Below are 83,009 nucleotides of genomic sequence, written 5' to 3' on the forward strand. Positions count from 1 at the left end.
TCAAAATAAAATCATTGAACGTGCAAAAGAAATGCTTTCAACAACCGATCTGTCGGTTAGTGAAATAGCTTATTCCTTAGGGTTCGATTACCCACAATCGTTTCAGAGACTGTTTAAGAACTATACCAAAACATCTCCGCTTGAATATAGAAATTCATTCAATTAACACTGCTTTAAAGATTATATTTTGCGGAAGCAGTTCGGCGATCCGGCTGGAAGAGTGAGGTAGCTATCCTCTTTTTTAAACAGGAATTTCACCTGCTTAAATTGCCAGGCTTTTCCTCGTACACCCAAATTGCCATTTTGTCATTTAAATTAAATGATCAACCTATTCTTATCAATCCTTCATTAAGGCTTGCAAATTCACTTAAAGCCTTTAAATCCCGTATCAGCAGGTTAGAAATCTGTCCAGTCGTCCCGACGTAGTTAAGGCACGTAAAACGCAGGTTTTATGTGCCTTTTGTGTTTTTGGGGTGTAGTTTAGGTGAATCGATATCGATTTGTTCGTGAGTTAAAAGGTGAATCGTTTTGTGAATTATATTCGTGATTCACGGAATAGCGTGCAAATGATTGATCTTTATTTAATTATGTCGAATTAATCGGGGTTGTTTGATATGATTTCAATTTCATTTTTCGTGGCTTGTGAGTGAGCTTTTGGTGTAATTGATTTTTAACACGTAAAAATGATTTTAATGGAAAGAAAAGATTCCTTTGGGGGGCACTTTGTGTTGCGCCGGATGAAAAGCGGGAAAACTACATTTATGCCCGGGTAGTAGTAAACGGAACTATCAGCGAGGTAGGGGCTAAGCAGGAGATCGCTGCAAACAGCTAGAATTATGACAGCGGTTGTGCAAAACCTAAAACGGATGAATTAAAAAGGATTAACAGTTATCTGGAAGAAATGAGGGGAAAGCTGGTAAGGCATTATCAGCAGTTACGTTTGGGAGATGAGGCAATAAGTGCGGATATGGTGAAGCAGGCATTTTTGAATTATGATAAACCTAAAGAGCAGCATTCTTTAATGTGGCTCATTGATCACCACAACAAGATTATGAAATCGGTTCTTGCCTGTGAATTTCGAATCCTGTTGACCACCAGTCCGCTATCTTGACCAGCACCGTAATTAGACTCTTATATTATCATATTGATTATCATTACTCTAGAGGGGTCAACATGCCGGAACGACATAAATAATTTATCCTGCCAGGTGGTCAATATGCCGTTACGGCATATTGACCACCCGTAGTTTCCATGAGTTTATTTGTTTTGGGGTATAAAATCCCCCGGAAGATGTCAGGAGAAACTATCAGCATGATTAAGCTAAAGCAAATCTTTTTGCATCGAAGGAATGGAATGGCGCTGGAAGCCATTGCCAGAGCTATGTCTACCTCTCGTAATACTGTAAAAAAGTATATTCGTTTAGCTCAATTAAAGGGTTTAAACATTGAAGAATTAGCTTCAATGGAAGACCATCAATTGGAGCGGCTTTTTGCTGAACCTACGGTAGTAAGCAAATCCAGATATGAACAACTCGAAGGGATGTTTGTCTGGATTGAACAGGAGTTGAAGCGAACGGGAGTAACGCGCTGGATTTTATGGGGCGAGTATAAGGCCCGTTATCCCGATGGCTATGCATATACACAATTTTGCGAGTACTATCGTGAATGGTTAGAACATAGGGGGGCGACTATGCATCTTGAACATCAGCCAGGTGATAAGCTTTTCATTGACTTCGCAGGTAAAAAGCTACGTCTCATAAACTATGAAGATGGTTTAGTTACAGATGTGGAAGTTTATATCGCGATCCTTGGTTATAGTCAGTTAACATACATTGAGGCCCTTTACACTCAAAGAAAGGAAGACTTTTTACACGCTACAGCTAATGCATTAAGTTATCTCGGAGGTGTACCAAGGGCTTTAATTACAGATAATTTGAAATCTGCTGTGACATCAGCGGACAACTATGAGCCGGAGATTAATGAAAACTTTCTTGATTTTGGAAACCATTACCAAACAACGATCTATCCGACCAGGAGCAGGCGACCAAAGGACAAAGCGGTTGTGGAGAGTGCTGTAAACATCATGTATAAAAGAGTCTACGCGCCATTAAGGAATAAGAACTTCTTTGATCTGAAGGAATTAAATACTGCTATTCACGAACTGCTGGAGCGACATAACAATGAATTATTACAAAAAGAGGGAATAAGTCGAAGGAAGAAATTTGAACTGTCAGAATTGAAATGTCTGTCACCATTACCCGTAGAAACCTACCAGTTTAAACAGTATAAAGTCGCCAAAGTAATGAAGAACTGCCATGTGCAGCTTGAGAAACATTATTATAGTACACCATATCGCTTCATCGGTAAAGAGGTTAAAATTATATACTCAAAAGATCATGTACACATATTCTTTAAAGCAGAAAGAATAGCCTACCACACCAGAAGTTACCAACCTTATACATATACAACTATAGGAGATCACTTACCATCCACTCATCAATTTGTAAATGACTGGAATCCGGAAAAGTTCCTGTCATGGGCCGATAGTATTGCTCCTCAGGTAAGGTTATATCTGGAAGAAATCCTGGAGCAGAGAGTATATCCTGAACAGGCTTATAAGAGCTGTTTAGGTATTTTAACGTTGGCAAAGAAAACTGGTAAAGAAAGATTGATAAAGGCTGTTGAACGTGCAAGCTATTACCAGATATATAATTATAAAACGATAAAGAAAATCTTGGATGGAGGATTAGAAATGTTATTTGAACAAGAACTGGAAGAACAACAGAGAAAACTGCCACTTCATAATAATATCCGAGGTAAGGATCACTTCCAATAAGTTTTAAACTAAATATTTATGCAAGAAATTATTAAACAGCAATTGGGCCAAATGAAGCTCTATGGAATGCAACAGGCCTATACTGCAGTATTGGCAAATAAGCGCCCTGATTCTCTTACACACGATGAACTAATCCATTTGCTTGTACAGGCAGAATGGGAAAATAGAGAAAACAGAAAGATCAATCGTTCTATGAAAGGTGCAAAGTTCCGCTACCAGGCAAGCGTCGAAGAAATAGATTTTGATAAGAGCAGAAACCTCGACCGAACGCAGCTCCTACGACTTGCTGAAGGTGTCTTTATTCAAAAGAAGGAAGACCTTCTAATAACAGGAGCCTCTGGTGTGGGTAAAAGTTACATCGCATCAGCACTCGGCCACCAGGCTTGCCAATTAGGATACAGGGTACTGTACTTTAACACACAGAAGCTCTTCTCAAGATTGAAAATGTCAAAAGGTGACGGATCTTATATCAAAGAGATCAATAAAATTGAGAAGTTTGATCTTCTGATCCTGGATGATTTTGCTTTGCAGCCGTTAGACAATCATAATCGCAATACATTGATGGAAATTATTGAAGATAGGCATGGCCGTCGTTCAACGATTATCGCATCACAGTTGCCTGTAAATGTATGGTATGAAGTTATCGGTGAAAGTACTATAGCAGACGCAATACTTGACAGACTTGTTCATAAAGCGCATAGAATTGAACTTCGGGGAGAATCCATGCGAAAATTGAAAAGCAAATAGTGGGACTTTATTACTTTTGTAATAAATCGACATCTTCTTATGGATGGGCCTGCCTCCGGCAGGAATATTATTATGTTATAAAGGTGGTCATGATACCGGACCACTGGTCAGCTTCCCCGAAATACACACTTGCCCAAGGGACTATGAAAAACTACTACACTACTGCGAGCTATTTACAGCTGTTTATTAAAAAACATTATGGTACAAATGATCTGTTGCTCAGGAAGCTGACTTTTGAGTTTATCACGGGTTTTGAGCATTATGTAAGGACCCAGTAACTGATGGAGCATGATCAATGCACCAATAATGGGGCTATGAAGCATATGGAGCGCCTGAAGAAAATAATGAAATGGGCGAAGGATAATGAATGGGTAGATAAAAACCCGTTTGAATTATATAAGTTGAAATTTAAGCATAAGGAGCAGGATTTTCTGAGTCTGGAAGAGTTGAAGTCTATAGAGAATAAGGAATTTGAAAATGAGATGATAAAGCAGCTGTTTCTTTTTCAGTTGTTACACAGGATTAGCATTTGCGACTTTATTAAGTCTGAAACCAGAGAATATATTTAACGCTAATGATGGAATGAAGTGGATCAGGACATCCAGAGCAAAAACTGGTACGACAGTTTACGTACCATTACTCAAACAGGCAATATCTATATTGGATATATACAATCAATCCTCGGAGTATATTTTCCAAACCACTACAAATCAAAATATAAATAGAGGTCTTAAAATAATCAGCGAGATCTGTGAGATAAAAAAGCACCTGACGTTTCACCTTGCCAGGCACACGTTTGCAACTACAATTACCTTAATGAATGGTGTGTCTATAGAATCGATCAGTAAAATGTTAGGTCATACGAAGTTGAGTACAACAATGATTTATGCGAAGGTAACACAGAGCAAAGTAGCGATGGATATGGCGATGTTACAGCAAAAAATGAACAAGAATGAATAGAATCCGAGTTGTATCACGACCTACATTTGTATAACTATGAAAAAAGAGAAGTATCCTTATATATTAAATGAAACGACTGCCAGATTTGACTTTGAGAGTAAGGGGCCAAATGGTACAGTAAAAAAAACGGTCGATTATTATAAAATTGGTAGATGGATAGATGGATCACAAGTATATAACCTTGCTTTTGGTGATTGGGATGAAAACAATAATGTAATAAATGATCTTTCACGAACAGATAATAATGACCGGGATAAAATATTAGCAACCGTTGCAAGTACAGTAATTGATATGGTAGCTGCAATGGAGCACATAGCGATATATGCAGAGGGTAGCACGCCAGCACGCACAAGATTGTACCAGATAGCCATCAATAACAATAAAAAGGAAATAGAAGGGATTCTCAATATTTATGGATATATAGACGAAAAGTGGCAGCTATTTGAATCAGGAAAGAACTATGAAGCGTTTTTGGTTACCAGAAAAAAAGTTTAAATTTGATCAAAAGGAAGAAATTATGTCTGCAAAAATTTCAAAATTCCTTGAAAAAAGGGAAAAGCCAATAGTAGGTAAATCGAGCATTCCAGAAGATGCGGTACGCAATAGCCCTTTTATTATAAAAAAGATAGAGCAGGCTAAGCGCAGATTAAAGGAACATCCTTTTCCTATTGAACTGCTAAAAGCAAAATAATATTTTCTGAATGCCTCACATTGCTGAGGCATTTTCATTTATTTTAAACGAGCTGTACAAATTTGGTGCTACTACTATCGAAAGTAATTTCTCCGTTAACCAATATATAATCCAGATCATTTTAATACAATCCTGATCAATTTTTATACAGGTGTATAATTCTACCCCAGAAATTTGTTACCATTGTGTTTTGATTAGTAAAACAAGAAAAAGTCCCCCGCACACTTATACTTGTCTCTTATGTGAAATTGAGCTAAACAATACTTAGCACAATGAATTTGATTGTTAATAGACAAATATTCTGAAAATGAAAAATGTGATGGTTGAAAAACTTCAACGTGGCAAAGAAGACGGTATTTGAATTGACCAGATTGTAACCCTTAAGCACCTTGAAGCATTTGAAGTAGAATTACTTGCTAAAATCGAATCTCTCCTCTCTGGTTTAAACACGCCAAAGTCCCCACACAAGTGGCTGAAATCTTACCAGGTTAAAGAAATGTTGGGTATTTCTTCAGGTAGACTACAAAAGTACAGGGACAGTGGTACACTTCCGTTTAAGAGAATTGAAGGGGGAAGAAAAGACGGCTTTGGAATGTCTAACACAGTATTTTGGAAAAGCGGATAGGTTACCTTCCACGTCAACCAGAATTCATCATAGTCGTCCGCTATTTAAAAATGTTCAATTCCTCATTATAAACAGGACTTTGTATGCCCAAAAAATTTAAAATACTGTGAAATACATAGTCTTGTGACAATGGACTTTCTGGCTTCAGTTGTTTTAAACTGTTATCAGATGTCCAAACTATAAAAGGAATGTCATATTGTTGTTTCGGCGCCAGGCTTAAAGGCATACCATGCATGTATAGATTTTTTTCTCCTAAAGACTCGCCATGGTCGGAAACAAAAATCATTGCACTTTTATATTCCTTTAATTGTTTTAAATCTTCAATCACATTGTATAAAATATAGTCGGTATAACCAATCGTATTGTCATAAGCGTTGACCAGTTCTGTATTAGAACATTTTGCTAATTCAACGCTATTACAGACTGGCTTAAAAGTTTCGAACTGAGGCGGATATTTTTTGCTATACTCAGGTCCATGACTTGTACTTGTGTGCAATATTATCAATACCTTGTTTTTTGTACTTGCTGCTATTTGCTCTTTCAGGTTATTCAAAAGAACTTCATCGTAATCGCATCTATCGCCTTTACAATCTTTCATCAGCGCCTCTTTGTTCAGGTAATTTTTTATATGAACGGGTGGTTCTCCCCAGTTTGTGGTTCTCCAGACAACCTCTACGCCATTTCTATATAAATAATTGGGCAAGATCTCATACAACTCGCCTGTATTTTTATGTTCTAAAATACACTTTACACCTGCAGTAGTGTAGGTGGCGCAAGAGGTAGCATTAAAATGAAATACACCAGGGGTTTTTGAAAGAAGTGGATTTGTATTTTTACTGTACCCGTATAAAGAAAAATTTTCACTTCTGGCGGATTCTCCTATCACTAACACAACAACCGATTTCTGGTTATCTTTTATGGTAGCATCTGGCAATAATATTTCTTTTTCATTTTCCTGGTGTTTATGTACAAAAAACAGAGAAAGATTTACTGTGTAACTCCATGGCATTGCAAGCCCACCTAATACTTTTGAATTTTTATCAACCCACAACCAATTTTGGGAATTGGCAAATACTACAGTTAACATAAATAATAAACTAGCTAAAGCGATGACTAAAAATCGCTTGAATGTTACACGTAGTATTTTGGCTTTAATGATAATAATGGCAGGTATAATACCAAGCAGAATTATATAGAGTAGTAATTTTATGGAAAAAAAACCAGATGCCTCAGCATAATTGGTATTTTGCACATTACCCATCATTTCTGCATCTATTATAACCCCGTAAGTATTAATAAAGTAAACTGCAATTGCGCTGAAAATAAAGAATAATGCCAGGATAATTTTTCCTACAAAGCGTAATAGAAAGAAAATCAAAAAAAAGGCAAAAGAATTTGCAACCAGCATTAGAATAATAAAACAAGTAATAATGGTAATGCCGTTAAAACTTTTATAATCAACATTATTAAAAACAAATTTGAAAAAGGGAAAATGAAAGAATAAGAAGTTAAGACAACCTATTAATAAAGAAAAGTGAACGATTTTTATATTATCTTTTAATAAACGCATAAACCAGTTTATATAACGGAACAATTGCGCAAGTTAATACAAAATAAAATATTATCAAATTTTTATCTATTATCCGGCTGATTAATGACACACAACAAGCCAGTATTAATAAAATAAAAATCGGATAGTATTTTTTATTGTTCACCCAGGCCCAGATTTTATATTTCCGGCTGATAAAGATTCCTGTCAGTCCCGAGATATATCCGATAATACTGCCAATAATAACGTCTAGCGGATAATGCGCTCCTACGCCTACCCTTGTAAACGCAATAATTAGTCCTGTTATGATTGTAAGAAGAACCCATAAAATTTTATAGGGCAACTTTTCGGGCATAAATGCAAACAACAAAACAGTAAAAGTTGTGAAGACTGTAATTGAGTGTCCAGAGGGTAAACTGGCATACCCAACAGCTGTTTTTCCGATGATGACAAAACAATTATTATCAAACACCACAGCAGGTCTTGGCACCCGAAATATATTTTTTAAACCGACAGAAAATACAAGAGAAGCCAGCGATGCCGATATTAATGACTCCCATATTTTAGGCGCATACAAAATGAAAATACTTAAAAGAGACAAAATAATTGAAGCATCCCCTAATTGGGTAAGATTATAGATGATGTCCGGGAATTGGCCTAAATTATAATTAATAAAAAAGAAATTATCCTTTTGAATCTGTATATATTTATCAGTATGTAAAGAACCCTTGTGGTGTAAAAATAAAGTAATTGCGGCTAACAAGGATATGGGCACAGAAAATAAACATGGTTTGAGTTTAGAATAATTATTAATAACTTTTACATTCATTGTACATTACGAGTTTTTTTTACAAACCTGTTTGATAAATCACCAGATAACCTGACCAACATCACTTTCCAGGATGCAAGCGTTGCTGATCGGCTACATCGCCAGCAAGTTGAATAAAGTCTGTTTCCTGTGAAGTCATTGGACTTATTAGATATTGTGCCGCTAAGGGTAACTTTCTCCTGCGAATATGCCTGGACTACAATGGCAAAAAAAAGTACCGGAAAGGATATAGATTCTGCTTTCATTTACTAAGGGATAGCGTTAAATATTGATATTTTCGGCTAAAGTATATTTTTGTTGACTCCGCATATTTTATATATACAAAATGCCTTACTTTATATATTAAAGTAGCCTTTACATCTAGTAAAATAAATCGCACACTAAGATTTAAGCGTAAGAAGCCTTATTTTCAAAAGACACTATTTCTAATTAGATGGAGACCTTAGTTTCGCGATCAGAACCTGCCATCTTTGGGGTAACGGCTTCTATTTGTTAAACGTTTTTGGAGAAGTGTGGATTGAAATATCTTTTGGGGCTTGTATGTTATTATTCAGCTTTTAGAAGAGGTTTACCATCTTTAAATCATATTTTGGTATATAATTAAAGCGCTTTTGTATAGTAAAGATTTATATTCTTTGCGTATTGCTACATTTGCCAGAAACCTAAAATGGGTTTATGAATAAAACTTTACACAGAAGAACCATGGATGGCAATTGGATGATCCAGTTGACCATTTCAGAAAAATACCGATTTCAACGTCATTTGTTAACGATCGTATTTTGTATTGTTGTTTTGTATTACAGTCCGGCGGACTATGTCGAACCTTTCGAAACCTATAATCGACTGGTCATTTTTTTTCAGATAATTTTATTGGCCTACGGTAATATGTATTTTTCTGTGCCTAAATTTTTGTTTAGAAAAAAATACCTGAGTTATGGTCTTTTTGTGTTTGTGAGCATAATTCTTTGGTTTTACGTTCATGAAGTTTTTTCCTTTTATTTTAAACCTGATTTACTGCCTTACGAGGATGACAATATCAACTTTTTTACCTTTTCCTTTATGGTAATGATGCTTATTATTGCATCGGCAGCAGTTAAATTATTCCAGCAGTGGATATCTGATGCGCAGCTGATTCATGATCTGGACCTGGCAAAAACTAATACCGAACTGGAGCAACTCAAAAATCAGATCAATCCGCATTTCCTTTTTAATATGCTTAATAATGCCAATGTTTTGATTGAGGATGATCCTAAAAAAGCTTCGCAGGTTTTGGTGAAACTAAGTGACCTACTTCGTTATCAGCTCTATGACAGCTCGAGAGATAAAGTTTTATTAACTTCAGAAATCCATTTTTTAGAAGATTTTTTAAACCTGGAAAAAGTTAGACGGGATAATTTTAATTTCTTAATATCAAAAGAAGGTGGATTGAGCGGTGTTCAGGTTCCGCCCTTATTATTTATTTCATTTGTCGAAAATGCTGTAAAACACAATAATGACTCAGCGAAATTATCCTATGTAAATTTGTTTTTCGATGTTCGCCATGCTGAGATTTTTTTCAAATGCATCAACTCAAAACCCGCTGTAAAAGCAGTTAATAAATCTGGAGGATTAGGCCTGGCCAATATTAAAAGAAGATTGGAACTCCTGTTTCCTTCTTCGCATGATTTGAAAATAGAAGACAATTCGGAAACGTACTGCATTACCTTAACTTTAAAATACTAAAATGAACTGCATAATAGTTGATGACGAACCATTAGCAAGAAAAGCAATCCAGAAGCTGGTTTATCAGACAGAAAATCTGGAGTCTATAGCCTCATTTAATGGAGCAGATGCTACAAGGGAATTCCTGGCAAAAAATGCTGTTGATTTAGTGTTTCTTGATATTCAAATGCCGGGCGTGAATGGAATTGAATTTGCCAGAACTATTCCTAAAAAAACTTTAGTGGTATTTACTACCGCTTTTCATGAATTTGCTTCTGAGAGTTATGAAGTCGACGCTATTGACTATTTAATCAAACCTGTAAAATTAGAACGCTTTCAAAAAGCAGTTGAAAAGGCACAGACGTATTGCAAATTATTTCATAATGATTATATAAACAGTAATATAGAAAACATAACCGATGATTATATTTTCGTAAGGGCAGACCGCAGAATGTTCAAAGTACATTTTAGTGACATTCTTTTTATCGAAGGCTTAAAAGACTATGTGGTTATTTATTTAGAAAATCAAAAGGTGATTACGCTGATGAATATTAAAACTATTAATGATTTGCTTCCAAAAAACTTCTTTGTCAGAGTTAGCAAATCTTATATAATCAATGTAAATAAAATAAATTCAGTGGATAATAATACTATATACATAGGAAAGAACGAAATACCGATTGGCAATATTTACAGGGACTTCTTTTTTAATGAATTTGTAACCAAAAAGATTTTGAAGTGATAAAAGGGGGCTGTCGCATTTGCCAAAATAGAATATAAGCTCAACCAGACGCCGACAATTTTTCATACGAATCGTATAATTTTGCCATTGGATATAATTTTCAAAGACTTCTATCTTAAAATTAAAGTTAATGGTTGATACAGAAACATCCAGGCTTTCAAGATTAATCGCTTTATTGACACTGTTACAATCAAAGCGGTTATTTACTGCACCTGAATTTGGAGAAAAATTAGGAGTGAGTGTACGCACAATATATCGGGATATAAAAACATTAGAGCAAGCAGGAGTTCCAATTATAACAGAAGAAGGAAAAGGCTATACGCTTATGGAGGGCTATAAATTGCCGCCGGTAATGCTGACAGAGGATGAAGCAAATGCTTTGATAACTGCTGAAAAACTGGTATTGACAAATAAAGACATTTCTCTTATAAAAAATTATGGTAAGGCTGTTACAAAAATAAAATCTGTATTGCGGAACGATACAAAAGATAATGTTGAATTACTTTCCAGGCGAATTGATTTTTGGTAAGCCTCAAATAATAATTATCAAGAGAGCAACCTCCTGTCTGTTGTTCAAAATGCAATTACCAATTTCTATGTAATTAAAATTGAGTATCACGCTGCACAAAAAGATGAAATTGCACAAAGAAGCATTGAACCTTTTGCCGTTATTAATAAAGTAGGAGAGAATTGGTATTTAATTGCCTGGTGCCGTACCAGAAAAGATTTTCGGCTGTTTCGGTTCGATAGAATAAAAAAACTGCAAATCACGGAAGATACATTTACGCCACACAAAATCAGCCTTCAGCAATACCTGGAAAATTACAGGAAAAATAATTTTTCAGACCCCTGACATAAGGTTGTCACAACCCGTTTTTAGCTTTGTGTTATAATCTTAAAATTATGTATAACAAAGAAGCTGAAAAAATCAAAATAGTTCCCGAAAATTATTCTGCTGTTACGCCCTGGGTTATTTCTCCATCAACGGAGAAGTTAATTGAGTTTCTGAAAGAAGCATTTGATGCTGAAGAAATTCCAAACAGCATTATCAAAAACGAAGAAGGAAGCGTTATCCACGCAGTTATTAAAATAGGAGATGCCATATTGCTGCTGTTTGATGCAAGAGAAGGTTGGGCACCAACGCCGGTTTTTTTGAATTTGTATGTAGAAGATATCGACAAATCATATCAAAGAGCGTTGGCATCTGGAGCTACATCTGTAACAGATATTACAACGCTTTGGTTTGGCGAAAAGGTTTGCAGAGTTTTAGACCCTTTTGGAAATTTGTGGTGGATTAATCAACGTATTGAAGAAGTTGATTTTACCAATCCCGAAGAAGTTCAAAAAAGAGCATCTACTCCCGAAGCGATAGCAAAAATCGGATACATTCAGCAATCACTGGACGAAGCGGTGAAAATCCAACAACACTTCCTGAAAATAAAAACAGAAGATTGATTGTCAATAGTTCGGTAGTTTTTTGAAAAAAGTACCGAACTATTGAACCTTAAAACCGGGCTTGATAAGATATGCCTTTACTTCGCAACTTACACTCTAATAAAGTACAGAATGAAAGTAGATACGGCGAAAGGAATAGAAACTCCTTTTCACCGTATTGTGATCTATTCAGGAATGCCACGCTGTTTGCAGTATTCCCACACTTGTTGGAAATCCTCTATCAATAAGTTCGAAAAGGAAATATTATTTTCAGCCAATATAGCTTTACCCCAAGGCAATTAACGAATGGTACAAAACACATTTGGGATTTGATACTGATCAATTATAGAGTAGAAAATCTGGAGGCTTTAGTTGAAGAGTTAAAGAAAGCGAACGTCACTATAGTAGACAAAATCGAAACATATGATTATGGAAAGTTTGTACACATTTTAGATATTGAGGGAAATAAAATTCAATTATGGGAGCCTAAGGACTAAATTTAGTTCACTTTGTTACACTTTACCTGGCAGCAGCCGTCATTGCCTTACCATTTACTACCAGTTTTAACCGATTTTATTTCCCCAGCCTTTTTCCGGGAGGGGTGATCTTCTGTTCATATTGAGCTGCTGGCTCTATGGATAGCTTATTTCCCGGACTGGTTTAACTGCATTTAACGGTTAAAAAACCTACCAGATTTCAGTTCAAAAACATACCGCCCAACTCATACCCGGATCGAAATCTTTCAAGATACCCTTTTCAGGAAAACGAACTGCCACTCGTTTAACCTTGTGAATTTTGCGTACATTTATGTGCTCCGATCTTAGGCACAAAAATGTTTTGTATCATCCCTTATTGATAAGCAATGAAGAATGGTTTAACGGATATTCCAAAATATAATTTAAAAAATTTCAGGCATATCCATCGGCAAATTAGTTCCGGATCAGCTTTTGGGCATAACGTGCCGGATGCTTCTAAAATAATTGAAGGATTTGAAATTTATTCCAGTGATGGGATGGTCCGATCGAAGGGGCCCTTAAAATCTGAATTTTACCGACTTACCATTACTATTACCGGGTCGCTTAATATGCGTATAGGGCTTGATCAATATACTCATCGGCCAGGTACCCTGGCATTTACTTTCCCTAACCAGACATTTTCTACCAGTGATTTTTCTGACGATGCATCAGGCTACTATGTATTCTTTAATCCGGAATTTTTAAGTGATATTATTCCATCAATAAAAATCGCAGATGAGTTTCCGTTCTACGATAATTCCGGTACGCCTGTATTCCAAATTGCGATTGAAGAGCTGGAAATTATGCTTGCACTGGTCATGAGAATAAATGATGAATTGCAGCATCAAAAGACCGGCCGTGACAAAGCTATTAAAATGTATGTGTATTTATTGCTGCTTGAGGCCAAAAGAAGCTATGAGCGCCAAAGCATTGGTAATGCCGAATCTGCTCTTCAGGACTCTTACAAATTAATTAGCCGTTTCAGGGAATTAGTTACTCAACATTACCTTAATAAAAGGCTTGTTGATGATTATGCGAAAATGTTAGGAGTCAGCTCCAATCACCTAAACAAAACAGTAAAGAAAAGCACAGGAAAGACCGCTTCGGAAGTTATAAAAGAAATGATATTACAAGAAGCTAAATCACTATTGTTGTATACAAATAATTCCGTTTCTGAAATTGCTTATCGTTTGGATTTCCCCGATCCAGCCTCTTTCAATCGTTTTTTCAAGACTATTACAAACGAAACTCCCCTCGTTTACCGATCCAGACATAATTAAGCCAATAAAAGGCATAATTACGCTAATGCCCCATCTTTGATTAATGCCCAATTTTGCTTTAGAATTCAGCCGCAATATTATGGCATTTAATATTGTGGCCGACTGTGCCGCGTGCGTTTCTTTAAAGACAGAGACAGTGGAATTGGCCCTTTTAACACATTAATCATCCTTCTATGAAACGCAGAAATTTTGTAAAAAATACTGCGCTTACTGCTCTGGGAACGGCTTTGATCCGCCCTCTGGAGGTATTGGCAGAAAAAAGTACAAACATGAAAACGAAAGATCAATTAAAGGACATGGAACTGCCGGCAGGTATACGGGAGCGGTACGTAACCGGAGTCAACGGACTGACCGTGCATGTATTGGAAGCCGGTTTTGACACACCAAAACGCCCTGTTATACTTCTGTTGCATGGATTTCCTGAACTTGCCTACAGTTGGCGAAAGGTAATGTTGCCATTGGCCGCTGCGGGTTACAATGTGATCGCTCCTGATCTTCGGGGCTACGGCCGCACAACGGGATGGGACAATAGTTATGATGGAAATTTTGCCTCTTTCAGGACACATGAGCTTTCCCGCGATGCCCTCGGTTTGATGATGGCTATGGGACATGATTCTGTTTACACTATCGTCGGACACGATATTGGCGCGATAGTAGCAGCCTATTGTGCGCTCGTAAGACCGGACTTTTTTCGGTCAGTTGTTCTGCTAAGTTGTCCCTTCGGAGGTGTGCCACCTTTGCCTTTTGGCGTTGGAGAACAAACTGTGCCAAATCTACAACAGCAACAATCTGTACAAGATCCCCTGGCGTCATTACCAAGGCCCCGTAAGGACAGTACTACCTATTTCTCGTCACGTGGCGCCAATAGTGAGATGCTGAACTGCAGGCAGGGCCTGCACGATTTCCTGCGGGCTTACTTTCACGTAAAGAGTGCCGACTGGAGCCAAAATAAGCCGTTTCCACTTACCTCGGGCCTGGCGGAGGAACTTGCTAAGCAGCCGGCTTATTATGTTTTGGATCTTGATAAAACAATGCCGGAAGTAGTAGCTGCTGACATGCCCTCGCCGAAGGAAATATCCGCTTGTAAATGGCTACCGGACAGCGAACTCGATGTCTATACACAGGAGCTTAATCGTACTGGTTTCCAGGGTGCTTTAAATTGGTACCGTTGCACTACCAACGGATTAAACAGGTCTGACCTCGAACTTTTTTCGGGTCACACAATAGATGTGCCTTCTTGTTTTATTTCAGGGATCGCCGATTGGGCAAGATTTCGTCCGCCAGGCGCACTAGAGAAGATGCAGCAGGGGGCCTGCACACAAATGCGGAGCTTTCATATCATTGACGGTGCGGGTCACTGGGTGCAACAAGAACGACCTGAATACCTCACCAAAGTTATAGTCGATTTTTTGCAAAACGTGAAATAGGAGCTTAGCGGCTGAAATTGGAAAATAAACCCCTCCAGGCATTTTCCGAAGGGGTTTTAAAAATACCGAAAGGTTATACCACAGGCAGGGAACCGCCATCAATTGCATAAATTGTTCCGGTCAGGTAGGCTGCGGCCGGCGACACCAGGAAGTAAACCAGCGATGCTACTTCTTCCGGCTCCGCCATCCTTCCCATCGGTATGCCGCCCACCTGGGCAAGCAATTGCTGAAATCCTTCGTCCACTGAGATGCCTGCAGATGCAGCGTAGTCAGCAACGAATTTTTCCATCGGAGGTGTTTTCGTTGCACCCGGTGCTACAGTTAGCACGCGTATGCCTTTGGATGCTAACTCATTTGCAAGGGACTTGCTGTAGCTGTTCAAAGCAGCCTTGGAAACCGCATAAGCCATGTTCAAATTCCATAAAGGTTGCCTGGCAGCAACAGATGAAATGTGAATAATGACCCCGCTTTGCCGTTCAATCATTGTGGGCAGTAAAACCCTGTCTAAACGGATGGCAGAAAGAAGGTTCAATTGCAGTTCACTTTCCCAATGCCCGTCTGTCAGGGTGCTAAAGCCTCCAGAAGGAGCCTTAAGCCCACCTACATTGTTGATAAGGATGTCAATACTGCCAAATTTTTCGGAAATCTGTTCCGCCAGCCCGGTAGTATCCTCCGGTTTGGTCAAGTCTGCTGCAATAAAATGGTGCAGTAAGTCATCCTCATTTGGATGTGTTCTTGCCGTAACAATAACCTGTGCGCCTTGCTGTGCCAGTTTATCCGCAATGGCACGGCCTATCCCTTTTGTTCCCCCTGTTACAAGGGCGGTCTTACCGTTGAGGCTTGTGAATTGATTTGTTGAAATTTCCATGTTTGTTTTATTTTGAAGCAATTGTTTTAAAATAAGGGTGCGCTTCATATTCTGAAATGATCATTTCAGAATATGACAAAAAAATTTTATCCAGATATAAGTTTGATAAAATACTGCCCCATCTTTCTGATTTTGACAGGGTCTTTATGCAAGAGGTAGGCTTCATTCCAGCCGGTCCACGTACTGATAAAGTAATCAGCAAGCAGTTCAGGGTCTTCTTTCTTTGAAATTTTACCCTCCTCTATTGACTTTGAAATTAAAGAATGTAAGAACCGGTAAGCATAATCACTATCTGCTTTAAGGATGTCCTTTACCCTTTGATCATTGGTGGCCACCTCAAAAGCAGTCTTGATAGCCATACAGCTATTTTCTTTGCCGATGATGGATTCAACTGACTCGTTGATATACTCAACCAATACCTCAAAGGATGATTTATGGCTTTTGAGCCGCCTGTCCAAATCCCTTTTCCTTATATCCGTATAGTACTTAACACAGCGAATAAATAACTCATGCTTATCACCTATGGTATTATATAAACTACTGCTATTGATCTTCATGGCGTCGGTAAGGTCCCGGAGAGAAGCGCCGTTATAGCCCTTTTCCCAAAAAACGTTCATCGCTTTTTGGATAGCTTCTTCTTCATTAAATTCTACACTTCTTGCCATAATTGGGCAAATATAAAACTATTTCTGAAACAATCACTTCAAAATGATGGAATATTTAAACTTAACGATTTTTTGGGTATGGCTCATGCCGGCATTATCCTGTTCAAAATCAAATACACCTGCTTGTATTGCTCCATCAGCAGACGGTATTTCTATACTATTATCGCTAACCGTCATTTTGGATACAACCCAACTCAGTTTGGAAACTTCAATCTATATTTTTTAAACGAACTTTGGCGGTGACTTCTGAAGGAACAAATAATGAATCTGATCATTTTTCACATTGCTTTTTGAAGCAGTCTAATTGATTTTCTTTCTATGACAAACGAAAATGTACCATATAAAATTAACTCTATATCAGAGTTGCATCGTATGTTGAGATTACCCAATCCCAAACATTCGCTTATAAGCATGGTTGAAAACTCGCAAATGATCGCAGGTCATGCTTTACAAGGAAAGCCATTTTTGATGGGATTTTATGCAATTTCCTACAAAGCATCTATAGATGGCAAATGGGGTATGGGCAAGGATATTATGATTTTGATGAAGGCGGTATGATATTCACTGCTCCTCTTCAGATTATCGAAAGCCATAACAATACTAATTATACCGGTTACACGATGTTTATCCACGGTCGGAATGCCCAAAAAGTGGAGGAAAAAAGAAGAGAGCTTGGTATTGATCATTTGGAACATTTTGAGGGTCCTTATGATTTGTTGGTTGACGCCAATTTCTTCCAGCCCGGATTTCCTACAGGTGTTTATGTTTGAAGAACTCATCACGAATTGCAAGATGGTTTTTTGTCATAGTATGCCTGAAAGGGATGGGAACCACAATTATTTGCAAGCCTATTGCAAAGATCGTGGTATCTTTTTTATCCCGGGTAGTCAAATGTATTCCGGGCAGCTGGTAAAACAATACCAGTTATTGTTAGAAGGGTTTACCAGGAGAGACCGGACTCCGATTTCGGACGAAGATATCTTGATTCATTGGAAAGTTGGTAACAGGTAATCATATTGCCTTGGTATAAGCTGCCCTGGCTGACAATTGGGTTTGTTACACAAAAACATTATTGCATTGGTAACGGCTAGTGGAATTGCATTTTTGCATATGCGATAGGAAACCATTATACTAAGTTGTCAGGCCCCGGTACCTGAGCTTACTTCATACGCTGTTTAAAAATACTTTTAACCTGGTCAACCTCTTTGGCGTAAATCGTCTTTTTTCGGATGCCAAAGAAAAGCGTGTTTTCGATGATATTGTTTCCCTCCCAAAGCAGATGCAACTCACCTGAACGCATCTCCTCCCGGCACAGGAAATCGGGAATCACTGAAACCCCTTTTTCATTACGCAGACAACGGACAATGGAACTGATGTTGGGCACAATGTAGTTAGGTTTAAAATCAATATGATATTTGAAGTTTAGCTGCCAGAATCGCTTCATATGTTCCATGTCGGCAGCCGTGCTATACCACATTTGCTTCTTCAGCCATGTCGCGGCCTCTTTCAAATTTTTGTCTTTGATGGCTTTGCGGAAAGGTTTACTATCCAGCTTCGATCCGCAGACCAGTACGATCCGCTCTTTGGAGAAGGCTTCGTATTCCAGGTTCTTCTGGTCGCCCTTGTGCGGGGTAACGATCAGATCTAGCACACCCTTGTCCAGATCATGGATCATTTGCGGATAATCGCCAAATTTGATGATCAGGTTAAAGGGTAGCCTGGCAATATGTTCTTCCAGGGTATACTGAAATGTTTCAAAGCACATGCCCAGACTGATAGTAGAACGGTCGGCCTGGGAACTTCTGCCAAAAAGCTGTTCTACCGATTGTAGTTTATCCAAAGGTTCCAGGATAAAATTATACAGCGCCTTACCTCGTTCAGTGGGGACCATCCGCTTGGCGGAGCGGTCAAATAATTTGTAACCGGTAAAGTTTTCCAGCGAGTTCAGATGCAGGCTCACCCCCGGCTGGGAGATGAACAGGCTCTCCGCAGCACTAGTCAGTGTGCCTGTTTCGTAAATGGCCCTAAAGGTGCGTAACCACTCCAGATTAATGGTCATGTTCTATTATTTTAATAATGTAAAAGTATGCAATGTTCTATCATTTTAATAATAGAAAACTATAAGTTAGGTTATTTTGATAATACTAAAGATCGGCGGAGTTTTGCGTTATCAAAATCAAAAAACACTTTAGCTATGGAATATAGAAAATTAGGAAGTAGTGAATTATCTCTCTCGGCCATTACGTATGGCGCTTTTGCCATTGGCGGGACCATGTGGGGTGGCAATGAACGGAAGAACTCCATCGACGCTATCCATGCCTCTATCGAGAGTGGCGTGACAACCCTGGATACAGCGCCTTTCTATGGCTTTGGTCTCAGTGAAGAAATTATCGGGGAAGCCCTGCAGGGCCGTGACCGTACAAAGGTACAGATTCTCACCAAGTTTGGCCTGGTATGGGATGGTTCCAACAAAGGTAAAGGCGAACACTTCTTTGATTTGACTGATAACGGCAAGGAGGTTTCAGTATATAAATACGCCTCCAAAGCGAACGTGATCAAGGAGGTAGAAGAAAGCCTGGTGCGGCTCAGAACTGATTATATTGATCTGCTGCAAATACATTGGCCCGATGGATCTACCCCCATCGATGAAACCATGGAAGCGCTTGCAGCCCTGATCAGACAGGGTAAAATAAGAGCTGCCGGCGTGAGCAACTATAGTGTGTCTCAACTGGAAGAAGCTGCGAAAACGATCTCCATAGCCTCCAACCAGGTAGCCTACAGCATGCTCAATCGTGCTATCGAAAAAGACCTGGTGCCCTATACTACGGACCACAACATCGGCATTATCGCTTACAGCCCACTGGAGCGTGGACTGCTTTCCGGTAAATACTTCGCTGATGCAAAATTGAAGGCAGATGATCACCGCAACGGCTACTTTGGTCAATTCGATCCTGAGAAAGTAAAAGCCCTGATTGGGAAAATTCAACCGCTGGCACAAAGTAAAAATGCCACTGTGGCGCAATTAGTGCTTCGCTGGACATCCTTACAAAAAGGCATTACCGTAGTATTAGCCGGCGCCCGTAATGCAGAACAAGCTATCTCCAACGCGGGAGCAATGGACTTTACCCTTGCTGCTGACGAGTTGCAATTTATTAATACTCAACTTTCAAAATTATAATTTATGAAATCCAATCGCATTTCCAGGATAGCGGCGATTACGGGAGCTGTGTTGTTCGGTCTGTCTCCTGCCTTTGCCCAAAAAGCCAAAGATACCACCGCAAACTGGTACCCATCTGCCTATGGAGCAGGCGACGAGATTGGTGCGGTCAATTTACTCACTCCGGATGTAGTGTTGCAGGCTGCCCAACTGGTAAAAACGGGAAAGACCTACCCACTGGCGGTACCAGTAGATAAACACCTTCCTGCATTCCGTCACCGCAGTTTTAACCTCTATAATATCCAGCCGGGAGAACAGGCCGGCAAAACACTTGGTCCCAACAAGTTCAGCTTTAATGACGAACTGGTCAACGCATGGACCGGTGTAGGCACTCAGCTCAACGGCATTGGCCACATCGGTATAGACAATGTGTATTACAATGGGAACAAGGCTGCCAATTTTGTGACTGTGGAAGGCGTAAAAAAGCTCGGTATTGAAAAGGTGCCGCCGATCGTTACCCGGGGAGTATTATTAGATATGACTACCTATTATGGTAAAGACATTGTTCCGGGCGGCACCGAGATCACGGTGGCGGACATCAGGGCGGTACTGCAAAAACAGGGGTTGACCCTGCGCAAGGGCGACGTGGTGCTGTTTAATACCGGCTGGCTGGAACTTATAGGTAAAGACAACAAGCAGTTTTTGGAAGTAGAACCCGGCATTGGAATGGAAGCAGCCGAATGGCTGGCTGCACAAGGTATTGTAGCCTTTGGTGGCGACACCTGGGCTTCCGAGGTGTATCCCAATCCCGGCAGCAAAGACGAGTTTCCTGTTAACCAGTTCATGCTCGCCAAAAAAGGCATCTACAACCTGGAACTGATTGATAGCCGGGCACTGGTGCGTGATAAGGTCTGGGAGTTCCTCTTCGTACTGGGGCAACCCCTTTATGTAGGCTCTACCCAGGTAAATATCAACCCGGTAGCGATCCGGTAGACGAAACAAATTGACAAAATAGAAAACGAGAATATTATGCTTTTTGAATCATATCAACTTGGAAATTTTACACTGACCAACAGGATCGTTATGCCGCCCATGACAAGATCCCGGGCAGGGGCAGGCGAAGTGGCTACCCCGCTGATGGCAGAATATTATGCACAGCGTGCGTCTGCAGGTTTAATCATCTCCGAAGGCACGCAGATTAGCCGGCAGGGACAAGGATACGCCTGGACGCCGGGTATATACACCCATGCGCAGATTGAAGGATGGAAGAAAGTTACAAAAGCAGTGCATGAGAAAGGCGGGATCATATTTGCGCAACTCTGGCATGTAGGGCGGGTGTCTCATGTGTCACTTCAACAAGATGGCGCAGCCCCTGTTGCCCCGTCAGCGCTGCTTGCTGAAGGTGTAAAGGTTTTTCTGGACGAAGCCGGCAAAGGACCTGATGCAGGCGTGGGCAGTATGGTGCAGCATTCCATGCCCCGGGAACTCACGATCCCTGAAATTAAACAGATTGTTCAGGACTATGCCCAGGCAGCCCGCAATGCGATCGAAGCAGGCTTCGATGGCGTGGAGCTTCACGGTGCCAACGGTTATCTGATAGAGCAGTTCATCGATTCCCAGACGAATCTGAGAACCGACGAATATGGCGGCAGCATTCAAAACCGGCTGCGTTTTCTGGGAGAAGTAGTGCAGGCAGTAGCCGATGCCATTGGCGCAGACCGTGTTGGCGTACGTCAGGCCCCGCTAACCACCCTGATGGGTGCACAGGATGATACCCCGGAAATTACCTATATCGAAGCGGCAAAAGTGTTGGATAAAATCGGCATCGCCTATATCCATATCGCAGAAGCGGATTGGGACGATGCGCCGGTGATGCCGGTAGCATTCAAAGAGGCTTACAGGAAAGCTTTCCGCGGTACGCTGATCTATACCGGGAAGTATACCCGGAACCGGGCGCAGGAAGCCATTGAAAAAGGATGGGCAGACCTTGTGTCCTTCGGCAGGCCTTTTATCGCCAACCCGGACCTGCCTTACCGGTTAAAATACGACTTGCCTCTCAACGAAGCTAACCGGGCTACATTTTTTGGTGGCGGCGCTGCCGGTTACATAGACTATCCATTTGCGGACCGCTGCAATGGTTGTGAGACAAGAACGCTTTAAAAAGATAAAAACAAAAATTTCTTATGTTATTCGACGAGTTTAATAAAGGTTCTCTTTCCCTGATCAACAGGGTCGTGATGGCGCCTATGACAAGGGCCCGTAATCCTAACGGCATTCCAAATTCCATGAACGCGCAATACTATGGGCAGCGCAGTGGTGAAAACGGCGCAGGTTTGATCGTTACCGAAGGAATATCTATTTCTCCTACAGCTGCGGGTGTGTTGCACATTAACGGGCTATTCTCCAACGAACAGGTGGAGGGTTGGAAGCTGGTGACGAAGACGGTGCACGAGGCTGGCAGCAAGGTTTTTGCCCAGCTCTGGCACGTTGGCCGCGTATCTCACTTCACTAACCAGCCTAACGGCGCTGCACCGGTAGCTCCATCAGATATCCGGGCTTCCAACTCCTATGCCTGGGGGTATGATGACAATGGCAAGGAAAATTTCGTCATCTGCTCTAAGCCCCGGGCATTGAGCGCTTTTGAGATCAAAGACGTGGTGCGCGATTTTGCCATTGCTGCATCAAATGCTATCAAAGCTGGTTTTGACGGTGTAGAGCTGCATGGCGCAAATGGTTATTTAATAGAACAGTTCCTAAATCCGGCTGTCAATACCCGCAGTGACGAATACGGCGGCAGTATAGAAAACAGGTGCCGTTTCCTCTTAGAAGCGATCGATGCCTGCATCGCCGAAATTGGTGCAGCGAGGGTAGCTATCCGGCTTACGCCTTATGGTGGTCTGCATGAGTTGCCCCACTACCCGGAGATTGAGCAGACCTATCAATATCTTGCGACCGAACTTTCTCACCGTCAGATTGCTTATATCCATATCATGGACCAGAAATCCCGGGGCAGCTTCGCCTTGCCGGAAGGCTTTCTGTCCAGGTTGCGTTCCTGGTACGAAAGTGGTGTGATCATCCTTGCCGGTGGGTTGGATAAACAAAAAGCTGAAAACCTCTTAAAGGAAGGTTTGATTGACCTCGCGGCCTTTGGAGAGCCCTTTATTGCCAATCCGGACCTGGTTGTAAGGCTGAAAAATGATTGGCCGGTTACGCCTGCCGATCGCTCTTTACATTACGGCGGCGGAGCGCGTGGATATACTGACTATACTGCACTTACCGAAAAAGCTGTTGTATAATAATCAGTAGCGTCTTGCTCAGTTCCGTTCGTACGGTGGCGGAGGGATTGGCATTAATTCTTTAGCATGTGGTAGCGGCGTGTATGCCGCTGCCTTTTTCCCTTTCATAGGATAGCGTTATTGTTCTGCTTTTGCCTTTAGATTTTTCAACCATACCTGCAATGAGGTTTCCAGTCCTTTTTGGAATTTATTACGCATTACATACACCAGCCATCCTTCCATACTTTCTTCAACTTTGACGGTTGTATGGCCATTTTCTGCAACAAAGGTCCAATTGTGGATTGCAAATGCGCCAAGTGCCTTACCTGACCAGCCTATTTTCTGTCCGGGGATGGCCGTGTGAATCGTTGAGTGAATGGTTAGCCCTCCGCTTTTCCAATCGAAACTACTGCCTTTTTCAAACGGACCATTTAACTTAGGTTCTGTCACATCCTGCTGCCACTGCGCCCAATGATCAATATCACTCATGACCTGGTAAACCTTTTCAGGACTGGCATTGATGGTAATTTGCTGATAAGTTTTTACCGGCGCATTCAGGTTAATGGATGTTGAAACCTTGTAGGAGCTGAACAATTCCAGGCAGGCAGCCGTAATGCCGAGCAAACCGATAATGGCAACTATGCTGTAAATTAGCTTTTTCATTTCTTATACTTTTTAAGTGGGAGTGTGTAAATAATACTAGCAAGAGGTTCCATGATTGTTCCCCTTATTTTCTGATACAAATGTAGTCACACGTGTAGTGGGGAAATTGTACGAAAACGAAATGGGGCAACTATGAAATAGGTGTTTCCTGCTAATTTTAAGTGAAATGCAGACTGCTTGCCGCTTTATGCTGTTGCTTAGCCTCCTGTCGAAAACTTTTTCGGTTTCATCCCGATATGTTCTTCAAACACCCTTGTAAAATGACTGAGGTTGGAAAATCCCAGTTTATATCCCACTTCTGAAACGGAGAGCCGCTCATCTTTTAGCAGCCGTGCCGCTTCTTTCATCCTGTATTTTTGATAATGACCGAAAATACTATCACCAAAAATCTGCCTGAACAGTGTTCTTAGTTTAGTGGTGCTCATATTGGCTTCAATTGCTAAATCCTGAATAACAGGCGGCTCATTCAGGTTTGTGAGCATTCGTTCCCTGATATCATAAATAGATTGTACATCTTTACCCTTCAGGGGATACAGTTGTTTTTCCTCTCTTTCTTCCAGCTTCATCAACAACATGCAGATCAATTCCTCTGCTTTAATTTTTCTAAATACCCATTTAAAATTATCATCTATAGCTTCAGAGGTAATCTCGTCCAGTATTTTTTGAATACCTGGTGAGATCATCTGTTCAAATAATAACGGCTGGGCATTTTGGGATAAACTTTGCAGGACCGGTGATTTTTGGGAAAGCGCAAACAGTTCCTCTAAGTATTGCGAATTAACTTCAATATTAACAGAGGCAGTATTCTCCTGGATAGCAATCACTTCATCAGTATTAAACCGGCTGGTGGCTATCAGCACAGAGGGGCTTTGTTTTAAGAAGAGGTTTGAATGGACATTTTGAAATTTGAATAATATCGTTTTGCCAGGGGTATTGAATTCAGGATTCTCAATGATTGTTTCTTCGTTCAATTTATAATTAAGAATAAGCATCCGGATATTTTCGTTGAACACACAGCCTGCACAATAGCCGTTGCCATATAACGCAGGGATATCGACCCTTCCGTTTTTAACTTTTGTAGCCCACAATTTAGCCAGCCGGAAAAAAACAGGAGGTGTAGCATTACCGGTCACTTTTATTTTTGTCATTTACGACTATTTTTTAGCCAAAAGTAGCTATTTTATTCCTGATTAATGATCCAACTTTGCATCATCGAATCATTAAAGGAAATAGATATGAATGCAAACGTTCAAATGAAAGCCATCCGGTACAATACGTATGGAGCTCCTGAAGCTGTTCTTGAAATGGTCCACATTTCTAAACCTGAGCCGCTGGCCGGGCAGATACGAATAAAAGTCCGTGCTGCGGGTGTGAATCCCTCGGATTGGAAAAGAATGGAAGGACAATACAAGGATTTTGAGGAAGTCGTTTTTCCTTCAGGAATTGGTGTGGAAGCATCCGGAGTTGTGGATGCGGTTGGAGCAGGCGTAGCCAGTGTTTCCGTTGGCGACGCTGTTTTTGGCTATGGCAACGATACGATGGCAGAATATGCTATTTTATCACATTGGGTAAAAAAGCCTGAAGGCGTTCCTTTTGAAGTGGCGGGCGCTATTCCTGTTGCCTCAGAGACGGCCTGGCGCTGTTTAGATGATTTAAATGCCAATCCGGGCAGTACCATCCTGGTGAGTGGTGCAGCAGGCGGGATTGGTTCAGCGGTCGTGCAACTGGCACGTAGACGGGGGCTTCAGGTTATTGGAACTGCAGGTGCCGGTAACCAGGAATATTTACATGAATTGGGTGCTATACCTACGACTTATGGCGACGGACTGAAAGAGCGCGTAAAAAAGCTTGCGCCCAATGGCATCGCCGGTGCGCTGGATATAGCAGGTTCAGGAAATATCCCGGAACTGATCGACATAGTGGGCGATCCTTCCAAAGTGGTATCAGTTGCCGATTTCTCCGCAGTGGAATATGGGGCGCGTTTTTCAGCCGGGCCACCAAGACACATTCAACACGTGCTTTCTGAAGTGGCCAATCTGTATGCGAAAGGGCTATACCAGTTGCATATACAAGCGGTTTTCCCGCTGAAAGAAACTGCCCGGGCACAGGCTATCAGTTCGCAGAAAAAAATGAGGGGAAAGCTTGTGATTGTTGTTGACTAATCATTTATACTATTTATGAAATCAAAGCATATTTCCTTATTTATCCTGCTGGCGATTGTTCTGTTAAATTCCATAGGATATTCCATTGTGCTGCCACTGCTGCCATTCCTGGTAGGTAAATACCTGCCGGGGCAGCAGGTGGTAGTGGGCATGAGCACGCTGCTGTCTATATACGCTGCCTCTACCTTTTTTGCGGCCCCGGTACTTGGCGCATTGAGTGACCGGTTTGGCCGGAAAATCATTTTAATAGTCAGTTTACTGGGGTCGGCTGCGGGCTTTGTGTTGTTCGGCATCGGAGGGGCACTATGGGTCCTTTTTCTTGGCCGGCTCATTGACGGGCTTACCGCAGGAAACATCAGTGCCATCTTCTCTTACATCTCAGATACTACAGATGCTAAAGAACGTACCAAATGGTTTGGTTATATAGGATCTGCAATGGGGATTGGAAAAATCGGCGGACCGGCTTTAGGCGGGCTGTTAGGAAGTATCTCGATTGCACTGCCTTTTTATGTTACCGCTTTTCTGATATTCCTTTCTGCACTGTTGGTTTATTTTCTATTGCCCGAATCCCTCGCGTCACATAAAAGAACGCAACGCGTTGCGTTCAACAACTTCAATGTATTCTCGCATTTCAAAAGTACTTTTAGTCTTAAAGGCGTTGCCATACTGTTGGTTACAGGTGTTTTGTTCTATATCGGAATAGGTGTTTTTCAGTTCAATTTCACACTTTTTCTCAAAGATATATACTTATGGACACCTGGGCTGATAGGCAGTTTACTTACGCTGGTCGGCATTTGCGAAATTTTAGTACGTGCTGTGCTATTGCCACGTTTGCTGGAGCGCTTTACCCAGAAGCAGATCGGTATCTGGGGTTTGGTCATGCTTGGTACGGGGCTGGTATTGATACTATCCAGTGTTTATGTGCATACTGTCCTGTTGATTTCACTGGCAGTTATCCTTATCATTTCCGGAGAAGGTTTGTTTGAACCTACATACACCGGAAAACTATCCGAAGCTGTGAATGAAACACAGCAGGGAACATTGCAAGGCGTGAACCAAAGCCTGCAATCGCTCACTAATATTTTGGTGCCTATCGGTGGTGGCGCGATTTACTATTACAGTTCAGGATGGCTGTATGCGACTGCTGCCGCAACTATCTTTATCGCGGTTTGCATTTATGTTAAGTTTATACCGGTAAAGGTACTTGATTGATAAAGCATTGTTTTGGTTACAACAATCATTGATTTGACTAATTCCTCCTTTTATGTTCTTTCCAACTTTGCAGTGTAATCATTTAGTAAATTAAAACACAGAAAAAATGGACACGCAAAAAGTATGGTTTGTAACCGGGGCGTCAAAAGGATTAGGTTTATCTCTGGTAAAAAGATTATTGAACGAGGGCTACCGGGTAGCCGCTACTTCCCGCACTGTTGAAAGTCTGAAAAAAGAAGTAGGGGCATCGGCTAACTTTCTTCCGTTGGAAGTAAATGTAACAGACGAAAAAAGTGTAAAAAGTGCTGTTGCTAAAACATTGGAAACATTTGGCAATATTGACGTGGTAGTGAACAATGCAGGCTATGGACAGTGGGGTACTCTGGAAGAACTGAGCGACAAAGAAACCCGCCGGAATTTTGATGTAAATGTGTTTGGTGCGTTGAATGTAATTAGAAACGTTATGCCACACTTCCGCAGTAATAAATCGGGGCATATCATCAACATTGCTTCTATTGGAGGCTTCGTTGGAACATTTTCCGGCTTTGGAATTTATTTCGCCACAAAGTTTGCAATGGTTGGCTTTACAGAATCTTTGTCTGTAGAAACAAAAGAATTTGGAGTAAAGGCAACGATTGTATATCCCGGATATTTCCGCACTAATTTTTTAGGTGACGATTCACTTAGTCTTCCTCAAAACCCGATTGAAGATTACACATCGGCAAGAGGTTCTGAACAGTGGCACAAAACCGAAATGAACGGCAACCAGTTGGGCAATCCTGACAAAGCAGCCACTGCATTTATCCAGTTAGCCGAAAGCGAAAATCCACCATTGCATTTCTTTATGGGAAGCGATGCTTTTGGAATGGCTTACAGCAAAATTGAAGTTTTGCAAAATGAATTAGCAGCCAACGAAGCGTTGAGCAAATCGACAGACTTTTAATTTCAAACATAAAAGCGATAGAACTATAAATGTTTTATCGCTTTTTTATAATTTTGAAGAGGTATGGAAAGTAAAAAAGTTCATAGATTCAACACCATTGGCGAGATGCATAAAATGAGCGGATTGCCAAAACCTGAACACCCTTTGGTCAGTTTGGTGGATTATGGTTTGGTGGAATATCAAACTGATGAAAAGGAAATCAGTTGGATTCAGAATTTTTACTCAATCGGGTTAAAACGGCATATGCCGCCGGGTAAATTCCGCTACGGACAACAGCAGTATGATTTTGATGAAGGCTTATTATCGTTTATTGCACCCAAACAGCTGATGCAGATTGAGATAGATAAGTCCGAAGTAAAACCAACAGGTTTTCTTTTGCTTATTCACCCCGATTTTATCTGGAAAACATCTTTGGCAAAAAGTATTAAGCAATACGATTTTTTTGGCTACGCTGTAAACGAAGCTCTTTTTCTTTCAGAAAAAGAAGAAATCATTATTACAGATATTATGCACAGTATTCAACGGGAATACCGCTCTAACATTGATAAGTTCAGTCAAAATATCATCATTGCACAAATAGAATTGTTACTTAATTATTGCGAACGTTTTTATCAGCGACAATTCATTACAAGAAAGAAAAGCAGTCATCAAATACTTGAACGATTGGAAAATGTTCTCAACGAATATTTTGAAAATGATGATTTAATAAGCAAAGGTTTGCCTACTGCACAATACATTGCAGGCTTACTAAATTTATCGCCTAATTATTTGGGCAGTTTATTAAAAACACTAACGGGACAACATACGCAGCAGCATATTCACAATAAGTTAATTGAAAAAGCTAAAGAGAAATTATCCACGACTGATTTGTCTGTGAGTGAAATTGCTTATGAATTGGGGTTTGAACATCCGCAGTCGTTCAGTAAATTATTTAAGACGAAGACGAATCAAAGTCCTTTGGAATTTAGGTCGGGTTTTAATTGATAAAGAAAAAAACACATCACTACAACAAATACCAGTTCAGTTTTCAAAGAAGAAGAAATAATGAGAATGCCAGTAAAAAGCATAGTGGGCTAAACAGCCTGGTGTCCAATACGGCAAAAGGAGTTCCTTTTATTTTTTTAAAGAAACCAACGTACCGGAAGTCTCCGATGGATCGGATAAAGAATACAACGATCATTACAATTATTCCATATCGTGTCCATTTTTCTGGTAAAATTGAAGGAAGCCATCCTGTTTTCTCCCACAATAGAAAAGTGGCCAGCAGAAATCCAAGCATTACAACAATACATTCCTTCAACCCCGGGTTCAACACCTGATCGCCATTGTAATTGGTAGGAATGACGGCTTTACTGCCCCAATTGCCACCCACTCCCCAATACAGATGTATTCCTGCAAGAAACAGGAATATTATAGTTAACAGTATACTAATTATATTAAGCATAGTTGAATCTTCTGTCAGCAAAGGTAACTAAGCTCCGAAATTATTATCCGACAATTTTCTTTCGGTGTACAATTCCCCAATCTGTAAGATTGCTGATGATGGTTTGTAGTGTATTGCCATGTTCCGTCAGTTCATATTGAACCGTTATGGGTTGTGTATCTAAAATGGTTCGTTTTACCAACTGGTTTATTTCTAATTCCTTTAGTTCCTTGCTCAACATTCTGTTTGAAATTCCATTTACATCATTCAAAATGTCGGAAAAGCGCCTTTTACCATAACAGCAAATAGACGAAATAATTGCAATCTTCCATTTCCCATTCAGTGCGTCCATTGCATCCTGAACGGCTCTCATTCTTTTCTTTTGTTCCTGTTGAAACTCTGCTATTTTACACCCCATAATGTTACTTTGTTACACCTGTGTTACTGTTATTTTTCAGCACGAAGTTACTAAAAGTAACTTCGTCAATCTAACTTTGTTACTCAATCATTAAAAAAAAGAAATAATGAGTAAGTTAAAAGACAAAGTAACCGTGATTACCGGCGGCAATAGCGGTATCGGGTTTGGGATTGCTGAAGCATTTAAAAGCGAGGGCGCAGTCGGTGCAATTGCCGGAAGAAATGAGGCTACGTTGAACAGCGCTGTTGAAGCCCTGGGTGGTAATTTTATAGGTGTAAAAGGAGACGTAACAAATCCTGATGACCTGGAGCACCTGTATAGGACTACGGCCGATAAGTTTGGGAAGATAGACGCATTGGTGGTGAATGCAGGTGGCGTAGTGGACGGGATTCCGTTGATGGCCATAACCGATGTAACAGAAGAAGGTTACGACCGCTATATGGACCTGAATTTAAAAAGCGTCTATTTCACCGTAAAAAAATCGCTTCCTTATTTAAATGACGGCGCTTCTGTTATACTGATCGCGTCGAATGCTGCACATCGGGCTGCACCCGGAGCCACGATATATGCAGCTGCAAAAGCGGCCGTTATTTCATTGGGCAGAGGCTTATCGCTCGATTTATTGTCAAGAAGAATAAGGGTGAATACAATTTCGCCTGGCTCAATTGATACACCGGTTTTTGGAAAGATGGTACCGCAGGACCTGGTGGACCAGGTAAAGCAGGTATGGATAGATCTTACGCCGCTTGGCAGGCAGGGAACTCCGGCTGAGATCGGGAAAACGGCTGTGTTTTTAGCCTCCGACGATTCAACATTCATCGTAGGTGCCGATATCCTGGCGGACGGTGGTATGGCTAATGCTTTCTCAGTGAAATAAATTTTCAAAAAGATGAGTAAACTAAAAAATAAAGTAGCGATAGTAACGGGTGCTTCAAAAGGAATAGGTGCATCTATCGCAAAACATTTTGCCCGCGAAGGTGCGAAGGTTATTGTAAATTATGCTTCAGGCAAAGAAGCTGCAGATAAAGTAGTGAAAGCCATAACCGACAATGGTGGCACAGCCATGGCAGTGCAGGGCGATGTATCGAAAGAAGCTGATATAAACAGGCTGTTTGAAGAAGCAAAAAACGCTTTCGGTACATTGGATATTTTGGTAAACAATGCAGCCTACCAGGGATACACACCTATTGAACAGGTGTCAGCAGAATCGTTTCATCAGCATTTCAATGTAAATGTTTTGGGTGCTATACTTGCTATCCAATCATCTTTGAAACTGTTTAGCGATAAGGGTGGTAGTATCATCAATATCAGTTCGGGTGCAAGCAAAATGCCACTTCCAACAGCTTCGTTGTATTCTTCAACGAAAGCGGCATTAGATGCCATAACGATTTCTTTGTCGAAAGAATTGGGTGCAAAAAACATTCGTATCAACTCTATATTGCCGGGTGCTACGGAAACAGAAGGAGCCCGTAATGCGGGCGTTACTACCGGCAGTGAGTATGAAAAAATGTTTATTGCCAATACACCGCTTGGTCGTAGGGGCCAGCCTGAAGATATTGCGAAAGTTGCCGTGTTTCTTGCTTCCGATGATGCAGCCTGGATTACGGGAGAGCACATTTCCGTTTCGGGTGGTATGTACGGGTTTTAAGTCTGATCATAAACAAGAGGCCGTCTTGTAAGTAAATTGTGAAATGCCTCCAAAAGTGTCTAACTTTTGGGGGCATTTCCAAGACGACCTGTTACTAAACCTGAATAGCCGAATAAAATAAGAAAAATGATAACACCTTTTGTGATCAATACGTCTGAACAAATTATTGATGATTTAAAATCACGAATCAAAAATACCCGTTGGCCTGATGAAATAATTGATTCAGGATGGAACTATGGAGCCAATCTTTCCTACATGAGAGAACTGGCCGATTATTGGCTAAATATTTTTGACTGGCGGCAGGTTGAAAAGGAAATAAATGCCTATCCTAATTTCATAGCAGACATTGATGGTTACAAAATTCACTTTTTACACATAAAAGGGAAGGGGGGAAATTCAATTCCATTAATCATAACGCATGGATGGCCGGGTTCTTTTTTAGAAATAATGAAACTCATTCCGTTACTGACCAATGATGAGAATGTTTCGTTTGATTTGGTTATCCCTGGTGTAATTGGGTTTGGGTTTTCGGGCAAGGTTACTGAACCGGGCTGTAATAGTGCTGTTGTTGCCGGGTTGTGGAATAAATTAATGAATAAATTAGGTTATGAAAGATATGGTTGCCAGGGAGGAGACATTGGTTCGGGTATTAGCACATGGTTGGCATTAAAACACCCTGAAAGTGTAATAGGCTTACACCTTAACTATATCTCAGGGTCGTATAGACCATTTCTTAAAGATGGAGAACTATTAACAGAGGAAGTAAAAGAATTTCAAAAATTTGCAGGCAACTGGTCGGCTAAGGAAGGTGCTTATGCATACCAGCATAGTACGAAACCAATTACATTGGCCTATGGCTTAAATGATTCACCTATTGGTTTGTGTGCGTGGATAATAGAGAAGTTTAATAGCTGGAGCGACAATAAAGGTAATATCGAAAACGTATTTTCAAAAGATGAGTTACTTGCAAATGTTACCTTATACTGGATTACAGAAAGTATTCACTCTTCAATTCGAATCTATAATGAAAATAGCCAATACCCTTTGCATTTTAGCGAAGAAGATTACGTAAAAGTTCCTGTTGCCTTTGCTAAATTTCCTAAAGAATTGCCTACACCGCCCCGTTCTTATATCGAAAAGGGATTTAATATTCAGCGATGGACTGACATGAATGCCGGTGGACATTTTGCAGCAATGGAACAACCCAATTTATTAGCAAATGATATAAGGGATTTTTTTGGAGGTTTCATGAAACCGGGCCTGTGAACAAGGTTCCATCAGGCAAATATTAACTGATGAAATACTTAACACGCACGATATGGATATTGTCTTTTATCAGCCTGTTCACTGATACGGCCAGTGAAATGCTGTATCCCATCATGCCCATTTATTTAAGGAGCATCGGCTTCTCCGTATTGCTGATTGGCATATTGGAAGGTATTGCGGAAGCCACTGCCGGATTAAGTAAGGGCTACTTTGGCAAGCTATCCGATCATAAAGGCAAACGGGCCCCATTCGTGCAATTAGGATATGCGCTAAGCGCCATATCCAAACCCATGATGGCTTTATTTATCTACCCGCTTTGGATATTCCTGGCGCGGACAGTTGACCGGTTGGGCAAAGGCATCCGTACCGGGGCAAGGGATGCGTTGCTGTCGGATGAGGCCACTCCCGCTACCAAAGGCCGGGTTTTCGGATTTCACCGTTCAATGGATACGTTGGGGGCTGTTATTGGGCCTGGTATCGCATTGGTTTATCTATTCTTTTATCCTGGGCACTATCGAATATTGTTTCTTATCGCATTTATTCCGGGATTATTGGCGATTGGGTTGTCCTTCTATCTCAAAGAAAAAAATTGGAGGCAGAAAGAAAATAAAACGCCGGTTTCATTCTTTTCCTTCCTGCTTTACTGGAAACATAGTCCTGTTATTTACCGCAAGCTAGTAACGGGGTTATTGGTTTTTACATTATGCAACAGTTCTGACGTTTTTCTGTTGCTAAAAGTAAAGCAGGCGGGGCTGAATGATACAGCTACCATTGGGGTATATATTTTTTACAACATGATATATGCGTTGGCCTCTTTTCCACTGGGAATATTGGCAGACAGAACTGGGCTAAAAAGAATATTCATTGCCGGGTTGTTCCTGTTTACATTAGTGTATGCGGGAATGGCTTATACTGGCGGTATCTATTATTATGGATTTCTTTTTCTGTTGTATGGGGTATATGCCGCTGCAACAGAAGGGATTTCTAAGGCATGGATTAGCAATATCACTGATAAAGCGGATACTGCTACCGCTATAGGTACTTATACCGGTTTTCAGAGTATCTGTACTATGCTGGCAAGCACTGTTACAGGTTGGCTGTGGTTCCAGTATGGGGCGGCTAATGCTTTTTGGGTAACTGCCGTTATCGCGGGGCTTGTTATCGTTTATTTTAAACTAGCTATTCCGGCACCAGGATCTGATAAGGCACAATCAAATATTGGGTAGTCCTTTGTTTTAGTTACACCTCTTGGGCCTATTTTGTTCTAATACGTTTCCAGATAGAAACAGCAATTGTTCCGGCGGCGGTTTTCGCAGGCACTTCGTAATATAATTCATCCTCCTGCAATTTGAAATTTCGGATTTGAGATGTGTTGTCCCAATTAGGATAGGCGGCGTAATCAATTTTGAACTGTAATGTTTTATTCATGGTATCCATTGTAATATGCCCGATATGTGTGCTTATTCCCCCAAGCGCAGCTTTATATTCTGCAGGAGTACCCCGTTTTTTATCTCCTGAAACAAATTTTGGCCGGTCCGGCCGAAAAATTTGTAATGAGTATTGTCCACTTGCATCAATCATTAGTACACCTTTTGCATTCTTGCCGTAGGTGCTGTCTGTAGTGCGGGTTCCATCCGGGAGTATTACCTGGGCTTCTTTTAGCAACCAGGTTCCGGCAAGCGGGAACATGGTTTGTGCTATTGATGAATATACTGATCCCAATATTAAAATAAGAGTGATTACTGTTTTCATGTTGTTCTTTTTTAATAATTAATCAACGTAAAATTATACATCTTCAATCTGCCTCTATTTGTACAATTTTGCGTTTATTTTGTATTTTCATACCCATGAAGGGAGCTACCATACATCAACCATGGGAAATAGAGTGGAGAGAAATGTTACGCTTTAGCAAACCGGCAAGGCGGAACAATTTTTTCGAATTGATCTATATAATAGATGGAACAGGCATTCAAACCGTAAATAAAAACCGCTTCAATTATCGCAAGGGGAATTTGTTTTTACTAACTCCACAGGATGTGTATTCGTTTAGCATTGATGCACCTACCACCTTCTTTTTTCTTCGATTTGACGAGTTATATGTGAAGAACAATATTCATAAAGACAAAGAAGCTGTGAGGCAGGTAAAATATATTTTACAAAATGCAAGTCACCGGCCGGGCTGTATTTTAAAAAACAAGGTGGACAAGCCATTAATAGCATCACTTATAAGCAGTATCCTGAACGAACAGACTAATCAGCAGTTATATTACCATCGAATATCAGAGCAAATCATTAATACGATTATTACTATCGTTGCCAGGAATATTGCATTAAAGCTACCTAAGAATATAAATGAAGCTACCGGCGAGCTTATCCTGGACATGTTGAATTACATTCAACAAAATATTTTTGAACCCAGGCATTTAAAGGCAGTAAAACTGAGCCGGCATTTTAATATTTCCCTCAACTATTTGGGCCGGTATTTTAAGAAGCAAACGGGTGAAACCTTACAGCATTATATCACCAACTACAAAATGAGGTTGGTAGAAGTAAGGTTGCTGCGAAGTGATATGAGGATTAATGAAATTGCTTACGAATTTAACTTTACAGATGAAAGTCATCTGAACAGGGCATTTAAGAAATACAAAGGAATGAACCCTTCCAAATTCAGAAAAATAAATACTGTGGAATTGAATAGTGAAGGGAAACCGATAGGATAGTCACTTATTACGGTAACGTTGTGCCCGATTGGAGGGAAGTGGAAATTTCCTCTTTAATGATAATTATTACCCTTTTTCGCATTCCCCGTCAGGATTGAATTTGCAACCCCTTACCTAAATGCTTTTGATAGCGTTTCCGTGATTCTTTAATTGCAGGCATACTGGCATTGGCCCAGTGGTAAAGATGCATGAGGGGAGGAACCAGGCTTTCGCCAAGCGGCGTTAGCGCATACTCAACTTTAGGCGGAATCTGCGGATACATTTTTCTTGAAACCAATCCATCCGCTTCTAACGTCTTGAGTGTTACGGTTAGCATTCTTTGCGAAATAGTGTCTATCAGTTGATGTAATTCATTAAACCGGAGGGTACCATGATCGCTTAACATGATCACCGTTAGCATTGACCATTTATCACCTACCCGGTAAAGAACATCCTTTATCGGACAATCTTCCCGGTTCTCCTCACATTTTTTTAAATTTTCTTTTTTCATATCCTTTTGGTTATCAGTAATAGTTACACTGATGTAAGTGACTGATTTACAAATGCCTTCTTGTCTTGCATTTAGTTGCCTGCTACTTTTGACTTACGAAAAGTAAGTTGATTAGTAAAAGTAACAAATTATGGACTTAAAATTAAAAGGTAAAAGAGCGCTCGTAACCGGATCGAGCTCGGGCATCGGCGAAGCAATTGTATGTTTACTGGCTAAAGAAGGTGCATCAGTGATCGTACATGGCAGGAACGAAAAGCGCAGCGCAGCAATTGCTGAGAGCATCCGGAAAAACGGTGGATCCGCTGAATATGTTATCGGCGACCTGTCTACAGATGAAGGCGCTGATAGGGTAGCTGCAGCTGCACTGGCTGGTGGTCAGATCGACATTTTAGTGAATAATACAGGCGTTTATAATCCGCAGCCCTGGATGAATGCAACAGTGCAGAATTGGAATGATACTTACAACAGCAATGTACTGTCCTACGTGCGAATGATCCATAACCTGCTGCCACAAATGAAAGTATTAGGTTGGGGACGCATTATCCAGATTGGCTCATCGGCGGCTATACAGCCGATGAATATACAGCCTGACTATAGCGCATCAACAGCTGCCCGGCATAACCTGACGGTTTCTCTGGCCCGGGAACTTAAAGGGACTGGCATCACTTCCAATACTGTCTCGCCTGGTGCCATGCTGGTGGAAACGACTAAAAACATGCTGCTGGGCATGGCTGAAAAATATGGATGGGGACGAGATTGGGCAGAAATTGAGAAGATGGCGGTGGCACAATTTACGTCAAATGATATCGGACGCTTAGGACGTCCGGAAGAAGTTGCAAGTGCTGTGGCTTACCTGGCGAGTCCGCTGGCAGATTACATCAGTGGCACTGTGGTGCGTGTGGATGGAGGTTTGGTACAATCGATATAAATTTTAGTGAGATGAGTTCAAAGACAAAGCATAACATCGGCCTGGTGCTGACAGGCATTATCGTATTGATGCTGGTGGCATCTGCAACAGATAAAATACGTAGTAGTGAACATGCACTTGAAATGAGCAGATCCTTTGGGATTACGGCAGGAGTTTATCAGCTACTTGGCATTATCGAGCTGCTGTCAGTGCTGCTATTTGCTATCCCCAGAACGGGGGTTTTAGGAACTTTACTTTTAGCTTCCTACCTTGGAGGTGCAATGGCAACACATTTGCAACACCAACAAAGCATTTTATTTCCCATGGGAATTGAAGTATTAGTCTGGATTACAGCCACTGTCAGATTCCCTGAACTGGGTACCCGTTTATTTCGTTCGGTTTTGTGAGATGTATCTTCTATAAATTCGTTGAAATTTACAAGAGCCTTCAGACCCTCGGGTTTGAAGGCTCTTTTTAGTTCGAAGCATGGAGAAGTTTTGATTCCTCGCCGCAATTACAAGTCATTTCAAAATATTCATCAATTTATTGAATACGTCTTTAGCCTCAGGCATATTTAGAAAAATCCAAGCATGATACATCTGCTTGTATTCATAATATTTAATGGCTATCTTTTTTTCATTTGCCAGTGCTACCAGCTTTCTTGCATCGGGCAATACCACTTCGTGTGTTCCTGCAAATAAATGAATGGGGGCTAATCCTTCCAGAACGCCATTTATTGGGCTTATCATGTAATTAGAAATATTGGTGTCTGCCGCATAAATTGAAATGGCTTTACGGAATCCCTTTGTATCAATGTAGGGATCATACTTGTCAATTACAGGAATTTCGGGGTTCTGCAACGTGGCATCCAGAAAAGGAGATAATAAAATGATTTGAGAGGGTTGGGCAAGCTGATTGTTCCGGGCATATTGTGCAAGTGAAAAAGCAATCCCCCCACCAGCAGAGAACCCCATCAATACTACATTTTCTCTGCCTACTCGCCCCAGCAGTTCTGCATATGCAGGTACTACCATGTCAAATACATCTTTGTAATTGCTTTTAGGTACCAGCGGGTAGTCGGGTACCACAATTCCCCAACCAGAGTGTTGCACAATCCTGTTTAGAAAAAACCAGTCGTATTTTGTAATATTGGCGACAAAACCGCCTCCATGCAGGAAAAATATATAACGTTGCGGTGTGCTATTCTTTTTCTTTAGTTCCCAGATTGTTCTCCCTGTGGGTGATTTTCGGTATAGGACCTCACACTGACTTTTTACTTTGTCCGGTATGCCGGCAGCTTGATGGAATTTACTGAAATCTCCATTCCTGAATTCCTTTTCGATTTTTGATTTTATACCCATTACGCGGATGAGTACCCGGTAAATTTTGCTTTTGAAACTTGGTCTTTCCATATATTAATAGTTAGTAAAAAGTAAAAGCAAATTTAAATGCAGTAGGAAGATGATTTTTTAGCAAATGCTAAAAACAAGGGTTATCAGATCTGAGCCCGCATACGGCTCAGTGTTACCGGCGACATACCCAGATAGGAAGCTATTGAGGTAAGTGATGCTCTTTGTAGAATAAAGGGGTGCCGCGAAATAAGTTTGCGGTAACGTTCTAAAGCGTTGTCAAATTGAAGCGACAATGTTCTTTCTTCCAAAGCCAGGTAGTGCTTTTCCATCAGGAATCGGTACAGGTTAAACAGGTTGGGGTGTTCCTTGCAGAGGTTTACAAACGTTGCGTAATTTATTTTTAGTAAAATGGAATCTTCTAATATTTCTACATTTTCTTCGCTGCCAGTTTGTGTAAACAATGCATAAGTTGATGTTATGATATCGTTTTCCCTGGCAAATAATGTGGTAATTTCCTTGTCGTTAATAACAGAAAATATCCGCGCAAACCCTTTTTCAATAATGTAGAAATGGTTGGTGCGCTGCCCCTGCTTTATCAGAAAGGAGCCCTTAGGAGCATTCATAAAATCAACATGCTTGTCCAGCAGCTCAATAGCTTCGTTGGACAAGCTTGCCATTTCGAATATATTTTCTAATGCGGAAAACAACTTGATGAATAATGAACCAAAGATAAGGTGGGTTTATAGAAATTCAAATAGTTTTAGTTTTAATCTGGTAACAAGGTTACTTGTAGCAAGCGAAAGTATAATGTACAGAAAAGGGAATACTGTCCGCCGACCAGGGCGGGGAAGGTGCACTACCACACCCGGTTGGTTAGCTAAAAAAAGGGAAAGCGTTAGGGCCAATAATTTTAGACCTGTACAAATGGGGACAGGAGTTTGTAAATAAGTAGTGGAAAATGATAATTACCTGCTGCTATTTTTGATTGAAATTATTTTTACTGGTCCTAACAAACCCGATGGTTGCAAAGGTGAATTGGCTTTATAAAAAGGCTGAGACGTATAAGTAATCTTATTTGTAACGCCGGGTTGTGCATCGCCAATCAAACGGTTCACCCAAAGGTTGGTGACCTTTATTTCCAGCTTATTCTTTCCTGCTTGCAAAGCACTGGTTACATCTATACGAAAAGGTTTTTTCCATACAATACCCAATGGCTTTCCATTTACTACTACTTCGGCCAGATTCTTTACATCACCCAGGTCCAACCACAGTTGTGCTCCTTTTACAATAGCGCCTGATCGCAGATTGATATTCTTTATGTAGGTAGCTGTACCAGAAAAGTATTTGATGCCTGTATCGCGCTGCGTTGTATAAGAAGTTAGTTCAGCAAAGGTAGCACTTGCCGGCGCACCACGGTTGGGCTGAAACATAACCTTCCAGGGACCTTCCACGACTGCTATCTCTTTTTCTGTTTTAGCAGGCAGGGTCATCCTTTTTTTTGTGGCAGGCGACCGGAATACTACAAACACTGCATCATTCGGTGTCAGGTTCAATGTCACGGTCGTACGGCCATTCTCTATTTTGTAAGCAGCAGGTACTATTTTCCCTGTCTCCGGATGCCAGATCTCCGGCACTTTTCCACTAACCCGGAAAACAGCTTCCACTACTTCATCCCGGTCGTTGCGGTTATTTACCCAATAGATATGCCCGTCTGACAGCTTGCGATGCACGTACAGCAGTTGGGCGCTATCGTTCGGTTTATGATACTCAAAATCAGGTTGAATGTTTAATGAAGAAAGAACTTCGCGCAATGGTTTGGCTGAGTATGAAGCAGTCCATATTTCATTTACCAATTTATTGAATTCATTTTGATCATCGGTCAGGCTCAGCGTGCCTATTGGCTTTATACCGGTAATCGTAGCACCTGCTTTTACCAATTCATGTAGTTTACGCAACGCGGGTAATGACATCTTAATGGCGCTGCTGTCTAATACCAGCACACTGTGTCTCATGCCACCTGGTGTAATCAATTTGCCGTCTTTTACCTGCAATACATGCATGAGTGCATCTGTATTGATGAAATCATAATTATATCCCTCGGGAATAGCAGGTGGATTTTTACCAAACAGGTTGGTGATGTTATTATCTTCGCCATAGTAATAAAGAATATCAGCTACAAACCTGCCCTGTTGTAATAGATAGCTACTGCGGGCTAAATAGTCGTTCCATACCTTTGCCTGTTCAGCCCATGTTTCGTGGCGTGTGTACCATTGGCCAAATGGCCCAAGGCCGGGACCGGGAATTTTGTCATCTTTGGGTTGGTGTGGCGAACAATGAATAACAAAGCGGTTTAACCCGCTTGCCAGTTCCAGATCCACGCTCGGTTTTAAATTTCCAGGGTAATAGGCCCACGCAGCTCCTCCAATACCCAGCGCTGTCAATGATTCTGCGGCTACCAGATTTTGCCCATAGAGGTGTGCTACCGATGCAGATTCACGAATATCGATAGTATATTTTGTCTGGTCGTTTTGGTTAATAAGAGGATTGGGTGTCCAGAATGCTGACATGGGGATGGCTGCCGTTCTTTTCACTTCCATACCGTCCGCAATAAACGCACGGCCATCTTCATGCGATTCGGAATACCGTTTCATGCCATATTGTGCAAGAATATTTGTCAATGAATCGTAATGATATTCAGCCACCATTTCGGACAATATTTTCCTGAAATCGAATAGAAATGCTTCGCTTGCAGCTGCGCTTTTAACTATTGCGCCTGTTAGTGCAGGCAGCCAGGGAATAATGCTGTAACCACGGCGTTGTTGAAATTCTGCTGGCAGATTAGCGGTCCAGTTTTGCGCGCCGGCCTCCCAGCTGTCTGTTACCATATATTGCAGGGCGCCTTTGTGACTACCTGCAGCATTTTTATATTGATCCAGATAATTGATGAAATAATTTCTAACCGCAACCGGGTCAAGTTTATCCACCTCCAATCCAGTCGCCTGGTAAGAGGCGGGATGGTTGATAGTACCAAGTAAAGAATACCCAAAACGAACAATTTTCCATTCTCCGCCTTGTGGAGCTATCCAGTTTATCGTTCCGTCTGCATTCAGCTTATCCGTAATATTAATAACTTCGGTTACAATATCGTTACTGGCTGCTGTTGTTTTTTTATCTAATAAATTAGCAGCTGGTGCAAAGGCCGATTTTTCTTCAAACCTGTTAATCCGGTCGGCAGTATGCAAAACGATTTCTGCAATTTCGGTGCCGTCTGAATTTTTTCTGCTTTTATCGGCTAGTCCCATCGTCGCTGCCCTGTTAAAAGGAGCCGGCGGGTTTTTAACTATAATACGGAAATATTTTGCAGTTGTTGCAGGAACCGGAATGGTTTGCTGTAAAATAGCGCCGGGTGGAATATGCGCAATCAACCGGTAGTTCACACCGTCATCGCTTGCCTCCAATGCACGGCCGTCTGCCGGGTCTGCACCCATGCCGAACATTCCGGGGTTGCCGCCACCAACCATGCTTACCGCTTTGATAGTTTGCGGTTGTGGAAAGGCAAACTGTATCCATGCATATCCCTTCACTGTGTCTTTCGGCAAAAGAACGCTTGTACTCAAATCGTCATCAGTAAGTTGGGATAAGGTGAAATGATTACCACTTGACGTTACCACAACGCCCAGGTCACTCAACGATCTGTCGGCCTGCGGCAGCTTGTATGCAAGTACGGCTATATCCCTATAAAATAAGAGATCCTTTGTAATATTCACCTTTCGTTCCCCGAAAGGTTGCATGGGAATGTTTTGGAAAGGGCCTGTAATGCCCAGGGGAGCAGGCAGCTTAATATTTGATGTGCCACCTTTTACACGGGTTTCTGTCCATACAAGTTTTTTCATCCCGTCTTCCGGCTTTACCCAGGAACCGCCGGTTTCGCTAAATCCCGGTGAACCGGCAATAGCCATTTCTAATTTTAGCGAATCGGCCAGTGCAGCGGCAAATCTGAAAGCATCCACCCATTCAGGTGTCATGTAGACAAGCGGTTTATCAACTATCTGCGACTTATCTGAGCGTGCCAGTTCCACTTCAAAATTATGAAAACCGCCAATACCCACACGATGCATCCATTCCAGGTCCTTTCGGATACCGTTTTTGGTAATATTGCCATTCATCCAGTGCCACCACACGCGGGGCCTTGCTTCGTCCGGTGGGTTGATAAAGAATTTATAGAGACTGTCGTTGTTTGCCTGCTGCGCACTTCCTGTAACATAAAAGAAAATAAGTACCAGCATTACTCCTGCCCGTTGCATGAAACTGAAATTAAAATTTAGCCACAAATGTCATTTGTGGCTAAAAAATTAAAAATTGAATGTTGCTGTCATGAAATAGGCCCTTGGCGCTATTGCTACCGTAGAGTAAGGTTTGTTATTCTTAACGGCATCTTCATACATTGCTTTTGTGAAGCCTTGTCTGTCAAGTGCAGCATTGAATGAACCCGGCCGGCTCCAGCTCATTACACCATAAGTGTTAAAAATATTGTTGATGGCTAAACTTAACCGGAAGTTTTTTGACACATCATAGCCGGTGCTAAAATTGAACTGGCTGAAGGACGGCAACAAAAATGCATTGGCCACATTTGCCTGGCGCCTACCCATAAATGACCAGGTAAGCTGCGCATAGAATTTATCAAGATTGTAGGAAGGCGTAATGTTTATAATGCTCCTTGCTATATTATCCGTTTCATTACCGGAAAAAGTAGTAACAAGTGAATCATCCTGTGGGCCAAGGCCATTTGCCAGCCATGTTTTAAAATCTAACGCTTTTGATCGCTGGAAAGTAAGCACACCATGCACATTGAAATGTTTTGCAAAGCCATAATCTGCTTCTATCTCTACGCCATAAGTTCTGTATTTATTGTAAACCGGCGATGGATTGTAACTGGTCTGGTCCACATTCTGAAATGTTTGCAGGTTAGGCACATGACTGAGCAGACTGTAAAAGGGTGTTACAAATAAATTCAGATTACCTGTTTTTGCCTTTATGCCAATTTCAAATTGTTTTATTTTTTGTGCCTGTGGGTCTAGCGTTTTTACAAGAAAATCAGTAGTAGCATTAATATACAAGTCAAGGTCAGGGGCTTTGTTACCCTGTGAAAAGCGACCGTATACTGCAAAGCTGCTATTGATTTTATAATTCAGACCTGCTGAATAGGAAAATGTGCCAATGCTTCTATCAAAGTGGTAAGTATTAGGAGTAGTAGCATAAGCATTGTCATATAAGGTGAGCGGGTTTTTATCTATTCCGCCTGCGGTATCCTGGTTAGCAACAGACGGACTGTTGTATCCTTTTACTTTCATTGTTTCATAGCGTACACCCCAGTCCAGGTTGAGTGCCGGGGTTATCTGCCAGTTGTGACCAAAGAAAAATGCCAGTTGGTTTTGAGTGGCATGGTTCACCGCCTGGCCAACCCTGTCTACGGTCATCACGCCATTTGAATTTGTAACCAGTGATGTAGTACCGTCAGGATTAGTACGGGTAATGGCGACTACCTGTGGCCGGGGTTCTACGGTAGCCAGCGCAAAACCAACCCGCCCATTAAGCCGGTCCAGTTTTGTTCCGCCATAAAAACCACCGAATGTAAAACTCATATTATCCAGTTTTTTAGTTAATGAAAACTGGTCGAGAAATTCCTTGGTTTTATTGCTGATAAATAAAAGGGGTTCATAGAATAATGAATTTGGAGATACCTGGCTACCCGGCAACTGGCTTTGGGTAACGGTAAAATCGTGACCATTCGCAGTTGCTACAGTCGCCAGTTCCCGACCATCCTTCAAATCGCGGATGTGATAAGTGCCCGGTTGTCCGACTGTATTCATACGGGTATAAATAGCCAGGTCGGTCAATTCTATGGGATATACGGACCCGTTGGTATTCCAGGTAGTGCTCTTATCGGAGTAGCGCATGGCGTTATTAAATGTCCAGCCATGGCCAAGCCGTTGCTCCCAATTCATGCCGGCGGATTTGTCTATGGAATGAATGAGGTCTTTATTGTTGTAAATACCTCTCTGGCCGGTCTGGTTGATGCTGAAATTCTGCTGAATGGAAGGCATCAGCACATTGGAACTTTCTGAAAAACCAGGAGCAGGCTTTGGGTTTGTGAAGCTAAGTGTGGGTGTAAATTCAAACCAGCCGTTGTGATCGTTCAGGTATTTGGCGTAGAACTTCAAGGACCCTGTTTTGTATTTTTTCACCAGGTTGCCGCGGAATTGTCCGCCTCTGTTCAATGCATATCCGGGGTACCTGGCACCTTCTGCATAGCGATAAAATCCACCTGCATTCCAAAACCAGTCTTTACCCAGGGGGCCGCCAATATTGATGTCTGTGCGGTAAAAACTGTTTTTTCCGTTCCCTTCCAGGCCATATTTAGCCACTACCTCACCCTTTGTTTCGCTGCCGCCTTCTTTTGTTATATAGTTGAAGATACCACCCGGTGCATTGGCGCCAAGAATAGAAGCCGTTCCGCCACGAACGGCTTCCAGCCGTCCTACTGTGGCGTCGGCACGGAGGAAGTAGTCAGGACCATAATTACTACATGTTACATTGGTTACCGGCAGCCCGTCTTCCTGCATGCTCACATAATAATAGCCTGAAGAGCCATCATTGGAACCAACAGATACACCACGGGAATAAACGGTATTACGAACTTCCCCAAGAGAAGAGTTAACATACACGCCGGGAACATTCTTCAGGAGGTCAGGGGCGCTTACCGGCGCCAACCTGGCCACCTGGGCGGCAGAGATGGTACTGATAGCCACCGATGCTTCCATCTTTTTTCGTTTGTCGAACACCCCGGTCACTACTACCTGGTCCAATGAACTGCTGGTTGGTTTCATATCAATGGCCAGCGAGAAAATAGTACCTTCTTTCAGGATATAGCCAGATAATGTTTGTGACTCAAAACCGATCATAGAAAACGAAAAACTATAAGGGCCACCTGCTGGTACTCGTAAATTGAACACGCCGGCTGTATCTGTTTTGGTGCCGGATACAAAATTGGTTTTCTTATCGCGGGCAACAACCGATACGCTGACCAGTGGCTCGTTGCCAGGGCCTTTTACAATGCCGGTTACCGTACTGGAGGTTTGCTGTGCATGTGAAGCGATTGGCTGAAAAACTTGAACAAGTACAAGGAAGGCTAATAGAAAAGCTCGGAAATTGAAGAACTTTTTCATCATGTGGAATTGTAATTTGTAATAAACAATAAAAATCCTGCTATCGGCATACCGAATAGTCATTCATCAGTGGAATGCAATTAATTTATGTTTGTTTGGTTGTCTTTACCTGCTTATAATGTACGCGTTGTCCTTTCGTGTAATCGTCAGGTGGTGGATCGTGCCGATTTCTTTCAGGATCGTATCTAAAGAGTCTGTTCGATTGTACTTTCGTGTGAAATAAATTTTCTGAATATCTTTTTTATTATAAACAATTTCCACGTTGTACAATGCTGCCAGATTATCGAATACTTCTCCCAGCTGTTGATTATTGAACATGAAATACGGTCTGTCCTGAGCATCAGGCAGGGAAGGATCATCACCCGTCATGATCTGCTCCGGAGCCGCATTGTTGTGAAGTGAAAATGTTCTCACAATTGCCGTTTGGCCTCCATAAACAAATTCCTGGCCTGGTAAGAGATAAACATCATTCTTCATTCGTTTGTTTGTCTTATCTACAGCTTTAATTACCACTTTGCCATTGTACAGGCGAATAATAATATGGCTTGTGTTTCTAAACGCGGTAATGGTAAATTCAGTTCCCAATACGGTAGTTGAAATATCTCCACTGGTCACTGTAAAAGGTTTTGCCTTGTCATGCGCCACTTTGAAATACGCCTTTCCGATCAGTGTTATCTCACGTTTGTCGGCAAACGGCTCCCGGTAGGTCACTTCACTGTTGTTTGCCAAAATGATCAAAGAGCCGTCTGCTAGCTGAATTCTTTTTTCTTTGCCTGTTGTATTGACATCATGTCGTACCGCAAATGCCAGGCTGTCGTTCTTTGTCTCTGTATGCTGCGCAATGGGTATGCCTGGTTTATGGGGGCTGAAGAATATCCAACCCAGCCCAACAACTAAAAGAACTGATGCGGCAACAGCTATCGATATCAACATTCTGCGCATCGATGGTCTTTCTACTTCTTCCGTTATATCTTGTTCAAGACGATTCCATTTATCTTCCAGGTTCGCCTCATCCATTATATATGTCAGGTCTTTCTTTATCTCTGTCAGTTGCCAGGTCTTTTTCAAACGATTAAAATGGCGTAGGTTTTCCTCACTGGCATTGAGCCAGTTTTCAACAATTGCTTTCTCCTGTGCTGTCTCCTCATTAAACAAGTACCTGACCAAAAGCTCATCGTATTGATTGTTGTCTTCCATGTGCATGGTATTATTAATACACTTAATGATGAATTCTTCCCTACAACGAAAAGAAATATTTTTTACATTTTCAATAAAACGTTGAAAATCAATATAAGAAAGATGAGAAACCGGGACAATTTTTCCTTTAATTTCGACATAGCCCTGCTTATTTGGGTATCCACTGTTTTTACAGAGATATTTAACCGGTTGGCTATTTCTGCGTATTTCAGTCCTTCAAATTTTCTGAGTTCAAATATGGTACGCATTTGTTCCGGCAGTTCTGCAATAGCGGCATCAATAGCTGCACTTAATTCCTTTAGATCAATGCTATTAAAAGTTGCTGCTGAAATATCTTCGGAGGTTGTTCTCAACTGGTGGGCTGCATGTTGTTGCTTTACTTTTTCATGCCTTAGGGTATTTAAGCTAAGATTATCAATGATTTTATACAAATAAGATATTGGAGATATACCAGAGGCAAGCGTTTGGCGGGTTTCCCAAAGTTTGATAAAGCCCGAATGAACAATATCTTCCGCCAAATGAATGTCGAAGCTGTACTTCAACCTGCAGTAAATACAAAGAGGAGGGTAGTGTTTTTTAAATAACTCCTTAAAGGCAGCTTTGTCAAACTGCAAATTTTCGGGAGGCACTCCTTCCAAATTGTTCTGTGTGTTGTTGATGCTCATTGGAAAGTGCTCGTATTTGATGGATATTTAATATTCATTGTGCGTTTCGAATGTTTAATATATACGTAAGCGGTTAAATTTCCAATAAATCTTTGGATAATGCTTGGTAAGTAAATGCGAAACGCTATTCCCTACTCGTTGTGGTATCCCATCAATAAATCCTGAGGAGGTTCATTTTGGATTTTAAAGGCGCAATTAGTTTTTATGATATAATATAATAGGCAAAATATCTTCAAATTGAATATGGAAAATAGCTCTTAGGTAATATTGTCAATCTTTCCTTTATAATACTCAAAAATTTCAGGTCCTTCCTGCCAGGCAGCACTTACAGTGGAAGGGATAAGTCTGCCGTCTTTTTCAATATATTCCGAAATAGTTGCAAACCATTTCAATTTTTTAAAGCTTCCGTGTTTTCCTGATTGATAACGATCGTCTGTTTCAAAGCGGATGGCTTCCCCTTTGTCATTAAAGTGAAATACCCCGTTTACTGTAAGGCCCTTATGTGTCAGGGTTGCAGCGGCAGCCCGGTCATTGACCTGGGTCCATTTAATATAGGGCTGCAAAGCATAGGCAGGTACCAGTAGGCTTTCGGATAATACAGTTACCAATGCCGATACATCCATTTCAGGGCCTTTCGCATCAGTCATAGTAAAATAACGCAGCAATTTTATCAGCATATTCCCATGGCCTTCCTGGAATTTATCCCTTGCTTCAAGGGCATAAAAGCCAGCAACCTTTGCCCGCATATAAACGATCCTTGATGGCGCTGTAACGCCATTAAACTGCATGCCCTGTAACGTTATCCACTTTTGTTTTGGTGACATTTTAATCCACATTTCTTTCCATTCAATATGAGCGCACATTTTCTTTTCCCTGCCTACATACCTGCATACATGAAAATATTCCTGCACAGGCGCCGGTAAGTGAGCTATATCGGCCTCCGTAATTATATCCTTTTGCTGGTTGATACAATGCCTGCTTTCTGATTTTACTTCTGCTAAATAGCGCTTCAGTAAAGGTGTCATGATGGAGTGTTTGAAATGAAGTTACGGCATTGCCAGTTCAAAAGGCAGGGTATTCTTTAAACTATGATAAAGATCACGTTTATTAGGCGCAGGTAGCTAAAAACAAAAGAAGGACTTCCCGGTTTCGGGTTCGTCTGCGACAATGGTGGCAATCACATAAGCGCATATACTCAAACCGGCTCGTTGAAAAGCTCCTGCATTTTATTCGTACCATAGGTACTGGTCCTGTTTTCCAATTTACTGCCCCGAAACCTTAGGCGTGAATTGCGCAAGATCATAAATACCTAATTGTTTTTCTATATCAGTCACTTTATCTACAAACTGTTCAAATCCCCCCTCTCCAAAAAGCTGGTGCTCCCGTTTCTCAAAATCTTCACCCAGGCTATCAAATTCATGTTTGCTGATAATATCCCTTAGGGCAGGAAACAAAACCGTATCCTCCCTGGCTTCATGCGGCCTGTACATGCGAATAAAAGAAGTGAGCAAACCATTTAGTTCTTCAGTTTGTATCCGGGGTTGTTTTGCCAATTGCAGCAGCTGATTGGTAACTATTCTACCTTGCTGATGCTGTGTTCTTAATACCTGAACCAGGTCTGTAAGTTTTCGGGCTTTTTCAAAACGTGGGAATAAAAAATCTTCTTCCTGCTTTTCATGATATTCTTCAATGAATGTATGGATAATGCTGGCTGCATCTGTTATTAATTGGGGATTGATGTTTTGCATTGTCAGAAAATGATCGTACACCAGCAACACCCGGTTCAAAATGCCATGTTCACGCATCAGGTCCTCCGGAGGGCTTATTTCCTCTTCTTTTTCCTTGCATCCTGCCAGTAAACCGACACCTGCCATACCGGAAACGACAGTTATTTTTAAGCTACGCTCAATGAAATTCCTCCTGCTATAACCGGAGTTGAAATTATTAGTTAATTCATCCATGGAATAGTTTTAAAAAGGGTGAACAATCTTTATACCACATAACCGCCCCCTAATTAATTTGGCGTCAATTCCATTTTGCGCGGCAAAAATGGTCCATATTGATGGTGGCCCCTCCCCGAACAGCCTTTTTTATCCCCGCCTGCGCTCCTTACCCCGAAATTCTATTACTTTTGTCCCCGGTATTTCAGAACGGTTTAGATTCAGTTAGTATAGCATGCATATATTACTCAAAAACGTACAAATTATTGCTCCAGGTGCTCCCAACCATGGCCAGCAACAGGACATTTTAATCGAAAATGGCGTAATCAGCCAGATTGGAAACAATATCTCCGCGCCCAATGCCCGGATTGTGGAAGGCAAAAACCTGAACGTGTCTCCAGGATGGACCGATGTATTCGCACACTTTTCTGATCCCGGCCAGGAATACAAAGAAGACCTTCAAAGTGGTGCCGCTGCTGCAGCCAAAGGGGGGTATACCACTGTACTTATCGTACCCAATACCCAGCCTGCCCTGCACACCAAGCCACAAATCGAATACGTCATCAGCCGTACCCGCCATACCGGGGTGCAGGTATTGCCCATCGGCGCAGTGACCAAAAATATTGAAGGCACTTCACTGGCAGAGATGTACGAAATGCGGGAAGCCGGCGCCGTCGCCTTCTCCGATGGCCTGAAGCCCATCCAGAGCCCAGGCATCATGCTCAAAGCCCTCCAATATGTAAAAGCCGTAGACGGCACCATCATACAACTGCCTGACGACCTGAGTATCTCTGCTCACGGCCTCATGCACGAAGGCGTGTACAGCACTCAGCTGGGAATGCCCGGAAAACCTGCCATTGCCGAAGAACTGATTATTCAGCGCGACCTGGAACTGGCTGCCTACACCCAATCCAAAATTCACTTTACCGGGGTAAGCACCGCCAAATCCATCCAGCTCATAGCTGCCGCAAAGGAAAAAGGTGTAAAAGTGACCTGCTCTGTCACCCCTTACCACCTGTCACTCACTGATAGTCAGCTGGAAACATACGACTCCAACTTCAAAGTCAATCCGCCCCTCCGCAGCAGGGACGATGTAAAAGCCCTGCAACAGGCGGTAAAAGATGGACTGATTGACTGCTTTGCCACCCACCACCTGCCACAGGACTGGGATGCCAAAGTACTTGAATTTGAATATGCTAAGAATGGGATGATTGGCCTGGAAAGCGCCTTTGGCGTACTCCGCCAATACCTGCCGGAAGTGCCGCTGGAAAAACTGATCGATATGCTGGCCATCCAGCCCCGCAAGATCTTCAACCTCCCGGCTCACAGCCTGGCAGTAGGCGCCGTTGCCAACCTCACCATCTTTGATCCGGAAGAAGAATGGACCCTGACCCCCGCACATCTGGCGAGCAGGTCCAAAAATTCGGCGTATCTTGGCGCCCGGTTAAAAGGTGCTGTAAAAGGTATCATCAACGGCACCAATGCCCAACTTTAATAAATGTCATTTTTGAGTATGAGTAATGCAAATTCTCCCAACCAGGGCGTAAAATGGGGTTTAATAGCAGGAGGAGCCGGCGTAGCCGTCGGGCTGATCTTCTATTTGACCAGTCCGATCAAACTGCAAAGCCTCCTTTTCGGAGGTATAGAACTGGCAGTTACCGCCATTTGTGCCCTCCTGGCCGGACTGGAACGCCGAAAAGCCTTTGGGGGAAAAATTGATTTTAAGACCGCCCTGCAGCCTATCTTTACGACTTTCGTGATCTCCCTGCTGATTGGGGTCATTTTTACCTATGTCCTATTTAATTTTGTCGATTCTTCGCTGGTAGAACAGATGAAACAGGCGCACATCGCCGATGTGAAGGATATGAAAAACCTTTACAAAGCACTGGGTTACTCTGAATCCGATTACAACAGGGAATTAAAAGAGGCCGAAACAGGTGAATATGGCGTGACAATTGCAGGCAGTGTTATAAATTACCTGCAAAAGCTGATTAAATCATTCATCCTTTCTGCCATACTTTCCCTGATTGTACGCAGAAAGTAACCATTAACACATAGTAATTTAAGATGGATATTTCCGTAATCGTTCCCTTAAAAAACGAAGATGAATCACTGCCGGAACTGGCAGCATGGATAGACCGTGTCATGAAGGAGAACCAATTTTCCTACGAAGTGTGGATGGTAGATGATGGTAGCACTGACAATTCCTGGGAGGTGATCCAAAACCTGGCCGCGTCCAATGCAAATATCAAAGGCATCAAGTTCCAGCGCAACTATGGCAAATCTGCTGCCCTCAACGAAGGCTTCAAGATGGCCAAAGGCGACGTAGTTATCACCATGGACGCTGACCTGCAGGATAGCCCTGACGAGATACCTGAGCTGTATAGCATGATCAAAAACGATGGCTTTGACATCGTGAGCGGCTGGAAAAAGAAACGCTACGACAGCGCCCTGACCAAGAACCTGCCTTCTAAATTATACAACTGGACCACTACCAGGATGAGTGGGGTTCAACTGCACGATATGAACTGCGGTCTGAAATCCTACCGTAAAAAAGTGATAAAGAGCATAGAAGTATACGGCGAAATGCACCGTTACATTCCTGTAATTGCGAAATGGAACGGTTTCCGCAACATCGGGGAAAAGGTGGTTGAACACCGCGCCCGTAAATACGGGGTGTCCAAGTTCGGGTTGGAACGCTTTATCAATGGTTTCCTCGACCTGGCTACCATTATGTTCATCGGGAAGTTCGGAAAACGCCCTATGCACCTTTTTGGCGCCCTGGGTACCTTATCGTTTATGATCGGTTTCGTGATTGCAGCCTACCTTGGCTATGAGAAGATCTTCAATGATATCTATAAAATGACTGATCGCCCGATCTTTTATCTCGCACTGCTGGCTATGATCATTGGTTCTCAGTTGTTCCTGGCGGGTTTCATAGGTGAATTGGTGACCAGGAATGCTGTTGAAAGAAACGACTACCTCGTGGAAACTACATTAGACCGAACGAAATAATTGCTGATGGGAAGAAAGAAGATACTTATCCTGGGACCCGCCTGGCCTTATCGTGGCGGTCTTGCTGCCTACAATGAAAGACTGGCTGAAGAACTGCAAAAGGACGCAGATGTTGAAATCTGGACCTTTACCCTTCAATATCCCAAATTCATTTTCCCTGGCAAAAGTCAATATGCTACCGAAGCGGCGCCACCACACCTGCACATCACCCGCCGGATTAATTCCATCAATCCGCTGAACTGGTTGAAAGTAGGCCGGCAAATCCGCAAAATGAAGCCAGACCTGATTATTGCCAAATACTGGTTGCCACTCATGGGCCCTGCCCTGGGTTCCCTGCTGCGTTTAGGTAAGAGAGGCAATACCAAAGTTCTTTCTATCCTCGACAATGTGGTACCTCATGAAAAACGCCCCGGCGATGTGGCATTTACTAAATATTTCCTGAAACCGGTAGATGCCTTCATCGCCATGAGCCAGTCTGTGCTGGATGATCTCAAGGTGTTTGAACCTTCAAAACCGGTATCACTCATACCTCATCCTATTTATGACAACTATGGTACGCCAATTCCAAAGGCAGTTGCTAAAGCAATATTAAACCTGGATGAAAACAAAAAGTACATTCTCTTCTTCGGCTTTATCCGCCAGTACAAAGGTCTCGATCTGCTCATGCAGGCCATGGCCGACGAAAGGATGAAAAAGCTGGATGTACACCTGGTGGTAGCAGGGGAGTTCTATGAAGATGCAACACCCTACAATGAGCTACTCGCTAAACTACAACTGGGTGACCGCATTCTGATGCACACCGATTTTATTGCAAACGATGCTGTTAAAAATTACTTCTGCGCTGCCGACCTGGTAGTACAACCTTATAAAAGCGCTACACAGAGCGGCATTTCACAAATCGCTTACCACTTCGAAAAACCAATGGTTGTAACAAGGGTAGGAGGATTGATCGAAATGGTGCCTGACAATGTAGTGGGTTTCCAATGCGAACCTGATCCTGCAGATATTGCTGCTGCCATAGAAAAATACTATCTGGAAAACAGGGAAGCCGATATGACAGCGGCTGTTCACGTTGAAAAGCAAAAATATTCCTGGGACAGACTGGCAAAAGAAATTCTGCGCCTGACAGGTTTGTAAGATATTTTAACGGTTTTTTAAACCTTTGGCCACAGGAATCATTTATCTTGCCGGTCCATATTATTAAAACATGATCTATCGTAGTAAAGCACCATTACGCCTGGGACTGGCAGGCGGTGGTACCGATGTAAGTCCATATTCTGATATGTTTGGTGGCGCCATCCTCAATGCCACTATCTCGTTATACGCCAGGGCGGCCATCGAGCCGATTGCTGAAAACAAAGTCATTTTCGAATCGGCAGACAGAAAGGAACAACTGGTATGCGAGGCCGTATTCCCACTTACCTGCGATGGCAAACTGGACATCCTGAAGGGTGTCATTAACCGTGTGGCGAAAGACTATGGTATTCCTTCGGGGTTTAAACTCACCACATTTGTAGATGCCCCTGCCGGTTCCGGTCTGGGTACCTCCTCCACACTGGTGGTAGCGGTGCTGGGCGCATTTGCAGAATGGCTGAAACTGCCGCTGGGTGAGTATGATATGGCGCATCTGGCCTATTGTATTGAAAGAGAAGATCTGCAACAGGCAGGTGGTAAACAGGACCAGTATGCAGCCACTTTTGGTGGTGTGAACTTCATGGAATTTTACGGCGATAAGGTGATCGTAAACCCCCTGCGCATCAAGGATAAATACCTGGATGAGCTGGAAAACAACCTGGTATTGTACTACACCTCTACCAGCCGTTTGTCCAGCAGCATTATCTCTGAACAACAGAAGAATGTAACGGAGAAAAAAGAATCCAGCATTGAAGCCATGCACCACCTGAAAGAACAGGCGGTGATGATGAAAGAAGCTTTACTGAAAGGTACTATCGATAAAATTGGAGAGATCCTTGATTATGGTTTTCAGCATAAGAAAAACATGGCAAAAGGTATTTCCAATTCACAACTGGATGAAATTTATGAAGCGGCCAAAGGTGCCGGTGCTTCCGGAGGCAAGATCTCAGGCGCTGGTGGCGGTGGCTTTATGATATTTTACTGTCCCCGCAATACGCGTTATGCCGTAGTCGATGCCCTGAATGCCTTTGGTGGCCAGGTGAAACGCTATCATTTCACGCACCAGGGAGTGAACACCTGGACGATTTAAATGCAGACCCAATGACAGACAAAATTATTAAGACTATTCAGGAAAGCATCGCTGTAAAACAGGCGATTATCAACGACGAAACATTAGTAAGAACTATCGCGCAGGTGGCAAGTGTGATAACAGGTTGCTTTCAGCAAAATCATAAAGTATTATTTGCGGGAAATGGCGGTAGTGCTGCAGATGCGCAACACCTGGCCGCCGAGTTTTCAGGACGTTTTTATAAAGACAGGACACCGCTGTACGCCGAAGCGCTGCATTGCAATACATCATTCCTGACCGCTGTAGGCAATGACTATGGTTACAATGAGGTGTATGCCCGCATGCTGCGTGGTATCGGTCAGCCAGGCGATGTGTTCGTCGGTATTTCTACTTCTGGCAATTCTGCCAATATCCTGGAAGCCATCAAGGTGGCCAAGTCCAAAGGAATGATCGTGGTAAGCATGACTGGCATGTCTGGCGGGAAAATGAAAGATGGTAGCGACTACCTGCTGAATGTACCTTCTGCCGATACACCGCGCATCCAGGAGTCGCATATCACCATTGGCCATATCATTTGTGAAATAGTAGAAAACAATCTATTCGGATCATGATTACAGAATGTATTGTATTAGCAGGAGGGCTGGGTACCCGGTTGCGTAGCGTGGTGGCGGATAAGCCTAAATGCATGGCCCCTGTGGGCGATGTTCCTTTTATAGATTACCTGCTGCGCTACCTGCTCAAAGAGGGTATGACGCATGTGGTATTATCATTGGGACACCTGTCAGAACAGGTGATAGAATACATTGAGAGCAACGAATGGACAATGAAGGTGGATTTTGTGATCGAAGCAGAGCCGCTGGGTACCGGTGGCGCGATCATGAATGCACTGGATGCTCTGGAAGAAGACGAGTTCTTCATCATGAATGGCGATACTCTTTTCAACGTAGACCTGTTTGATTATTCAAACTGGCACCAGGAAAAGGGAAGCAAATTATCCCTGGCACTAAAGCCAATGCAGCAGTTTGATCGCTATGGTAGTGTACAGCTGGATGAAAATAAGCAAATCACGGCTTTTCTGGAAAAACAATATTGTGAAGCAGGGTTGATCAATGGCGGTATCTACGTGGCCAACAGGGAATACCTGGAAAGCCTGGACCTGCCAAAGAAATTCTCCTTTGAAAAAGATGTACTGGAAGCACAGGTAAAAAGCGGTAAAGTGTACGGCTTTGAGAGTGATTCCTATTTTATAGACATTGGCGTACCGGCTGATTATGAGCGGGCGCAGCAAGAACTGGCATGATAGCAATTGATAATAGCTGGACTTTGTTCCTGGACCGGGATGGGGTCATGAATGAGGAAATCAAAGATGGGTATGTGCTGCACTGGGATATGTTCCGGTTTTCGGAAGGTGTGCTGGCGGCGCTGCCTGTATTAGGAGCCCGTTTTGGTCGTATTATAATCACTACAAACCAGCGTTGTATAGGCAAAGGATTACTCACCGAAGAAGGGCTGGCAACCATTCATGCGCATATGCTGGCAGAAATCCGTAACCATGGGGGTAGGATAGATGCCATTTATCACTGTCCGGATGTCAACAATGACAGTCCCTGCCGTAAGCCGCAGCCAGGTATGGCCATGCAGGCGCAATCAGACTACCCGGAGATAGTGTTCAGTAAATCTGTAATGGTGGGCAATACTATGGGGGATATGAAGTTTGGTAAGCAATTGGGAATGAAGACGGTATTTATTCCTTCTACAAAACCGGAGCAGGTATTTCCTGATCCGATGATCGATTTTAAGTGTGACAATTTATTGGAATTTTCAAAGATCATACAATAAATTTGTTTCATATAACGTAAATAAGGCTATGAAGAAAGTGCGCATAATTGGGTTATCCTGTCTGCTGTTTGTGGCTGCTACTGTACGGGGGCAAAGAATCAGTGCGACTGATGCGGCGTCTTTAAATGCGCAGCAGGACTCCCTGAAATACTTGTCTGACCTTATCTTACGTGGCAGGGATGAAGATGCCCGGCAGGGTGCCAATGACCGTTTCATCCCGAAACTGGTGCAGGCACTGAAAACCCCGAATTCTTTCTATTTTCCTTTTGATTCTATTACAACAGTTTCAATTCAATATCCACAGGATAGTACTTTCCGCATTTTCACATGGGGAGTGGAGAAAGAGAATACCTTTTTCCATCATTATGGCGCGATCCAGATGCGTACGGAAGATGGAAAGCTGAAGTTGTTCCCGCTCTTTGATGCCTCTGATTATATCGTGAATACGGATACCATTACGGATAATAAGAACTGGTATGGTTGCCTGTATTATAAGATTCTGCAGCGCAGGTTCTTTAACACGGATTATTATACCTTATTTGGGTGGGATGCGAATAATCTGCGCAGCCAGAAGAAGATGATAGAGATGTTGACCTTTAAGGATGGCAAGCCTGTATTTGGAGGGCCGTTCTTTAGTTATGCGGAAGATACGGTGCCCAAGCCGCTGAGAAACAGGTTTATATTAGAATATAAGAAAGAGGCGACGATCAGCCTGAGTTATAACCCGGAAATGGATATGATTGTGTACGATCATCTAATTTCTGAGACGAATCAGAAAGGAAAGCCTTCGACGTATGTACCGGACCTGGATTATGAAGGGTTTAAGTGGAAAGGGGGGAAGTGGGTGCATATTGAAAAGGTGTTTCATGATGCGCTGCAGTTAGGAAAATATCCCGTGGGGCAGCCATTGGATACGAAAAAGAAGGATTTGACAAATCCGAAAACGGCGGAAGAGATCAATGAAGAGACATTGCAGAAGCAGCAACAGAAGAAGAAGCCGAAATAACGGCTATTTATATAGATAATAATGCCTGATCCTGCTCAGATCATCATTCAACTCATACACCCACGGTATCCCAGTCGGGATGTCTAAATTCGTCACTTCCTCGTCAGACAGGTGATCTATGTACTGTACCAGTGCCCTCAAGCTATTCCCATGCGCACAAATAATTACCTGTTTTTTCTGTTTCAATGCAGGAATGATGGTATTGGTCCAATAAGGGAGTACGCGATCCATCGTTTCACTGAGATTCTCCGTTACCGGCAGTTCATTGGGTAACAAGTCCCTGTACCGGGGATCATTCCCTGGAAAACGCGCATCGGTTTTTTCCAGTGCAGGCGGATGTTCATGCGGATCCCTTCTCCATTTATGTACCTGCTCCTCGCCATATTGCTGCACTGTCTCAGCCTTATTCAACCCCTGCAGGGCACCATAAAACCGCTCATTTAAGCGCCATGATTTCTCTTCGGGAATGTACAGCTGATCCATTTGCTCAAGGGCTAAATGAAGGGTTTTAATCGCTCTTTTGAGCACAGAGGTAAATGCGATGTCAAAGTGAAAGCCATTATCAGCCAGTAATTTTCCTGCATGTATGGCCTGTTCAATGCCTGTTTGGGATAAGTCTACATCTGTCCAGCCTGTAAACCTGTTTTCCAGGTTCCAGCGGCTCTCGCCGTGGCGAAGGAGTACTAATTTTTGCATGCATACAAGTGCGCAAAAATGATGCTATTTTTTCTTTTCTGCTTCGCGGCCAAAAACCTCTCTTAATTTATCTTTCGCCTCTTCCAGCACTTTTACCTGCTTCTCAGGTAAATTCTTCCCCGCCCTGTTGATATAAAAGTTCAACATAGACATCGCCGACCTGTAAGGGGTTGTTTTGCGCCGGTGACTCTTTGTAGAAGAACGTTTCAGTGATTGTGCAATTTCTTTTGGATCCTGGAGGGTAAAAACATCTTTTTCAAGATCCATCGCATTACTGGTCTCTGTTACATGTTTAGACCACTTTTTTTTCTTAGCCATGGCGTTATTGTTTTTAATCTTAATCCTGCAAAAACATGCCATTTACCTGATGGCACCATTTCTGAAGTAATACATAAAACTTATTTTATGCTCATACCATTAATAGCACTAGCTGTAGTCATCATCGGTATCGTCGTCTATATTGTCTCGCAGGCAGGTAGAAAAACCCGTGATCAGGGCAATAAATGATACTCCCAAAGAATAAAGGACATCCATTCCGGATGTCCTTTGTCGCATTCATAAAACGACCTGGTTAACTGTTGAGAAACTGGTCGAGACTCTTTGCGATCGCTTCATAAGGGCGATTGCCTGTGAGGAGCAGCGCCTGCCCTGACCACCCTGAAGTCAGCAGTAACGACGGAAAGCGCGCTATCCGTCTGTAACTCACTTCCTGCAAATCGGTTCTGAACGCATCAACAGTAGCTTTACAGCCCAGCTGGATGCCAAACCTGTCTGCACAAAAGGCTTCGGGATACTCAGCTTCAAGCGCCGCTGCAATCTCAAGCAACACCTCTTTCTTTGCTATATTTTTCCCTTTTACCATTACAGCTTCCCATAAATAATACAAATATTTTTCCTCCATAGCTGCAGACTGCAATGCCGCCGTTTTCACTGCCACACATGCAGGATATGAAGAAGCGGGTGGATCTTTGAACCATATCGTATCGTCGATAGCAGCTCCCGTCATTTGTCGTGCCTGCATCCATACCGGCCCCATTTGCAAAGGCCGGGAGACTGCCTGCACCGGGTCATGGTAATTTTTCCAGCTTGACAGCATGCCGCCCATACAATATCGCAGGGTGAACATATCGCCATATTCCACTTTCAGTTGCCGGAGCACAGGTTCAAATGCCCAGCTCCAGCAACAAAGTGGGTCAGTATAACAAACTACTGCTAATGCAGTGTTATTTTTTACTCCTGCGTTTGCTTCCATTTTCTTTTGCTGACTGGCTCCATACCTGTTCTCCAATAGGTACTGCCATATTAATTTCCTCACTCCGCTGTGCACTCATGCCATGATCTATTTCTTCCACGCCCTGCAGTGTTCTGGCTGTGCCCCTTGGTGATATATCTGTGAGACCATTAGTCTCCAGTACATAGCTTACCGGATCATCTATATACTGCCAGGTTTCACCCAGCTGTGAAGATTCACTTTCATTCCATGGCCCCCTGATATCTGCACCGCTACTCATGTTGAAGTAAAGATTACTATAGCGGGGATCAGATTGCAATACGCCAGGTGGGAAGTTTGGCTGAATAGATTCCAATGCTGCTTCAAACATCTGGAAATGCGCCACCTCCCTTGTCATGAGGAAGTTGAGGGTTTCCTTTACATATGGATCATCCGTAAACTGCAACAGGTATTCGTAAGTTATTTTGGCCCTTGACTCTGCCGCAATATCAGAACGCAAATCTACAGTCAGATCGCCGTTACAGTCACCATTGATGTATGCGGCAGACCATGGAACGCCCTGGCTATTGGTATAAGCAGGGCCGCCACCGGAAGATGCTAAAAACTGCGGCGCGATCATCGCCTTATGAATCAGTTCTTCTTTCGATTTTTTGCCGTCCAGCATCTGCATAATTTCTGATTCGTCTGCTGCTTTTTTCAGATCGCCATTAATGCCCTGCAACAACATCTGGATAGTAGCTCCCACTATTTCAAGATGGCTGAACTCTTCCGTAGCTATATCCATGAGCAGGTCATACTTGTCAGGGAATGGGGATCTTGCCCCAAATGCCTGGCCGAAGTAACGGAGTGCTGCAGCAAGTTCGCCATTGGCACCGCCAAACTGTTCCAATAATAATGTGGCAAATGCAGGGTCGGGTTTAGACACCCTTGCATTGAACTGAAGGTCTTTTACGTGGTAAAACATAATGTAGCTTTTTATCAGGGTTTTAAGAACAATTCACAAAGAAGGGGCCATACCATTTTTAGGGATTCTATACCAGATGAGTGCGTAGTGCAATGTTTCCATTCATACACACAACCGGCAAATAACAAAGCGGTTCAATGGTACTCATTGAACCGCTTATTACTAAACACCAGGATCTGTTTACCTGTCAAACACCTCAAATTCGGTCCTTCTATTCGCCTGATGTTCCTGTTCCGAACAATGCACACCGTTTGCGCAACGGTTAATTAATCTTGTTTCACCGTAACCAGTAGCTGTCAACCGCTCTTTGGCGATGCCCCTGGATACGAAATATGCTAACACAGATGCTGCTCTGCGCTGGGATAATTTCATGTTATAGTTGTCATCTGAACGGCTGTCTGTATGGAAGCCCATCGCCACTTTCCAGGATGGATTCTCCTTCATCAGCTGAATCAGTTTATCCAGCTCCTTTCCTGCATCTGCACGTACATTTGCTTTACCCAGATCGAAATATACATTGGCAGGATTGAAGCGGTTACCAAGATCGATTTTATGTCCTGTCACATTTGCTTTTGCCACGATCAGTGGTTTCTTTTCAGCCGCCGTCACCTGTTTAATTTCTATTTTCTGTAACCACACGTCCTGGTGCAACACCTGTGATTCAGTCAGGCCATTGGTGGTGACAAGCCCATTTTCAGCAGGATTGTAAGTCACCCTGGTTGCATTCAGGCTATAGTCAGACAAACTATCCAGTGCAAATCTGTAGTGACCTTCATCGTCTGTTTCTGCCGTCAGCACAGCGCCGGTAGCCTTATTCGCCAGCGTAACAGTCGCATTGCTTAATGGTGCTTTCGTTACTTTATCAAATGCTTTCCCTTCCAGGCTGAACACGAGAATCTTCCAGGGAGTAAAGCGATAGATATCATCATTCCCATACCCGCCCGGTCTGTTGGAAGAAAAATACATCGTCTTGCCGGTATTGTACGCAGGGCCAAAATCATCCTGTGCACTATTCACAGGGTATCCTATATTTTTCACTTCCCAGTTACCGTCTTTCTGCTTTGCAGAGAAGATATCCAGGCCACCTACGCCGGGTCTGCCATCAGTGGCAAAGTAGAGTACACCTGTGCTATCCATGAATGGAGTACGCTCGCTACCTGCTGTATTGATGGATGGGCCCATGTTTACCGGAATTTCCCACTTGCCGTCTTTACCCCTTGTGCAGTAGTAAATGTCTGTACCTCCTAAACCGCGTGTGCCAAAATCAGCCACAAAGTAAAGCGTACGTCCATCGGCACTGATAAAAGGATCACCTACACTATAATCAAAGATCTCATTATATGGAAAGTTGTCTGTTTCCCAGTTACTATTGGTATTGTTCCATTTAGACGCTTTCAGTTCTACGTTCAGGGTATATAACTGTTCAGCAAACTGACCTCTCTTTTTCACGAGGTTGGTCACGGCATAATACATGGTATTGCCATCGGCTGTATACGTTGCTTTAGCACTGTGATAATCACCATTTACACTGCGGGAAAGCAGGCGGGTTGTGCTACTGTCAAAACCATCGCTTTCGTACAGGTGCAGGTAACTACGGCCGGTAAAACCATATTTTTTTCTGCTGATGTTAGAGTTATTAAGCAGACGATCATGACGCAAGGAATCGTACGGACGATCAGATGCAAATACAAATTTTCCATTTCTGAAACCAGTACCCCAGTCTGCCCACTGTGTGTTCATGGCTTTCAGGTTTTCAAGGTCACCTTTCACAGGTTTGGCCTTCCACTTCACAGCACTGTCACAACCTTGTTTCATGCTTATGGCCAGCGGATCGTTCGGTTGTTTGCCCAGGTAACTATCGAGTGTTACTTTGGCATCCGCATATCTGGCATTATTGATCAACACTTTTGCATAGTTCAGTTCGTCGTTGGCAGTATGCTCAGGTAGCGCTACCAGCTTGTTGTACCAGGTTTCAGCAGCTGCATAGTCATTCAGTAACTGATAGCTATCTGCCACCCCACGGGCGGCTCTGACTGTTACTTTTTTATTGAATGCCTTCTTATACAAAGGAATAGCAGCTGTATAATTATACAAGGATGCCTGTTTGTCTGCTTCTTTTAAAACATATTGTGCATTTGAAGAGGTGGCAGAGAGCAGCATAATGCTGAACAGCGCAATCTTTTTATCCATATACAGGGAAAACGGTTTAAAAATGGATCCTACAGGATCGGTTTCATATAGGCTAAACTGTAACCTTTCATCTCATATCGCTTTGCAAAAGTACCGACAGACTGATCTTCGTCACATAGTAGATATTCTATATATCTGTAGTAGAAGTACTACAAGGAAGAAATTTATAATATTATAATTTCACGAGATGTAATCATATCCCTTTATTGATGAAAACTATTTTGATAGCCTTAGACCCATCCATATTCAGTTATGGACTCAGGCAGATTATAGCCACGATGCCACAGGCCACCCGGATTGAAACAGCTGATACCCTCGACGCTGCAATGACCCTGTTGGATACCCAGGGGTTTGATTTATTCATTACCGATTTACACCCGGAAATATTCGGGCCGGTCAGGGAGAAGTGCCCTGGCATCCGCGTTATGATTTATACGGCAGCCGATGAAAAGACTTTTGCGATTGACTATTTACTGGCGGGAGCAGATGGTTACCTGAGTAAGAGTGCCAAAAAAGAGGAGATGGAGTATGCAGTAAAAACAGTACTGAATGGGGAGAAGTATATGAGTGCTATGGTGCGGCAGGAGATGCTGGACCAGCTCTGGCAAAAGAGAAGAGCTGACCGCAAGGGGATGGGTATATACTAATATACGCCCTTGCAGTCAGCTCTTTTATTAAGCTTCTACTTTGAACGTAGCGGCATATTTCAGGCCACTTTGTTGCTGTAAATTCCTGGGTATTTTGATCTCCAGTTTGCCGTTGTTGAGTTTCCAGCTCAGTTTAGCTTTGGTACCCAGCAGGGAAACACGTTTGATCTTAGCAGGCTTTTCAATTGCAAAAGCGACAGTTTCCGGCAGTTTCACCACATCGCTGTCGGATGTGAAGAATGCGTAGGTAGCAGAGCTGTCTTTCGCCTGGGTATAGAACACGTTGTTGTCAGAGTAAGGTGCTACCGGGCGGGAAGCGTGAATACCTTCGCCATTGATCTTCATCCATGCACCTATGTCAGCCAGTCTTTCGTAAGCCTGTGGCGTCCAGTCGCCTTTTGCGCTTGGGCCGATATTCAGCAGGAAGTTACCGCCCCTGGATACGATCTTTACCAGTAGCGTAACCAGTTTCAGGGAAGACTTCATCTGGTCAGTATGGGTGTATGTCCAGCTATCGCCCATAGACATACAGGTTTCCCATGGATAAGGCAGTGGTTTTTCAGGAAGGGTTTGTTCAGGCGTAGCGTAGTTTTCGAATTCGCCGGGTACTTCTCTGTCTACCACGATCAGGCCGGGCTGATTTTTGCGACCCATGGCAGCAATCTTCGGCATATCGATTTCCTGTTTGCCACCTGGTCTTACCCAGCCACCATCCAGCCAGAGTATGTCGATTGAACCGTAGTTGGTCATCAGCTCTTCGATCTGGCGGTAGGTATATTCTTTAAATGCGGCCCATTTCTCAGGGTACATTTTGATATTGTAGTTCGTGTTACGACCCATTACCGGGTAGTATTTCCACCAGAAATCCTGGCTATGCCAGTCTGGTTTGGAAAAGTAAGCACCGATCATGAAACTGTCCTTGCGGAAAGTATCGAAAATTTCCTTTGCGATATTCGCTTTTGGATTCTTTGAGAAAGGTACGTTCGGAGCGGTGATTTTGTAGTCCGTTTGTTTGGTATCGAACATACAGAAACCATCGTGGTGTTTGGTAGTGAATACCACGTAGCGCATGCCTGCGTTCTTAGCTGCATTCGCCCACTTTTGCGGGTTGAAGTCTACCGGATTGAACTCATTCGGCAATTTCTCATAGGCTTCGCGATATACGTTGTAATCAGCGGAGTAAGGGCCTTTTCTTACCACCCAGTCATCAGGGCAAATGCTCCAGCTTTCAACTTCTTCCCAAAGGGTATAGGGCCCCCAGTGCATAAATAAGCCAAAGCGCTGATCCTGCCATTTATCCAGTTTCCGGATCACGAGAGGATCGGTAGGAGCTACGTAGTCCTTGGACATGTGGTGCAAGCCATCAGTTTCCTGGGCTGTTGCTTGTTTTACAGACAGCATAGCTGCAAATAAAACGGAGCAAGCAACGATTGTTTTCTTCATGTATTCGACCTGTTTTTATTTCAGACTGTAAGATGCGGAATCTTCACGGATTGAGTGCGCATATTTTACCTGATATTGATAGAAAAAGAAAAAAACGCTTCTGCCAGTGGCAAAAGCGTTTTCATTTGGGTGTATATATGTGAATGGTTAGTCCTTTAACGTACTGCTTTAGCGGCGTTTACTTCACCGTCGCCGAAGTACTTATCCTTACCAGGGGTTCCATAATCAGTAGAAGATGCTTTCAGGATCAGGTCTACCAGCAATGGGTTGGCGTGCGGATATTTGTTGTAAATCAGCGCAGCTACGGCAGCAGCATGTGGCGAAGCCATACTGGTACCAGCTGCCCAGCCATAGTAGTAGGTATTGGAGGCTTCGTCCCAGTAACCGATATTGAATACAAAGTCAAATACATATTCATAGTTGATAATACCTCCTACATCCACAACAGTTGTATTGGGAGGTAGGGTGTAGTTACCGCCTGGTGCTGCATAGTGAATGAAGTTTTTACCGTAGTTGGTAAAGATAGAAGGAAGGTATAGAGAAGTATCCTGGTTGATACCCCAGCCCAGCGGACCGCTGGATGAAATAGCCAGTACGCCCAGGGCGGCGGCAGGGTAGGTAATAAAGCGTTTTTCTACGTCGTAGTTGTAACCATCATTACCTGCAGCAGCGATCACAGTAGTACCATTCAGGGTAGCATACAGGGTTGCCCTGTTGATAGCAGTGATCAGTTCTCTTACGTCGCGGTCATATTCCACTACGTAGTCGTCAGATGGATCATCGGGCGTACCGTTGTCGTCTACGAAAGTCTTGAGGGGCAGTTCGCCGCCGAGGCTCATGTTGATCACCTTAGCGCCATGGTTAGTGGCATAGAAGATACCGTCCAGGATGCTGCTAAAGGCACCAGTACCGGCGTCAGACAATACTTTTACGAGTATCAGTTTAGCTTCGGGAGCTACACCGGCTACACCGTTGGAATCTTTCACAGCGGCGATGGTACCGGCTACGTGGCTACCGTGGCTAAAGCCTTCTTCGCCATGGTATTGTACTTCTTCACCCTCCACGAAACTGTGGGTAAGAATAATGTTAGGTTTGATTTCGGGATTGTTCAGCAGGAAACCGCCATCGAGTACGGCTACCTTTACACCACCGCCTTTGTAACCTTTGGCCCATGCTTCGGGTGCATGTACTGCCTGCAGGCCCCATTGCAGAAAACTGTATGGGTCTGTGAGGGGAGCGCTGGCGCTGGATTTGGCATTGACAACAGGTTTGCTGGTGCTGTACGGAATAGAGGAGCGGAAATTGCGCTCTGGCAGGCGCCAGTTCAACACCAGGTCTACAGATACTGATTGCACACCAGCTACTTTCCTGGCCTTTTCAGGAAAAGACGGATCGGGGGTTTGTACACGGATGAAGCCTAATTCCTTATTGGCTTCTTTGAATACAAAACGCTTTGCGCCCAGGTTAGAGATGGCTTCTGCAATTTTGTTCTGATCGACATTTTGCTCAGTAAGAATCAAAAATCCTCTGTCTTGTTTTGGGGTGGTTGTAAGCCCTTTGGCGAGTTTGACTTCCTGTGCGTCTTTGGAGCAGGATGCCAGCAACAGTAATAGCAAGACGGGGAATGAAAACGGCAATAGATTTTTCTTCATGTGGTTTTGGTTTAACAATTATTGAATTTTGGTCCTGGTTGTTCTTGTTAGGGTAGTAGGTGGTATTTATGCTACGGGTTTCAAGGGTAAGTGAATGTACTTAAATACTTTGGAATTACAATATATTTTATTTGTACTTTACACGAATAAATTTAGTTAAGTGAAACCTTTCGTTAGTTTACTCCTCTGCCTGTTTTTTTTGAATGCAAATGCCCAACAGACAAAAGATCCCGCTGCCTTAGTTCAGGAATGGAATACTGCCAATAACAAGCAGGACATCGGGACCCTGATTTATTTTTACGACAATGAAGTGTTGTTTTACGGCACCAAACTGAAGAAGCAGGAATGCATTGCCGGCAAACTCTCCGTCTTTAAGAAGTACCCCACCTTAGACCAGCAGATTGCCGGTCAGGTGAAAACTGAAACCCTGGAAAACGGGGATGTGAAATGCAGCTTTGACAAGGCGGTAAACACCAATGGTGCTATCAAAACCTATGCGTCTTATCTTGTGTTTCATAAGATAGACAATGCATGGAAGATCGTTGTGGAGAGCGACCTTACGACCGATGCCAATGTCGAAAAAAGGAAGTGGAAAGCTAAGGGCGCTGTAGCCTGTGATGTGGATGGGGACGGTGTAAAGGAATATGCTTACCTCGTGCCACCCCCAATCGATACGACAAAGGAAATGGAGTGCCAGGATGATAGCTGTGTAGCACATATTCGTTTTTCTAACAGGGCGATTCCGGATATTAATATCGTAAGCTGTATTGGAGGCGGAGTAGATGTGCTGGGTGACCTGAACAATGACGGGAAAGATGAGATTGGCATCAATCCCCAATGGTGGACCAGCTGCTGGAGCGGATACCATGTATATACCCTGAAAAATGGGAAATGGATAGATGCGGTACCTGTTATCTCTACGCATTGTAATCAATGGGAGCAGGGCGTGAAGGTGATTGAGAAAGACCCCAAAAAGCCGGGGTATGTGATTATACATTATAGTCAGCTCACAGAAGATGATATTGTTACCCGGACAAAGTCTGTTCCTATCAAATAATTTTTTGACCCGCCCCGCATAAATATTTTGCGGATTGCGTTTTCATTGGTTACAATTTCTTTTTCCAAAGCATAAGAGCTAATACCGGTACAAGGCCGGTGTTAGCTCTTTTTATTTATTCAAAATAAGCTACTGTACCATGAAACGCAATTCCAGTTATTTTCTGTTACTCTTTATTATGTTGTCGATGTATTGTAAAAAAGAGCACACCACGACTGTTGAACCACCTGACATTCTCACAGCGCGCCCGCTCATGGTGGAATACTGGGGTGGGTGTTGTTATGACCGCAATGATGTAGGCCCGCTGGATGCTATTCCCGATAGCGTGGATGTGGTAAATATCTTTACCCTTGGTATAGCTAAAACATCCAATGGCAGCTGGGAATTTGAGCACAGGGGGGTATCTGGTTACAATGACTGGAATGATGTATTGACAAAAGCACATGCATTGCAAAAGAGGGGCATCCGCATTGTATGTACATCCTTTTCTGGCAACATGGTCAACTTATCTGGCACAGAAGCGGCTAAGATGGCGGGAATTGTAAAAGATTCACTGGATAAATGGCAACTGGATGGGGTAGACCTGGACCTGGAATATAGTGGTGCCACTACAAAGAATATTGATAGCGCCGTGATTGCATTGGGTAAATATCTGGGGCCAGACTCAAAGACGGGCAGGATTTTATCAGTAGTGGATTATAACAATTACAACATCAGCCAGATTAAGCGTACCAGCAAGTACATTGATTATGTAATGACCATGTCGTACTGGAATACAGCGAAGCAGGTACCGGGTATTGTGAAGTCTTACGGAGCGGCAATCGGCGATACAAAGAATGTACTGATAGGTGTGGGACAGGGATGTGCCATCAATGCAGGACAAGCCACGCCGGCAGGAGAGGAGCTGAAGATTGCAGATACATTGAGGACCACATTGCCAGGCACAGGTATGATGGAGTTTGTGTTTGGATGCAGTTATCATCATACAGATGGCAATGGGAATATTACGAAAGACATTAGTTATACGCAAAATATCATCAGGCATTTGAAAAAGTAGATCTTTGCCCAATAAGGCCTTTCCCCGCTTTTGCCGAAGGCGAAAGCGGGAATTGCCATGAACGCTTAAAAGGAATTTTACTATATTGTAGTAAATCCTGTAGCATGAAACTGTATTTATTACTTATTTCCACGTTATTATTATTTGCCTGTCAGCCCACATCTATCCATCTCAATGGCACCTGGAAACTCCTTTCTCACGCTTCCATCGCCAAAGGCGACACCACTATTACAGACTACACCAAAGGCCAGGAGATGATCAAGATCATCAACGACACCCATTTTGCCTTTTTAAACCACGGCGGTACCTTCGACGCCGGTGGAGGTCGCTATACGCTGAGTGGTGATCAGTATACAGAACACCTCGACTTCTATAACAACAAAGACTGGGAAGGGGGCGTTTTTAATTTCACTGTCACCATTCACGGCGATACGCTTATTCAGAAAGGTATTGAAAAGGTAGAAGGCGCAGGCGTAGATCACGAAATCATAGAGAAGTATATCAAAGTAAAGTAGTAATGACTTAATTTCGATGCATGAAAATATACCAGGCATCGATACAACTACGCGCCAGGCCCCGTGGATACCACCTGATTACTTCCGAAGTATTGCAGGCCATTCCGCAGCTCAGAGAGATAAAGACCGGCATGTGTCAGGTATTCATCCAGCATACTTCAGCTTCACTGACTATCAATGAAAATGCTGACCCGACTGTAAGAATAGATTTCGAAACTTACTTTAATAAAGCCGTGCCTGAAAATGACCCGGACTACGAACACAACGACGAGGGGCCAGACGATATGCCTGCCCACCTGAAAGCGGCGATGCTGGGTAGTTCGGTGATGATCCCGGTCACCAATGGCCGTTTTAACCTGGGTACCTGGCAGGGTATTTACCTGTGCGAACACCGCAATTATGGCGGAGCCAGAAGTTTGGTGATAACAGTTTGGGGAGAATAAATTTTCTATTATGAAGAAAGGCATTTTTATAGGTCTGTGTGCTTTATGGCTCACAGGGGCTAAGGCGCAGCAGATAGACGTACAGCATTATGACATAGACCTGACCCTGAATGATACGACAGATCAGGTAGCAGGTATTGTGACTATTGCCGTAAAGTATTTACAAAATACGACCCGGTTGAAAATTGACCTGGCAGGTATGAAAGTAAGTGGTGTGCATGGGAATAATAAACTGCTGTCCTACGAGCAGGATGCCAATGCCCTTTATATAAAAGTGAATGCCAAAGCAGGTGATCGATCTGCATATACGGTGGTTTACAGTGGTACTCCCAAAGATGGCCTGATCATTTCTAAAAACAAATACGGAGACAGAACATTCTTTACGGATCACTGGCCTGACAGGGCGCATCAGTGGTTGCCCTGTATAGACCATCCTTCTGATAAGGCGACAGTGACGTTTACTATTACTGCTCCTGATCATTATACCGTGGTTGCCAATGGTGCCAAAACAGCGGAAATTAATCTGCCCGGTCAGTTGAAAAGAACTGTATACGATGAAAAAGTTCCGCTGGCTACAAAAGTAATGGCCATTGCAGCAGCAGATTTTGCTGCTACTCACTCCGGCGATGTAGAAAAGATCCCGGTATACAGTTATGTATTCCATGAAGATTCCAGTCATCAGGGATATGCAAGGGCAACGAATATATTACCTTATTTCATCGAAAAGGTAGGTCCTTTCCAGTTTGAAAAGCTTGCGAATATTCAATCCAAAACGATTTTTGGCGGCATGGAAAATGCCGGTGCTATTTTTTATGCAGAGAATTCACCGGAATATCCCGGGCTGGAATCTTTACTGGCCCATGAAATTGCGCACCAATGGTTTGGCGATGCCATCACCGAGACCGACTGGCGGCATCTATGGTTGAGCGAGGGTTTTGCTACTTATATGACGCTGTTGTACATGGAGCATACCTATGGTGTGGATACCCTGAGAGCCTCGCTGAAAGAAGACCAGGCAAAGATTATAGAATTTGGGAAGAAAAGAAAAACACCCGTAGTCGATACCACTGTTCATAGTAATTATATGCAATTGCTGAATGCGAATAGCTATGAAAGAGGAGGTTGGGTACTACATATGTTAAGAAGAAAGCTGGGCGATGAACTGTTCTGGAAAGGCATTCGCCAATATTTCAAAGACTTCAGTGGCCGTAATGCCAGTACAGACGATTTCAGGAAAGAAATGGAAAAGGTCAGTGGGCAGGACCTGAAAACTTTCTTTACACAATGGTTATATACGACTGCTATACCGGAGTTGCAGGTGAACCTGGGTTATAATGAAAATACCCATGCGGTAAAGATGGAGATTATTCAACAGCAGACGCCTTTGTTTGAATTTCCGTTGGAATATACGCTGGATAAGTCAAAAGGGGTGCAGACAATCCAGGTAAAGGATAAAATCACTACTGTTATTATACCGACAGCCCAAAGACCTGCTGGTATCTGGTTGGATCCGGATACGAATCTGCTGGCGGATATCAGGAAATAATTATTTCCGCATTACCTTTTCCAGCTCATACAATCTTCTCCTTAACTCAGTCAGTTCAATCTCCAGCAGATCCACCTTTTCACTGAGCAGGTACTGGTTGTAATCCGAGATAATCGACAATTCTCTAAGCTTTGGAAACAAATCATGTTTAAAAAAGTGAAGGCCGGTTTCCTCGCCAAAAAACTCATGGGCAGTTTTAGTGAGGTGGTTGTACAGGCAGTAGCGTAGACCATCGGAACTATGCGTCCATGGGCTGATGTACAGCAATTCCCAGTTGTTGATCCGAAGCAATTCTACCTCACCTTTCGTATTCACAAACTGATAAGTTGTAGATTCAACATAGCCGTTCGGTTTCAGTGTATCCGTTGTCATCAGTATGTAGGAATATTCCGGAAGTATTGAGACCGATTCCAGGGAATGTAAGGGACTGTAACTACCATCTCCAAATATTGCATAGTATCTCACCATCATTTTCTATTGATTTAAATCATTCACATAACCTCTATAAACCTTGACACTGAGGGCGATATGAATTTAAGACAATTGAAACGAAAATATACCAAATATAAAAAAAGTATCTGATACGGTGCCTTTCTGACCAAATTATTTACAATTCTGGCGGGTAACCACTCATAAATTATTAGTCTATCTGTTTGGTAGGTTTTTGTACATTAGTCCCGAGAAAATAAGAAACTATGCAACGTCGCTTTTACAAAATCCTGTTGTCAGGCTGGCTGCTCACCACCTCTATAGCCGCCATGGCACAGCAAAAGAAACATTCAGACCGGCCCAATATCATTTTTATCCTGGCAGATGATCTGGGCTATGGCAACCTGACATCCTACAACCCCCAAAGTCCAATCCCGACTCCAAATATTGACAACCTGGGTACAGAGGGTATTCGCTTTACCCGCTTTTATTCCGGCAATACGGTATGTGCACCCAGCCGTTGTGCCTTACTAACGGGCAGGAATATGGGGCATGCCTATATTCGTGGCAATACCCGGCTTCCGCTACGCCCGCAGGATAGTACCCTGGCTCAGGTGCTTCAGCAAAATGGCTATGCTACCGGTATGTTTGGAAAATGGGGCTTAGGCGAAATGGGAACGACCGGTTCCCCTGAAATTAAAGGCTTCGACGAGTTCTATGGCTATCTCAATCAGGGCCATGCACACGACTATTATACCAACTATCTCTTCCAGGTAAAAGCCGGTAAGATCAGCAGGATTCCCCATGACACCACGGTTTATACCCACGATGAGATCATGGAACATGCCTATTCATTTATCAATGAAAATAAAGACAAACCGTTCTTTCTATACCTTTCTATTACCATTCCGCACGCCGAACTGGATCCTCCCAAAAAGGACCTGCAGCAATGGCTAAACCCGGATGGAACTTCCAAGCTGGCTCCTGAAACGCCGTATGCACAGAATGGCGGTACTTATCGCACCCAGCAATACCCGCATGCCGCCTTTGCCGCCATGGTAAGTAAACTGGATCAGAATGTGGGCCAGATTCAGGCCCTGATCAGGCAACTGGGGCTTGACGACAATACTTACATCTTCTTTACCAGCGACAATGGTCCTCACAAAGAAGGTGGCGCCGACCCGGAGTACTTCAACAGCAATGGCCCTCTGAAAGGCCTGAAGCGTGACCTGTACGAAGGCGGTATTCGTGTGCCATTGCTGGTGCGTGCGCCGGGGCATATTCCTGCCGGTAAAGTGAGTGATGAGGAATGGGCGTTCTGGGACATACTGCCTACATTCAGTGCACTGACACAGTCTAAAACGTTAAAAGGCATTGACGGCCTGAATTACGCTGCTGCCCTGGAAGGCCAAAAGCCCGAAAAGACCCATGATTATTTATACTGGCAGTTCAACGAAGGATACATCCAGGAGGCGGTATTGCAGGGCGACTGGAAATTGATCCGCTTTAAATACAAAGGAAAGCGTGAAAGATTTGAATTGTACAATATTGTTGACGATATTGGAGAGACAAAAGACCTTGCTGCCGAAAATCCGGCTAAAGTTAAAGCCCTGAAAGCCATTATGGCAAAGGCGAAAACCCCGGCAGAAAACAAGGAATTTGATTGGTCTGATACCGAGAAATAAACAATATATGCATCCACGTTTTTACCGGCTGGCTACCATTGGCCTGCTCCTTTGCGCCTTTAAGGCTACTGCACAAGAACCTGTATGGCCTTCTGTAAAGAAGGAAACTAAACCCTGGACCCGCTGGTGGTGGATGGGGAGCGCTGTGGATAGCGCAGGCCTGACCAATGCCCTGATCACTTATAACCAGGTTGGTTTTGGCGGGGTGGAAATAGCGCCTATTTATGGGGCCAAAGGGTTTGAGTCAAAGTATGTGGACTTCCTGTCCCCGCAATGGGTGCATTTATTGGATATTACAACCCGGCAGGCGACCCGTTTACATATGGGGGTAGACCTGACGACTGGCACCGGCTGGCCGTTTGGCGGGCCACAAATCGATCTGGCACATGCTGCGGCGAAGATGGAAGTAAGGGTGTTAAAGCATGACGAGATCGATACGGGCATTGGCACCTTGCAGGCATTGGTGGCTTATAAAGGAGCTACTCCTGTACCTATCTTAGACAAGGTCAAAGATGGTAGCCTGCACTGGGAGCATGCTGCAGATGTATATGCCTTGTACAGCAGTCATACAAAACAGAGAGTAAAACGGGCGGCTCCCGGTGGCGAAGGTTATACCCTCGATCATCTGTCCGGGGAAGCCGTGCAGCTTTACCTGCATCGTTTTGATAACGCATTTAAACAAAAAGTACCGGATATCCGGGCTTTTTATAATGATAGCTACGAAGTATATGGCGCTGACTGGACACCGGAGTTCCTGCCTGAGTTCAGGCGGAGAAGGGGGTATGATCTCACGCGTTTTATCCGGGAACTGGCAGAGAAAAGGATTTCTGATACAGTTGCCCGTGTAAAATCAGATTACAGGGAAACGATGGCAGAATTGCTGCTGGATAACTTTACAAAGCCCTGGACACAGTGGGCACATAATTACCACCGGGTTACGAAGAATCAGGCACATGGTTCGCCAGGCAACCTGATTGATTTGTATGCAGCGGTAGATATTCCGGAGTGCGAGACTTTTGGTTCAACCTATTTCCCTATCCCGGGTTTGCGCAGGGATAGTGCAGATATCAGGAATGTAAGTCCGGATCCGATCATGATGCAATTTGCTACAAGTGCCGGGCATATAGCGGGGCATCCGCTCATTTCCAGCGAGACATTTACCTGGCTGACAGAGCATTTCAAAACATCGTTGTCGCAATGTAAACCAGAGGTGGAACAGGCTTTCCTGGCAGGGGTGAATCATGTGTTTTACCATGGTACAACGTATTCTCCAAAGGAGGTTCCTTTTCCCGGATGGTTATTTTATGCATCAGTGAATTTTGTTCCTGCTAATAGCTGGTGGTCGCATCTGCCGGGGTTGAATGAGTATATTACCCATGTGCAGTCTGTATTACAGGCGGGCAAGCCGGATAATGATTTGCTGGTTTACTGGCCGGTGTACGATATATGGAATGATGCGAAGGGAATGGAAATGCCATTGTCGGTGCACCATATTGATGAGTGGTTGTACCCGACGGCGTTTTATAAACAGGTGATGGGATTGCAGGGAAAAGGGTATACACTGGATTTTGTTTCTGATAGTTGGATATCCAAAACGACGGGATACAAAGCCCTGATTATTCCACAGGCGCATTTGATGCCGGTGACGACTCTACAGAAGATCATTGCACTTGCGCAAAGTGGTACGCCTGTGATCTTTCAGGCTTTGCCCGAAGATGTACCGGGTTTGAATGAGCTTGATAAGCGGCGAAAAGAATTCCAGTTGCTGCTGAAATCTTTAACCGGTAAGAAGAATATCATCATCACTGCTGATGTGGAAGGTGCATTGCGTAAATTGGGGATTCGCCGCGAAGCACTTACGGATGCAGGATTGAAGTTTATTCGCCGGAAAGATGGAGGGAACACTTATTATTACCTGGTGAACCATACGGCAAATGAGATAGCGCAATCTATTCCTATCAATGCCCGTGTATCGCGTGTTGTGATGCTGGATCCATTAAGGGGTGATAGTGGGATTGCGCGGAGTGAGCAAACAGACGGCACAACTAATGTAAAAGTACAACTGGCCTCAGGAGAGTCTATTATTTTAAAAGCAGAAAGCAAACCTTTGCAGGATAATCTTCCAGACTGGGTATATTTAAATTCGCCAGCTACTCCCTTGTTTTTGCAAGGCCCCTGGCAATTGCAATTCAAAGATGGCGGACCGTTTATCCCGGCTGCTGTAAAACTGGATAGCCTGGTAGACTGGACCACCTTACCAGATACAGCTGTTACATCATTCTCGGGAAAGGGGGTATACACAACCAGTTTTCAGCTACCAGCAAAAACTGCCCGCGAATATCTGCTTCAGCTGAACAAGGTACACGAAAGTGCGCACATCTGGATCAATGGACTGGATGCAGGTTATGTATGGAGTATTCCATTTACACTAAGGGTGGGTAAGTATCTGCAGGCGGGTAAAAACGAAATCCGTATTGAAGTGGCGAACCTCATGGCCAATCATATCCGGTATATGGACCAGCATCATATACCATGGCGGCAATATCATGAAATCAATTTCGTCAATATTAATTATAAAGATTTTGACGCATCTAAGTGGACGATACAACCATCGGGGTTAGTTGGCAAAGTGACTATCACGCCTTATAATTAATCAATAGGCATTGGCGACAGCCCTTACAAAACCCCACCCCGCGGGAATTTCAATAAATGCGTCGCATTTATTGAAATTCCCGCCCTTTTTTATCTGCGCAAATACCCTTCACACAACCTTCAGATATTTGCCAATACAATTTATATTGCAAATATGTTATTAACTATCACCAACTCACGCTACCCCGCTACCGACCTGAGTTTTCTGTTACACAAGCACCCCGCCAAAGTGCAATCTGTCGAGGTGACGAACGGTAAAGCCCACGTCTTTTACCCGGAAGTAAGCGATGACAAATGTACCTGTGCAATATTGCTGGATATGGACCCCGTCGGCCTGGTCAGGAACAGTGATGGCAACCCTTTTGCATTGGATCAATACGTAAACGACCGTCCCTATGTCGCTTCCTCATTTATGGCCAGCGCCATTGCTAAGGGTTTTAGCTCCGCATTGAATGGAAATTGCAAGGAAAAACCAGCACTGGTGAGCATCCCCCTGCAACTCGAAGTACAGATCTTCGTACTCTCAGTAAGAGGCGGGGAGGATGTATTGCAGCAACTATTCCTGCCATTGGGCTACGAAATGATAGCTACCCAGCACCCGCTGGACCCGCATTTCCCCGAATGGGGCGATAGCCGCTACTTTACAGTGACCCTGAAGCATACAGTCACCCTGCAGACATTGCTCTCGCATCTCTATGTGCTCATTCCCGTAATGGACAATGAAAAGCATTATTGGGTAACCGAAGAGGAGGTTACAAAGCTCATGAATAAAGGGAAAGGCTGGCTGGAAGACCATCCTGCCAAAGAACTGATTGTTCGCAGGTACCTGCGTTATCAACGTAAACTCTCCAACAACGCATTGTCAGCCATGAAGGTATTGGAAGATACCCCTGTCGTAGAACAGGTACCTAAACAAACGCTACATGATGTAAGACTGCAAGCTGTATACGATGAAATCGCCCGCCTGCGGGTCACATCTGTCATAGATCTGGGTTGTGGAGAAGGTCGTCTCTTAAAACTCCTGCTGGAAAATAAACAGCTGCAACGCATCACTGGTATGGATGTTTCTTCACACAGTCTCGAGGTCGCTGCCAGAAGACTCAAACTGGACAAAATGATCGAATCACAACGCAAGCGAATCAACCTGCTGCAAGGCTCTCTGACTTACAGGGACAGGCGTTTGCAAGGCTATGATGTAGCTGCGCTGGTAGAGGTGATCGAACACCTGGATGAAGACAGGTTGCTGGCATTGGAGAAGAACGTATTCAATGAAATACAACCCAATACGGTTGTGCTGACCACGCCCAACAAGGAATGGAACGTAACTTTTACAGCAGATGAAACTGAAATGCGACATGGTGATCACCGGTTCGAATGGACCCGTGCAGAATTCCAGGCATGGTGTGAACACATTCGCGACGTATATAAATATACTTATGAAATAAAGCCATTGGGCGAGGAGATCGAAACAGCTGGCGCACCCAGCCAGATGGCTGTTTTCTCAAAACAATAACGAATGATGACATTAAATTTTCCGGAACTTTCCCTGGTAGTATTGGTAGGCGCATCAGGATCAGGGAAAAGTACCTTTGCAAAGAAATGGTTCAAGCCTTCAGAGATTGTCAGTAGTGACGCCTGTAGAATGATGCTGAGCAATGATGAAAATACACCCGGTATATCCGAAGATGCATTTGAACTATTGCACTTTATCATTGCAAAAAGACTGAAGAGAGGTTTGCTCACAGTAGTAGATGCTACGAACGTAAATTCACAATACAGAAAACAACTGGTGGCGCTGGCAAGAGAATATCACATTCTGCCTGTCGCGATCATATTGAATATGTCAGACAGGGTGTGCCAGGATAGGAATAAAGCCCGTACCGACAGAGTTCTGCCGCCACGTGCAATCAAAGGCCAGATGCTTACCCTAAAAAGCGGTATCAGCAAGATCAGGGAAGAAGGGTTCAGAAGGCATTTTGAATTCCGTACTCCGGAGGCGGTAGACGGCATCTCTGAAATAATAAGAGAGCCGCTCTACAGTGATCTGAAGCACGAAGAAGGGCCGTTCGATATTATTGGCGATGTGCATGGTTGTTACGATGAACTGTGTACCCTGCTTACAAACCTTGGCCATACAGTAGACAAAACAGCATATCGCATCACAGCTACCAACGGTAGAAAGATTATATTCCTCGGTGACCTGGTCGATAGAGGACCTGCTTCACCGGCGGTATTGAAACTGGTGATGCAGGCAACAGCAGATAAGTATGCACTGTGTGTACCTGGTAACCATGATAACAAACTGCTCAAATACCTGAATGGTAAGAATGTACAGCTGCAGCATGGGCTGGAACGAACGGCGGCACAGCTGGAAGGCGCCGATCCTGCATGGATAGAATCCGTGAAAGTGTTCCTGGATGGATTGGTGAGCCACTATGTGTTGGATCGTGGTAACCTGGTTGTGGTGCATGCGGGCCTTAAGGAAAACATGCAGGGCAGGGGCTCGGGAGCAGTAAGAGAATTCTGTTTGTACGGTGAGACCACCGGTGAAACAGATGAATTTGGATTGCCCGTGCGTTATAACTGGGCAGCTAATTACAATGGTAAAGCAGCCGTGGTGTACGGCCATACACCAGTAGTACGTCCTGAATGGTTCAATAACACAATAGATATAGATACCGGTTGTGTATTTGGAGGAAGTCTCACAGCGCTCCGTTATCCTGAAAAAGAACTGGTGAGCGTACCTGCAGCGCAGGAATATGCGGTGCCGGCAAGGCCGATCAGGGAGTCTATGAATGAGCTGAGTTTACAGCAGGAATATGATAATGTACTTGATATCAGCGATGTCGTTGGCAGGCAGTTGATCGAAACCCGGTTGATGACAAAGGTTGGTATTCGCGAAGGTAATGCTGCATCTGCACTGGAAATCATGAGCAGATGGGGCGTGAATCCTAAGTGGCTGGTATACCTGCCGCCTACGATGTCTCCAACGGCGACCAGTACCTTGCCTGATTACCTCGAACACCCAAATGAAGCCTTTAAGTATTTCGAAGGCGAGGGCGTGAAAAAGGTCATTTGTGAAGAGAAGCATATGGGTTCCCGTGCGGTGGTGATTGTGTGTAAGGATAAGGAAGTGGTAAAGCAGCGCTTTGGTATACAGGAAGATAGTATTGGCATTATCTATACCCGTACGGGTCGTGTGTTCTTTGATGATGAAGCGGTAGAACAGGCTTTCCTGAAAAAGATTGCTGATGTGATTGCAGCGCGTGGTGGCTGGGAAGCTTTTGATACGGACTGGATGATTTGGGATTGTGAGCTCATGCCATGGAACCTGAAAGCACAGCAGTTACTCCGTAATCAGTATGGAGCTACCGCTGCAGCAGGTAGATATGCTATGCAGGAGGCAGTGGCGAATTTGGAAAAAGCAGCTATTAATCCAGCTGCATTGCCTTTGCTGAGGGAGTACAGGGAAAGGGCGGTAATGGTCGATCAGTTTGCCACGGCGTACAGGCAGTATTGCTGGGAGGTAAAAGGGATGGAAGATTATCAGCTGGCGCCGTTTCATCTGTTAGCTACCGAAGGTAAAACTTACTTTGACAAAGACCATGAGTGGCATATGGAGCAATTAGGGGCCTTTGCCGGCGGAGAGGGAAATCCTATTATCGCAACGAAGTACAAAATAGTGGAGTTGGATGATGAGGTAAGTCGGGGTGAAGCCATTACATGGTGGGAATCTATGACTAACAATGGGGGAGAGGGGATGGTGGTAAAGCCATATCACTTCATTACCATGAATGATAAGTTCTTCGTGCAGCCTGCTGTCAAGGTAAGAGGCAGGGAGTACCTGCGGATTATTTATGGCCCGGAGTATACATTGGAAAGGAATCTGACCCGTCTCAGGGAAAGGGGGATGAGTACCAAGCGAATTCTGGCTCAGAAGGAGTTTGCACTTGGCGTAGAAGCGCTGGAAAGGTTTGTGGCAAGGGCTGCGCTGAGTAAGGTGCATCAATGTGTGTTTGGAGTGCTGGCATTGGAGAGTGAGCCGGTGGATCCGAGATTGTAAGTATTGGCTTTAAAACCCAAACCTGAATAACGAATGATACACAGCTCACACTTAAAAAGGTGTGAGATATTAGGGATGCACAGGAAGAATGAGCCTGCCGTACTGGCGGCTCATTTTCTATTGTATTATAAACAAAGGGGAGCCTGTATCATCAATTCTGTTTGAATTTCGTAACTTCGCCCCATGGCAAACAGGGAATCACTCGAAGAATTTTACCAACATAAATTCAACTGGCTGCCTGATAACCTTAAACAGGATATCGGGCATTTTAATGTATTCAGAGTAGAAGATACCTTAAGTCCCGGCGCTACGCCCATCCACTACGCCCGCAGGGATTTTTATAAGATCAGCCTGATCAGGGGCCGTACCGTTTACCATTATGCTGATAAAAGCATTGAAGCAGACGGAACCGCATTGATGTTCTTCAACCCTAATGTACCTTATACTTACGAATCCTTACAGGACGATCGATCTGGCTTCTTCTGCATTTTCAAGGAATCCTTCTTCACAGAGTCGTTAAGAACCAATATCAATGAACTCCCCATGTTTGCAACAGGCAGTAAACCTGCCTACATGCTAAACAAAAACCAGGATAAGCACGTAAGCGCCATCTTCAAAAAGATGCTGGAAGAAATCAACTCCGACTATAAATATAAGTACGACCTGCTACGGAACTATGTAACAGAGCTGATTCACTATGCCCTGAAAATGCAGCCTTCGGAAATGCTATACCAGCATACAGATGCAAACGCCCGCATCACTGCTATCTTCACAGAGCTATTAGAAAGACAATTCCCCATCGAAACCCCTCACCAACGTTTTACCATGCGCTCCGCCCGCGACTTTGCCGATAAACTGGCCGTTCATGTCAACCACCTGAACAGGGCTATCCGCGAAACCACCGGCAAGACTACCACCGATCATATTGCAGAACGGTTACTGGGCGAAGCCAAAGCCCTCCTGAAACATACCAACTGGAATATTGCTGAAATTAGTTACAGTCTTGGTTTTGAAGAACCGGCGCACTTTAACAACTTCTTTAAGAAACATACGAGTAGTACACCCTCATCTTACCGGGTTGTTTAAAAAAAATCCCCGTTGTTTGAATTTTGTAACCAATGGTTTGAACCTTGTAATAACGCAACCCCCTGCACAGTCTAATTTTGTCCTATCAAAACAAGCTAAGATATGGACAACAAAAAGACCTGGTTTGTAACCGGAGCATCCAAAGGACTCGGCTTAAGCCTGGTAAAACAACTGCTTGCCACCGGCCAGTCTGTGGCAGCTACCTCCCGCAATGCTGCTGCATTAAAAGAAGCCGTAGGCAGTAACTCGAATAATTTCCTCCCCCTGCAGGTCGACCTGTCTGATGACAGGAGCGTAGCCCTCGCCATTCAGTCTGCCATCGACAAATTCGGCCAGATAGATGTGGCCGTTAACAATGCCGGATATGGCATCGGTGGCAGTATAGAAGAACTGTCTGATGCAGTGACCCGCACCAGCTTCGACATCAATGTATTTGGCACACTGAATGTAATCAGGCATGTATTGCCTTTTATGCGTCAAAAAAGAAGCGGACATATCATCAATATCTCTTCTATCGCAGGCATCACGGCCAATACAGGTTGGTCTATTTACGCCGCAACAAAATACGCCATCACTGGTCTCACAGATGTACTGGCACAGGACGTAAAAGAATTTGGCATCCATGTCACCCTGGTAGCACCTGGCGCTTTCCGCACCAGTTTCCTCACTGCCGAATCCTTAGTCATGACAGATACCCCCATTGCAGATTACACTGCAATCAGGAACTCGCATGCAAAATATGCAGGCATGGATGGTGCACAAGCCGGAGATCCGGACAAAGCCGCAGCAGCAATGATCCAATTGGTAAATATGCCGGAACCACCAGTGTACCTCTTATTAGGCAGTGATGCTTATCAGCGTGGCCTGAATAAGCTCGAACAATTAGCAGTTGCCTTCAAAGCAACTGAATCTTTAACAAAATCAACCGATTATTAATTATGAGTAAAGTATGGTTTGTAACAGGTGCCTCCAAAGGATTTGGACGCATCCTTGTATCCCAGTTATTAGCCCAGGGTAATAAGGTCGCAGCTACCTCACGTGATGCCGCTTCCTTAGCAGAATTTTCAGGTAATGACTTTCTTCCCCTCACAGTGTCTCTCACTTCAGAAGAGAGTGTAAAGGCCGCTATCGACAAGACAATCAGCACATTTGGTAAAATAGATGTAGTGGTAAATAATGCAGGATACGGACAGGTAGGTGCCCTGGAAGAAGTAAGTGATAAAGATGCCCGGGAAAACTACAACGTAAATGTATTTGGATTGCTGAATGTAATCAGGCAGGTAATGCCGCATTTGCGGGAGCAGCGCTCAGGACATATCATTAATATTGCTTCTGTAGGCGGTATCCTCGGTGGTTTCCCGGGTTGGGCAATCTATTGTTCTACTAAATTTGCAGTAGTAGGATTGACAGAAGGACTGCGTGAAGAGATCAAAGAATTTGGTGTGAAAGCCACTGTCGTATTACCAGGTTATTTCAGAACTTCCTTCCTGGGAGCAGATCTGAGCGTAACAGAAAGTAAATACCAGTCTGTAAAAGATTCTATTCAATGGCATGCAGACCTGGATGGTAAGCAACCCGGCGATCCTGAAAAAGGTGTAGCGGCTATTATCGAAATGGCGAAGAGCGAAAATCCGCCGTTGAATTTCTTAATTGGTAAAGATGCTACAGAACTGGTACCCGAGAAATTAAAGGGTATGCTTGACGAGATCAATGAATGGAAAGATCTTTCAGTAAATACTGTTTTTTAATTCAAAGAAGGCGTATCATCAATGAGATACGCCTTCTTTTATTTGGATACAGGTAAGAGCATTTGCACCGTCACCTTAATCACATCATCAAACCCTCTCTTATCCGCATCCGGTATCTTTGCATACGTACTCAACCCCCACAATGTATTGATCACAAATCGCGCATACACTTTCGCCGATTGCTTTTTATTGATCACCCCCATTTCTTGCCCCTTCCTGATCGCCTTTGCAAACGCCTCTTCCAGCGCCAACCTGTTTTCCGTCACAATCTCCGCCACCTCTTCATCACTCATTCCCAATTCTATCTTGG

General features: G+C 43.2%; 76 protein-coding genes and 2 pseudogenes. 51 read left to right on the forward strand and 27 right to left on the reverse strand.

Annotated elements, in window-relative coordinates; genetic code table 11:
- The 6 genes and pseudogenes from ABDW16_RS16575 to ABDW16_RS16600 form a co-directional block, all read left to right on the forward strand.
- Window positions 1-166 (forward strand): helix-turn-helix domain-containing protein (locus ABDW16_RS16575; protein WP_343671288.1); only part of this gene is annotated, 166 nt, incomplete at its 5' end.
- 1,124 nt (window positions 167-1,290) lie between these two features.
- Entirely contained in the window at window positions 1,291-2,835 is a 1,545-nt protein-coding gene (gene istA / locus ABDW16_RS16580) for an IS21 family transposase (protein ID WP_343671182.1), read from the forward strand.
- A gap of 18 nt (window positions 2,836-2,853) precedes the next feature.
- A complete protein-coding gene (gene istB / locus ABDW16_RS16585; protein WP_343671183.1) occupies window positions 2,854-3,582 on the forward strand; it encodes an IS21-like element helper ATPase IstB in 729 nt (242 codons plus the stop codon).
- Between the two features lie 89 nt (window positions 3,583-3,671).
- Window positions 3,672-4,151 (forward strand): annotated as a pseudogene (locus ABDW16_RS16590) (phage integrase SAM-like domain-containing protein).
- A gap of 427 nt (window positions 4,152-4,578) precedes the next feature.
- Window positions 4,579-5,037: a hypothetical protein gene (locus ABDW16_RS16595; RefSeq protein ID WP_343671184.1), complete on the forward strand. Its 459-nt coding sequence runs from the start codon at window positions 4,579-4,581 to the stop codon at window positions 5,035-5,037.
- A complete protein-coding gene (locus ABDW16_RS16600; protein ID WP_343671185.1) occupies window positions 5,003-5,233 on the forward strand; it encodes a hypothetical protein in 231 nt (76 codons plus the stop codon). Before ABDW16_RS16595 ends, ABDW16_RS16600 begins: the two co-directional genes overlap by 35 nt.
- A gap of 665 nt (window positions 5,234-5,898) precedes the next feature.
- Here ABDW16_RS16600 and eptA read toward each other — a convergent pair.
- Both eptA and ABDW16_RS16610 read right to left on the reverse strand, forming a co-directional pair.
- On the reverse strand, window positions 5,899-7,428 hold the full coding sequence (gene eptA, locus ABDW16_RS16605; protein ID WP_343671186.1) for a phosphoethanolamine--lipid A transferase EptA: 1,530 nt from the start codon (window positions 7,426-7,428) through the stop codon (window positions 5,899-5,901).
- Complete coding sequence (locus ABDW16_RS16610) at window positions 7,409-8,236, reverse strand: phosphatase PAP2 family protein (protein ID WP_343671188.1); 828 nt, start codon at window positions 8,234-8,236, stop codon at window positions 7,409-7,411. Before ABDW16_RS16610 ends, eptA begins: the two co-directional genes overlap by 20 nt.
- A gap of 675 nt (window positions 8,237-8,911) precedes the next feature.
- On the opposite strand from ABDW16_RS16610, the gene ABDW16_RS16615 reads away from it, so the two are divergent.
- From ABDW16_RS16615 to ABDW16_RS16645, 7 genes are all read left to right on the forward strand, one after another.
- Entirely contained in the window at window positions 8,912-9,958 is a 1,047-nt protein-coding gene (locus ABDW16_RS16615) for a histidine kinase (protein WP_343671190.1), read from the forward strand.
- A gap of 1 nt (window position 9,959) precedes the next feature.
- Entirely contained in the window at window positions 9,960-10,679 is a 720-nt protein-coding gene (locus tag ABDW16_RS16620) for a LytTR family DNA-binding domain-containing protein (RefSeq protein ID WP_343671192.1), read from the forward strand.
- A gap of 130 nt (window positions 10,680-10,809) precedes the next feature.
- Window positions 10,810-11,208, forward strand: coding sequence for an HTH domain-containing protein (locus ABDW16_RS16625; protein WP_343671193.1), 399 nt, complete (start codon window positions 10,810-10,812; stop codon window positions 11,206-11,208).
- Between the two features lie 374 nt (window positions 11,209-11,582).
- Window positions 11,583-12,134: a VOC family protein gene (locus ABDW16_RS16630; protein ID WP_343671195.1), complete on the forward strand. Its 552-nt coding sequence runs from the start codon at window positions 11,583-11,585 to the stop codon at window positions 12,132-12,134.
- A 245-nt stretch (window positions 12,135-12,379) separates the two neighbouring features.
- Window positions 12,380-12,610, forward strand: a complete 231-nt coding sequence (locus tag ABDW16_RS16635) for a VOC family protein (RefSeq protein ID WP_343671290.1) — start codon at window positions 12,380-12,382, stop codon at window positions 12,608-12,610.
- Between the two features lie 365 nt (window positions 12,611-12,975).
- Window positions 12,976-13,908 carry a helix-turn-helix domain-containing protein gene (locus ABDW16_RS16640; protein WP_343671196.1) on the forward strand — a complete coding sequence of 311 codons (933 nt, stop codon included), beginning with the start codon at window positions 12,976-12,978 and terminating at the stop codon, window positions 13,906-13,908.
- Window positions 13,909-14,081: 173 nt separating this feature from the next.
- Window positions 14,082-15,335, forward strand: coding sequence for an alpha/beta hydrolase (locus ABDW16_RS16645; protein WP_343671198.1), 1,254 nt, complete (start codon window positions 14,082-14,084; stop codon window positions 15,333-15,335).
- 73 nt (window positions 15,336-15,408) lie between these two features.
- Here ABDW16_RS16645 and ABDW16_RS16650 read toward each other — a convergent pair whose 3' ends face one another.
- Together ABDW16_RS16650 and ABDW16_RS16655 are read right to left on the reverse strand one after the other, a co-directional pair.
- Window positions 15,409-16,203 (reverse strand): SDR family oxidoreductase, encoded by a 795-nt coding sequence (locus ABDW16_RS16650; RefSeq protein ID WP_343671200.1) that lies wholly within the window; start codon window positions 16,201-16,203, stop codon window positions 15,409-15,411.
- A gap of 86 nt (window positions 16,204-16,289) precedes the next feature.
- Window positions 16,290-16,868, reverse strand: coding sequence for a TetR/AcrR family transcriptional regulator (locus tag ABDW16_RS16655; protein WP_343671201.1), 579 nt, complete (start codon window positions 16,866-16,868; stop codon window positions 16,290-16,292).
- Window positions 16,869-17,186: 318 nt separating this feature from the next.
- Here ABDW16_RS16655 and ABDW16_RS16660 point away from each other — a divergent pair, with 318 nt between their 5' ends.
- Window positions 17,187-17,426 (forward strand): hypothetical protein, encoded by a 240-nt coding sequence (locus ABDW16_RS16660; RefSeq protein WP_343671202.1) that lies wholly within the window; start codon window positions 17,187-17,189, stop codon window positions 17,424-17,426.
- Between the two features lie 601 nt (window positions 17,427-18,027).
- Here the strand turns inward: ABDW16_RS16660 and ABDW16_RS16665 are convergent.
- Window positions 18,028-18,927 carry a LysR family transcriptional regulator gene (locus tag ABDW16_RS16665; protein WP_343671204.1) on the reverse strand — a complete coding sequence of 300 codons (900 nt, stop codon included), beginning with the start codon at window positions 18,925-18,927 and terminating at the stop codon, window positions 18,028-18,030.
- 135 nt (window positions 18,928-19,062) lie between these two features.
- On the opposite strand from ABDW16_RS16665, the gene ABDW16_RS16670 reads away from it, so the two are divergent.
- The 4 genes from ABDW16_RS16670 to ABDW16_RS16685 are packed head-to-tail and all read left to right on the forward strand — an operon-like array spanning window position 19,063 to window position 23,321.
- Complete coding sequence (locus ABDW16_RS16670) at window positions 19,063-20,046, forward strand: aldo/keto reductase (protein ID WP_343671206.1); 984 nt, start codon at window positions 19,063-19,065, stop codon at window positions 20,044-20,046.
- Between the two features lie 3 nt (window positions 20,047-20,049).
- A complete protein-coding gene (locus tag ABDW16_RS16675; RefSeq protein WP_343671207.1) occupies window positions 20,050-21,018 on the forward strand; it encodes a cyclase family protein in 969 nt (322 codons plus the stop codon).
- 36 nt (window positions 21,019-21,054) lie between these two features.
- On the forward strand, window positions 21,055-22,185 hold the full coding sequence (locus ABDW16_RS16680; protein ID WP_343671208.1) for an alkene reductase: 1,131 nt from the start codon (window positions 21,055-21,057) through the stop codon (window positions 22,183-22,185).
- A gap of 23 nt (window positions 22,186-22,208) precedes the next feature.
- On the forward strand, window positions 22,209-23,321 hold the full coding sequence (locus ABDW16_RS16685) for an alkene reductase (RefSeq protein ID WP_343671210.1): 1,113 nt from the start codon (window positions 22,209-22,211) through the stop codon (window positions 23,319-23,321).
- 117 nt (window positions 23,322-23,438) lie between these two features.
- Here ABDW16_RS16685 and ABDW16_RS16690 read toward each other — a convergent pair whose 3' ends face one another.
- Both ABDW16_RS16690 and ABDW16_RS16695 read right to left on the reverse strand, forming a co-directional pair.
- The gene (locus tag ABDW16_RS16690; RefSeq protein ID WP_343671211.1) at window positions 23,439-23,963 is read right to left on the reverse strand and encodes an SRPBCC family protein; all 525 of its coding nucleotides are present in this window, start codon (window positions 23,961-23,963) and stop codon (window positions 23,439-23,441) included.
- A 197-nt stretch (window positions 23,964-24,160) separates the two neighbouring features.
- Window positions 24,161-25,111, reverse strand: a complete 951-nt coding sequence (locus ABDW16_RS16695) for an AraC family transcriptional regulator (RefSeq protein WP_343671212.1) — start codon at window positions 25,109-25,111, stop codon at window positions 24,161-24,163.
- Between the two features lie 45 nt (window positions 25,112-25,156).
- Between ABDW16_RS16695 and ABDW16_RS16700 the strand changes: the two genes are divergently transcribed.
- From ABDW16_RS16700 to ABDW16_RS16715, 4 genes are all read left to right on the forward strand, one after another.
- Complete coding sequence (locus ABDW16_RS16700; protein ID WP_343671214.1) at window positions 25,157-26,125, forward strand: NADP-dependent oxidoreductase; 969 nt, start codon at window positions 25,157-25,159, stop codon at window positions 26,123-26,125.
- 15 nt (window positions 26,126-26,140) lie between these two features.
- Complete coding sequence (locus ABDW16_RS16705) at window positions 26,141-27,337, forward strand: MFS transporter (protein ID WP_343671215.1); 1,197 nt, start codon at window positions 26,141-26,143, stop codon at window positions 27,335-27,337.
- Window positions 27,338-27,443: 106 nt separating this feature from the next.
- The gene (locus ABDW16_RS16710; RefSeq protein WP_343671216.1) at window positions 27,444-28,280 is read left to right on the forward strand and encodes an SDR family NAD(P)-dependent oxidoreductase; all 837 of its coding nucleotides are present in this window, start codon (window positions 27,444-27,446) and stop codon (window positions 28,278-28,280) included.
- A gap of 63 nt (window positions 28,281-28,343) precedes the next feature.
- On the forward strand, window positions 28,344-29,264 hold the full coding sequence (locus ABDW16_RS16715) for a helix-turn-helix transcriptional regulator (RefSeq protein ID WP_343671217.1): 921 nt from the start codon (window positions 28,344-28,346) through the stop codon (window positions 29,262-29,264).
- 503 nt (window positions 29,265-29,767) lie between these two features.
- Here the strand turns inward: ABDW16_RS16715 and ABDW16_RS16720 are convergent.
- Window positions 29,768-30,121: a helix-turn-helix domain-containing protein gene (locus ABDW16_RS16720; protein ID WP_343671218.1), complete on the reverse strand. Its 354-nt coding sequence runs from the start codon at window positions 30,119-30,121 to the stop codon at window positions 29,768-29,770.
- A gap of 106 nt (window positions 30,122-30,227) precedes the next feature.
- Between ABDW16_RS16720 and ABDW16_RS16725 the strand changes: the two genes are divergently transcribed.
- The 4 genes from ABDW16_RS16725 to ABDW16_RS16740 all read left to right on the forward strand — a co-directional run bounded on the left by ABDW16_RS16725 (window position 30,228) and on the right by ABDW16_RS16740 (window position 34,261).
- Window positions 30,228-30,998, forward strand: coding sequence for an SDR family oxidoreductase (locus ABDW16_RS16725; protein WP_343671219.1), 771 nt, complete (start codon window positions 30,228-30,230; stop codon window positions 30,996-30,998).
- A gap of 12 nt (window positions 30,999-31,010) precedes the next feature.
- The gene (locus ABDW16_RS16730) at window positions 31,011-31,769 is read left to right on the forward strand and encodes a glucose 1-dehydrogenase (protein ID WP_343671220.1); all 759 of its coding nucleotides are present in this window, start codon (window positions 31,011-31,013) and stop codon (window positions 31,767-31,769) included.
- A 126-nt stretch (window positions 31,770-31,895) separates the two neighbouring features.
- Window positions 31,896-33,035, forward strand: a complete 1,140-nt coding sequence (locus ABDW16_RS16735) for an epoxide hydrolase family protein (protein ID WP_343671221.1) — start codon at window positions 31,896-31,898, stop codon at window positions 33,033-33,035.
- A 29-nt stretch (window positions 33,036-33,064) separates the two neighbouring features.
- The gene (locus tag ABDW16_RS16740; protein ID WP_343671222.1) at window positions 33,065-34,261 is read left to right on the forward strand and encodes an MFS transporter; all 1,197 of its coding nucleotides are present in this window, start codon (window positions 33,065-33,067) and stop codon (window positions 34,259-34,261) included.
- Between the two features lie 28 nt (window positions 34,262-34,289).
- On the opposite strand, the gene ABDW16_RS16745 is transcribed toward ABDW16_RS16740, so the two are convergent.
- A complete protein-coding gene (locus tag ABDW16_RS16745) occupies window positions 34,290-34,787 on the reverse strand; it encodes a lipocalin-like domain-containing protein (protein WP_343671223.1) in 498 nt (165 codons plus the stop codon).
- Window positions 34,788-34,882: 95 nt separating this feature from the next.
- Between ABDW16_RS16745 and ABDW16_RS16750 the strand changes: the two genes are divergently transcribed.
- On the forward strand, window positions 34,883-35,755 hold the full coding sequence (locus ABDW16_RS16750) for an AraC family transcriptional regulator (protein WP_343671224.1): 873 nt from the start codon (window positions 34,883-34,885) through the stop codon (window positions 35,753-35,755).
- 88 nt (window positions 35,756-35,843) lie between these two features.
- Here ABDW16_RS16750 and ABDW16_RS16755 read toward each other — a convergent pair whose 3' ends face one another.
- Complete coding sequence (locus ABDW16_RS16755) at window positions 35,844-36,245, reverse strand: helix-turn-helix domain-containing protein (protein WP_343671226.1); 402 nt, start codon at window positions 36,243-36,245, stop codon at window positions 35,844-35,846.
- A gap of 130 nt (window positions 36,246-36,375) precedes the next feature.
- Here ABDW16_RS16755 and ABDW16_RS16760 point away from each other — a divergent pair, with 130 nt between their 5' ends.
- Entirely contained in the window at window positions 36,376-37,173 is a 798-nt protein-coding gene (locus ABDW16_RS16760) for an SDR family oxidoreductase (RefSeq protein ID WP_343671228.1), read from the forward strand.
- Between the two features lie 11 nt (window positions 37,174-37,184).
- Window positions 37,185-37,559, forward strand: coding sequence for a DoxX family protein (locus ABDW16_RS16765; protein ID WP_343671229.1), 375 nt, complete (start codon window positions 37,185-37,187; stop codon window positions 37,557-37,559).
- Between the two features lie 114 nt (window positions 37,560-37,673).
- On the opposite strand, the gene ABDW16_RS16770 is transcribed toward ABDW16_RS16765, so the two are convergent.
- The 8 genes from ABDW16_RS16770 to ABDW16_RS16805 form a co-directional block, all read right to left on the reverse strand.
- On the reverse strand, window positions 37,674-38,564 hold the full coding sequence (locus ABDW16_RS16770; RefSeq protein WP_343671231.1) for an alpha/beta hydrolase: 891 nt from the start codon (window positions 38,562-38,564) through the stop codon (window positions 37,674-37,676).
- A gap of 83 nt (window positions 38,565-38,647) precedes the next feature.
- The gene (locus tag ABDW16_RS16775) at window positions 38,648-39,181 is read right to left on the reverse strand and encodes a Crp/Fnr family transcriptional regulator (protein ID WP_343671233.1); all 534 of its coding nucleotides are present in this window, start codon (window positions 39,179-39,181) and stop codon (window positions 38,648-38,650) included.
- A gap of 288 nt (window positions 39,182-39,469) precedes the next feature.
- The gene (locus ABDW16_RS16780; protein WP_343671234.1) at window positions 39,470-42,808 is read right to left on the reverse strand and encodes a glycosyl hydrolase; all 3,339 of its coding nucleotides are present in this window, start codon (window positions 42,806-42,808) and stop codon (window positions 39,470-39,472) included.
- A gap of 48 nt (window positions 42,809-42,856) precedes the next feature.
- Complete coding sequence (locus ABDW16_RS16785) at window positions 42,857-45,733, reverse strand: TonB-dependent receptor (protein ID WP_343671235.1); 2,877 nt, start codon at window positions 45,731-45,733, stop codon at window positions 42,857-42,859.
- 102 nt (window positions 45,734-45,835) lie between these two features.
- Entirely contained in the window at window positions 45,836-46,927 is a 1,092-nt protein-coding gene (locus ABDW16_RS16790; protein WP_343671236.1) for a FecR domain-containing protein, read from the reverse strand.
- 62 nt (window positions 46,928-46,989) lie between these two features.
- Complete coding sequence (locus ABDW16_RS16795) at window positions 46,990-47,556, reverse strand: RNA polymerase sigma-70 factor (protein WP_343671292.1); 567 nt, start codon at window positions 47,554-47,556, stop codon at window positions 46,990-46,992.
- A gap of 293 nt (window positions 47,557-47,849) precedes the next feature.
- Window positions 47,850-48,617, reverse strand: a complete 768-nt coding sequence (locus tag ABDW16_RS16800; RefSeq protein ID WP_343671237.1) for a DUF6544 family protein — start codon at window positions 48,615-48,617, stop codon at window positions 47,850-47,852.
- Window positions 48,618-48,854: 237 nt separating this feature from the next.
- Window positions 48,855-49,553, reverse strand: a complete 699-nt coding sequence (locus tag ABDW16_RS16805; RefSeq protein WP_343671238.1) for a hemerythrin domain-containing protein — start codon at window positions 49,551-49,553, stop codon at window positions 48,855-48,857.
- Between the two features lie 214 nt (window positions 49,554-49,767).
- Here ABDW16_RS16805 and ABDW16_RS16810 point away from each other — a divergent pair, with 214 nt between their 5' ends.
- From ABDW16_RS16810 to ABDW16_RS16850, 9 genes are all read left to right on the forward strand, one after another.
- On the forward strand, window positions 49,768-51,027 hold the full coding sequence (locus ABDW16_RS16810; protein ID WP_343671239.1) for a dihydroorotase: 1,260 nt from the start codon (window positions 49,768-49,770) through the stop codon (window positions 51,025-51,027).
- Between the two features lie 18 nt (window positions 51,028-51,045).
- Window positions 51,046-51,576, forward strand: a complete 531-nt coding sequence (locus ABDW16_RS16815) for a DUF4199 domain-containing protein (RefSeq protein ID WP_343671240.1) — start codon at window positions 51,046-51,048, stop codon at window positions 51,574-51,576.
- A 23-nt stretch (window positions 51,577-51,599) separates the two neighbouring features.
- Window positions 51,600-52,547: a glycosyltransferase family 2 protein gene (locus ABDW16_RS16820; protein WP_343671241.1), complete on the forward strand. Its 948-nt coding sequence runs from the start codon at window positions 51,600-51,602 to the stop codon at window positions 52,545-52,547.
- Window positions 52,548-52,553: 6 nt separating this feature from the next.
- Window positions 52,554-53,684 carry a glycosyltransferase gene (locus tag ABDW16_RS16825; RefSeq protein WP_343671243.1) on the forward strand — a complete coding sequence of 377 codons (1,131 nt, stop codon included), beginning with the start codon at window positions 52,554-52,556 and terminating at the stop codon, window positions 53,682-53,684.
- A gap of 70 nt (window positions 53,685-53,754) precedes the next feature.
- Window positions 53,755-54,771 (forward strand): dehydrogenase, encoded by a 1,017-nt coding sequence (locus tag ABDW16_RS16830; protein ID WP_343671244.1) that lies wholly within the window; start codon window positions 53,755-53,757, stop codon window positions 54,769-54,771.
- Window positions 54,772-54,782: 11 nt separating this feature from the next.
- Window positions 54,783-55,361, forward strand: a complete 579-nt coding sequence (locus ABDW16_RS16835; protein WP_343671246.1) for a D-sedoheptulose 7-phosphate isomerase — start codon at window positions 54,783-54,785, stop codon at window positions 55,359-55,361.
- The gene (locus tag ABDW16_RS16840; RefSeq protein WP_343671247.1) at window positions 55,358-56,050 is read left to right on the forward strand and encodes a nucleotidyltransferase family protein; all 693 of its coding nucleotides are present in this window, start codon (window positions 55,358-55,360) and stop codon (window positions 56,048-56,050) included. The genes ABDW16_RS16835 and ABDW16_RS16840 overlap by 4 nt, the downstream gene beginning before the upstream one ends.
- Window positions 56,047-56,589, forward strand: a complete 543-nt coding sequence (locus tag ABDW16_RS16845) for an HAD-IIIA family hydrolase (protein WP_343671249.1) — start codon at window positions 56,047-56,049, stop codon at window positions 56,587-56,589. The genes ABDW16_RS16840 and ABDW16_RS16845 overlap by 4 nt, the downstream gene beginning before the upstream one ends.
- A gap of 28 nt (window positions 56,590-56,617) precedes the next feature.
- Window positions 56,618-57,595, forward strand: a complete 978-nt coding sequence (locus tag ABDW16_RS16850) for a hypothetical protein (RefSeq protein ID WP_343671250.1) — start codon at window positions 56,618-56,620, stop codon at window positions 57,593-57,595.
- Between the two features lie 3 nt (window positions 57,596-57,598).
- Here ABDW16_RS16850 and gpmA read toward each other — a convergent pair whose 3' ends face one another.
- The 5 genes from gpmA to ABDW16_RS16875 all read right to left on the reverse strand — a co-directional run bounded on the left by gpmA (window position 57,599) and on the right by ABDW16_RS16875 (window position 62,676).
- Window positions 57,599-58,291 carry a 2,3-diphosphoglycerate-dependent phosphoglycerate mutase gene (gene gpmA, locus ABDW16_RS16855; RefSeq protein WP_343671251.1) on the reverse strand — a complete coding sequence of 231 codons (693 nt, stop codon included), beginning with the start codon at window positions 58,289-58,291 and terminating at the stop codon, window positions 57,599-57,601.
- Window positions 58,292-58,315: 24 nt separating this feature from the next.
- Window positions 58,316-58,609, reverse strand: a complete 294-nt coding sequence (locus ABDW16_RS16860; RefSeq protein ID WP_343671253.1) for a DUF3175 domain-containing protein — start codon at window positions 58,607-58,609, stop codon at window positions 58,316-58,318.
- A 253-nt stretch (window positions 58,610-58,862) separates the two neighbouring features.
- Entirely contained in the window at window positions 58,863-59,543 is a 681-nt protein-coding gene (locus ABDW16_RS16865) for a DsbA family protein (RefSeq protein ID WP_343671254.1), read from the reverse strand.
- Window positions 59,515-60,486, reverse strand: coding sequence for a manganese catalase family protein (locus ABDW16_RS16870; RefSeq protein WP_343671255.1), 972 nt, complete (start codon window positions 60,484-60,486; stop codon window positions 59,515-59,517). Before ABDW16_RS16870 ends, ABDW16_RS16865 begins: the two co-directional genes overlap by 29 nt.
- Window positions 60,487-60,666: 180 nt before the next feature.
- A complete protein-coding gene (locus ABDW16_RS16875; protein WP_343671257.1) occupies window positions 60,667-62,676 on the reverse strand; it encodes an OmpA family protein in 2,010 nt (669 codons plus the stop codon).
- 209 nt (window positions 62,677-62,885) lie between these two features.
- Between ABDW16_RS16875 and ABDW16_RS16880 the strand changes: the two genes are divergently transcribed.
- Window positions 62,886-63,323 carry a response regulator transcription factor gene (locus tag ABDW16_RS16880; RefSeq protein ID WP_343671259.1) on the forward strand — a complete coding sequence of 146 codons (438 nt, stop codon included), beginning with the start codon at window positions 62,886-62,888 and terminating at the stop codon, window positions 63,321-63,323.
- Window positions 63,324-63,350: 27 nt separating this feature from the next.
- Here the strand turns inward: ABDW16_RS16880 and ABDW16_RS16885 are convergent, their stop codons facing one another.
- Window positions 63,351-64,766, reverse strand: coding sequence for an alpha-L-fucosidase (locus tag ABDW16_RS16885; protein WP_343671261.1), 1,416 nt, complete (start codon window positions 64,764-64,766; stop codon window positions 63,351-63,353).
- A 155-nt stretch (window positions 64,767-64,921) separates the two neighbouring features.
- Window positions 64,922-66,418, reverse strand: a complete 1,497-nt coding sequence (locus ABDW16_RS16890; RefSeq protein ID WP_343671262.1) for a S8 family serine peptidase — start codon at window positions 66,416-66,418, stop codon at window positions 64,922-64,924.
- A gap of 160 nt (window positions 66,419-66,578) precedes the next feature.
- Between ABDW16_RS16890 and ABDW16_RS16895 the strand changes: the two genes are divergently transcribed.
- The 5 genes from ABDW16_RS16895 to ABDW16_RS16915 all read left to right on the forward strand — a co-directional run bounded on the left by ABDW16_RS16895 (window position 66,579) and on the right by ABDW16_RS16915 (window position 71,036).
- Window positions 66,579-67,475, forward strand: coding sequence for a hypothetical protein (locus ABDW16_RS16895; RefSeq protein ID WP_343671263.1), 897 nt, complete (start codon window positions 66,579-66,581; stop codon window positions 67,473-67,475).
- 139 nt (window positions 67,476-67,614) lie between these two features.
- Window positions 67,615-68,532, forward strand: a complete 918-nt coding sequence (locus tag ABDW16_RS16900) for a glycosyl hydrolase family 18 protein (RefSeq protein ID WP_343671264.1) — start codon at window positions 67,615-67,617, stop codon at window positions 68,530-68,532.
- A gap of 104 nt (window positions 68,533-68,636) precedes the next feature.
- Window positions 68,637-69,047, forward strand: coding sequence for a hypothetical protein (locus ABDW16_RS16905; RefSeq protein ID WP_343671266.1), 411 nt, complete (start codon window positions 68,637-68,639; stop codon window positions 69,045-69,047).
- Between the two features lie 20 nt (window positions 69,048-69,067).
- The gene (locus ABDW16_RS16910; protein ID WP_343671267.1) at window positions 69,068-69,490 is read left to right on the forward strand and encodes a secondary thiamine-phosphate synthase enzyme YjbQ; all 423 of its coding nucleotides are present in this window, start codon (window positions 69,068-69,070) and stop codon (window positions 69,488-69,490) included.
- 10 nt (window positions 69,491-69,500) lie between these two features.
- Window positions 69,501-71,036, forward strand: coding sequence for a M1 family metallopeptidase (locus ABDW16_RS16915; protein ID WP_343671269.1), 1,536 nt, complete (start codon window positions 69,501-69,503; stop codon window positions 71,034-71,036).
- On the opposite strand, the gene ABDW16_RS16920 is transcribed toward ABDW16_RS16915, so the two are convergent.
- Entirely contained in the window at window positions 71,037-71,507 is a 471-nt protein-coding gene (locus ABDW16_RS16920) for a hypothetical protein (protein WP_343671271.1), read from the reverse strand. It abuts the gene before it with no gap.
- Between the two features lie 224 nt (window positions 71,508-71,731).
- On the opposite strand from ABDW16_RS16920, the gene ABDW16_RS16925 reads away from it, so the two are divergent.
- The 7 genes from ABDW16_RS16925 to ABDW16_RS16955 all read left to right on the forward strand — a co-directional run bounded on the left by ABDW16_RS16925 (window position 71,732) and on the right by ABDW16_RS16955 (window position 82,699).
- Window positions 71,732-73,150 (forward strand): arylsulfatase, encoded by a 1,419-nt coding sequence (locus ABDW16_RS16925; RefSeq protein ID WP_343671274.1) that lies wholly within the window; start codon window positions 71,732-71,734, stop codon window positions 73,148-73,150.
- Between the two features lie 7 nt (window positions 73,151-73,157).
- The gene (locus tag ABDW16_RS16930; protein ID WP_343671276.1) at window positions 73,158-75,803 is read left to right on the forward strand and encodes a glycosyl hydrolase; all 2,646 of its coding nucleotides are present in this window, start codon (window positions 73,158-73,160) and stop codon (window positions 75,801-75,803) included.
- A gap of 153 nt (window positions 75,804-75,956) precedes the next feature.
- Window positions 75,957-77,315: a 3' terminal RNA ribose 2'-O-methyltransferase Hen1 gene (locus ABDW16_RS16935; RefSeq protein WP_343671278.1), complete on the forward strand. Its 1,359-nt coding sequence runs from the start codon at window positions 75,957-75,959 to the stop codon at window positions 77,313-77,315.
- Between the two features lie 3 nt (window positions 77,316-77,318).
- Complete coding sequence (locus ABDW16_RS16940; RefSeq protein ID WP_343671280.1) at window positions 77,319-79,865, forward strand: polynucleotide kinase-phosphatase; 2,547 nt, start codon at window positions 77,319-77,321, stop codon at window positions 79,863-79,865.
- 183 nt (window positions 79,866-80,048) lie between these two features.
- Window positions 80,049-80,951, forward strand: coding sequence for a helix-turn-helix transcriptional regulator (locus ABDW16_RS16945; RefSeq protein WP_343671282.1), 903 nt, complete (start codon window positions 80,049-80,051; stop codon window positions 80,949-80,951).
- 102 nt (window positions 80,952-81,053) lie between these two features.
- Window positions 81,054-81,887 carry an SDR family NAD(P)-dependent oxidoreductase gene (locus ABDW16_RS16950; RefSeq protein ID WP_343671284.1) on the forward strand — a complete coding sequence of 278 codons (834 nt, stop codon included), beginning with the start codon at window positions 81,054-81,056 and terminating at the stop codon, window positions 81,885-81,887.
- A 2-nt stretch (window positions 81,888-81,889) separates the two neighbouring features.
- Window positions 81,890-82,699 (forward strand): SDR family NAD(P)-dependent oxidoreductase, encoded by an 810-nt coding sequence (locus tag ABDW16_RS16955; RefSeq protein ID WP_343671286.1) that lies wholly within the window; start codon window positions 81,890-81,892, stop codon window positions 82,697-82,699.
- A 38-nt stretch (window positions 82,700-82,737) separates the two neighbouring features.
- Here ABDW16_RS16955 and ABDW16_RS16960 read toward each other — a convergent pair.
- Window positions 82,738-83,009 (reverse strand): annotated as a pseudogene (locus ABDW16_RS16960) (TetR/AcrR family transcriptional regulator); the annotation flags it as partial.

The organism is Chitinophaga sp. (assembly GCF_039596135.1).
Lineage (GTDB): Bacteria > Bacteroidota > Bacteroidia > Chitinophagales > Chitinophagaceae > Chitinophaga.

Coding starts and splice junctions, on each gene's coding strand:
- ABDW16_RS16845 (WP_343671249.1), top strand. CDS start 56,047: ATGATAGCAATTGATAATAGCTGGACTTTGTTCCTGGACCGGGATGGG.
- ABDW16_RS16670 (WP_343671206.1), top strand. CDS start 19,063: ATGGAATATAGAAAATTAGGAAGTAGTGAATTATCTCTCTCGGCCATT.
- ABDW16_RS16765 (WP_343671229.1), top strand. CDS start 37,185: ATGAGTTCAAAGACAAAGCATAACATCGGCCTGGTGCTGACAGGCATT.
- ABDW16_RS16945 (WP_343671282.1), top strand. CDS start 80,049: ATGGCAAACAGGGAATCACTCGAAGAATTTTACCAACATAAATTCAAC.
- ABDW16_RS16620 (WP_343671192.1), top strand. CDS start 9,960: ATGAACTGCATAATAGTTGATGACGAACCATTAGCAAGAAAAGCAATC.
- ABDW16_RS16750 (WP_343671224.1), top strand. CDS start 34,883: ATGAAGGGAGCTACCATACATCAACCATGGGAAATAGAGTGGAGAGAA.
- ABDW16_RS16905 (WP_343671266.1), top strand. CDS start 68,637: ATGAAACTGTATTTATTACTTATTTCCACGTTATTATTATTTGCCTGT.
- ABDW16_RS16685 (WP_343671210.1), top strand. CDS start 22,209: ATGTTATTCGACGAGTTTAATAAAGGTTCTCTTTCCCTGATCAACAGG.
- ABDW16_RS16810 (WP_343671239.1), top strand. CDS start 49,768: ATGCATATATTACTCAAAAACGTACAAATTATTGCTCCAGGTGCTCCC.
- ABDW16_RS16695 (WP_343671212.1), bottom strand. CDS start 25,111: ATGACAAAAATAAAAGTGACCGGTAATGCTACACCTCCTGTTTTTTTC.
- ABDW16_RS16870 (WP_343671255.1), bottom strand. CDS start 60,486: ATGTTTTACCACGTAAAAGACCTTCAGTTCAATGCAAGGGTGTCTAAA.
- ABDW16_RS16785 (WP_343671235.1), bottom strand. CDS start 45,733: ATGATGAAAAAGTTCTTCAATTTCCGAGCTTTTCTATTAGCCTTCCTT.
- ABDW16_RS16875 (WP_343671257.1), bottom strand. CDS start 62,676: ATGGATAAAAAGATTGCGCTGTTCAGCATTATGCTGCTCTCTGCCACC.
- ABDW16_RS16835 (WP_343671246.1), top strand. CDS start 54,783: ATGACAGACAAAATTATTAAGACTATTCAGGAAAGCATCGCTGTAAAA.
- ABDW16_RS16860 (WP_343671253.1), bottom strand. CDS start 58,609: ATGGCTAAGAAAAAAAAGTGGTCTAAACATGTAACAGAGACCAGTAAT.
- ABDW16_RS16950 (WP_343671284.1), top strand. CDS start 81,054: ATGGACAACAAAAAGACCTGGTTTGTAACCGGAGCATCCAAAGGACTC.
- ABDW16_RS16665 (WP_343671204.1), bottom strand. CDS start 18,927: ATGACCATTAATCTGGAGTGGTTACGCACCTTTAGGGCCATTTACGAA.
- ABDW16_RS16920 (WP_343671271.1), bottom strand. CDS start 71,507: ATGATGGTGAGATACTATGCAATATTTGGAGATGGTAGTTACAGTCCC.
- ABDW16_RS16775 (WP_343671233.1), bottom strand. CDS start 39,181: ATGGCAAGCTTGTCCAACGAAGCTATTGAGCTGCTGGACAAGCATGTT.
- ABDW16_RS16755 (WP_343671226.1), bottom strand. CDS start 36,245: ATGAAAAAAGAAAATTTAAAAAAATGTGAGGAGAACCGGGAAGATTGT.
- ABDW16_RS16720 (WP_343671218.1), bottom strand. CDS start 30,121: ATGGGGTGTAAAATAGCAGAGTTTCAACAGGAACAAAAGAAAAGAATG.
- ABDW16_RS16690 (WP_343671211.1), bottom strand. CDS start 23,963: ATGAAAAAGCTAATTTACAGCATAGTTGCCATTATCGGTTTGCTCGGC.
- ABDW16_RS16615 (WP_343671190.1), top strand. CDS start 8,912: ATGAATAAAACTTTACACAGAAGAACCATGGATGGCAATTGGATGATC.
- ABDW16_RS16840 (WP_343671247.1), top strand. CDS start 55,358: ATGATTACAGAATGTATTGTATTAGCAGGAGGGCTGGGTACCCGGTTG.
- ABDW16_RS16705 (WP_343671215.1), top strand. CDS start 26,141: ATGAAATCAAAGCATATTTCCTTATTTATCCTGCTGGCGATTGTTCTG.
- ABDW16_RS16660 (WP_343671202.1), top strand. CDS start 17,187: ATGACAAACGAAAATGTACCATATAAAATTAACTCTATATCAGAGTTG.
- ABDW16_RS16955 (WP_343671286.1), top strand. CDS start 81,890: ATGAGTAAAGTATGGTTTGTAACAGGTGCCTCCAAAGGATTTGGACGC.
- ABDW16_RS16815 (WP_343671240.1), top strand. CDS start 51,046: ATGAGTAATGCAAATTCTCCCAACCAGGGCGTAAAATGGGGTTTAATA.
- ABDW16_RS16850 (WP_343671250.1), top strand. CDS start 56,618: ATGAAGAAAGTGCGCATAATTGGGTTATCCTGTCTGCTGTTTGTGGCT.
- ABDW16_RS16770 (WP_343671231.1), bottom strand. CDS start 38,564: ATGGAAAGACCAAGTTTCAAAAGCAAAATTTACCGGGTACTCATCCGC.
- ABDW16_RS16625 (WP_343671193.1), top strand. CDS start 10,810: ATGGTTGATACAGAAACATCCAGGCTTTCAAGATTAATCGCTTTATTG.
- ABDW16_RS16650 (WP_343671200.1), bottom strand. CDS start 16,203: ATGGAAATTTCAACAAATCAATTCACAAGCCTCAACGGTAAGACCGCC.
- ABDW16_RS16900 (WP_343671264.1), top strand. CDS start 67,615: ATGAAACGCAATTCCAGTTATTTTCTGTTACTCTTTATTATGTTGTCG.
- ABDW16_RS16935 (WP_343671278.1), top strand. CDS start 75,957: ATGTTATTAACTATCACCAACTCACGCTACCCCGCTACCGACCTGAGT.
- ABDW16_RS16800 (WP_343671237.1), bottom strand. CDS start 48,617: ATGACACCTTTACTGAAGCGCTATTTAGCAGAAGTAAAATCAGAAAGC.
- ABDW16_RS16790 (WP_343671236.1), bottom strand. CDS start 46,927: ATGGAAGACAACAATCAATACGATGAGCTTTTGGTCAGGTACTTGTTT.
- ABDW16_RS16600 (WP_343671185.1), top strand. CDS start 5,003: ATGAAGCGTTTTTGGTTACCAGAAAAAAAGTTTAAATTTGATCAAAAG.
- ABDW16_RS16725 (WP_343671219.1), top strand. CDS start 30,228: ATGAGTAAGTTAAAAGACAAAGTAACCGTGATTACCGGCGGCAATAGC.
- ABDW16_RS16910 (WP_343671267.1), top strand. CDS start 69,068: ATGAAAATATACCAGGCATCGATACAACTACGCGCCAGGCCCCGTGGA.
- ABDW16_RS16640 (WP_343671196.1), top strand. CDS start 12,976: ATGAAGAATGGTTTAACGGATATTCCAAAATATAATTTAAAAAATTTC.
- ABDW16_RS16740 (WP_343671222.1), top strand. CDS start 33,065: ATGAAATACTTAACACGCACGATATGGATATTGTCTTTTATCAGCCTG.
- ABDW16_RS16930 (WP_343671276.1), top strand. CDS start 73,158: ATGCATCCACGTTTTTACCGGCTGGCTACCATTGGCCTGCTCCTTTGC.
- ABDW16_RS16880 (WP_343671259.1), top strand. CDS start 62,886: ATGAAAACTATTTTGATAGCCTTAGACCCATCCATATTCAGTTATGGA.
- ABDW16_RS16675 (WP_343671207.1), top strand. CDS start 20,050: ATGAAATCCAATCGCATTTCCAGGATAGCGGCGATTACGGGAGCTGTG.
- ABDW16_RS16925 (WP_343671274.1), top strand. CDS start 71,732: ATGCAACGTCGCTTTTACAAAATCCTGTTGTCAGGCTGGCTGCTCACC.
- ABDW16_RS16825 (WP_343671243.1), top strand. CDS start 52,554: ATGGGAAGAAAGAAGATACTTATCCTGGGACCCGCCTGGCCTTATCGT.
- ABDW16_RS16645 (WP_343671198.1), top strand. CDS start 14,082: ATGAAACGCAGAAATTTTGTAAAAAATACTGCGCTTACTGCTCTGGGA.
- ABDW16_RS16680 (WP_343671208.1), top strand. CDS start 21,055: ATGCTTTTTGAATCATATCAACTTGGAAATTTTACACTGACCAACAGG.
- ABDW16_RS16940 (WP_343671280.1), top strand. CDS start 77,319: ATGATGACATTAAATTTTCCGGAACTTTCCCTGGTAGTATTGGTAGGC.
- ABDW16_RS16890 (WP_343671262.1), bottom strand. CDS start 66,418: ATGAAGAAAAATCTATTGCCGTTTTCATTCCCCGTCTTGCTATTACTG.
- ABDW16_RS16710 (WP_343671216.1), top strand. CDS start 27,444: ATGGACACGCAAAAAGTATGGTTTGTAACCGGGGCGTCAAAAGGATTA.
- ABDW16_RS16715 (WP_343671217.1), top strand. CDS start 28,344: ATGGAAAGTAAAAAAGTTCATAGATTCAACACCATTGGCGAGATGCAT.
- ABDW16_RS16700 (WP_343671214.1), top strand. CDS start 25,157: ATGATCCAACTTTGCATCATCGAATCATTAAAGGAAATAGATATGAAT.
- ABDW16_RS16805 (WP_343671238.1), bottom strand. CDS start 49,553: ATGGATGAATTAACTAATAATTTCAACTCCGGTTATAGCAGGAGGAAT.
- ABDW16_RS16630 (WP_343671195.1), top strand. CDS start 11,583: ATGTATAACAAAGAAGCTGAAAAAATCAAAATAGTTCCCGAAAATTAT.
- ABDW16_RS16730 (WP_343671220.1), top strand. CDS start 31,011: ATGAGTAAACTAAAAAATAAAGTAGCGATAGTAACGGGTGCTTCAAAA.
- ABDW16_RS16610 (WP_343671188.1), bottom strand. CDS start 8,236: ATGAATGTAAAAGTTATTAATAATTATTCTAAACTCAAACCATGTTTA.
- ABDW16_RS16885 (WP_343671261.1), bottom strand. CDS start 64,766: ATGAAGAAAACAATCGTTGCTTGCTCCGTTTTATTTGCAGCTATGCTG.
- ABDW16_RS16760 (WP_343671228.1), top strand. CDS start 36,376: ATGGACTTAAAATTAAAAGGTAAAAGAGCGCTCGTAACCGGATCGAGC.
- ABDW16_RS16865 (WP_343671254.1), bottom strand. CDS start 59,543: ATGGAAGCAAACGCAGGAGTAAAAAATAACACTGCATTAGCAGTAGTT.
- ABDW16_RS16780 (WP_343671234.1), bottom strand. CDS start 42,808: ATGCAACGGGCAGGAGTAATGCTGGTACTTATTTTCTTTTATGTTACA.
- gpmA (WP_343671251.1), bottom strand. CDS start 58,291: ATGCAAAAATTAGTACTCCTTCGCCACGGCGAGAGCCGCTGGAACCTG.
- ABDW16_RS16595 (WP_343671184.1), top strand. CDS start 4,579: ATGAAAAAAGAGAAGTATCCTTATATATTAAATGAAACGACTGCCAGA.
- ABDW16_RS16735 (WP_343671221.1), top strand. CDS start 31,896: ATGATAACACCTTTTGTGATCAATACGTCTGAACAAATTATTGATGAT.
- eptA (WP_343671186.1), bottom strand. CDS start 7,428: ATGCGTTTATTAAAAGATAATATAAAAATCGTTCACTTTTCTTTATTA.
- ABDW16_RS16915 (WP_343671269.1), top strand. CDS start 69,501: ATGAAGAAAGGCATTTTTATAGGTCTGTGTGCTTTATGGCTCACAGGG.
- istA (WP_343671182.1), top strand. CDS start 1,291: ATGTCAGGAGAAACTATCAGCATGATTAAGCTAAAGCAAATCTTTTTG.
- ABDW16_RS16745 (WP_343671223.1), bottom strand. CDS start 34,787: ATGAAAACAGTAATCACTCTTATTTTAATATTGGGATCAGTATATTCA.
- ABDW16_RS16655 (WP_343671201.1), bottom strand. CDS start 16,868: ATGGCAAGAAGTGTAGAATTTAATGAAGAAGAAGCTATCCAAAAAGCG.
- ABDW16_RS16830 (WP_343671244.1), top strand. CDS start 53,755: ATGATCTATCGTAGTAAAGCACCATTACGCCTGGGACTGGCAGGCGGT.
- istB (WP_343671183.1), top strand. CDS start 2,854: ATGCAAGAAATTATTAAACAGCAATTGGGCCAAATGAAGCTCTATGGA.
- ABDW16_RS16820 (WP_343671241.1), top strand. CDS start 51,600: ATGGATATTTCCGTAATCGTTCCCTTAAAAAACGAAGATGAATCACTG.